Annotated in this window: 78 protein-coding genes, 1 tRNA gene and 1 pseudogene; 41 read left to right on the forward strand and 39 right to left on the reverse strand. The window is 62.9% G+C overall.

Annotated elements, in window-relative coordinates:
- Nucleotides 1–566: heme ABC exporter ATP-binding protein CcmA (gene ccmA, locus AC0L25_RS17980; protein ID WP_473596743.1), on the reverse strand; the 566-nt coding region annotated here is incomplete at its 3' end.
- 284 nt (nt 567–850) lie between these two features.
- Between ccmA and acnA the strand changes: the two genes are divergently transcribed.
- A complete protein-coding gene (gene acnA, locus AC0L25_RS17985; protein ID WP_473596744.1) occupies nt 851–3,541 on the forward strand; it encodes an aconitate hydratase AcnA in 2,691 nt (896 codons plus the stop codon).
- A gap of 92 nt (nt 3,542–3,633) precedes the next feature.
- On the opposite strand, the gene AC0L25_RS17990 is transcribed toward acnA, so the two are convergent.
- A complete protein-coding gene (locus AC0L25_RS17990; RefSeq protein ID WP_473596745.1) occupies nt 3,634–4,302 on the reverse strand; it encodes a ceramidase domain-containing protein in 669 nt (222 codons plus the stop codon).
- A 178-nt stretch (nt 4,303–4,480) separates the two neighbouring features.
- Between AC0L25_RS17990 and AC0L25_RS17995 the strand changes: the two genes are divergently transcribed.
- Together AC0L25_RS17995 and AC0L25_RS18000 are read left to right on the forward strand one after the other, a co-directional pair.
- Nucleotides 4,481–5,299 carry a DUF1223 domain-containing protein gene (locus AC0L25_RS17995; RefSeq protein ID WP_473596746.1) on the forward strand — a complete coding sequence of 273 codons (819 nt, stop codon included), beginning with the start codon at nt 4,481–4,483 and terminating at the stop codon, nt 5,297–5,299.
- Nucleotides 5,300–5,778: 479 nt separating this feature from the next.
- Nucleotides 5,779–6,165: a DUF2794 domain-containing protein gene (locus AC0L25_RS18000; protein WP_095484870.1), complete on the forward strand. Its 387-nt coding sequence runs from the start codon at nt 5,779–5,781 to the stop codon at nt 6,163–6,165.
- Between the two features lies 1 nt (nt 6,166).
- Here AC0L25_RS18000 and AC0L25_RS18005 read toward each other — a convergent pair whose 3' ends face one another.
- The 4 genes from AC0L25_RS18005 to AC0L25_RS18020 all read right to left on the reverse strand — a co-directional run bounded on the left by AC0L25_RS18005 (nt 6,167) and on the right by AC0L25_RS18020 (nt 11,134).
- Nucleotides 6,167–6,739, reverse strand: a complete 573-nt coding sequence (locus tag AC0L25_RS18005) for a GNAT family N-acetyltransferase (protein ID WP_473596747.1) — start codon at nt 6,737–6,739, stop codon at nt 6,167–6,169.
- Nucleotides 6,740–6,854: 115 nt separating this feature from the next.
- Nucleotides 6,855–7,634 (reverse strand): Bax inhibitor-1/YccA family protein, encoded by a 780-nt coding sequence (locus AC0L25_RS18010; RefSeq protein WP_029349432.1) that lies wholly within the window; start codon nt 7,632–7,634, stop codon nt 6,855–6,857.
- A 240-nt stretch (nt 7,635–7,874) separates the two neighbouring features.
- Nucleotides 7,875–10,424, reverse strand: a complete 2,550-nt coding sequence (locus AC0L25_RS18015) for an ABC transporter permease (protein ID WP_473596748.1) — start codon at nt 10,422–10,424, stop codon at nt 7,875–7,877.
- Nucleotides 10,424–11,134: an ABC transporter ATP-binding protein gene (locus AC0L25_RS18020; protein WP_473596749.1), complete on the reverse strand. Its 711-nt coding sequence runs from the start codon at nt 11,132–11,134 to the stop codon at nt 10,424–10,426. The genes AC0L25_RS18015 and AC0L25_RS18020 overlap by 1 nt, the downstream gene beginning before the upstream one ends.
- A gap of 84 nt (nt 11,135–11,218) precedes the next feature.
- On the opposite strand from AC0L25_RS18020, the gene AC0L25_RS18025 reads away from it, so the two are divergent.
- A complete protein-coding gene (locus tag AC0L25_RS18025) occupies nt 11,219–11,863 on the forward strand; it encodes an arylesterase (RefSeq protein WP_473596750.1) in 645 nt (214 codons plus the stop codon).
- Nucleotides 11,864–12,003: 140 nt separating this feature from the next.
- Nucleotides 12,004–12,600: an RNA 2',3'-cyclic phosphodiesterase gene (gene thpR / locus AC0L25_RS18030; RefSeq protein WP_473596751.1), complete on the forward strand. Its 597-nt coding sequence runs from the start codon at nt 12,004–12,006 to the stop codon at nt 12,598–12,600.
- Here thpR and AC0L25_RS18035 read toward each other — a convergent pair.
- Complete coding sequence (locus AC0L25_RS18035) at nt 12,504–13,022, reverse strand: low molecular weight protein-tyrosine-phosphatase (protein WP_473596752.1); 519 nt, start codon at nt 13,020–13,022, stop codon at nt 12,504–12,506. The genes thpR and AC0L25_RS18035 overlap by 97 nt on opposite strands.
- 52 nt (nt 13,023–13,074) lie before the next feature.
- Between AC0L25_RS18035 and AC0L25_RS18040 the strand changes: the two genes are divergently transcribed.
- The 6 genes from AC0L25_RS18040 (at nt 13,075) to AC0L25_RS18065 (ending at nt 17,022) form a co-directional block, all read left to right on the forward strand.
- Nucleotides 13,075–13,371 (forward strand): 4a-hydroxytetrahydrobiopterin dehydratase, encoded by a 297-nt coding sequence (locus tag AC0L25_RS18040; RefSeq protein ID WP_473596753.1) that lies wholly within the window; start codon nt 13,075–13,077, stop codon nt 13,369–13,371.
- Nucleotides 13,372–13,544: 173 nt separating this feature from the next.
- Nucleotides 13,545–13,907: a YkvA family protein gene (locus AC0L25_RS18045; RefSeq protein WP_473596754.1), complete on the forward strand. Its 363-nt coding sequence runs from the start codon at nt 13,545–13,547 to the stop codon at nt 13,905–13,907.
- A 235-nt stretch (nt 13,908–14,142) separates the two neighbouring features.
- Nucleotides 14,143–14,646 (forward strand): invasion associated locus B family protein, encoded by a 504-nt coding sequence (locus AC0L25_RS18050; RefSeq protein ID WP_473596755.1) that lies wholly within the window; start codon nt 14,143–14,145, stop codon nt 14,644–14,646.
- A 197-nt stretch (nt 14,647–14,843) separates the two neighbouring features.
- A complete protein-coding gene (rlmN, locus tag AC0L25_RS18055) occupies nt 14,844–16,079 on the forward strand; it encodes a dual-specificity RNA methyltransferase RlmN (protein ID WP_473596756.1) in 1,236 nt (411 codons plus the stop codon).
- Nucleotides 16,076–16,540 (forward strand): hypothetical protein, encoded by a 465-nt coding sequence (locus AC0L25_RS18060; protein WP_473596757.1) that lies wholly within the window; start codon nt 16,076–16,078, stop codon nt 16,538–16,540. Before rlmN ends, AC0L25_RS18060 begins: the two co-directional genes overlap by 4 nt.
- The gene (locus AC0L25_RS18065; protein ID WP_473596758.1) at nt 16,537–17,022 is read left to right on the forward strand and encodes a hypothetical protein; all 486 of its coding nucleotides are present in this window, start codon (nt 16,537–16,539) and stop codon (nt 17,020–17,022) included. The genes AC0L25_RS18060 and AC0L25_RS18065 overlap by 4 nt, the downstream gene beginning before the upstream one ends.
- On the opposite strand, the gene AC0L25_RS18070 is transcribed toward AC0L25_RS18065, so the two are convergent.
- Nucleotides 16,994–17,635 (reverse strand): LysE family translocator, encoded by a 642-nt coding sequence (locus AC0L25_RS18070; RefSeq protein ID WP_473596759.1) that lies wholly within the window; start codon nt 17,633–17,635, stop codon nt 16,994–16,996. The genes AC0L25_RS18065 and AC0L25_RS18070 overlap by 29 nt on opposite strands.
- A gap of 180 nt (nt 17,636–17,815) precedes the next feature.
- On the opposite strand from AC0L25_RS18070, the gene AC0L25_RS18075 reads away from it, so the two are divergent.
- From AC0L25_RS18075 to leuB, 3 genes are all read left to right on the forward strand, one after another.
- Nucleotides 17,816–19,039, forward strand: coding sequence for an argininosuccinate synthase (locus tag AC0L25_RS18075; protein ID WP_473596760.1), 1,224 nt, complete (start codon nt 17,816–17,818; stop codon nt 19,037–19,039).
- Nucleotides 19,040–19,749: 710 nt separating this feature from the next.
- Nucleotides 19,750–20,133 (forward strand): RidA family protein, encoded by a 384-nt coding sequence (locus AC0L25_RS18080; protein ID WP_473596761.1) that lies wholly within the window; start codon nt 19,750–19,752, stop codon nt 20,131–20,133.
- A gap of 247 nt (nt 20,134–20,380) precedes the next feature.
- The gene (gene leuB, locus AC0L25_RS18085; RefSeq protein WP_473596762.1) at nt 20,381–21,484 is read left to right on the forward strand and encodes a 3-isopropylmalate dehydrogenase; all 1,104 of its coding nucleotides are present in this window, start codon (nt 20,381–20,383) and stop codon (nt 21,482–21,484) included.
- A gap of 44 nt (nt 21,485–21,528) precedes the next feature.
- On the opposite strand, the gene AC0L25_RS18090 is transcribed toward leuB, so the two are convergent.
- Nucleotides 21,529–22,218, reverse strand: coding sequence for a DUF805 domain-containing protein (locus tag AC0L25_RS18090; protein ID WP_473596763.1), 690 nt, complete (start codon nt 22,216–22,218; stop codon nt 21,529–21,531).
- Nucleotides 22,219–22,549: 331 nt separating this feature from the next.
- On the reverse strand, nt 22,550–24,391 hold the full coding sequence (locus AC0L25_RS18095; protein ID WP_473596764.1) for a DEAD/DEAH box helicase: 1,842 nt from the start codon (nt 24,389–24,391) through the stop codon (nt 22,550–22,552).
- A 451-nt stretch (nt 24,392–24,842) separates the two neighbouring features.
- Between AC0L25_RS18095 and AC0L25_RS18100 the strand changes: the two genes are divergently transcribed.
- The gene (locus AC0L25_RS18100) at nt 24,843–25,877 is read left to right on the forward strand and encodes an aspartate-semialdehyde dehydrogenase (RefSeq protein ID WP_473596765.1); all 1,035 of its coding nucleotides are present in this window, start codon (nt 24,843–24,845) and stop codon (nt 25,875–25,877) included.
- A gap of 164 nt (nt 25,878–26,041) precedes the next feature.
- Here AC0L25_RS18100 and AC0L25_RS18105 read toward each other — a convergent pair whose 3' ends face one another.
- Nucleotides 26,042–26,449: an ACT domain-containing protein gene (locus AC0L25_RS18105; protein WP_473596766.1), complete on the reverse strand. Its 408-nt coding sequence runs from the start codon at nt 26,447–26,449 to the stop codon at nt 26,042–26,044.
- A 156-nt stretch (nt 26,450–26,605) separates the two neighbouring features.
- On the opposite strand from AC0L25_RS18105, the gene AC0L25_RS18110 reads away from it, so the two are divergent.
- The 3 genes from AC0L25_RS18110 (at nt 26,606) to AC0L25_RS18120 (ending at nt 28,463) form a co-directional block, all read left to right on the forward strand.
- The gene (locus AC0L25_RS18110; RefSeq protein WP_473596767.1) at nt 26,606–27,511 is read left to right on the forward strand and encodes a bestrophin family protein; all 906 of its coding nucleotides are present in this window, start codon (nt 26,606–26,608) and stop codon (nt 27,509–27,511) included.
- 122 nt (nt 27,512–27,633) lie between these two features.
- Nucleotides 27,634–28,044 (forward strand): DoxX family protein, encoded by a 411-nt coding sequence (locus AC0L25_RS18115; protein ID WP_473596768.1) that lies wholly within the window; start codon nt 27,634–27,636, stop codon nt 28,042–28,044.
- 155 nt (nt 28,045–28,199) lie between these two features.
- Nucleotides 28,200–28,463: a YMGG-like glycine zipper-containing protein gene (locus AC0L25_RS18120; protein WP_473596769.1), complete on the forward strand. Its 264-nt coding sequence runs from the start codon at nt 28,200–28,202 to the stop codon at nt 28,461–28,463.
- A gap of 70 nt (nt 28,464–28,533) precedes the next feature.
- Here AC0L25_RS18120 and rpsP read toward each other — a convergent pair whose 3' ends face one another.
- The 7 genes from rpsP to AC0L25_RS18155 form a co-directional block, all read right to left on the reverse strand.
- Entirely contained in the window at nt 28,534–28,935 is a 402-nt protein-coding gene (rpsP, locus tag AC0L25_RS18125; RefSeq protein WP_027153676.1) for a 30S ribosomal protein S16, read from the reverse strand.
- Between the two features lie 104 nt (nt 28,936–29,039).
- Nucleotides 29,040–29,366, reverse strand: coding sequence for a chorismate mutase (locus tag AC0L25_RS18130; RefSeq protein ID WP_095495656.1), 327 nt, complete (start codon nt 29,364–29,366; stop codon nt 29,040–29,042).
- A 7-nt stretch (nt 29,367–29,373) separates the two neighbouring features.
- On the reverse strand, nt 29,374–31,026 hold the full coding sequence (gene ffh / locus AC0L25_RS18135) for a signal recognition particle protein (RefSeq protein ID WP_473596770.1): 1,653 nt from the start codon (nt 31,024–31,026) through the stop codon (nt 29,374–29,376).
- A gap of 324 nt (nt 31,027–31,350) precedes the next feature.
- Nucleotides 31,351–32,316: a lysostaphin resistance A-like protein gene (locus AC0L25_RS18140; RefSeq protein WP_473596771.1), complete on the reverse strand. Its 966-nt coding sequence runs from the start codon at nt 32,314–32,316 to the stop codon at nt 31,351–31,353.
- Nucleotides 32,317–32,518: 202 nt separating this feature from the next.
- Nucleotides 32,519–33,118, reverse strand: coding sequence for a DUF1236 domain-containing protein (locus AC0L25_RS18145; protein ID WP_473596772.1), 600 nt, complete (start codon nt 33,116–33,118; stop codon nt 32,519–32,521).
- 63 nt (nt 33,119–33,181) lie between these two features.
- Nucleotides 33,182–34,273, reverse strand: coding sequence for a zinc-binding metallopeptidase family protein (locus AC0L25_RS18150; protein WP_473596773.1), 1,092 nt, complete (start codon nt 34,271–34,273; stop codon nt 33,182–33,184).
- A gap of 101 nt (nt 34,274–34,374) precedes the next feature.
- Complete coding sequence (locus AC0L25_RS18155; protein ID WP_473596774.1) at nt 34,375–35,622, reverse strand: flavin monoamine oxidase family protein; 1,248 nt, start codon at nt 35,620–35,622, stop codon at nt 34,375–34,377.
- Between the two features lie 265 nt (nt 35,623–35,887).
- Between AC0L25_RS18155 and AC0L25_RS18160 the strand changes: the two genes are divergently transcribed.
- The gene (locus tag AC0L25_RS18160) at nt 35,888–36,682 is read left to right on the forward strand and encodes a lytic murein transglycosylase (RefSeq protein WP_473596775.1); all 795 of its coding nucleotides are present in this window, start codon (nt 35,888–35,890) and stop codon (nt 36,680–36,682) included.
- Nucleotides 36,683–36,902: 220 nt separating this feature from the next.
- Here the strand turns inward: AC0L25_RS18160 and AC0L25_RS18165 are convergent.
- Both AC0L25_RS18165 and leuD read right to left on the reverse strand, forming a co-directional pair.
- Nucleotides 36,903–37,833: pseudogene (locus AC0L25_RS18165) on the reverse strand (hypothetical protein).
- A gap of 61 nt (nt 37,834–37,894) precedes the next feature.
- Nucleotides 37,895–38,500 carry a 3-isopropylmalate dehydratase small subunit gene (gene leuD, locus AC0L25_RS18170; protein WP_473596776.1) on the reverse strand — a complete coding sequence of 202 codons (606 nt, stop codon included), beginning with the start codon at nt 38,498–38,500 and terminating at the stop codon, nt 37,895–37,897.
- A 155-nt stretch (nt 38,501–38,655) separates the two neighbouring features.
- Here leuD and AC0L25_RS18175 point away from each other — a divergent pair, with 155 nt between their 5' ends.
- Both AC0L25_RS18175 and AC0L25_RS18180 read left to right on the forward strand, forming a co-directional pair.
- Nucleotides 38,656–39,081 (forward strand): GNAT family N-acetyltransferase, encoded by a 426-nt coding sequence (locus AC0L25_RS18175; protein ID WP_473596777.1) that lies wholly within the window; start codon nt 38,656–38,658, stop codon nt 39,079–39,081.
- 139 nt (nt 39,082–39,220) lie between these two features.
- Nucleotides 39,221–40,030, forward strand: a complete 810-nt coding sequence (locus tag AC0L25_RS18180; protein ID WP_473596778.1) for a DUF72 domain-containing protein — start codon at nt 39,221–39,223, stop codon at nt 40,028–40,030.
- On the opposite strand, the gene AC0L25_RS18185 is transcribed toward AC0L25_RS18180, so the two are convergent.
- The 4 genes from AC0L25_RS18185 to AC0L25_RS18200 form a co-directional block, all read right to left on the reverse strand.
- Nucleotides 39,949–41,115: an NAD(P)/FAD-dependent oxidoreductase gene (locus AC0L25_RS18185; RefSeq protein ID WP_473596779.1), complete on the reverse strand. Its 1,167-nt coding sequence runs from the start codon at nt 41,113–41,115 to the stop codon at nt 39,949–39,951. The two genes, AC0L25_RS18180 and AC0L25_RS18185, sit on opposite strands and share 82 nt — an antisense overlap.
- A gap of 64 nt (nt 41,116–41,179) precedes the next feature.
- Nucleotides 41,180–42,676: an ATP-binding protein gene (locus AC0L25_RS18190; RefSeq protein WP_473596810.1), complete on the reverse strand. Its 1,497-nt coding sequence runs from the start codon at nt 42,674–42,676 to the stop codon at nt 41,180–41,182.
- 59 nt (nt 42,677–42,735) lie between these two features.
- Nucleotides 42,736–43,431 (reverse strand): response regulator, encoded by a 696-nt coding sequence (locus AC0L25_RS18195; RefSeq protein WP_473596780.1) that lies wholly within the window; start codon nt 43,429–43,431, stop codon nt 42,736–42,738.
- Between the two features lie 3 nt (nt 43,432–43,434).
- On the reverse strand, nt 43,435–44,994 hold the full coding sequence (locus AC0L25_RS18200; RefSeq protein ID WP_473596781.1) for a DUF4153 domain-containing protein: 1,560 nt from the start codon (nt 44,992–44,994) through the stop codon (nt 43,435–43,437).
- Nucleotides 44,995–45,292: 298 nt separating this feature from the next.
- Here AC0L25_RS18200 and AC0L25_RS18205 point away from each other — a divergent pair, with 298 nt between their 5' ends.
- Nucleotides 45,293–46,195, forward strand: coding sequence for an HpcH/HpaI aldolase/citrate lyase family protein (locus AC0L25_RS18205; protein ID WP_473596782.1), 903 nt, complete (start codon nt 45,293–45,295; stop codon nt 46,193–46,195).
- Nucleotides 46,196–46,197: 2 nt separating this feature from the next.
- Nucleotides 46,198–46,404 carry a DUF1737 domain-containing protein gene (locus AC0L25_RS18210; RefSeq protein WP_473596783.1) on the forward strand — a complete coding sequence of 69 codons (207 nt, stop codon included), beginning with the start codon at nt 46,198–46,200 and terminating at the stop codon, nt 46,402–46,404.
- 162 nt (nt 46,405–46,566) lie between these two features.
- Here AC0L25_RS18210 and AC0L25_RS18215 read toward each other — a convergent pair whose 3' ends face one another.
- A complete protein-coding gene (locus AC0L25_RS18215) occupies nt 46,567–46,989 on the reverse strand; it encodes a metallopeptidase family protein (RefSeq protein ID WP_095495668.1) in 423 nt (140 codons plus the stop codon).
- 174 nt (nt 46,990–47,163) lie between these two features.
- Between AC0L25_RS18215 and AC0L25_RS18220 the strand changes: the two genes are divergently transcribed.
- Genes AC0L25_RS18220 through AC0L25_RS18230 form a run of 3 tightly spaced genes read left to right on the forward strand, consistent with a single transcriptional unit; the run spans nt 47,164 to nt 52,890 of the window.
- Nucleotides 47,164–48,183 (forward strand): ImuA family protein, encoded by a 1,020-nt coding sequence (locus AC0L25_RS18220; RefSeq protein ID WP_473596784.1) that lies wholly within the window; start codon nt 47,164–47,166, stop codon nt 48,181–48,183.
- A complete protein-coding gene (locus AC0L25_RS18225; protein WP_473596811.1) occupies nt 48,125–49,606 on the forward strand; it encodes a DUF6504 family protein in 1,482 nt (493 codons plus the stop codon). The genes AC0L25_RS18220 and AC0L25_RS18225 overlap by 59 nt, the downstream gene beginning before the upstream one ends.
- Nucleotides 49,603–52,890: an error-prone DNA polymerase gene (locus AC0L25_RS18230; protein ID WP_473596785.1), complete on the forward strand. Its 3,288-nt coding sequence runs from the start codon at nt 49,603–49,605 to the stop codon at nt 52,888–52,890. Before AC0L25_RS18225 ends, AC0L25_RS18230 begins: the two co-directional genes overlap by 4 nt.
- Before the next feature lie 184 nt (nt 52,891–53,074).
- Here AC0L25_RS18230 and AC0L25_RS18235 read toward each other — a convergent pair whose 3' ends face one another.
- The 4 genes from AC0L25_RS18235 to AC0L25_RS18250 form a co-directional block, all read right to left on the reverse strand.
- The gene (locus AC0L25_RS18235; RefSeq protein ID WP_095520024.1) at nt 53,075–53,311 is read right to left on the reverse strand and encodes a Trm112 family protein; all 237 of its coding nucleotides are present in this window, start codon (nt 53,309–53,311) and stop codon (nt 53,075–53,077) included.
- Between the two features lie 282 nt (nt 53,312–53,593).
- Entirely contained in the window at nt 53,594–54,265 is a 672-nt protein-coding gene (locus tag AC0L25_RS18240) for an LON peptidase substrate-binding domain-containing protein (protein WP_473596786.1), read from the reverse strand.
- Between the two features lie 174 nt (nt 54,266–54,439).
- Nucleotides 54,440–55,441: a thioredoxin gene (gene trxA, locus AC0L25_RS18245; RefSeq protein WP_473596787.1), complete on the reverse strand. Its 1,002-nt coding sequence runs from the start codon at nt 55,439–55,441 to the stop codon at nt 54,440–54,442.
- Between the two features lie 93 nt (nt 55,442–55,534).
- Complete coding sequence (locus AC0L25_RS18250; RefSeq protein ID WP_473596788.1) at nt 55,535–56,032, reverse strand: prolyl-tRNA synthetase associated domain-containing protein; 498 nt, start codon at nt 56,030–56,032, stop codon at nt 55,535–55,537.
- A 233-nt stretch (nt 56,033–56,265) separates the two neighbouring features.
- Here AC0L25_RS18250 and AC0L25_RS18255 point away from each other — a divergent pair.
- The 3 genes from AC0L25_RS18255 to AC0L25_RS18265 all read left to right on the forward strand — a co-directional run bounded on the left by AC0L25_RS18255 (nt 56,266) and on the right by AC0L25_RS18265 (nt 59,302).
- Nucleotides 56,266–56,340, forward strand: a tRNA-Gly gene (locus AC0L25_RS18255).
- A 364-nt stretch (nt 56,341–56,704) separates the two neighbouring features.
- The gene (locus AC0L25_RS18260) at nt 56,705–58,567 is read left to right on the forward strand and encodes a choice-of-anchor X domain-containing protein (RefSeq protein ID WP_473596789.1); all 1,863 of its coding nucleotides are present in this window, start codon (nt 56,705–56,707) and stop codon (nt 58,565–58,567) included.
- A 282-nt stretch (nt 58,568–58,849) separates the two neighbouring features.
- Nucleotides 58,850–59,302 carry a hypothetical protein gene (locus tag AC0L25_RS18265; RefSeq protein WP_473596790.1) on the forward strand — a complete coding sequence of 151 codons (453 nt, stop codon included), beginning with the start codon at nt 58,850–58,852 and terminating at the stop codon, nt 59,300–59,302.
- A gap of 152 nt (nt 59,303–59,454) precedes the next feature.
- Here AC0L25_RS18265 and AC0L25_RS18270 read toward each other — a convergent pair whose 3' ends face one another.
- Entirely contained in the window at nt 59,455–61,920 is a 2,466-nt protein-coding gene (locus AC0L25_RS18270; protein ID WP_473596791.1) for an adenylate/guanylate cyclase domain-containing protein, read from the reverse strand.
- A 74-nt stretch (nt 61,921–61,994) separates the two neighbouring features.
- Here AC0L25_RS18270 and AC0L25_RS18275 point away from each other — a divergent pair, with 74 nt between their 5' ends.
- Both AC0L25_RS18275 and AC0L25_RS18280 read left to right on the forward strand, forming a co-directional pair.
- Nucleotides 61,995–63,248, forward strand: coding sequence for a YcaO-like family protein (locus AC0L25_RS18275; RefSeq protein WP_473596792.1), 1,254 nt, complete (start codon nt 61,995–61,997; stop codon nt 63,246–63,248).
- 253 nt (nt 63,249–63,501) lie between these two features.
- The gene (locus tag AC0L25_RS18280) at nt 63,502–63,858 is read left to right on the forward strand and encodes a hypothetical protein (protein WP_473596793.1); all 357 of its coding nucleotides are present in this window, start codon (nt 63,502–63,504) and stop codon (nt 63,856–63,858) included.
- Between the two features lie 266 nt (nt 63,859–64,124).
- Here AC0L25_RS18280 and AC0L25_RS18285 read toward each other — a convergent pair whose 3' ends face one another.
- Nucleotides 64,125–64,994 carry a helix-turn-helix domain-containing protein gene (locus AC0L25_RS18285; protein ID WP_473596794.1) on the reverse strand — a complete coding sequence of 290 codons (870 nt, stop codon included), beginning with the start codon at nt 64,992–64,994 and terminating at the stop codon, nt 64,125–64,127.
- A gap of 106 nt (nt 64,995–65,100) precedes the next feature.
- On the opposite strand from AC0L25_RS18285, the gene AC0L25_RS18290 reads away from it, so the two are divergent.
- The 5 genes from AC0L25_RS18290 (at nt 65,101) to AC0L25_RS18310 (ending at nt 71,686) form a co-directional block, all read left to right on the forward strand.
- Nucleotides 65,101–66,372, forward strand: a complete 1,272-nt coding sequence (locus AC0L25_RS18290; protein WP_473596795.1) for an ABC transporter substrate-binding protein — start codon at nt 65,101–65,103, stop codon at nt 66,370–66,372.
- Nucleotides 66,373–66,717: 345 nt separating this feature from the next.
- The gene (locus tag AC0L25_RS18295) at nt 66,718–67,578 is read left to right on the forward strand and encodes a carbohydrate ABC transporter permease (protein WP_473596796.1); all 861 of its coding nucleotides are present in this window, start codon (nt 66,718–66,720) and stop codon (nt 67,576–67,578) included.
- Nucleotides 67,575–68,411 (forward strand): carbohydrate ABC transporter permease, encoded by an 837-nt coding sequence (locus AC0L25_RS18300; protein ID WP_095484812.1) that lies wholly within the window; start codon nt 67,575–67,577, stop codon nt 68,409–68,411. The genes AC0L25_RS18295 and AC0L25_RS18300 overlap by 4 nt, the downstream gene beginning before the upstream one ends.
- 7 nt (nt 68,412–68,418) lie before the next feature.
- Complete coding sequence (locus tag AC0L25_RS18305; protein ID WP_473596797.1) at nt 68,419–69,528, forward strand: ABC transporter ATP-binding protein; 1,110 nt, start codon at nt 68,419–68,421, stop codon at nt 69,526–69,528.
- 118 nt (nt 69,529–69,646) lie between these two features.
- Nucleotides 69,647–71,686, forward strand: coding sequence for an aldo/keto reductase (locus AC0L25_RS18310; RefSeq protein ID WP_473596798.1), 2,040 nt, complete (start codon nt 69,647–69,649; stop codon nt 71,684–71,686).
- A gap of 190 nt (nt 71,687–71,876) precedes the next feature.
- Here AC0L25_RS18310 and AC0L25_RS18315 read toward each other — a convergent pair whose 3' ends face one another.
- From AC0L25_RS18315 to AC0L25_RS18330, 4 genes are all read right to left on the reverse strand, one after another.
- Nucleotides 71,877–72,968, reverse strand: a complete 1,092-nt coding sequence (locus AC0L25_RS18315; protein ID WP_473596799.1) for a Gfo/Idh/MocA family protein — start codon at nt 72,966–72,968, stop codon at nt 71,877–71,879.
- A gap of 290 nt (nt 72,969–73,258) precedes the next feature.
- Nucleotides 73,259–74,425, reverse strand: a complete 1,167-nt coding sequence (locus tag AC0L25_RS18320) for an ABC transporter substrate-binding protein (protein ID WP_473596800.1) — start codon at nt 74,423–74,425, stop codon at nt 73,259–73,261.
- Between the two features lie 120 nt (nt 74,426–74,545).
- Nucleotides 74,546–75,406 carry an ABC transporter permease gene (locus tag AC0L25_RS18325; RefSeq protein ID WP_473596801.1) on the reverse strand — a complete coding sequence of 287 codons (861 nt, stop codon included), beginning with the start codon at nt 75,404–75,406 and terminating at the stop codon, nt 74,546–74,548.
- On the reverse strand, nt 75,403–76,230 hold the full coding sequence (locus AC0L25_RS18330) for an ABC transporter ATP-binding protein (protein ID WP_473596802.1): 828 nt from the start codon (nt 76,228–76,230) through the stop codon (nt 75,403–75,405). The genes AC0L25_RS18325 and AC0L25_RS18330 overlap by 4 nt, the downstream gene beginning before the upstream one ends.
- A 273-nt stretch (nt 76,231–76,503) precedes the next feature.
- On the opposite strand from AC0L25_RS18330, the gene AC0L25_RS18335 reads away from it, so the two are divergent.
- Together AC0L25_RS18335 and AC0L25_RS18340 are read left to right on the forward strand one after the other, a co-directional pair.
- Nucleotides 76,504–77,463, forward strand: a complete 960-nt coding sequence (locus AC0L25_RS18335; protein WP_473596803.1) for a MurR/RpiR family transcriptional regulator — start codon at nt 76,504–76,506, stop codon at nt 77,461–77,463.
- A 203-nt stretch (nt 77,464–77,666) separates the two neighbouring features.
- On the forward strand, nt 77,667–79,448 hold the full coding sequence (locus tag AC0L25_RS18340; protein WP_473596804.1) for an NAD(P)-binding domain-containing protein: 1,782 nt from the start codon (nt 77,667–77,669) through the stop codon (nt 79,446–79,448).
- Between the two features lie 64 nt (nt 79,449–79,512).
- Here AC0L25_RS18340 and AC0L25_RS18345 read toward each other — a convergent pair whose 3' ends face one another.
- Both AC0L25_RS18345 and AC0L25_RS18350 read right to left on the reverse strand, forming a co-directional pair.
- On the reverse strand, nt 79,513–80,748 hold the full coding sequence (locus tag AC0L25_RS18345; RefSeq protein ID WP_473596805.1) for an amidohydrolase/deacetylase family metallohydrolase: 1,236 nt from the start codon (nt 80,746–80,748) through the stop codon (nt 79,513–79,515).
- On the reverse strand, nt 80,738–81,130 hold the full coding sequence (locus AC0L25_RS18350; RefSeq protein ID WP_473596806.1) for a RidA family protein: 393 nt from the start codon (nt 81,128–81,130) through the stop codon (nt 80,738–80,740). The genes AC0L25_RS18345 and AC0L25_RS18350 overlap by 11 nt, the downstream gene beginning before the upstream one ends.
- Nucleotides 81,131–81,399: 269 nt before the next feature.
- Between AC0L25_RS18350 and AC0L25_RS18355 the strand changes: the two genes are divergently transcribed.
- Both AC0L25_RS18355 and AC0L25_RS18360 read left to right on the forward strand, forming a co-directional pair.
- Nucleotides 81,400–82,161, forward strand: coding sequence for an SDR family NAD(P)-dependent oxidoreductase (locus AC0L25_RS18355; protein ID WP_473596807.1), 762 nt, complete (start codon nt 81,400–81,402; stop codon nt 82,159–82,161).
- A 73-nt stretch (nt 82,162–82,234) separates the two neighbouring features.
- Nucleotides 82,235–82,720, forward strand: a complete 486-nt coding sequence (locus AC0L25_RS18360; RefSeq protein ID WP_473596808.1) for a hypothetical protein — start codon at nt 82,235–82,237, stop codon at nt 82,718–82,720.
- A gap of 113 nt (nt 82,721–82,833) precedes the next feature.
- On the opposite strand, the gene AC0L25_RS18365 is transcribed toward AC0L25_RS18360, so the two are convergent.
- The gene (locus AC0L25_RS18365) at nt 82,834–83,262 is read right to left on the reverse strand and encodes an Lrp/AsnC family transcriptional regulator (RefSeq protein ID WP_337124562.1); all 429 of its coding nucleotides are present in this window, start codon (nt 83,260–83,262) and stop codon (nt 82,834–82,836) included.
- Between the two features lie 125 nt (nt 83,263–83,387).
- Between AC0L25_RS18365 and AC0L25_RS18370 the strand changes: the two genes are divergently transcribed.
- The gene (locus AC0L25_RS18370; protein ID WP_473596809.1) at nt 83,388–84,491 is read left to right on the forward strand and encodes a saccharopine dehydrogenase family protein; all 1,104 of its coding nucleotides are present in this window, start codon (nt 83,388–83,390) and stop codon (nt 84,489–84,491) included.
- 241 nt (nt 84,492–84,732) lie between these two features.
- Here AC0L25_RS18370 and lpdA read toward each other — a convergent pair whose 3' ends face one another.
- On the reverse strand, nt 84,733–86,130 hold the full coding sequence (lpdA, locus tag AC0L25_RS18375; protein WP_473596812.1) for a dihydrolipoyl dehydrogenase: 1,398 nt from the start codon (nt 86,128–86,130) through the stop codon (nt 84,733–84,735).
- Nucleotides 86,131–86,241 lie beyond the last annotated feature (111 nt).

Here is an 86,241-nt window from a genome sequence, read left to right on the forward strand (position 1 = left end):
CCCAGCGGCAGATGCGTGGCCGCCACAACGATCCCCCCCTCCTCAAGATGCTTCCGCATCATTCCGCCGAATCGCCCTTCCGATGCCTTGTCCAGCCCGGCCGTCGGCTCGTCGAGCAGCCACAATGGCCGCCGGCTGACAAGCAGCTTTGCGATCGCCGCTCGGCGACGTTGCCCGGTGGAGAGATAGCCGAACGGCAGATGGCCGAGACCATCAAGCCCGACCGTTTCCAGCGCCTCTTCAGCGCCCAAAAAATCCGCGCCCGAAAAATCGCGCCAGAAGCGCAGATTTTCCGCCACGCTCAGCGCCGTCTTCATCGCGTTCTGGTGGCCGAGATAATGGCAGGCCGAGGCAACCGACGGAAAATCCTCAGCCCCGCCTTCGATAAGCACACGGCCTGCCGCCACCGGCAGCAGCCCGGCAACCACCCTGAGCAGCGTCGACTTCCCCGCGCCATTCGGCCCGGTGACGATCAGTGCCTGGCCTTTCTCGAGGGCAAAGTTGATGCCGGAAAAAACCGCCTCGCCGCCGCGTTCGCCGCCCAGATTTTCGGCGATCAGCCGCATTCCTTGCCCGTCCCGAAAACACTGCGCGCGGCAGTTGCCGCGTCGCACAAAATAGCCTTTCGACTGTCTAGAACTATTCCAGGAAATTCTCTATATCCGGGTCATCCGTGCCAGCGGTCGGCACGGGAAGCGAATTAGCGCCGAACCAGCGCACGCGCCGCCTTGAACGGCTCGGGTTGGCTGGGAACGGACAGCGGAAATGGCCGTACCCGCACCTTTGCGCGTGATTGCATGCCATCGGCGTCCGTTCCCTTTCAGGCTGAACAGACAAGGACGGATCGCACGTGTCAAAATCCCTCGATAGTTTCAATTGCCGCCGCACGCTGACCGCGGGCGGCACCGACTATGTTTATTATGACCTTGTCGAGGCCGAGAAGAACGGCCTCACCGGCATCGCCCAGCTGCCCTATTCGATGAAGGTTCTGCTGGAGAACCTGCTGCGCAACGAGGACGGCCGTTCCGTCACCAAGGAGAGCATCCAGGCGGTCGCCGGCTGGCTGACCGACAGGGGCACCGCCGGCGTCGAGATTGCCTATCGCCCGGCCCGTGTGCTGATGCAGGATTTCACCGGCGTTCCGGCCGTGGTCGACCTGGCCGCCATGCGCGATGCCATGGTCTCGCTCGGCGGCGACCCGCAAAAGATCAATCCGCTGGTCCCGGTCGACCTGGTCATCGATCACTCGGTCATCGTCGATGAATTCGGCACGCCGCTGGCTTTCGCCCGCAATGTCGAGCTTGAGTACGAGCGCAACGAGGAGCGCTACAAGTTCCTGAAATGGGGCCAGCAGGCCTTCCGCAATTTCCGCGTGGTGCCGCCCGGCACCGGGATCTGCCACCAGGTCAATCTCGAATATCTCGGCCAGGTGGTGTGGACCAACACGGAAGGCGGCGAAACCACCGCCTATCCCGACACCTGCGTGGGCACTGATTCGCACACCACCATGATCAACGGCCTTGGCGTGCTCGGCTGGGGCGTCGGTGGCATCGAGGCCGAGGCCGCCATGCTCGGCCAGCCCGTCTCCATGCTGTTGCCCGAAGTCATCGGCTTCCGCCTCACCGGCAGACTCAGGGAAGGCGTCACCGCCACCGACCTCGTGCTCACCGTCACCCAGATGCTGCGCAAGAAGGGCGTCGTCGGCAAGTTCGTCGAGTTCTTCGGTCCGGGTCTGTCCAACATGACGCTGGCCGACCGCGCCACCATCGGCAACATGGCGCCCGAATATGGCGCCACCTGCGGCTTCTTCCCGGTCGACGGCGAAACCATCCGCTACCTCACCATGTCCGGCCGCGAGGAAAACCGCATCGCGCTGGTCGAGGCATACGCCAAGGCGCAAGGCATGTGGCGCGATACCGGATCGGCCGACCCGGTGTTCACCGACCTGCTCGAGCTCGATCTCGGCAGTGTCGTGCCGTCGATGGCCGGTCCCAAGCGTCCGGAAGGCCGCGTAGCGCTTGAAGGCATTCCGGACGGCTTCGCCAAGGCGATGGAAACCGAATACAAGAAGGCCGCCGAAATCGACAAGCGCTACGCCGTCGAAGGCACCAACTATGATCTCGGCCATGGCGATGTCGTCATCGCCGCCATCACCTCCTGCACCAACACCTCGAACCCGAGCGTGCTGATCGGCGCCGGGCTGCTGGCGCGCAACGCCAACCGGCTCGGGCTCAAGCAGAAGCCGTGGGTCAAGACATCGTTGGCGCCGGGCAGCCAGGTCGTCGCCGAATATCTGGAGAAGTCCGGCCTGCAGAAGGAACTCGACGAGATCGGCTTCAACCTGGTCGGCTTCGGCTGCACCACCTGCATCGGCAATTCCGGCCCGCTGCCGGCGCCGATCTCCAAGACCATCAACGATAAAGGTTTGATTGCCGCCGCGGTGCTTTCCGGCAACCGCAATTTCGAAGGTCGCGTCTCGCCCGACGTGCAGGCGAACTATCTCGCTTCGCCGCCGCTGGTCGTCGCCCACGCGCTGGCCGGGACCGTGACCAAGGATCTGACCACCGAGCCGCTCGGCGAGGACCGTGACGGCAACCCGGTCTACCTCCGGGACATCTGGCCGAGCTCGGTCGAAATCCAGGAGTTCATCGAGAAGAACGTGACGCGCGAACTGTTCGCCCGCAAATATGCCGACGTCTTCAAGGGCGACGAATACTGGCAGAACGTCAAAGCGCCGGAAGGCCAGACTTACGCCTGGGACGACCATTCGACCTATGTGCAGAACCCGCCTTACTTTGCCGGGATGACAGCAGGCTTCGGCACAATCGGCGACATCAAGGGCGCCCGCGTGCTCGGCCTGTTCGGCGACAAGATCACGACAGACCATATCTCGCCGGCCGGCTCGATCAAGGCGGCCTCGCCTGCCGGCAAGTACCTCATGGATCATGGCGTCGGCGTTGCCGACTTCAACCAGTACGGCACGCGGCGCGGCAATCACGAGGTGATGATGCGCGGCACCTTCGCCAACATCCGCATTCGCAACCACATGCTGGGCGAGAACGGCCGCGAGGGCGGCTACACCATCCACTATCCGTCGAAGGAAGAGAGATCGATCTACGACGTCGCCATGGAGTACAGGAAGGAAGGCGTGCCGCTGGTCATCTTCGCCGGTGTCGAATACGGCAACGGCTCGTCGCGCGACTGGGCGGCCAAGGGCACCAGCCTGTTGGGTGTTCGCGCCGTCATCGCTCAGTCGTTCGAGCGCATCCACCGTTCGAACCTGGTCGGCATGGGTGTCATCCCCTTCGTCTTCGAGGAGGGCACCTCATGGGCGTCGCTCAACCTCAAGGGCGACGAACTGGTCGAGATCGACGGACTGAGCGCCATCAAGCCGCGCCAGAAGATGGTCGCTAAAATCACCTATGGCGAGGGCACGGTGAAGAACATTCCGATCATCTGCCGCATCGATACGCTGGACGAGCTCGACTACTTCAAGAACGGCGGCATCCTGCAATATGTGCTGCGCGATCTAGCAGCATAGGAATTAGGGGAGTAGGGCAGTAAGGGAGTAGGGAAGACAATACCTATTCCCTATTCCCTATTCCCTATTCCCTATTCCCTATTCCCTATTCCCTATTCCCCTATTCCCCTACCGAAGCGCGCCGCCGCCGCCAGCAGCACACCGAGCATCAGCCCGTTGAGGATGTGCCACAGGAAATGCGTGCCGAGCGGGAAGCTGCCGCAGACCAGCGGATCGATTATCCTGAAGATGACCGACACGACGAAGATCGCTGAGCCCGCCAGATTGTACCAGCCGGCGCGGTTGCCGCTCGCCGCCACTATGACGCCGAAGAAGGCGAGCGCCAGGAAGGGCGGCAGATAGCCGGTCGTGCCGTTCGATGCCTGGCGCAGCCAGTCCGGCACGGCCCAGGTCAACAACCCGGTGACGGCATAGAAGGCGACGAAGATGGCGATCGCCTTGCCCCATTTCATGCCGAGGAAACGGCGCAGGTTGAACAGCGTGTAGGCCAGCGTGAACCCGGCGATCGGCAGCACGTCGGCCCACACCGTGCCATGGTTGGCAAAGGTGTGGAACAGCGCCGAGCCGATGCCGATCGCCACCACCCACCAGGCCAGCACTTCGGCGAAGATGCCGGTGCCACGCCGGCGCACCTCCCGGACACCCCACAGCCCGGCGACAAGAAAAGCCAGATTGGTCAATGCATTGACCGGCTCGGCCCAGAGCTCCGGCCCGACCCGCTCGCAGTACAGGTCGACGGGCGTCAGGAGAGTTTGCCACATGCTGATTGTTGCCCGAATCGGTATCTACTCTGAAGTGTAGCCCGTCCTGTGGCGCCCTTGCAGTTGGTTGCAGCGGTAAAATTTCACCGCAACGTGACTTCCCGTTGACTGCCGCTTCTGCCACATATTTCGCCAATCAGAATAAAGCCGGCCATCACCGGCGGGAGTCGAAACGGCCATGACACCTCGAAGACCATTGCGGCTTGCGGCATTGGCGCTGGCCCTCTCGGTGTTTGCCGGCGCTGGACTTGCCGGCAATGCGCATGCCGGCGAGGCCGACACGTCCCAGGCCGACAAAGCCTCGACTGACCAGCCCTTGGGCGTGGTCGAGCTCTTCACCAGCCAGGGCTGCAATTCCTGCCTGCCGGCCGATGAATTCTTCGCCGAGCTTGCCACCAGGCAGAATATCGTCGCGCTCGCCTATCATGTCGACTACTGGGATTATCTCGGTTGGAAGGACACGCTGAGCCGCAAGGAGAACACCGAACGGCAATATGAGTATATGCGCGCCTTCGGCAGCCGCTCGGTCTATACGCCGCAGGCCGTCATCAATGGCCGCAGCCATGTCAGCGGCGCCAACCGCAAGGAAGTCGACGGCGCGCTCGCCCGCATGGCAAGATCGGGCGAAGGCATGCGGGTCAGCATCAAGGTCAGCCGGACCAATGACCGCGTCACGATCGACGCCGGCGATGCCGGAACCGGCCCCAGCGATGCCCATGTCGTCATCGTCTATTTCGACCCGCCGCAGACGATCAAGATCGGCAAGGGCGAAAACACCGGCCGCAGCATGACCTACTGGAACGCCGTCTCCGGCATCCAGACCGCCGGCATGTGGCACGGCAAGGCGCAGCGCTACGAATTGCCGATGAGCGTGATTTCCAAGAAAGGCGGCTGCGCCGTGCTGCTGCAATCGGTGGGCAAGGACGGCCTGCCGGGTCCCATTCTGGGCGCCGCCTTAATCCACAAGCCTTTATCGGCTGCGCATTCTCGCCCGTAGCGTTTTGCAGCCAAACGTCTTCGTTTGGCGTCCGACAAAATGCGTTAAATAGTAAAGAGAGCGCGGATTTGGCGCTCTCGGCGTCCGCTTCCATCCAGACATAAAAAAACCGACGTCAGCTTGCTTCTGACGCCGGTCATTTAGGTTTTGGGATCGTCGCACTCGATTTTTCCCAAGGAAAAACCGAGGTTGGTTCGATCCGACGCAGACCCGTGGGCGGGGGGCTTGGGGTTTACGAGCCAGTGCCGGACCGAACCGTCTCAGGCAACACCCGTAAATTCGTCGGACATTGGGGCATTAGCACGGATAAAAGAAGGCAGGATTGTGGCGAAGCATCACCAATTCCAACGGGCGTTTTATAAACGTGACTGGACACCGGGGAAACGGTGCGCCGCCCGCCTTTGTCCGGCTGGGCTTGCAATTCCATCGCGAAAGCGCCAACTTTGATTGATGTAAGATTCATTCGAAGGGATCGAGGCATGACTGATCACGGCAGTGGGACGGAGGATGGGGACGCATCCGCAATACTGATCCCGCTGCATGAGGCAAGACGCGAACGCCTCGACCAGCCGGTGCGGTTCGACCGGCGTGAATTGGACCAGATCCTGAGGCTTTACGGGCGCATGGTCGCCGCCAATGAATGGCGCGACTACGCCATCGACCATCTTACCGACCGCGCCGTCTTTTCCGTCTTCCGTCGCACCAGCGAGGTGCCGCTGTTCCAGATCGTCAAGGATCCGAAGCTGGCGCGCCGACAAGGCGCATTTGCCGTCATTGCCGCCGGCGGCCGCATCCTCAAGCGCGGCCAGGAACTTGGCCGCGTGCTCGGCGTCTTCGACCGCACGCTGAAGCTGGTCGAGGCCTAAACTACTTATTTTGCTGGCGGAATTTCCGTTCCGGCAACGAGTTGGGATCGGGCGGAACCGAAGCTCCGTCATTGATCGGCAATTGCATGAACACCGTGTCGAGCCAGCGTCCGTGCTTGTAGCCGGAGCCTTCCAGGCGGCCCGAATGGCGAAAGCCGAGCTTTTCATGCAGCCGCACCGAGGCACTGTCCGGCCGACCGTCGCCGATCACCGCGATGATCTGGCGGAAGCCGGCCGCCTCGGCCGCCTCGATCAGCCCTTGCATCAGCTTTAGCCCGATGCCATGGCCCTTGGCCTCCGGCGCGACATAGACAGAGTCCTCGACGACAAACCGGTACGCAGGCCGCGCCCGGAAGGGGCCGGCATAGGCATAGCCGAGCACAATGCCGTCTTTTTCCGCCACCAGATAGGGAAAGCCACCCGCTATCAAACTATCGAAGCGTTGGCCCATCTCGGCGCGATCAGGCGGCTCCAGTTCGTAGCTCGCCGTGCCGTGGGTCACCGCATCGGCATAGATATCCGTGATCCGATCGAGATCGGCCGAAGCCGCGGGCCGTATCATGATGCTGCTCATAATTTATGCAAGTCGTTCATCTGCCTTCCATCACAGCAAAGGTCGGCACAAAAGGAAAGGGCGGCCTTTGGGCCGCCCTTTCCAAAATCGCTGGTCCAGAGACGCAGGGACCGTTTTAACGGCGGTCGCCCATGAACTGCAGCAGGAACATGAACAGGTTGATGAAGTCGAGATAGAGCGTCAGCGCGCCCATGATCGCCTTACGGCCGGCAACGTCGGTGGCGTCGCCCTCGAAATACATCTCCTTGATCTTCTGCGTGTCATAGGCGGTTAGGCCCGAAAAGATCAGCACGCCGAGCGCCGAGACGGCGAAGGACAGGGCCGACGACTGCAGGAAGATGTTGATCACCATCGCGATGATCAGGCCGAACACGCCCATCACCAGGAACGAGCCGAACGCGGTCAGATCGCGCTTGGTCGTGTAGCCGTAAAGGGACAGCGCACCGAACGCCGCGGCGGTGGCGAAGAAGGTCTGCGAAATGCTAGCCGTCGTGTAGACCAGGAAGATCGACGACAGCGACAAGCCGACGAGGCCGGCATAGACCCAGAACGTCGTCTGCGCGGCAGAAACGCTCATCGACTGGACGCGGAACGACAGAAACAGCACCGCGGCGAGCGGGGCAAAGATCACCAGCCATTTCAGCGGCGAGCCGAAGATCGCGTAGCCGAAGGAGGTCAGCATGTCGCCGTTCGGCAACGTGGCGACCGCCGAAGCCGGATCGGTAGTGGTGGCCAGCATGATCGTGCCGACCGCGGCGAGGCCGGTGATGAGGAGGCCAAGCCCCATCAGATTGTAGACCTTGATCATATAGGCGCGCAGGCCCTGGTCGATAGCAGCATCGACGCCGGCGCCGGGCACGGCACGCGTCTGATAATTGCGAACGGGTTCAGCCATGGAAATCCTCATATTGCTTCTGCCCCGTCCGGTGTCCGGCCCGGTTGGACCGCGGCGCCGCTGGCGGGGCTCCAGCATGCCTACGGCGAAATATGATGGTTATTGGCGACAAGAACAAGACCGTAACCGAGCGTAATGCTTCGTGAAGACCCGAAAATCCGCATTATCGGCCTTCCGAAGCCCAACATTAACAAGATTTAACCGAATCTTGGTCGCGTTGAGCCTGGATATGCTTGCAGATCAAAGGTTGCGCAGCACCGGCGCCGCCTTGTGGCCCAGCACCCGCCAGGTGCCGGCGAGGCCAATGCCGACCGTGACCACCAGCGCAAAGAGGATGGTTGCCACCGCCACATCGGGCATGAAATGCGACGGCAGCGTCATGACGCGCGCGACAACGAACCACGCGGCAACGCCGCCTGCCGCCAGCGCGAAGATCGCGGTGGCAAGGCCGATCAGCATGTATTCCAGCGAAAAAGCCGCGATCAGCGTCTTCCTGGTGGCGCCCAGCGTCTTCAGCACCACTGCGTCGTGGATGCGGGCGCGGTTGCCGGCAGCCAGTGCGCCGGCCAGCACCAGCACCGAGGCGATCAGCGCCACGCCGGCCGCGGCCCTGATCGCGGTGCCGAGTTGCGCCACCAGCCGGTTGACGATGTCGAGCGCGTCCTTGACCCGAACTGTCGTCACCGCGGGAAAGGCACGGGTGACGGCGTTGAGAAGACGGGCATCGTCGGCCGGCGACGCGCCCTTTTCGGTCAGCGTCGCCAGCCAGCTATGCGGCGCGCCGGCAAACGTGCTGGGCGAGAACACCATGACGAAGTTGATGCCCATGGTCTCCCATTCGACCTGGCGGAAATTGGCGATCTTCGCCGTCACGTTGCGGCCAAGCACGTTGACGGTGATGGTGTCGCCGAGTTTCAGCCCGATCTCTTTGCCTTCCTCGGCCGAAAACGACACCAGCGGCTCGCCGGCATAATTGTCCGGCCACCATGTCCCTTCGGTCAGCGTCGCATTCGCGGGAATACTGGCCTCGTAGGTCAGCCCGCGATCGCCGCGCAGCACCCAGGCTCCTTCCGGGGCAATCCTGACCTTGTCGACGTCGACGCCGTTCAGCGCCATCACCCGGCCGCGCAGCATCGGCACTTTGACCAGTGTGCCCTGCGGCGCTTGCCTGCTGACCAGCGCGGAGAACGCATCGACATCGCTGCTCTGGATATCGACAAAGAAGAAGTTCGGCGCCCGTTCCGGCAGGCTGCCGGAAATCTGCCGCCTGAGATTGCCGTCGATCAGCGCCAGCGTCACCAGAAGCGTCAATCCCAGTCCCAGCGACAGCACTACCGACGGCGTCAAGGCACCCGGCCGATGGATGTTGCCGATGGCGAGCCGAAGCGCCGTCGAGCCAACGCGCGGGCTCTTTTTGGCGACCCCCTGCACCAGCGCGCCGACGATGCGCAGCACCAGGAAAGCGAAAATGGTGGCGCCGACGAAGATCGACGCGATATAGCGGTCGCCGGAAAACAGAATGGCCAGCGCCGCCAGGAGCAGCGCGACGCCGAGCGCCGCCGCTGTGTAGAGCGGGCGCGGAAAACCGCGGCCCTCAAAACCCATTTCGCGAAACAGCGCCGTCGCCGGCACGTCGCGCGCACGGCCGAGCGGCAGCAAGGCGAAAGCCAGCGTCACCAGCAACCCGAATAGCGCCGCCATGCCGAGCGCGCCGGGATAGAACCCGCCTTCCGCCGGCACCGGAATGACCGACTGGAGTGCCGCGCTCGCCGCGAACGGCATCAGCGCGCCAAGCACGACGCCCACCATGATGCCGAGGGCGGCGATCATCAGGATCTGAACGAGGTAGACGGCAAAGACGAAACCGCCCGAGGCCCCCAGGCTCTTGAAGGTGGCGATGACGCCGCGCTTGCCGTCGAGATAGGCGCGCACCGCATTGGCCACCCCGACGCCGCCGACCACCAGCGCCGTCAGCCCGACCAGTGTCAGGAATTGCGAAAACCGTTCGATATTGGAGGACAAGGCCGGTGCTGCATTGCTGCGTGTGCGGATCGACCAGCCGGACTCGGGAAAATCTGCCGCGGCCTGGTCCTGGATTGCCTTGATGCGCGCTTCGCTAGCGCCGACGGGCAGCCGGATCTTGTAGGCGTTCTCGACCAGGCTGCCGGGCTGGATCAGGCCGGAAGCGGCAAGTCCGTCCGTCGAGATCATCAGCCGCGGCGCAAAGCCGAAGCCGTCGGATACCGCGTCCGGCTCGTTGATGAGTCTGGCGCGCAGTTCGAATGTGGCGCTGCCGAGCTTCAGCCGGTCGCCGACCCCGAGGTTCAGCCGCTCGAACAAAAGGTCGGGTGCGGCGGCCCCGAAAACGCCGGATTTTTCGCCGAACAGTTCCTGCTTCGACAGCGCCGGCTCAGTCTCCAGCACGCCATAGAGCGGATAGGCGCCATCGACCGCCTTGGCCTCGACCAGGGCCTGGTCGGAGCCGTCCTCGAGCCGCGCCATCGAGCGCATGTTGGCGCTGTGCGATACCGTGCCCAGCCCGTCGAGAAAGGCGTGCTCGGCCTGCGTCGCGGCGCGCTGATTGAGCTCGAAACGAAGGTCGCCGCCGAGCAGCGACTGGCCTTCGTTGGCGACACCGGCGGTAATCGCCCAGGCGACCGAATTGACGCCGCCGATCGCCGCGACGCCAAGCGCAATGCAGGCAAGGAAGATCAGGAAGCCGGACAGCCCGCCGCGCATCTCGCGCAGCGAGAAACGGAAGGCGAGCTTCAGCGTGCGCAACAGCGGCATCAGGCCGGCACCTTACCGGGTTTTGGAGCAGGTTCCGGCGTGTCCTCGATCCGGCCCGACCGCATCGACACCTGCCGGGAGCAGCGTGCGGCAAGCGCCGGATCGTGCGTGACCAGCACCAGCGTCATGCCGCGCTCGGCCGCTTTGGCGAACAGAAGATCGGCGATCTGCCGTCCCGTTGTCTGGTCGAGATTGCCGGTCGGCTCGTCGGCGATGAGGATGCGCGGCGAAGGCGCCAGCGCCCGGGCGATCGCCACACGCTGCTGTTCGCCGCCGGACAATTCGCCGGGATAATGGGTGACGCGGTCGCTCAAGCCCACCGCCTCCAGCTCCAGCGCCGCCACCCCGAACGGATCGGGATGGCCGGCAAGTTCCAGCGGCACTGCGACATTTTCGAGCGCCGTCATGTTGGGAATGAGATGAAAGGACTGGAAAACGATGCCGATGTTTCGACCGCGAAACGATGCGATTTGATCTTCACTCTTGCCGTTCAGCAATTCGCCGGCAATTCGTACCGTACCCGAATCGACCCTTTCCAACCCAGCCAAAACCATCAGCAGCGTCGATTTTCCCGAGCCCGATGGCCCGACGATGCCGGTCGCCTCGCCATCGGCCACATCGATGCTAATACCTTTCAGCACATGGACGGAAGACGCTCCTTCACCGAGCGTCAGCGATACGTCTTTCAGCGCGATGACGGCTTCTATCAAAATAAAATCGTCCTATATGGGAAAGGGGAGGCTGGAATTCTGCCTGCCGCCAACAAAATGTCCTCGTCATATGGGGCCTGCCGCATGGCTTTCAAACACACACTTGCCGCAGTCTTCATCCTTTTTCTCGGAATTTGCGGCGCCATTTCGCCGGCACGCGCCGAGCCCTTCAAGATTGTCGGTTTCGGTGACAGCCTAATGGCAGGCTTTGGCCTCGGACCGGACGAAGGCTTCACCCAGAAACTTGAGGCAGCGCTTCGCGCCAAGGGCCACGATGTGACCGTCGCCAATGCCGGCGTCTCCGGCGATACCTCGAGTGGCGGCCTGTCGCGGCTCGACTGGTCGGTGCCGGACGGCACGCGACTTGTCATCCTCGAGCTCGGCGCCAACGACATGCTGCGCGGCGTTTCTCCTGCCATTACGCAAAGGAATCTGGACGCCATGCTGGCGAAGCTGAAGCAGCGCAAGATCGCCGTGCTGCTGGCTGGCATGCGCGCCGCACCCAATCTCGGCGCCGACTACCAGAATGGCTTTGACGCGATCTTTCCGAAACTGGCGGAAAAGTACGGCGTCCCGCTCTATCCGTTCTTTCTCGACGGCGTCGCCGGCGAAGCCGCCTTTCAACTCGAGGACGGCCTTCACCCGAACGCCAAGGGCATCGACCGCATCGTTGAGCGCATACTGCCGGATGTCGAAAAAACCATTGCCGTGGTTAAGGGCAACTCTTGAAGGACTGGATTTCGATGAGGCTACGCATTCCCCGGACGATTTGATTTAGCACAGGTGCGACCAAACAAACCGCTTGCCCCGCCCGATTTTCGATGATTCGCTAGGGACAAGAGTTCGATTCGAGGACAGGAGGCTTACCCATGCCGCGTCTTTTCACCGCCCTCGAAATACCGCGTGACGCCGCCCTTTCGCTGTCCCTGCTCCGGGGCGGCCTGCCCGGGGCCCGCTGGATCGACGTCGAGAACTACCATTTGACGCTGCGCTTCATCGGCGATGTAGAAGGCCATGTCGCCGACGAGATCGCCAACGCGCTCGACCGTGTCCACCGCCCATCCTTCGCGCTGACACTGTCCGGCGTTGGCGCCTTCGGCCAGAAGAAACCGCATGCGGTGTGGGCCGGCGTCTCCGCCTCGCCCGATCTTTCGTCACTGCAAGCCGAAATCGAGCGCATCTGCCAGCGCCTCGGCATCCCCGCAGATCCGCGCAAGTTCATGCCGCATGTGACCTTGGCGCGCTTACGCAATTCGAGCCCGCTCGATGTCGCCCAGTATCTGTCGGCGCGCGGCAATTTTTCGACGCTGCCCTTCCGTGTCGGCCGCTTCGTCCTGATGTCGTCGCGCGATTCGGTCGGCGGCGGACCTTACATCGTCGAGGAGGCCTGGCCGCTGTCGGGCGCCGACAGCCGTGCCTCGAGCCGCGTCGCCAGCGCCTCTGACGCTTCGCGGATCATGCGGTAAACCGAGGCAAACGCCTCCGGCCCCTCGTGATATGGGTCCGGCACGTCGCTCACCCTTCCCTCCGCGAACTCGAGGAACAGATGGACCCGGTCGCGCACGGCGGCAGGCACCAGCGCCTTCAGATCGCGGAGATTCGATCGGTCCATAGCGAGAATGAGGTCGAAACGCGAAAAATCGTCCGGCGTCAGCTTGCGCGCCTTCTGTCCGGAAATATCGATACCGTGCCGCTCTGCGATTGAGATCGAGCGCGGGTCGGGTGCCGAGCCGGCTTCCCAGTCGCTGGTTCCGGCGGAATCGAGCAGGATATCCCGATCGAGACCGCGCTCCGCCAGGACGGCGTGCAACACGCCCTCCGCCAGTGGCGAGCGGCAGATATTACCGAGACAGACGAAAAGGATGGATTTTATCGGCTTTGCGCTCATCGATCCGGCACTATGCTGAAGACTGCAAATCCAGATAGCACGGGAAACGACTATGACGAGAGAGAAACTGAGCAAGGAGGCGGTCGCCGAGGCGCTGGCCGGGCTCGACGGCTGGTCGCTGACCAAGGATGGCGGTTCGATCGAGCGCAGCTTCACCTTCAGGAATTTTTCCGAAGCCTTCGCCTTCTTGACCCGCGTTGCCCTGGCGGCGGAGAAGATGGACCATCACCCCGACTGGTCGAATGTCTACAAGACCGTGAACGTGACGCTGAACACCCACGATGCGGGCGGCCTGACCGCGCTCGATTTCGAACTGGCCACGAAGATGGACCGCTATTTCGGCGGCTGAGCCAATGCATGTCGCCCCAAAACCTGCCCTAAGGCTTGACCCAAGGGTGCACGGCGGTTTTGGGATAACGACATGCATGGAAAGACGGCATCTTGCAGCGCAGTTCGGGTTTCACCACATTTCCATCGCGGTCGCGCGTGGAACAACATGCGCAGCCTCGTTAGGAGAGACTGATGGCGCAAAAATCCGGTTTTGATTTCTTCGGCTTTGGCGGCAAGCCCGGCCACGCCAGCGAAGTGCGCAAGAAATTCTGGCGCACGGCCAAGCGGGCTGCCCGGCAGATACCGTTCATGGAAGAGCTGGTCGCCGCCTATTACTGCGCCATGGACAAGAACACGCCACTGCGCGCCAAGGGCATCCTGGTGGCGGCGCTCGGCTATTTCGTGCTGCCGGCTGACGTCATCCCCGACTTCGTCTTGGGACTGGGCTTTACCGACGACATCGCGGTGCTGACCGCCGCGATCACCACCGTCAAAGCCCACATCACATCGGCGCATCGGCGCGCCGCCAAGCAGGCGATTGCCGGCGACAGCTGAGCCGGCGATAAGGCAGAAAAGTCAAACTCTTGCCGCTTTCGTGCCCTCCAAGTCGCGAAAGGGACGTTGTAACTGCCGCCTTTCGGGCGACAGGCGCAAGGATAGCGGCGGTTTCCTGGGGTGGATGTCCTTTTCCCAAGGGAAATTCACCGTTTGGTAACCCAGATTAAATCAAAATGAAGCGACGGGCAGGACGGCGAGCCGACCTGCCTCCGCACCATATATGGGAAAAGCGATGCGCGGATTGATTGCTACAATTTCGAGCCTGGCACTGGTGGCCATGACAGCGCCGGCTCTGGCGCAGTCGGCGACCAAGATCGGCCAGCACAATGCCTGGGGCACCTACAGCTACCAGGCGTCGGGCGGCAAGGTTTGCTATGTGTTGACCGTGCCGACCGACAAGCAGCCGCCGACGCTTGACCATGGCAACATGTTCTTCTTCGTCAGCCAGCGGCCGGGACAACAGGTGTCCTATGAACCGCAATTCATCGCCGGCTATAATTTCCAGGAAAACTCCAAGGCCACCGTCACCATCGACGGCAAGAGCTTTTCGATGTTCACCCGCGGCAAGTCGGCCTGGGTCGAGAATGCCGCCGAGGAGCCGGTGTTGATCGCCGCGATGAAGTCCGGCAGCGACATGAGGGTGCAGGCGAAATCCGGCCGCGGCAACACCACTACCTATGTCTTTTCGCTGAAAGGCATTTCGGCGGCGCTGTCGTCCATCGCCAGGTGCAAATAGCCACAGGCGAAGCGGAGTTTGAGTAAGGCCGGGCCGCAAGCCCGGCTTTCTGCTTTTTAACACGCCGCCGGCCGGCACATTGCGGCGAGCCTTGCACCGCCGTCACTATGACTCCGCCGTCAACCTGTGCTATGCGCCGCGCTTCATTTCGGGCACGATGCTGTAATCGGCCATAAATCGCTTATATCAGTGCAACAATGACCCTTTCATTTGATCTCACCACTGAGGGCGCCCGTGACGCGTTGCGCGCCCGCGCCACGCCGGCCGAGAAACCGTCGCTGATCGGCCTGACCCGGGCCGAGCTTGGCGCAGCCCTGGTTGCGTCAGGCATCGTGCCGGAGCGCCACGCCAAGATGCGCGCCCAGCAGCTCTGGCACTGGATGTATGTGCGCGGTGTCTCCGACTTCGCCGGCATGTTCAACATATCCAAGGATTTGCGCGCCGAGCTCGACAAGCATTTCACCGTCGCCAGGCCCGAGATCGTCGAGGAGCAGATTTCCTCAGACGGCACGCGCAAATGGCTGTTTCGCTTTCCACCGCGCGGCGCTGGCCGGCCGGTCGAGATCGAGACCGTCTACATTCCCGAAGAAGGCCGCGGCACGCTCTGCATCTCGTCGCAGGTCGGTTGCACGCTGACCTGTTCCTTCTGCCACACCGGCACGCAGAAGCTGGTGCGCAATCTGACCGCCGAGGAAATCCTCGCCCAGCTTTTGACCGCCCGCGACCGGCTCGGCGATTTCCCCGACCGCGACACGCCGGATGGCGCCATCGTGCCGGCCGAGGGCCGGAAAGTGTCCAACGTCGTCATGATGGGCATGGGCGAGCCGCTCTACAATTTCGAGGCGGTGAAGAAGGCGCTGCTGATCGCCTCCGACGGCGACGGGCTTTCCCTGTCGAAAAGACGCATCACGCTGTCGACCTCCGGCGTCGTACCGGAGATCTTCCGCACCGGCGAGGAGATCGGCGTCATGTTGGCGATCTCGCTGCACGCCACCAATGACGATCTGCGCGACCTTTTGGTGCCGATCAACAAGAAGTATCCATTGAAAGAGCTGATAGCCGCCTGCCGCGCCTATCCCGGCCTGTCGAACGCTCGCCGCATCACCTTCGAATATGTGATGCTGAAGGACGTCAACGATTCGATCGAAGACGCCAAGGGTCTGATCAAGCTGCTCAAGGGCATTCCGGCCAAGATCAATCTGATCCCGTTCAACCCGTGGCCAGGCACCAATTACCAGTGCTCTGACTGGGAGACGATCGAGAAATTCGCCGATTATATCAACAATGCCGGCTATGCCTCGCCGATTCGCACGCCGCGCGGCCGCGATATCCTCGCCGCCTGCGGCCAGCTCAAGTCGGAGTCCGAGCGCATGCGCAAGGTCGACCGGCTGGCGCTGGAAGCGATGATGATCGCGGGGCACGGCGAGGCGTGACCCGTCTCGTTGCCTGGTTCGGCCGCGTCGCATTCATATCTTTGGGTTATGTCATTGCCGTCCTGGTTGCGGTCGCCGCCACCTTCTTCGTGTTGCTGCTCCCGACCGTCCTGCCGGATGGCGGCGCCTGGGGATCGTTTTACCGCAGCGTCCGCGATGTGGGCTTTGTTTACCAATCCGTACTCATGATTACTTTCCTGACGGCGCTGCCCGGTTTTCTGCTCACGCTGCTTGTCGCCCGTAGACAAGGCTGGAGCCGCTGGCTGCCATTTGCGTGCGCTGGCGCCCTGAACGCCATCCTCGCGCTCCTGGTCTTAAGCGCCTGGACACAAACGACCCCGTTGAACATATCGGCTGCGCTACTCCTGCCCTGTCTACCCGGCGGATTCTCCGGCGGTTATGCCTACTGGGCAGTAACCGGGCGTTTCCTTATCAAACAAAGGGGAGCAGTTTCGGCGTGAACCGTCTCGTTGCCTATCTCATCCGCTTCGCCGTCATCCTGATCGGCTATGTCGTCGCCTCGCTGGCCGCCAGCGCCTTCCTCAATATCATGTTTCTGGGGTCGCTGGGCTACACGCCGGAGCACGCGCACCCTACGGCGACTGCTTCGCTGTATTTTTCGATTCCATTCGTTGCACTGTTCGTCGCTTATTTCGCCTTCATGCCGGCGGCGGTCGCCATCCTCGTCTCCGAAATCCTGGGACGGCGCGACTGGCTGTTCTATGCGCTGGCGGGTGCGGTGGTCGCGTCGGTTTTCCTCGGCTTCGCCTATCGGACCGCCGATGCCAATTTCGAGATCACCGATCCGCGCGTCGTCGCTGCCGTGGTCGGCTGCGGCATGGTCGGCGGCATTTTCTACTGGCTGAGCGCCGGGCGCACGGCCGGAAGCTGGCGTCAAGCCGGAAGGTCCGCGCCTACTTCGCCTGGGCGGTCAGGATCTTGAGCGCGAAGGCCGAAAACACCCCGGCGAACAGATAGTCGACGGCGCGCGTCACCCGCGGGCTGGTCTTCATCGCCGCCGAGAATTTTTCTGCTGCAAAGACCATCGGCGCTGTTACCGGGATCGACAGCACCACGAACATCGCACCGAGGAAGAACAGCTTTCCGGGCGCGTTCGGGTCGTGCGCGGAGACGAACTGCGGCAGGAAGGTCATGAAGAACAGGATGATCTTCGGGTTGAGCAGATTGACGCCGAGCCCCGCCGCCCAAGCGCGGAACAGCGAAATCTCAGGCCCGGTCTTCTTCTCCGGCGAAAACGCCGACCCCTTGGTGATCGCCTGCCAGGCCAGGAAAACGAGATAGCCGGCGCCAAAGATCTTCAGGGCCAGGAAGGACATCGGCGAGGCGACGATCAGCGCCGAGATGCCGACCACGACCAGCGTGGTGTGGATCAGCGTGCCGCACAGCGCGCCGGCCATCGACGCAAAACCGGTGGCGCGGCCATGGCTCAGCGTGCGCGACACGAACAGCGTCATATCGGGCCCGGGCGTGATCGCCAGGATCACGGTGGCGATGGCGAACTGGATCAGCGTCGTGGTGTCGGGAATAAAGGACATGGGCGGGCCCCTGGATAAGAAAGCGCAGCCTATACCGCAAGCGTCTTCTCTGCACCAGCGACTGGCGGCACAAGGGCTGATCCAGTATGCCAGCAGCGACCGGGGGACCGTTCATCACTTGCGCAGCCCGGAAAGGCCGTGATACCTCGCCCGCGAAGAATCCTGTCGCGGAACAGCCAAATGTCAAAAGCAAAAGCCGTCAAGAAGGTCGTGCTCGCCTATTCCGGCGGCCTCGACACTTCCATCATCCTGAAATGGCTGCAGACCGAGCTCGGCGCCGAGGTCGTTACCTTCACTGCCGATCTCGGCCAGGGCGGCGAGCTGGAGCCGGCGCGGCGCAAGGCCGAGATGATGGGCATCAAGGACATCCGCATCATGGATGTCCGCGAGGAGTTCGTTTCCGACTTCGTCTTCCCGATGTTTCGCGCCAATGCCGTCTATGAGGGCACTTACCTGCTCGGCACCTCGATCGCACGACCGCTGATCTCCAAGCACCTCGTCGAGATCGCAAAAGAAACCGGCGCCGACGCGATTGCGCACGGCGCCACCGGCAAGGGTAACGACCAGGTCCGTTTCGAGCTTTCGGCCTATGCGCTCAACCCCGACATCAAGGTCATCGCGCCATGGCGCGACTGGTCGTTCAAGTCGCGCACCGACCTGATCAACTTCGCCGAGCAGCACCAGATTCCGGTGCCGAAGGACAAGAAGGGCGACGCGCCTTTTTCGGTCGACGCCAACCTTCTGCACTCGTCTTCCGAAGGCAAGGTGCTGGAAGATCCGTGGAGCGAGCCGCCGGAATTCGTCCACCAGCGCACCATCTCGCCGATGGACGCGCCGGACAAGGTCACCGAGATCGAAATCGAGTTCCTGAGGGGCGATCCGATCGCGCTCGATGGCAAGAAACTGTCGCCGGCGACGATGCTGGCCGCGCTCAACGATCTCGGCCGCGACAACGGCATCGGCCGGCTCGACCTTGTCGAGAACCGTTTCGTCGGGATGAAATCGCGCGGCGTCTACGAGACCCCCGGCGGCACCATCCTGATATCAGCCCACCGGGCGATCGAATCGATCACGCTCGACCGTGGCGCCGCCCACCTCAAGGACGAGTTCATGCCGCGCTATGCCGAGCTGATCTACAACGGCTTTTGGTTCGCGCCGGAGCGCCTGATGCTGCAGGCGATGATCGACAAGAGCCAGGAAGATGTCGAAGGCACGGTGCGGCTAAAACTCTACAAGGGCAACGTCATCGTCACCGGCCGCAAGTCGAAGAAGACGCTCTATTCCGACGCGCTGGTCACCTTCGAGGACGACCGTGGCGCCTACGACCAGAAGGACGCCGAAGGCTTCATACGCCTCAACGCACTGAGGTTGCGGACGCTGGCGGCGCGTAGTCGAAAAAGCTAACCAGTTTCTCTGTACAGGGGGATTTGGCTCTTTGACTGAGCCTCAAGAGACTGAGGACGGTCGTTGGCGACCGGCCTTCACCCAGCCGCCAATCTCCAACGCTGGCGATTAGCCACAGGCCACCACGCCTTTGTCATTCTAGGGGCGGAGCGACGCGAAGCGGAGCGCAGACCCTGGGATCCATTCCGTGCATCAGCCGAAGAATGCAGCGGCTCGGAACGGTGCTTGCGTCCGCGACGGTGCCAATGGAAGATCGAACTGATCGAGAAGACCAATCCAGAATGGGTCGAGCTTTTTTCGCGGAACGGGGTGGTAGCGTTCGGTCCGCCGGAGCACTGCCGCCAGGTAACGGCATGGATCCAAGGGTCTGCGCCGCGTCGCTTCGCTCCTTGCTTCGCCCCAGGATGACGAAGTGGAAGATGTTTCGGCCAATCTCGATTGTCCTTGCGCCCTGCCATGAAATCGCCGCTGAAAACAATCGACGTTCGCTGCCGCTCGGCTTCGGGACGGAGACCACTGCGTTGGCCGATGCCTGTTCCGCTGGTGGGGTCTTGAGGAGTTCGAGCCGCCTCGCTCGACCTCGCTGCGATCGAACGCAGGGCCGACATGCCTGCCTATCACAGTTTTGCACTGTCGATTCGTCCCGCCTGGCCCATGGCCGGAGACATTTCTTCAGCTCAACATTGCCTAAGGAATATCTGAGGGAACCCATGCGAAAACTGATCTCCACCGGCTCGCCCTTCGAGAAGGCAGCCGGTTATTCGCGCGCCGTGGTGCAGGGCGACTGGTGTTTCGTTTCCGGAACGACCGGCTACGATTATGCGACCATGTCGATGCCGGAGACGGTCGAGGCGCAGACGCGCAATTGCCTGGCGACGATCGCCAAGGCGTTGCAGGACGGCGGCTTCGAGATGGCCGATGTGGTGAGGGCGCACTACTACATCACCGACGCGGCTTTCATCGACATCGTCTTTCCGATCCTCGGCGAGGCCTTTGGCGACATCAGGCCGGCAGCAACGATGATCGTCTGCCAGCTCAACCAGCCGGAAATGAAGATCGAGATCGAAGTGACGGCACTCAGGCGCACTGCCTGAGCGCGGCGGCGATGCAGAAGCTTGTGCGACGTAGGCGGGAACAGAGGGGGCGCCAAGGATCGTCAAAGATGCTCTGAACCAAACGCTTGCGCATAGCCCGCTTGGCGTTTAGCAAGGCCGCGGCTCACGACAGCGCCACGCGTCCTTTGGACGCGCAAAGGGCGCCGTCGAATTATAGTTCTGCGCACGATCCTTTCCGAAATCGATGCCGATTTCGGGGTCATGCGCCACAGTTAGGACGGTTCCGATGGCTACGAAAAATCTTCTCCTGCTCGCTGGCGACGGCATCGGCCCCGAGGCGATGGCCGAGGTGAAGAAGCTGATATCAGCCATGAACGACAGGCTCGGCAGTGGTTTCGCCACCGATGAGGGGCTGGTCGGCGGCTGCGCCTACGACGCGCATGGCGCGGCGATTTCCGATGCCGACATGGCCAAGGCGATGGCTGCCGACGCGGTGCTGTTCGGCGCCGTCGGCGGGCCGAAATGGGATGCGGTGCCTTATGAAGTGCGCCCCGAAGCCGGACTGCTGCGGCTGCGCAAGGATATGGAGCTGTTCGCCAATCTCAGGCCCGCCATCTGCTATCCGGCGCTGGCGGCGTCCTCCTCGCTCAAGCAGGAGGTGGTCGAAGGGCTCGACATTCTAATCGTGCGCGAACTCACCGGCGGCGTCTATTTCGGCGAGCCGAAGCAGATCATCGATCTTGGCAACGGCCAGAAGCGCGGCATCGACACGCAGGTCTACGACACGTTCGAGATCGAGCGCATTTCAGGCGTCGCCTTCGAACTGGCACGCACCCGCAAGAACCACGTCACCTCGATGGAAAAGCGCAATGTGATGAAATCCGGCGTGCTGTGGAACGAGGTCGTCACCCAGACCCACAAGGCTAGATATGCCGACGTCAAGCTCGACCACATGCTGGCCGACGCCGGCGGCATGCAGCTGGTGCGCTGGCCCAAGCAGTTCGACGTCATCGTCACCGACAATCTGTTCGGCGACATGCTGTCCGACATCGCCGCCATGCTGACCGGCTCGATCGGCATGCTGCCTTCGGCGTCGCTCGGCGCGCCGGATGCCAAGACGAAAAAGCGCAAGGCGCTCTATGAACCGGTGCATGGCTCGGCGCCCGACATATCAGGCAAGGGCATCGCCAACCCGATCGCCATGATCGCCTCCTTCGCCATGTGCATGCGCTATTCCTTCGGCATGGTGGCCGAAGCCGACCGCCTGGAAAGCGCCATCGCCGCCGTGCTCGACCAGGGCTTACGCACCAGGGATATCTTGTCCGACGGCATGACCGAAGTCGGCACCACTGAGATGGGCGACGCGATCATCGCCAAGTTCCTGGGCTGAGCCTGTGGCGGTCCACGTCTGCTGGGCGACGCCCCGGGACGCAGCTAGGCCCTAACGCCCGCCGGCACCGGACCCCACTGGTTTTCACGGGCCTGAGTCGGGATCAGTGCGAAAACCAGGACGACCAGCCAGCCAATGGTCGGGATGAACACCACCACAAGAAGCCAGCCGGTCAAGCCGATATCGTGCAGGCGACGCACGTTCAGTCCGATCCAAGGCGGGATTGTCGCCAGCACAAACACGCCGCAAAGGCCGACCGTCACTGCTGGCAGTTCGTCAAGATTGCCCATGGCATCGTCGATGAAGAGGCCGATGCCGACGACCGCGATCAGCGCCATCGTCCAGAACAGGCAAAAGCCCCAATATTCCTTGCGGCGGGCACGACCGGCGAAGTTGAAGTAATTTTCAGTCAGGCCCCGCCAGAAATAATCCCACAATCCGGTAGCCGCGGCGGCACGACTTTCAGCGGACCGGCCGAAATGTTGCGGCGCCCCGGGCCCATTGCCGGTTTGAGTCGGGGCGGCGGTTGCGTCCGTCGGACTGACGGTTTGGGCGCGGATCGGAAAAACGTCGCGTGCCCGTCCGCCGGCCGGCTGGAACTCGATGGCCGTGCCCCTGGCCATCGACGCCTCGCGGCGCAGGTCCTCGCGCGCGAAAGTATAGCGGTTGCCGTCGGCTCCGGTGATGAAACCAAAACCCTGGTCCTCGTCATAGTGAAGCACTTCGCCGCGCATGTCCTGCCCCTCGTCCCGCTGGCCAGAGTGTTCAAAGTCAGGGCCGACCGCAAGAGGTGTGCATGGAATCGATAGGCAATCGTCTCAGCCAAATGACAGCGCCTGACCCTGTGGAGCAACCAATTGTCGATGTCGGCGCCGCCCCTCAACCCCCTGCCGGGACCTTCTCCCCGTGAAGAACGGGGAGAAGGGACTTGGCCGCAACGCTGGCGCCCCCCTCTCCCCGTTCTTCACGGGGAGAGGGTAAGGGTGAGGGGCAGCGCGAAGCTGAAGCGATTGCCCGGGGAAATCGAGAGAGCTGGCCGTGGACATACCCGACAGGGTAGGACGTTCAGGCCGGCCGCTTTTTCGGCTTCTTGTTCTTGGCGGGTCCGGTCTTTTCGAATTTCGGCTTGCCCTGTTTTCCCGCCCAGGGCTTTGCCTCGAACGCGGCAGGGCGCTGATCGGCTGACGTTGGGCGCTTCTCGAATTTGGGCGCGTTCTGGTCGAACACCCGCTTGCCACGGTGTGGCTTCTTGTCCGGGCGTGGCTCCTGATAGCCGGCCCGCGACAGGTCGGGCGTGCCGTCCAGCCGCTTCACCGCGATGTTGTTCTGCAGCTTGCGGTCGGGCCCGATTGCCTGGAGAAACCGGTCGGCCCAGTCCGCGGCGATCTGCACGAAGGTTTCCTCCGGCTGCATCTTGATGGCGCCGATCTCGCGCTTGCTGATGCCGCCTGTCCGGCACAGCATCGGGATCAGCCAGCGCGGCTCGGCATTCTGCCGGCGCCCCACCGACAGCGAGAACCAGACGCTGTCGCCAAAATCGTCGCTTCGGCTGGGCGCCTCGTCGCGGCGCGCAAACTTGTCGCCCGACGGCGTGAACGGCGCGACGTCGAGAAGATCCTCGGGCGCCGAGCGGCTGGAGCGGCACAAGCGCACGAACGCGGCGGCCACCTGTTCGGGGCCGTGCTGATCGAGAAGCGCATTGATGAAGCCGCGCTCCTCTTCCTTCACCGGTTCGCCGAAGGCCGGGTCGGCGAGAATACGCTCGTCATCGCGCCGTATAACGTCATCGGCCGAAGGCGGGCTTGCCCATGTCGCCGCGAGGCCGGCACTTTGCAGCAGCCGTTCGGTGCGCCTGCGGGCATTGTTTGGCACGATCAGCGCGCTGACGCCTTTGCGTCCCGCTCGGCCCGTCCGCCCGCTCCGGTGCAGCAGCGTCTCCGGATTGGTCGGCAGGTCGGAATGGATCACCAGTTCAAGATTGGGCAGGTCGATGCCGCGTGCCGCCACGTCGGTGGCGATGCAGACCTTGGCGCGGCCGTCGCGCATCGCCTGCAGCGCGTGGCTGCGCTCGTTCTGGCTCAGCTCGCCCGAAAGCGCCACCACGGAAAAGTTGCGGTTGTTGAAGCGCGCGGTCAGGTGATTGACGGCAGCGCGCGTGTTGCAGAACACCAGTGCGTTCTTCGCCTCGTAATAGCGCAGCACGTTGATGATGGCGTTTTCCCGATCGGGCTGGGCTACGCTCAGCGCCCGGTACTCGATGTCGAGATGTTGCTTCTCCTCGCCGGAGGCCGAGATGCGCACCGCATCGCGCTGGTAACCCTTGGCCAGCGTGGCGATGGAGCGCGGTACGGTGGCCGAAAACATCAGCGTGCGACGCTCGGCAGGGGCGGCGTCGAGGATGAATTCCAGATCCTCACGAAAGCCGAGGTCGAGCATCTCGTCGGCTTCGTCGAGCACCACTGCCTTCAGTTCAGACATGTCGAGCGAATTGCGGGTGATGTGGTCGCGCAGCCGGCCGGGCGTGCCGACGACGATGTGGGCGCCGCGCTCCAGCGCGCGCCGCTCGGTGCGCATGTCCATGCCGCCGACGCAGGACGCTATCGCTGCGCCGGTCAGGTCGTAGAGCCATTCGAGCTCGCGCGTCACCTGGAGGGCCAATTCCCGCGTCGGCGCCACGGCCAGCGCCAGCGGTGCTGCGGCGTGAGAAAAGCGCTCGGCGCCGTTGAGAAGGGTCGGCGCCAGAGCCAGCCCGAAGGCGACGGTCTTGCCGGAGCCGGTCTGCGCCGAAACCAGCGCATCGGCCTGCCCGAGTTCGAGAACCGCCTTCTGCACCGGTGTCAGCTCGACGTAACCGCGTTTTTCCAGCGCCTTTGCCAGCGCGGGGACAAGTGCTTCGAAATTGGACATATGCTTCTTTCGGAATTCGGATTCTTTTATGCCCGGCAATGGGTCATCCATCGGCGAGCGCCAGGAGCGCCACGAGCCAAACGATCCAATCGTTCGTACTTCGCGACGGCGCCATTGTACAGGGCAAGCCGCCTCGCTCCGTCGCGATTGACTCTTTGCGCAAACCGCGTAAAAGCCGGCACCGAACGGGATTGTTTCGATGCGCGGCCTTTTAATGGCGCTTCTTGCTTTCGACATCCCCGGCCGCAATGCAAACCATTGGGCCGGGAGCGTCGCTGCGTTTCCTCGTTCCAGCAAAACCACCTTCTTGGTCAAAACCGGCAAAACGACCACTAAAACGGTCTGATTCCCTTGGCCTAACCACCCTCTCCCGGGTCCGGCCCGGGGGCTGAAACCCGCATCAGCCGGCGGGTTTTCTCCAAAAACCGAGCGGAGAGGACAGGAGATTTCGATGAGTTTCAAGGTTGCAGTCGTCGGCGCTACGGGCAATGTGGGCCGGGAAATGCTCAACATACTGGAAGAGCGTGGCTTTCCGGTGAGCGAGGTGGTGGCGCTGGCCTCGCGGCGCAGCCAGGGCACGGAAGTGTCGTTCGGCGACCGCACGCTGAAGGTCAGGACGCTCGACCAATATGATTTTTCCGACACCGACATCTGCATCATGTCAGCCGGCGGCAACGTCTCCAAGGAATGGTCGCCGAAGATCGGCAAGCAGGGCTGCGTCGTCATCGATAACTCGTCGGCCTTCCGCTACGACCAGGACGTGCCGCTGATCGTGCCGGAAGTGAACCCGGACGCGATTTCGCTGTTCACGCGCAAGAACATCATCGCCAACCCGAACTGCTCGACGGCGCAGCTGGTGGTGGCGCTGAAGCCGCTGCACGACGTCGCCACCATCAAGCGTGTCGTCGTCGCCACCTATCAATCGGTCTCCGGCGCCGGCAAGGAAGGCATGGACGAGTTGTTCACGCAAACCCGCGCCGTATTCGTCGCCGACCAGGTCGACGTCAAGAAGTTCACCAAGCGCATCGCCTTCAACGTCATCCCGCATATCGACGTCTTCCTCGACGACGGCTTCACCAAGGAAGAGTGGAAGATGGTGGCCGAGACCAAGAAGATGCTCGACCCCAAGATCAAGCTGACGGCGACCTGCGTGCGCGTGCCGGTGTTTATCGGCCATTCGGAAGCGGTCAATATCGAGTTCGAAAAACCGATCACCGCAGACGAGGCACGCGAGATCCTGCGCGAAGCCCCGGGCTGCCAGGTTCTCGACAAGCGCGAGGACGGTGGCTACATCACGCCGCTGGATTCGGCCGGCGAGGATGCCACCTTCATCTCGCGCATCCGCGAGGATTCGACCATCGACAACGGCCTGTCGATGTGGATCGTCTCCGACAATCTGCGCAAGGGCGCCGCACTCAACGCCGTGCAGATCGCCGAATTGCTGATCGAGCGCGGGCTGATCCAGCCGAAGAAGAAGGCGGCTTAATTCTCGCTCACGGGCCGCACCGCCGCTGCCGCGGCGGGCCCTCCGCGGGGGCGTCGGACAACCGGCGGCCCGCGGTCGCGGGCTCGGCCTTGGGCCGTTTAGCCCCTTCTCCCCGTTTTACGGGGAGAAGGTCCCGGCAGGGGGATGAGGGGCAGCTCCCGCCCTCACCCACGATTCTCTTCCGCCAGCTTGGTCAATATCGCCACCGCCTCTTCCGCCCGGTCGGCCGGGATGAACAAATGGTCGTGGTAGAAGGCCGAGACCGGATTGACGCCCATGCCGGCGGCGGCCAGACGCGCAGTGATAGCGGCGAGGAAGCCGACCGCCTCCAGCGACGAATGGATGCTCAGCGTCACCATCCGGCAGCGGAAGACGGTCTCCAGGCCAGCGGCTTTGGCTTTCTCCTCTAGCACGATCACCGTTGTCCCCTCGCGCTCGCGAAAAAGCATCACCGGCTCGAGGCTGTCTGGTACGGGCGCATCGGGCGGCAGTGTGGCGAAGACATGGATGCCGGGACGCAATTGCGGCGCCATCGTTGCCAGCAGTTTCTTCAGATCGGTCTCGCCAGCCATCGATTGCTCCCGAACGTCTTGCGGATTTTCGATAGCGTGCTCGGCCCCAGGCCGGCAAGACGACATCGCCATGTCGCTGGCGGCTGGGCTTACGCGTGTATTGCATCGCACAATGGAACCGATCAGGATCATTGCCGGTCCGTGAAAGGGATTTCGATGATCGTTCGCCCGCGCCCGGGATTCTTGCATCTGTTCTTCATCATGCGCGGCTCCGTGGTGCCGCGCATCCTGCCGCAGATCTTCGGCTTCGGCGTCTATGGCGCGCTGGTGGTGTTGGCGGTCAGGGCGCTCAAGCTCGACCTCGGCAATGCCGGCCCCGCGCCGTTCGCCTTGCTCGGTGTGGCGCTGTCGATCTATCTCGGTTTCCGCAACAATGCCGCCTATGACCGCTGGTGGGAAGCGCGCAAGCTGTGGGGCCAGCTTGTCTTCGACATCCGCAATCTGGCGCGCGCCAGCACCGGGCTGATCGAAAACCGGGCGGAACTGCGCGGCCTGCTGATGGAGGCGATCGCCTTCTGCCACTTCCTGCGCGGGCTGCTTCGGCGGGTGGATGCCACGACCGAAGCACGCGCGTTCATCGGCGAAGCGGCCGAAAGTGCGGCCAAGCTGGCCAACCCGCCCGACGCCATGGTGCGGCGGATGGGCGAGCGAGCCGCCGCGCTATACAGGGCCGGGGCGATCGATGTCATGGGCTACCGCATCCTCGACGAGCGCCTGTCGCAAATCGCGGCAGCGCAAGCCGGCTGCGAGCGCATTATGGGGACACCGCTTCCGTTTGCCTACACGCTGCTCTTGCAGCGCACCGCCTATATCTTCTGCCTGCTGCTGCCGTTTGGGCTCGCATCGACCGCCGGCTGGGCGACGCCGCTGTTCACGGCGCTGATCGCCTACACCTTCTTCGGCCTCGACGCGCTTTCGGAGGAACTCGAGGACCCGTTCGGCACCGAGGCCAACGATCTCGCCCTCGACGGCCTGTGCCGCGTCTGTGAAATCTCGGTGTTCGAGGCGCTCGGCGAGGCGCCGCCAAAAATGATCCCGGCCGAAAAATACTATTTTTCCTAAGGTTTGTTCCCGGCTCATCCCAGCGCCGTGCGCTCAAAAGATCGCAGGCGTGTCGGATCGCCGCCTCACGCCGCGTCCTTGGTTCGACCCTGCGAAGAGGGCTCGAAACAACCGGAGGACCAATGACCATGTCTCAAACTGCATCCGTCACGCCGGGCGCGCTGTGGACCGGCCGCGGGCTCAGCACCCTCATCGTGCTGTTCATGATCTTCGATGGCGTCATCAAGCTGCCGCCGCTCGATATCGTCATCCAGACCATGGTGCAGCTCGGCTGGCCGGCCGATCCCAATGTCTCGCGCATGCTCGGCATCATCGGGCTGGTCTCGACCGCGCTCTATGCGGTGCCGCGCACCTCGGTGCTTGGCGCCATCCTGCTCACCGCCTACCTCGGTGGCGCCATCGCGACGCATATACGTATCGGCAGCCCGCTGTTTTCGCACACACTATTCGGCGTCTATCTCGGCTTCATCTTGTGGGGCGGCCTTTTTCTGCGCAACCCCAGGGTGCGCGCGCTGATCCTGTTCAACCGATAGCGCCGACTTCAAAAAGCCGTTCGATGGCGGTCGCGTGGCCAGAGAGGAGCACCGTTTGCCGCCGCCCTTCTTCTTTGACTTTGGATCAAATCGCCCGGTTGCGAGTTAGAAGATGTGGCGGCGAGGACGGAAAACCCCGGTTGAGAGGAACAACAATGAAGAAACTGGTAGTCCTGATGGTACTGGTAACCTCGCTCGCAGCCTGCTCCCGGACAGAACAGGGCGCGGCGGTCGGTGGGCTAGGGGGCGCTGCTGTCGGCGCTGCAGTGGCCGATGACGAAGTTGAAGGTGCGGTGGTCGGTGGTGCTGTCGGCGCCCTCGCCGGCGCACTGATCGGTCGTGCTACCGAACCCGGCCGCTGCCGCTATCGCGATCGCTATGGACGCGTCTACATCGCCCGCTGCCCGGCAGGCTATTGATCATAAGCCGGACAAAACAGCAAAACGGCGGACAAAGGCGCCCGCCGTTTCGTAGGGGGATAAAAGCAGATTATTCGGCGGTCGCGGCTTCCGCCTCGGCCGGCGCGGCTGCCGCGGCGGCAACAGCGGCGGCTGCATCGTCCTGCGCCTTCTTCAGAAGTGCGGCGCGCTCCTGCGCCTTCTTGCCGGGCTCGGCCTTCTTCGGGTTGGAGCGGGCCTCACGCTTGGCAATGCCGGCCTCGTCGAGGAAGCGCAGCACGCGGTCGGTCGGCTGGGCGCCGTGCGAGAGCCAATGCTTGACGCGGTCGGCGTCGACCTTGACGCGCTCGCCGTCCTTGGGCAGCAGCGGGTTCCACGAGCCGAGCGACTCGATGAAACGGCCGTCGCGCGGCGAACGGGCGTCGGCGACGACGACGTGGTAATAGGGACGCTTCTTCGAGCCCGCACGGGCCAGTCGGATTTTCAGTGGCATTTTCTTTTCTCCTAAAACTCTGATTTTCGGGTTTATGACTGTTGTCTTGATGCATGCCGTTGTCCCAAAACCGCTTCGCACTTTTGGGCGACATGCACTGGTCCTCAGCCGGTTTTCGTTACGCCGTTGGATGCGGCGATATGCTCGTGATGCCGGATCACTTCACGGACGACGAAGTTCAGGAACTTCTCCGCGAAATCCGGGTCGAGATGGGCGTCCTTCGCCAGTTGGCGAAGGCGGGCGATCTGCTGCTGCTCGCGTGCCGGATCGGCCGGCGGCAGGCCATGCGACGCCTTCAGCTCGCCGACCGCCTTGGTGCAGCGGAAACGCTCGGCCAGCATGTGGATGAGCGCTGCGTCGATGTTGTCGATCGAGGCGCGGTAGTCGACCAGCGCCGCACGTGCGTCGGCCATGTCCTTCTCTTCGTTCATGGCGCCCTCACTTCTTCTTGCCGAGTCCGTTCTTGCCAAGCCCATTCTTGCCAAGCATTGGCAGGCCGCCGCCAGATCCCGGCAGACCAGGAAGCTTCATGCCGCCGGGCAGCCCAGGCAGGCCACCGCCACCTGGAAGGCCACCGGGCAGGCCCTTCATGCCGCCGAGACCGGCTGCCTGCGCCTGCTTCTGCAAGGCTTCGAGCTGCTTGGGATCCATCTTGGACAGGTCCGGCATGCCGCCGCCCATCATGCCGCCCGGGCCACCCATGGCTCCCATACCCCCTGGCATCATGCCGCCGAGACCCATCTTCTGGGCCAGGCCGCCCATCATGCCGCGCATCAGGCCACCGCCTTTGCCCTTGCCGCCCATCGCCTTCATCATGTCGGCCATGCCGCGGTGCATTTTCAGGAGCTTGTTGATCTCGGCCGCATCGGTGCCGGAGCCGGCGGCGATGCGCTTCTTGCGCGAGTGCTTCAGAATATCGGGATTGGCGCGCTCGGCCTTGGTCATCGACGAGATGATGGCGAGCTGGCGGCCGAACATCTTGTCGTCGAGACCGGCGGCGGCCATCTGGTCCTTCATCTTGCCCATGCCCGGCATCATGCCCATGATGCCCCCCATGCCGCCCATCTTCGACATCTGCTGGAGCTGGCCGGCAAGATCGTTCAGGTCGAACTTGCCCGACTGCATCTTCTTGGCCATCGCCGCCGCCTGCTCGGCGTCGATGTTTTCGGCAGCCTTTTCGACCAGGCTGATGATGTCGCCCATGCCGAGGATGCGGTCGGCGATGCGCTTGGGATGGAATTCCTCCAGCCCGTCCATTTTCTCGCCGGTACCGATCAGCTTGATCGGCTTGCCGGTGACGGCGCGCATGGAAAGTGCGGCACCACCACGGCCATCACCGTCCATGCGGGTCAGCACCAGACCGGTGATGCCGACGCGCTCATCGAAGCTTTTCGCCAGATTGACTGCGTCCTGGCCGGTTAGCGAATCGGCGACCAAAAGGATTTCGTGGGGCGACGACACCTTCTTGATGTCGGCCATCTCGACCATCAGCGGCTCGTCGATATGGGTGCGACCCGCGGTGTCGAGGATGACGACGTCATGACCGCCGAGCTTTGCCGCCTGCACGGCGCGGCGGGCGATGTCGACCGGCGTCTGGCCCTCGACGATCGGCAGCGTGGCGACCTTGACCTGCTCGCCGAGCTGACGGAGTTGCTCCTGCGCGGCGGGACGCCGCGTGTCGAGCGAGGCCATTAGGACCTTCTTGTTCTGACGCTCGCTGAGGCGCTTGGCGATCTTGGCCGAGGTCGTCGTCTTGCCGGAGCCCTGCAGGCCGACCATCATGATGACGACCGGAGCCGGTGCGTTGAGGTCGATGGCGACGCCCTCGGCGCCCAGCATCTCGACCAGCTCGTCATGGACGATCTTGACGACCATCTGGCCGGGCTTGATCGACTTCAGCACGGCGGCGCCGACGGCCTTCTCACGCACCTTGTCGGTGAAGGAACGCACCACTTCCAGCGCAACGTCGGCCTCGAGCAGCGCTCGGCGCACCTCGCGCAGCGCCGCCGCGACATCCGCCTCGGACAGGGCACCGCGGCCGGTAAGGCCGTTCAGGACGGAGCCAAGGCGCTCCTGAAGCGATTCAAACATCTTGCGTCCTTCGATCTCGGTTCGTTCGACCCGAGAGGTAATGCGTTCGCGCCCAGTATCCAACCCAAAGCCAGTCCAAGCCAAAGCCCAAAGCCAAAAAGCACCCGGGGGCGCACAGCGCTGCCGGATGTTGGCCTCCAGGATCGATTTACAGCACGTCACCTCAAAGAGGCTTCGGCGTCCCGGTCGGCTTGCTCGGAGGGATACTCGTCGCGGAATTCGCGGCGTGTAGACAGGAATTCGGCCGCGGAGTCAAGGTGCGGACCGAATCCGCGGAATCGGGCGGTTTGGTTTATGGCAGCACCACCACCAGCGTGATGCGCATCAGCTTGGGCCGCCGGGGTGCGGAATATCCGGCTCGACCTTCAGCGGCGAGCGCGGATGCAGCAGCAGCAGGATCGTCAACAAGCTGCAGACGATGCCGATCGCCGCGATGAGGACGGCATCATGCGTCGTCCAGCCGGGGCCTTCGAGCGGCTTGGCGTTGAACAGGGCGAAGGAATTGTAGCTTTGCTGATGCGAGATCAGCAGGAAACCCGTCAGATTGTTGCCGAGATGGGCGCCGAAGGCCGCGCCGAGATTGCCCGTGGCATAGACTACAAGCGTCAGGAGCAGCGCAAAAGCGGCGATCGAGGCCAGCACGCAGGCGTTGATGGCGGCGGTCGAGCTTGGGCTCCAATGCATCGCAGTGAACAGAAGCGCTGGCAGCAATGCCCAGATGACGGGGTTTTGAAACCGGTTGGCCAGGCCCCTGAGAAGATAGCCGCGAAACAGCACCTCTTCGGACGAGGTCTGCAGCAGGGTCAGCGCAGCGATCGGGACCAGGAACAGCAGCCAGGACGACAGGCCGATCGCACCGCGTGCAATGTCGGGCTGCAAGAGATAGAGCAGGATTTCGGAGAGCAGCGATGTGATCAGCACCGCGGCCAATCCCTTGAGGAATCCCGAGCGCGAAACGCGGCGGCTGGTGCCGATCAGCGCCATCAGCGGTTCGCGATGGATCCAGCGCATGGCAGGCCACAGGCCGAGCCAGATTCCGGCAAAGGAGGCGAGCGCGGCGAGGATTCCGGTGGGCGAGGCCATGAAATTCTGCACCGCCCCTCCTTCTATCGGGGTGCCAGACGATGCCTGCCAGATAACAAAAAGATAGGTGCCGCCGAACAGCACTGCCATGGTTGTCGCGACCCAGAACAGGACGACGATCGCCGTTCCGAGCAGGAGCCGCGGCAGGGTCGTCTTGGCGTTGGGAGAGCGCCGATAATGCTCGAAGGCGGCAGGGTCTGTTATCACGCGGGTTCCTTGCCTGATGCATCGGGTCGCATGATCTAGAGCATCGGACCCAAAAGGGGAACCGGTTTTGGAAGATCGGATGCTCGAACAAAAGGCTGGAGCGGCGGGCACGCCGCTCCAGCACGAAACTCAGGTGAACGATATCGGACAGAGGCGGCCGCCGTTGGCTCTTGCCGGGCGGCCGTCTGGTTGGTTGATGATGTCAGCGCTCGACGTACATGATGCGTCGGGTGCCGGGATCGACCAGGGCCGGCTGACCGTTCACATAAACATAGCGGTACTCATAGTCCGGAATCTCACGCAACTCGACGGTGTCGGGCAAGGTCGCGCCCGTAACCACCTCGCCCTCGAGATAGACCGGGTCGACCCGGTTGGTCTCGATATAGGTGCGGATTTCGGCCGGCGGCCGTCTGATCGGCTCAATCGGCTCGCCGGCGACGATCGCTCCTGTATAGGTGCCGGGATAGTCGACGTCGGCGGGCGCTTGGACGATGGCAATGTCTGCGTCAGCCGGGCGTTCCGTCAGGACGACCGCGCTGCCGCCGAAGTCGGCCGTCACATAGTCGGAATAGATCCAGCCCTGGCCATTGGCCTCGGCGATGGTGCACCATTTGCTGTTTCGGATGCAGCCATCAAGCGTTGCCGACTGGCCGGCGGCGAGCACACCGATGACCGGGTATTGCGGGCCGGGGCCGGCGCGTACGTTGAGATCGGTGACAGCCGAGACGGCGGTATCGGCCAAGGCTGTGCCGGACATCGCGACAAGCGCTCCGGCGACAGCAGGAAACAGTATGCGCTTCATGGTTTCGCTCCGTTTTGATGGTCCCTCGCGAACGAAAACGAAACAGGGCTTCATGCGTTCCGGCTAAAACGCCTCAGCCGGCTCACGTTTTGTTCCGGTTTCTTTCACGTCAGTCAGCAGTTCATGAACGAAGGCTAGCTTCCGTGCGGTCACGTCCGAGATGACGAAGGGATAGAGGTCGGGCAGGCCCATGCAGCGGTTGATCGAGTTGGACGCTTCCGACAGCACCAGCCAGCGGGCCAGGATCTTTTCGAACGGTTCGGGAACGGCGGCAGGTTCCGATGGCGCCGGTTGCAGCTCGCCGCCGGTGTCGCTGCGCGACAGCTCGTTGGCCTCTATCGTTTCCAGTCGGCCGAGCGGGAAATTCAGCGCATGCACCATCTCCAGCGTATCGGTGATGTGCAGGTGGTGTGCCCATGCCTCGGCCCAGTCCTCCCAGGGATGCGACGTGGCATAGGCGGAAATGTGGTCCTGCTGCCAATCGGGCGCAGCACCTTTGGCATGGTAGGTCTTCAGCGCCTGCTCGTAATCAACGCGCTCGTCGCCAAACAATGCGCGGAAGGCGGCAAGCCGTTGCGGGTCGTCGCGGATCAGGCGGTCCCAGTAATAGTGGCCGAGCTCGTGGCGGAAATGACCGAGCAAAGTGCGGTAGTTCTCGCCCATCTCGACGCGCCGTCTTTCGCGTTCGGCCGAGTCCGCTTCGGCGACATTGAGTGTGATCAGGCCGTTGTCATGGCCGGTCAGGATGCGCGCGCCCCCTGGGCCGCCGATCGGATCGGCGAGAAAGTCGAAGGCCAGGCCGGCCTCGTCGCCGGCATTCCGCTTGGGCACGACCGGCAGTCCGGCGGCGAGCAGCGAATAGATTGCCCGCTTCTTTGCCGCTTCGACGCGGATCCAGCGACGGCGGTTGCCATCGACCGAAAGGTCGGGGATCAACTGGTTCAGCTCGCAGGCGCGGCAGAAGGCATGGCCGGGTTCCGCCATCCAGTTGCAGGCGCACTCGTCGGCATTTGTGCACTGGAAAACGCCGCCGGCGCCTGACAACACGAAGCGCGCATCCCCGGGATCGTAGAGCACGGGGCTGGCGCAGTTCAGGCACTGGGCGTTCTCGAAATAGAGGCGGTGGCCGCAATGCGGGCAATCGAAGAGCTTCATCCCAATCTCAAATCACCAGGTCCCAAATCATCAGGCCCCGGATATAGTGCGGAGCGGCATATCGCCCAAACGCCTGTCGCCGACAGGCGTTCCTGCCAACGCTATTTTGCCGCAAGCTGGGCGGCGACGGTTCTCGCCACCGCCTCGCCCGACAGCCTGGCGCCGCCGCAGGTCTGCATCAGCGGACCGGCCAGATGCTCGCCAGCGAAGAAGATTTTTTCCGCCACCGGCTGCATCAGCGTGGCGCGCGCCTGCGAACGGCCGGGGCGGGCCGCCGCATAGGCGCCGCGCACGAACCGCTCGCCGCCCCAATTAGTCATCATGGCGTGCCCGACATGTTTCCGTACGTCGCCGCCGAATATGGCGCACAGCCGGTCGACGACAAAGTCGACGCCTGCCGCCTCGCCCGCCGCCGACATCTCCCAGGCGAAATCGCCGCCGACGAAGCCGACCATCAGGTCAAGGTCGAAGGGAAAGCAAAGGAAGTAGATGTCGTGCCTAGCCAGCCGCTCGATCAGCAGGTCGTCGAACGGCTCTAGCCCGAGCCTTGTGCCCCTGATTTCGACAGGCAGCTTGGTCAGCATGCCCATCGGCAGGTCGAAGAAGGCAGCGAAATGTGTGTCTGGCAGCGCCGGCGAGAATTCGATCTCCTCGAAGGCGAGCACCGCCGGCGAGGCGGTGACGATGGCCGCCTTGGCGCGGATGGTGCCGCGATCGGTGACGCAGGCGACGCCAGGCACGTCCCAGAGGATTTTCCGCACCGGCGTCGACAGCTCGACGGGCACATCGGCGCCGAAACGGGCGACCAGTGCGCCGAACCCCTCCTTGGTGAAATAGTTCGGATCGAGATCGGCGGCGGCCTGAAAGTCGCGGATCGATATCTCGTCCTCGTCGGCGCCGAAGTCCATCGGCCCAGCGAAGGTGGCCGCGGCGCGCGGCGCATGGCCTTTGGCGAGCAATGCCGAAAGACGGTCGTCGTCGCCAACCTTGACCTCATGCGCCGCCAGAAGCTCGAACAGCCTGATATCGGCCGCCTTCATTGCGGCCTCTTCGTCCTCGCTCGCCTTTCGGTTGCGATAGTAGAGATGGTCGATATTCATGTCGTGATGGTGAAGCGTCCAGCGGGCCGCTAGCGCCTCGGGAAAGTAAGGATTGCGGTCGGCCGCATGCAGCCAGGCGCAGCCGATGTCGAAAGGAACGCCGAAATGCTGGTCGCTGGTCCAGGCGCGGCCGCCGATACGGTTCATCGCTTCGACCAGCTTGAAGGAAAGGCCGGCCGCTCGCAGGGTCTTGACGGCGGAAAGTCCCGCCGAGCCGGCGCCGATGACCACGACGTCAACGTCTTCCATGAATATTCTAGCCCCCGCCATAATAATTACTTGATCGTAAGCAAGTTCTCCGGCATTCGCCAGCGCTGCGGCGATGATGCGTAAACGAGTTCTTAGCGCATCGGCCCGAAAGTCGGCTCCGATTCTCGGAAAGCACGATGCGCAGATTGTAAAGTGCCGGAGCGTACTGCATCCAAGCGGGCGCACGCCGCTCCAACAGTGACAAGCGGGCGTTTCGCTGGCAAATTCGTATTTGGGACAAGATCCAGGCAACCAGGAGAGCAACATGGCATTTTTTGCCAAGGCAAAGATTTTCGCGGCGGCGGCATCGATGATGCTTGCGGTGGCAACAGGTGCACAGGCCGCCCAGTGCGGCAATACGGGCGCGGGCTTCGAAGCCTGGAAGGCGGAGTTCGCGCAGGAAGCAAAGGCCAGCGGCGTAGGCTCGAAGGGTCTGGCCGCCCTGGCTCGCGCGACCTACGCAACAAAGACGATCGGCGTCGACCGCGCTATCCACAAGGCTTTCAGCGGCTCGGTGGAAAATTTCATGAAGCGCCGCGGCGCGTCCACCATCATTTCCAAGGGCCGTTCGTTGAAGAAGTCGAACGCCGCGCTGTTCGACAAGATCGAACGGACCTACGGCGTGACGCCGGGTGTGTTGCTCGCCATCTGGGGTATGGAAACCGGCTTCGGTTCCTTCTTGGGCAAGCAGAATACGGTCTCCGCCATTTTAACGCTTGCCTATGATTGCCGCCGCCCGGAGTTCTTCTACCCGCATGCTGTTGCAGCCCTGAAGCTGGTTGATAGCGGAGCGTTGAGCGCCTCGTCGGTCGGTGCCGCGCATGGCGAGATCGGCCACACGCAGTTCCTGCCGGGAAATGTTTTGACATATGGAGTTGGCAACAAAAATCTGCGCGACAAAGCCACTGCGTTGGCTTCCACCGCCAACTTCCTCAGAGGTCATGGTTGGCAGGCCGGCGCGAGCGCGCAGGCGAATATGGGCGCAATTGCCGGCTGGAATTCCGCTAGCGTCTATCAACAGGCCATCGCCCGCATGGCCACGGCGATCGATGGCGATTGATAGAAATTTCTGTTCGACGGAACAGCCCGGCCATGCGCCGGGCTTTTTTGTTGATGCTTTAGAGCAATTCCAGGAAAAGTGTGAAACGGTTTTCCGTCCGGAATTGCGCATAAACAAAGAGATAGAGCGGTTCGGCGTTTCCGTGAAACGATGAACCGCTCTAAGGGTACGACTGCCGCCGCTCGGCCCCGCCGCGGGAACGAAGGCGCGAAGCAAGAAGCTAATTCGGCGAGCCGAGCGCCCTGTCCATCGCTTTCCTGACCTCGGCGGGCCACGTGTTCACAGCCGGCCAAGCGTCCGGCTCCGGCTTGTCGCCGCGCCTGGCGAAATAGAGCTTGTGGTTGGCCGGGTCGACCGCCATGAAGCCGTCATTGCCGCCGCAATCGTGCGGTACGCAGCCGCTGGCATAGAAGGCGCCCGAGGCGGTTTTCTCGGTGCCGCCGCCGACCAGCAGGCTGGTCGCCATCTCGGGCATCTCCTTGCCGAGCAGCGTCTCGGCTAGCCTGTAGATGGCCTCGTTGTGGAAGGCGTCGACGATGTTGTCGTATTTCGACGGGATCGACGTCTTTCCAGTCAGTGCCGGGCTCCGGCATATAGGTGTGATTGCCGGAAGTCGTCAGCCCGTGCATCGGCGACCATTGCAGCGCCGGCTTGGAAACGCCGGGCAAAAGATAAGGCACGAAATAGATGGCGCTGTCGGAGATCGCAGCCGGCGGCGCGCCGCATTCATCCTGATCGACCGTGATGCTCTGGATGGTGCCGCCTTCCGGCTTCCACACGATCACCGTAGCCGGGCCGCACTGGTTGCCGCCATCGCCGACATCGACCAGCGCGACGTTGACCCCGCCGAGCTTGACGATCTTGTCGAAGGACACCTCGTAATTGCTGGCCAGCTGCTTGCCGTCATAGGCCAGCACCTTCTCGCCATACTCTTCCTGCTGGGTGATGGTCAGCTGCCCGCTCTCGAACGGGACCGGTGCTTGGCTGTCATCGTCGGCTAGGGCCGCATTGCTCGACGCGCCCCGGTCGGCGGCCCCGCCGGACGCATCGTCAGCCGGCACCAGCACCATGTCGGTCTGTGCATGCGCGCCAGCCACCGGCATCAGAATCCACGCCAGCGCGCAGGCGCCGGCAAGCAGCGAACGTGTCATGACTGTCCCTTCGTTCAGCCGCCACGAACCCGGCCTGTCGCGGCCGGGGTCATCGTACCGCTCAGGCCCAGGGGCGCAGCTCGGCGTTCTTCTTCTCGAACGCGGCGATGGCGTCGGCCTTCTCCATGGTCAGCCCGATATCGTCGAGCCCGTTCAAGAGGCAGTGCCGCTTGAAGTCGTCGAGGTCGAACTTGACCACGCCGCCGTCCGGTCCGCGGATTTCCTTGGCTTCGAGGTCGACCGACAGCGTTGCGTTGGAGCCGCGCGAGGCATCGTCCATCAGCTTTTCCAGATCCTCGGGGCTGACGGTGATCGGCAGGATGCCGTTTTTGAAGCAGTTGTTGTAGAAAATGTCGGCGAACGAGGTCGAGATGACGCAGCGTATGCCGAAATCGAGCAGCGCCCACGGCGCATGTTCGCGCGACGAGCCGCAGCCGAAATTGTCGCCGGCGACCAGGATCTGCGCCTTGCGATAGGCCGGCTTGTTGAGCACGAAGTCGGGGTTTTCGGAACCGTCGTCCTTGTAGCGCATTTCGGCGAACAGCCCGCTGCCGAGCCCGGTGCGCTTGATCGTCTTGAGATAATCCTTGGGGATGATCATGTCGGTATCGACATTGACGATCGGCATCGGCGCGGCAACGCCGGTGAGCTTGGTGAATTTTTCCATAGGTCTTTGCCCGTCTTCTTTTCGCTGCGGGGATGTGTTGGCGCCCGGTTTACACAAAGCTGCAGGCAAATAAAAGGCGGCTGTTTTCGGCTGGCCCTGGTCCTGGAGCTACAGACCGCTTCAAAGTTGCCGCCCTATGGTGCACCTTGGCCGGCATGACAACACGTCCCAAAGTCCTCTACGCCAGCGAACCGGCCCTCGACGCAGCCGAGTTCCGCCGCGTGCTGGTGGAATCCGGCCTCGGCGTCACTCGGCCTATTGATGACGACCTCCGTCTGAAGGCGATGCTTGCCAATGCCGATCTGGTGTTGACGGCGCGGCTCGATGCGCCTGGCAAGCCGCTGATTGGCCTCGCCCGAGGCATCACCGACTTCTCGTGGGTGTGCTATATTTCCGAGCTCGCCATTTGCAAATCGGCGCAAGGGCTCGGCATCGGCAAGGGCCTGCTCGACGAAGCGCGGCGGCAGCTCGGGCCATCGGTAGCCATCTCACTGATTTCCGTGCCCGAAGCCGTCGGCTTCTACGAACGGATCGGCATGGCGCGCATGGCCGACGCGTTCTGGTTCGGCCGCGAGCGCTGACGACTGCCATCATTCTCTGCCGGCCGGAGCTAAGCAGCGGCCGAGCACGCGGAATAGTGGGGACAGGTGAGCGCTGGCCGCGTGGTTTCGGCCTAGTAGACTCCCTTGACCTGCGCAGTGCCCTGTCCACATCTTCAGCATGGAAAAGCATCGGTGCTTCATAGGCACGGCCGGCTGGAGCATCCCGTCACGTTACAAGGATCTTTTTCCGGATTCCGGCTCGCACCTCGAGCGTTATGGCGACCGCCTCGGCGTCGTTGAAATCAATTCGTCTTTTTATAAGCCGCATCGCCGCGAAACCTACGAACGCTGGGCTGGTTCGGTGCCGCAAGATTTCCGCTTCTGCGTGAAAGTCCCCAAGGCGGTGACGCACGAGCGTAGGCTCGCCGACTGCGGAGACCTTGTCGAAACATTCCTGCAACAGGCTGGAGGCCTCGGTCACAAACTTGCAGCGCTGCTGGTGCAGTTGCCGCCGAGCCTACCCTTCGACCCGCACGTCGCCGATGACTTCTTCGGTCTGTTGCGAAAGCAGACCGATCTGAAATTAGCGTGCGAGCCACGTCATGCGAGCTGGTTCGAACAGGACGCCGATGCGCTTCTGACCGGCTTCCGTGTGGCGCGTGTCGCAGCCGATCCGGCTCGCGTTCCCGCTGCAGCCACGCCATCCGGCTGGCCGGGCCTCGTCTATTTCCGCCTGCATGGCGCGCCGCGTATCTATTACTCGGACTATGACGCCGAAAGCCTGATCGAGATCAGGCAGCGGCTGGATGCGGCGAGTGCGACGGGCGCTGAGGTCTGGTGCATTTTCGACAACACGGTTAAGGGCCATGCGCTCGGCAACGCCCTTGCCGTGGCCGCGATGGCGCCTCAAATCACGTTCAACTCCCGAAACGCCCGCCCCTCTGCGACGCGGCTGTACCCAAACGCCGAACAGTCCACCGTGCGGTAGCCGCCATGCACGATCAGCTCGGCCAGCGCCTTGCCGACGGCCGGCGCCTGCTGCAGGCCGTGACCGGAAAACCCGTTGGCGAAGAGGAAATTCTTCACCTCAGGATGCGGTCCGATCACCGCGTTCTGGTCGAGCGTGTTGTAGTCGTAATGGCCGGCCCAGGCGCGCGTCGGCTTGATTGCTTCGAAGGCGGGAATACGGGTGGCCAGCACCGGCCAGATCACCTCTTCGAACAGCGGCCAGTCGGGCTCGAAATCGGCTGGGTCGGCAGGGCCGTCGCCCTCTTCCGGCTCGGCGCCGCCGGTGATGTAGACCGAACCTTCCGGCCTGACATAGATGCCTGAGGGATCGACCAGCAGCGGCATGTCGTCATATTTCTCGCGCGCCTCGAAAATGAAGACGTTGCGCTTGCGCGGTTCCACCGGCAGCACCAGCCCGGCCATTGCGGAAACCTTGCCGGCATTCGGCCCGGCGGCGTTGACGACGATGCCGGCCTCGAGCCGCTCGCCATTGTCGAGGCTGACGCTGGTAACACGGTCGCCCTGCCGTTCGATGCCGGTCACATCAGCGGTGATGAAATCGATCTTTTTCTCGCGCAGCGCCTTGCGGAACAGCATCAGCATCGCATGCGCGTCGAACCAGCCCTCGCCCGTGCGGCCATAGGCACCGGCGGTGATGCCCTCGGCCGACAGCCACGGAAACCGGCGGACGAGCGCCTCCGCATCCTCAAGCACTATGTCGGCGCCCTCGGCCGTCTGCGTCTCGTGGTTGGCCTTGAGGATCGGCAATCCGTTCTCGCCGGCAAGGATGAGATAGCCGCCTTCGCGAAAGCCGATATCGGCGTCGGCCCCGAACTCTTCCGTCAGCCGCCGGAACAGTTTCAGCGTGAACTGCGACAGGCGGATGTTCTCGGGAATTGAAAACTGCTGGCGAATGGAAGCACAGGACAGCGTCGTTGCCGCATGGGAGAATTGCGGGTCGCGCTCGACCAGCGCGATCGAGCCCGAAAAGCCTTCCTCGCGCAGATAATAGGCGATCGAGGAGCCGACGATGGCTCCGCCGATGATGACGACGTCGTAGCGCACTTTTTTGCGTCTCCAGTTCTAGAGCATGATCCCGAAAAGCCGGTTTTCGGAATCAGGCTCCAATTTATACAGCCGGCAGGATGATCTCGAAGCGCGTGCCGCGCTCGGAGTCAACCAGGCGGATCGTGCCATCATGCGCTTTCAGAAGGGCCAGCACGATGCCGAAGCCCATGCCGGTGCCGCCTGCATCCCGGCGCGTGGTGAAGAACGGCTCGAATATCCGCTCCCGGTTGCTGGGCGAAATGCCGGCGCCGTCGTCGCTCACCAGGATCGTCGCCTTGCCGTCCGCGCTCGCCGCCATGATCGAAACGAGCGTTGCGCCATGGCGCGCCGAATTGTCGATGAGATTGGCGAGCACGATTGCCGCGTTCTCGGCCGACATGCGCAGGCGGATATCGCCGCCGGCCTCGACACGGACCGCCAGCCCGGTCTCGGCCGGCAGCAGCGCCAGCGCGGCGGCAATCGACGTGCTTTCGCCGCTGGGCGCAAGATTTTCAGCGCGCGCCAGGTCGAGCAGGCGGCGCACCAGCAAATTGAGCCGCCCGGCATCGGTGACGATATTGTTGGAAAAGCGCCGCCGCTCGGCCTCGTCCATTGCGCTGCCGGAATCGCGCAGCAGTTCGGCCGCCCCCTGGATCGCCGTCAATGGCGATTTGAGTTCGTGCGAGACATGGGTGGCGAAGGTCTGGATGCTGTCGGAGCGCGCATGCAGCTTTTCGGCCATGTCGAGGAAGGCGTCGGAAAGTGCGGCCATCTCGCGCGTGCCGTGATGATCGAGCGGTCTGATGGCTTCGCGGTCGCCAGCAGCGATGCGCTTTGTCCGTTCCATCAGCGCGTAGATCGGTCGGCTGACGGTGCGCAGGAAGACTAGGGCGATGAGCAGCGTGCCGCCGAGGATGGCGATCGCCGCCAGCACCACTTTGCCGCGCTCGCCATAGAGATGCTTGACGATGTTGTTCGGCGTTCGCGACAGATAGACCACGCCGGCGACCCTGCCGTCGACCGCGACCGGCATCGCGACGAAGACGCGGACTCTCGTGCCGCGGCTGACCGAATAGAGCGATGGCGGCGGCTCGTCGGAGATCCTCTGCCGGAGCGCGCTGGCGTAGCGGCCGGCAAGTGCTGCGCGAACTTCGACGACGGCGCCGAGCGACAGGCCGACCTCCTCGCGCCCGGCGATGACGACGCCTTTGGGGTCGAGTAGCCGAAAGCCGGCAAGCGTGGTTTTCTGCGTCTCGGCAAGAATGCCCGACAGCCGCGCGCCGATCGCCGCGAAGGCTGGATCGACAATGGCGGCCGTCGCCGCAGGACGGGTCGGCAGAACCCTGTCGGAGGCAAGATCGAGGCTTGGTTCGATCGGCCGGTAGGGAGAGTCTGGATTGTCCCTTTCGGCAGGCATGGCCGCGCCGAGCTTCTCGGCCGGGATGCCGGCGTCGCGGACCTCTTGCGCGTAGATGGCGGCAAGGGCGGCACCTTGTGCGATCAGCTCGGCCTCGGTCTGGCGGATCAGCTGGTTCTCGTAGAGCCTGAAGAAGAACAGGCCGACCAGCGGCAGCGCCATCACCATGATCAGGATGGCAACAACGATCGTGGCGAGGCGCGGCCGCCATTTATGCCCGGTCACGCGCCGCACCGGCCCAGCCGGAAGCCGACGCCATGCACGGTCTCGATCGCATCCGTGCAGCCGGCCGCCGCCAGCTTGGCGCGGACGTTGCGGATATGGCTGTCGACGGTGCGGTCGGCGACATGGATGTTGCCGGCATAGGCATTGGCCATCACCATGTCGCGCCCAAGCACATGTGCTGGGCGTGCCAGAAACCCTTTCAGGATCGCGAACTCGATCGACGTCAGTACCAGCGGCTTTCCGTCGAAGCTGGCGCTGTGGCTGGCCGGCAGCAAAGCCAGCCTGCCATGCGAGAATTGCCGGTCGTCGGTCTGTTCCGCCTTTGTCGGGCGAGCGCGCCGCAGGATGACGTTAACGCGGGCGACCAGCTCGCGCGGGCTGAACGGCTTGGTGACATAGTCGTCGCCGCCCATTTCGAGCCCGAGGATGCGGTCGATTTCTTCATCACGCGCGGACAGGAACAGCACCGGCACATCCGATGTGTGCCGCAGCCGGCGGCAGACCTCCAGCCCATCCATCTCCGGCATGCCGATGTCGAGCACGACAAGGTCGGGCGCGCGGCGCTCGATCGCCTGCAAGGCGGCGGCACCGTCCGATACCGCAACCGTCTTCATCCCCGCCTTTTCGAGCGCGAAGCAGATGATCTCGCGGATGTGCGGATCATCGTCGGCGACAAGAATATGATGCGGCATGAATCAGCGGCCCGGCACGAAGGGTTCGGAGCCCTGAGGAACCACGAACGGGATATGTGTGTCGAGAGTACGAAGGAGCCGCCAGTCGCGAAAGCTCCAGGCGCGCCAGTTTTCTTGGCCGGCGCGATAGCGGGCCTCGTCCTGCCCAAGCAAACGGGCGAGTCCGCGGTAAGAGGGAAGGCTGGGCGCATTCGTCTTGCCCTGATACTCGAGGAAGCGATCGAGCGCCGGCCAGGCGCTGGGACCGAGCGAACGCAGATACCAGAAATCGAGCTTAGTGCCCTGGCCGGTCATTTCGAATGAGTGCTCGACATTGTAGCTGGCGATCAGCGCCGCGAAGTTGATGAAGGCGCAGGCATAGAGCGTCATCGAAAGCGTCAGAAGATTGGCGGAAAGCAGCCATTCATTGGATTTTTCGAGTGCGATGCGGGCGATGATCAGGGCAAGGCCCCCCGCCACCAGCCCCATCCAGACGAAGGCGGCGACGCGCCAATAGGTCAGCGCATAGATACCGATATAGAGGTCGAGGCGCAGGATCGACGAGATGACCAGAACGATGTTCTGCGCCACCCAGACATAGACCAGCCGGCGGATGAACGGATCGCCGGAGGTCGCACTTCCCGGCCTAAGCGCCGCCAGGACGAAACCGGCGGCGAGCAGCGCGGTGACGATCAATGGATAGGCGCCGCGATGCGCGTAGGCGGCGTAGGTCAGCCCGTCGGGAAGGGCGATGCCGCCCCACAGATAGGTGGCGTCGAGCGCGGTCTGCACCGCGAACAGGACGTTGAAGACGACCAGCGCGCGAAGAACGGCGGCCTTACCAAAGATGATGTCCTCGATCGCCTTGGCGGGTTTTGTCGTCGTCACCCCGAGGGGGATAGGCAATGCTGGATGCGCAGCTAGCTGCGCAATGCGGCGGAAAAAGCGCGGCAGGCGCGGGCGCAGAAAGGCCCAGACGCCGGCAAGCACGACCAGCCAGAAGGCCAGCCGCGGCAGCTGGATGAGGTCGAGCAGTGCGAGGAGATCGATCAGCGACAGCCAGTATTCGATGACCGGATTGGCGGCGCCGAACAGCGCGAGGAACACTGCGCCTAGGGTCAACGGCATGACCCAGACGGCGATCGCTGTGAGACGGATGCGCTGCCCGCCAAGCCGCCGTGCCGCCTTGCGCCAGCGGAAGAAGTCGTGGACGAACCGGAAGGGTGCTGCGAGCAGGAAGGCAACAAGCTGGCCGGCGATGCGGGCAAGCCCGCGCCGCAGCCGGCCGACCAGCGAAAGCACGAAGACCGCCATAGCCGCCAGCCCGATCGCGACGGACAGCGCACTGACATTTTCGATGAGCGGCAGCAGCGCCACAAGCAAAGCTGCGAGTGCGAGCCACAGAGCGCGGGCGCTGAGCGTCGAAGACTGGATCGCCGCGGCGGCGGCAAGCATAATGCCGAACAGGAAAAGCGTGATGCCGACGGGTTGCCCATAGAAGAAGAAATCCGCCAGCGCGGCAAGCAGGACGGCAACGCCGAATCGCGCGCAATAGCTCGGCGCGGCCGTAAGGAACGATGTCATGATCGGATTTTCTCAGCGGCTTTGATCCGGCCGGCAAACCGGGGCGGAGATTTGCGGATGAAGGGGAAGAGGGTCGCCGAACCATCCGGCCGGGGTGGATCGACAAGCCACCAACCGTCATTGCGGAGCCGATAAGGCAGGGACCAGCGGGGTTTTTCTCGCTCTTGCATACCGACTATATCGTGGATCGGCATGCAGGCGGCGGGGCGGATCCGAGGAGATTTTCGGGAGTTTTATGCAGTTTTTATGCAGGCGAAGACGGCTTGCCTCGACCGGCCGCAGGCGGCATAGATTTGAGATGACTGAAACCTATCGCCCGCGCCGCTCGGTGCTTTACGTCCCGGCCTCGAACGACAAGGCTCTGACCAAGATCTCGTCGCTGGCCTGCGATGCCGTCATCATCGATCTCGAAGATGCCGTCGCCCCGGCCGACAAGGTTTCTGCGCGGGAAAAACTGGCCGGCATCTTCGCCAATCGCCCCGGCCGGCCCTGCGAGCTGGTCGTGCGCATCAACCCGCTCTCCAGCGAATGGGGCGCCGACGATTTGCTGGCTGCGGCACGCTGCGAGCCCGACGCCATCCTGCTGCCCAAGGTCGACACGCCGCGCGATGTTCTGGAAGCCGGCGACGTTCTCGACGACAATTTTTCACCCGACGAGGTGAAACTATGGGCGATGATCGAAACGCCCAAGGCTCTGCTCAACCTCGGCCCGATTGCCGAGCTTGGCCGCGATCCGGCCTCGCGGCTGGTTTGTTTCGTTGCCGGAACGAACGATCTGATCAAGGAGACCGGCATTCTCGCCACGCCCGACCGGCGCTATCTCACACCGTGGCTGATGCAGATGGTGCTCGCCGCGCGCGCCGGTGGCCTCGACCTGCTCGATGGTGTCTTCAATGATTTTCGCGATCTGGACGCTTTTGCGCGCGAATGCGGGGAAGCGGCCGCCATGGGGTTTGACGGCAAGTCGCTGATCCACCCGGCCCAGATCGATGCCGCGAACCGGGCCTTTGCACCATCTGCCGAAGCCGTGGCCGAGGCGCGTGCGGTGAAAGATGCCTTCGCGCTTGCCGAAAATGCTGGCAGGCAAGTCATTGCGCTGAATGGAAAAATGGTCGAGCGGCTGCATCTGGCGCAGGCCGAAAAACTGCTGGCGAACGCGGCCGCCATCGGGGCATTGATTGGCAACCCACCACAGGAATGAAAATGAAACTCTACCGCTTTCTGTCCGGTCCGGACGATTCCAGCTTCTGCCACAAGGTAACGGCGGCGCTGAACAAGGGCTGGCACCTGTTCGGCTCGCCGACCTATTCCTACGACATGGAGGCCAAGGCCATGCGCTGCGGTCAGGCCGTGGTGAAGGATGTCGAGGGCCAGGAATACGGGCCCGACACCAAGCTCAGCGACTGGTAGATTTTGCAAAGCTCCGACGCAGGGGTGTGTTGAGATTCAGGTCAGGCCGCGCCGAGAATGGTGGTTTCCGAGAACCGGAGCGGAGCGTACTTTTGGGTACGTGAGCACCGGAAGCGCAGGAAACTGCCGTTCGCAGGCCGGCATCACCTGAATATCAGCACACTACTCCGCCGCCTCTTCGATCCGCTCCATATCATCGTCCGACAGGCCGAAATGATGGCCGATCTCGTGGATCAGCACATGGGTGACGATGTCGCCCAGCGTCTCTTCGTTCTCGGCCCAGTAGTCGAGAATGGCGCGGCGGTAGAGCGTGACGCGGTTCGGCCCCTCGCCGGTCTGCGGGTTCCAGCGCTCGGCGATGCCGCGCCCCTCAAACAGGCCGAGCAGGTCGAAAGGCGTTTCCAGCGACAGATCGTCCATGATCTCGTCGGTCGGGAATTCGGCGATCTGGATGACGATCTCGCCGGTCAGCTTGCGAAATTCCTCCGGCAGATGGGCGTAAGCCTCCAGCGCCAGGAACTCCATTTCCTCCATCGACGGCGAAAGCTGGTCGTGCCAGGTGCGGGTCTTGTAGATGCGGGCCATGCTTTGTCCTTCTAATCCCGGCATATAGGCTTTCGAGCCGGGCTCGGCAAATGGCCGGGTTGCCGCCTGCGCGCGGGCAGGAATAAATTCCCCATGACTCCGCTTGACTCTTCGGATGCCCTCTGGAATCTATAGGAACATAACAAGAACAATTGTGAGTGGAAGCTGACCGTCATGGCGACAAGCGCCGTGGCGCGGGAGACTGTTTTTGCCCTGCGCCGCCAGATCGCGAAGATCGAGGGAACGCTGCCCGAGCGCCTGGAGGCGCCGGCCGGCGCAGCCCCCGTTGATGCGCCCCAGAATCCAACAGCTGATCTCACAATCGTCCGCCGCGGCCTCGCCGTGGCGCCGCCCGATGCGTTTCTGCGCACCGGCGCCGAAGGTCTCGACACCGCGCTCAGCGGCGGCCTGCCGAAGGCGGCGCTGAGCGAGATCCATGGCGCCGCGACACGTGATGCCGGGGCCGTCGCCGGCTTCGCCATGTCGCTCGTCAGCCTGATCCTCAAACAGGGGCCGCGACTGCCGGTCCTGTGGATCGGCACCGCAGAGGTCTTCCGCGAGGCAGGCTTCCCCTATGCCAGAGGGCTTCATGTCCTTTTCGGCATCGAGCCGGAGCAATTGCTGTTTTCCGAGGCGCCAAGGCTCCTCGATGCGCTGTGGGTCGCCGAGGAAGCCGCCCGGATGACGGCGCTCGCCGCCGTCATCCTCGAAATCCGCGGCAGCCCGCAGCGGCTGGATCTCACCGCGACACGACGGCTGCACGCCCGGGCGCAGAATGCCGGCCGGCCGGTATTCCTGCTGCGCCAGGCCGGCGAGGCCGAGCCGACGGCAGCACCCGTCCGCCTCGTCCTGTCGACGGCGCCATCGGCACCCCGCCAGACGATCGCCGGGCCGCTCGCCAGCTCGATCGGCCGTCCCGCCTTCACCGTCAGCATCGGCAAGAGCCGCACGGCCTTGCCGGGACAATTCACACTGGAGTGGAACCCCGATGAACGCAGTTTCGAGGAAAGAAGGGCCGGGCAAGAACGGGCAAAGAATCCTGTCCCTGTGGTTTCCGCACCTCGCCGCGGAAAGGATCCTGCGGCAGCGTCTGGGGCGGTCCTGGCGTTCGCGGCCGTCGGATCACCTGCCCTTGGTGATCAGCCATCGCCAAGCGAACGCGCAACGCATCGCCGCCCTCGACGAGCGGGCTGAGGCGCTTCATCTGAAGCGCGGCATGGGCATAGCCGACGCGCGCGCCATGCATCCGTCGATCGACGTCGTGGAAGCCGATCCCGAGGCCGACCGCCGCCTGCTCGAGAGCCTCGCCGACTGGTGCGACCGCTATACCCCGCTGGTGGCGCTCGACGCAGCCGATGGCCTGTTTCTCGACGTCACCGGCTGCACCCATCTTTTCGGCGGCGAACGCTCGATGCTGGACGACATCCTGTCGCGCTTTTTCCATCAGGGTTTTGATGTCCGCGCCGGCCTCGCCGCCACACCTGGTGCTGCCTGGGCTGCAGCGCGGTTCGCCAGTGACTGCATCGTCCCCGGTGGCGAGGAGGAAGCGCTTCTCGCACCCTTGCCGCTGGCGGCGCTGCGCATCGAGCCTGACATTCGCGCCAGCCTGGAAAGCGTCGGTCTGCGCACGGCGGGCGCCGTCATGGCAGCACCGCGTGCGCCGCTCGCCCGCCGCTTCGGTGTCTCGCTGCTTTTGCGCCTCGATCAGGCGCTCGGCCGCCTCGACGAGGCCGTGTCGCCGCGCCTGCCGATCGCGCCGCTTTCGGTCGAACGCCATCTCGCAGAACCCATCATGCTGACCGACGAAATAGAGCGGCTGGTGAAAATGCTGGCGACGACTTTGAAGGCGGATCTCGAGCGCCGCGGCGAGGGCGCAAGAAGGCTGGCGCTGCTGCTTTTCCGCGTCGACGGCGCCGTCAGCCGCATCGCCGTCGGCACCTCGCGGCCGTTGCGCGAGCCGCTGCTGATCCAAAAATTGTTTCACGAAAGGCTTGCCGCGCTCGAACAGGACATCGATGCCGGCTATGGCTTCGATCTCGTGCGCCTCTCGGTGCTGTCGGCCGCGGCCTTCGACATGCAGCAGGCGGATCTCGCCGGCGAAACGCGCGACGACGGCGCCGACATCGCCCTTTTCGCCGACCGCATCCGCGCTCGGCTCGGCGACAGCGCGGTTTTGAAACCGGTTGCCGTCGAGAGTCATCTGCCCGAGCGCGCCGTCGCCATGCTTCCCTATGCGGAGGCGCCGCAAAGGATCTCTCCGCCGAAGAAGCCGGACAAGATGAAAGACACTTCCTCCAAGCCTGTCTTTCGGCCGGAACGGCCGATCCGGCTGTTCCGTTCGCCCGAACCGATCGAGGTGCCGGCCACCGAAATGCCTGAGGGACCGCCAATGAACTTCCGCTGGCGGCGGGCTCTCTACCGGGTCGCGCGCGCCGAAGGGCCCGAACGCATCGCCCCGGAATGGTGGCGGGAGGCGGCGGGGCAGGAGGGCGCGCCGACCCGGGATTATTTCCTCATCGAGGATAGCGACGGCCGCCGTTACTGGCTCTACCGCCAGGGTCTCTACGGCACCTCGCACGCCGCGCCGCGCTGGTTCATGCATGGGGTCTTCGCATGAACGCGCTGGCGGCCATTCCCTATGCCGAATTCGGCATCCAGTCGAATTTCTCGTTCCTGCGCGGAGCCTCGAAGCCGGAGGAGCTGGTGGTCGCGGCAAAGTTCCTCGGATTTTCGTCGATAGGGCTTGCCGATCGCAACACGGTGGCCGGCGTCGTGCGCGCCTGGCAGCAGGCCAAGGTGGAAGGTGTTTCCTATCATCCCGGCTGCCGCCTGGTTTTTTGCGATGGCACGCCTGATGTTCTCGCCTATCCGCAGGACCGCAAGGGCTGGGGCCATCTGTGCCGCATGCTGACGCAAGCCAATATGCGCGACGATAGCGAAAAGGGCGCACCGCTTCTCTACCGCGACGACCTTTTCGAATGGGGCGATCTCATGTCCCTGGCGATCCTGCCGGATCTGTCGGCGCCGGCGGCGGATGATCTCACTTTGATTAGCCGGCTCAAGGATCGCTTCGGCAAGAACCTGCGGCTTGCCGTTTCGCCGGATTATCACGGCAACGACCGCTACCGTATAGAACAGGCGGCTGCCATGGCTGGGGCATCAGGCCTTCCGCTGATGGCGACCAACGACGTTCTTTACCATACGTCCGAACGGCGCCGGTTACAGGACGTGCTGACGGCGATTCGCCTCAACGTGCCTATCGCTGAAGCGGGACTGGAACTGGCGGCCAATGCCGAGCGCCATTTGAAGCCGCCAATGGAAATGGCGCGGCTTTTCCGCAGGCATCCGCAAGCACTGGCGGAAACGCTGCGCTTTGCCGGCGAATTGAGCTTCTCTCTCAGTGACCTCCAGTACAACTATCCCGACGAACCGACGGAATCGGGCCTAGGGCCACAGGCCGAGCTGGAAAGGCTGGCTCGAGAGGGAGCGGCGATACGGTACCCCTCAGGCGTTCCCGCCGATGTGACGAAGCGCATCCGGGAAGAGCTCGCTTTGATCGAGCGCCTGAATTACGCGCGCTATTTTCTGACTGTCTACGACATCGTCAAATTCGCCCGCAGCCAGGGCATACTCTGCCAGGGGCGTGGCTCCGCGGCCAACTCGGTGGTCTGCTATTGCATCGGCATCACCGAAGTGGGACCCGAGCGGATCGACTCGCTTTTCGAGCGCTTCATTTCCGAGGAAAGAAACGAGCCACCCGACATCGATGTCGATTTCGAACATGAAAAGCGCGAAGAGGTCATCCAGTACATCTATTCCAAATACAGCGCCAAGCGCACCGCGCTGGCCGCAGCCGTCGTCAGCTACCGGGGCCGGTCGGCGATGCGCGAAGTGGCCAAGGCGATGGGCCTGTCGGACGATGTCCGGAGCGCGCTGTCCAGCTCGATCTGGGGCTGGTCGACATCGGAGCTCGGCGAAAAGGAGACCAGGGCCGGCGGCCTCGATCAAACCGATCCATCGACAAGGCATGTGATCGAATGCGCCAACGAGATCATGGGCTTTCCCCGTCATCTGTCCCAGCATGTCGGCGGCTTCGTCATCACCAGGGACCGGCTCGACGAGATCGTGCCCATCATCAAGACGGCGATGGACGAACGCAAGATGGTCGAGTGGGACAAGGACGATCTCGACGCGGTGAAAATCCTTAAAGTGGACGTGCTGGCGCTCGGCATGCTGACCTGTCTGCAGCGCGCCTTCACCCTGCTTAGGGATTATTATCCGGAGGCACGGGATGACTATGGCCAACCCTATGTGCTGGCCACCCTCCCTGCCGAGGACAAACATGTCTACGACATGATCTGCCGCGCCGACACGATCGGCGTCTTCCAGATCGAATCGCGCGCCCAGATGTCGATGCTGCCGCGCCTCAGGCCGAAAACATTCTATGACCTCGTCATCGAGGTGGCGATCGTGCGGCCGGGCCCGATCCAGGGCGACATGGTCCACCCCTATCTGCGCCGCCGGCAGGGCAAGGAAAAGCCCGAATACCCCAAGCCGGAACTGGAAGAGATACTCGGCAGGACGCTGGGCGTGCCGCTGTTCCAGGAACAGGCGATGAAGATCGCCATCGTCGCCGGCGGCTTCAGGCCGGGCGAGGCCGATGAACTGCGCCGCGCCATGGCCACCTTCAAGCGCACCGGCACGATCGGCAATTATCGCAAGCGGATGGTCGATGGCATGATGAAGAGGGGGTACGAGAAAGACTTCGCCGAGCGCTGCTTCAAGCAGATCGAGGGTTTTGGCGAATACGGCTTTCCCGAAAGCCATGCCGCCTCCTTCGCCCTGCTGGTCTATGCCTCCTGCTGGTTCAAGACCTTCTATCCCGACGTGTTCTGCGCCGCGATCCTGAACTCCCAGCCGATGGGATTCTATCAGCCGGCTCAGCTTGTCCGCGACGCGCGCGACCATGGCGTCGAAATCCGCGAGGTCGACGTCAATTTTTCCGGTTGGGACTGCGCATTGGAGGACGCACCCTTCGACCCGGCCCGCATCCTCGGCCGCCATGCCGGAATGCGCGGCGTCATCCGGACCAATCATGCCGTCCGGTTGGGTTTTCGCCAGGTCAAGGGCCTGTCGAAGGAGCGCATGGAGGTGTTTGTCGCCAGACGCGGCGACGGCTACGCAACCGTTCGCGATGTCTGGCTGCGTTCAGGCCTCTACGTCGATGAGATCGAGAAACTGGCGCAAGCCGACGCGTTTCGTTCGCTCGGCCTCGACCGCCGCGACGCCCTGTGGGCGGTCCGCGCGCTCGACGGCAGGAGTGCCGCTGAGACCCTGCCGCTGTTCGACCGGCCGGCGATCCGCTTGCGCGACCTCGAGCCCGAGACCAGGCTCCCGACAATGCCGCTCGGCGAGCATGTCGTCCACGACTACCGTTCGCTCGGCCTGTCGCTGAAGGCGCATCCGCTTGCCTTTCTGCGCCAGCGGCTGGATCGATCCGGCGTCACGCCCAATGCGCGCCTCGGCCAAGTTCGGGACGGCAAGCGCGTTTCGGTCGCCGGCCTTGTCCTGGTGCGGCAGCGGCCGGGTAACGCCAAAGCGATTTTCCTGACGCTGGAAGACGAGCAAGCGGTGGCCAACGTCATTTTCTGGGAAAGAACCTTCAACCGCTACCGGCCCATTGTCATGGGCGCGCGGCTGGTGCGTGTCACCGGCAAACTGCAGTCGGAATCGGACGTCATCCATATCGTCGCCGAGAAGGTCGAGGATTTGACGCCCTGGCTGTCCGTGCTTTTGGAGGAGAAGCCCGACGTACCCGTCGTGCAAAACGGCCGGCAGGATATCGCGACACTATCGGGGAAGGCAGAAAGGGTCATGCCCAAGGGGCGGAATTTTCAGTAGGGGATGTGTCGGCGGGACAGCGCTCCCCTCTGCCCTCCCCCACAAGGGGGGAGATTGGCAGCTTTGGCGCTCCGCTCACTCCTGCGACGGTGATGATTGGCGAAAGCGGCGGTAACGGCCGATCTCCCCCCTTGAGGGGGAGATGTCCGGCAGGACAGAGGGGGGCGCGAAGGATCACCACGCTTCAAGATGGTCCACCCAGGCGCGGCGGCAATCCGTCCTCGAAGGGGAGCGAACGCGCCTCCGAAGGCAGCATGATCGGGATGCCGTCACGCACCGGATAGGCAAGCCGTGCGACCCTCGAGATAAGCTCGCCGCGCTCTGGATCCCAGGTAAGCGGGCCCTTGGTCAGCGGGCAGGCCAGCAATTCCAGCAGCTTGGGATCGACATTGGCCTTCTTTCCATCACGCCCATCCACCATTCGGTCTGTCCTTCTCTGGGGGCAATCACTTCCGGTTTTCGCGTTCGTCCTCAATCTTCGGGCGTTTGCGCTGCCCCTCACCTGCCTGCCGGCATCCTCTCCCCGTATAGTGACGGGGAGAGGGGCGCTCGTCGATGGTTTCGCCAATCACCCGCGTAGCAGAATGTCCGCTAAGGTTGCCGACAGCCCCTTCTCCCCGTCCCTATACGGGGAGAAGTGCCCGGCAGGGCGATGAGGGGCGGCGCCGACTTCCGCAATTGGCTCTGCGTCCTTCCACTTTGCCTACTGCAGACTCGAGCCGAAATCCTCGTTTTCGCGCGCCAGCGCTATTTCGGTGATGGCGATCAGCGTTTCGGCGCGTGTCTTCAGGTCCGCCGCTTCGAGCAGCGCCTGTTTCTCGGCCGGCCCATAGGGAGCCATCATCGATAGCGCATTGACCAGCATGGCATTTTCGGCGCGGCTGACGCTTTCCCAGTCGGCTTCAAGATCGTTGGCCTGCAAATAGGCGCGAAACGCCTTGAGCAGCGCCGGCCGGTCGATCCCGGCCTCTGCCTGATCTTCATCGAGATCGGTGAGAAAGGGCGCAAACCGGCACTGGCGGAAGGGCGTCTTGACCGCGAGCTCCTGCACGATACGGAACCGGCACACACCTTGCAGCGAAATCAGGTAGCGGCCGTCGCCGCTCTCGGAAAGCGCGATGATGCGTCCGGCGCAGCCGACATTGCAAAGCGCCGGCTCGCCGTCGGGACGCCGCGCGCCGTCGAGGCTGGGCTGTATGACGCCGATCAGCCGCGGTCCGGCGATCGCCTCGTCGACCATCTCCAGATAGCGCGGCTCGAAAATGTTGAGCGGCATGCGGCCGCCCGGCAGCAGCAGGGCGCCTTCAAGCGGGAAGATCGGAACCGTCGGCGGCAAATCCGTATCGAGCCGGTAATGCGCGTTTCCCGCCTGCACGTCAAACCTCCGCTCGCTCCCTCAAGAAGCGCATCAAGCCCGCCGTCCCCCCGCAACCTGACCCAAAATCGTCACCAGACCCAAAATCGTCACCAGGCGAAGAACGGATCAGGCCTCCTAATCTGGCGCAGCCGTCGTCGACCGCAAGGCCGTCAAGCAAAAACAGATGCGGGCTCAGGAAAACAACAGCGACGACAATTTGCGCCGCGCCGCCAGCGTTGCCTCGTCGGTCATGCCCCATGCCTCGAAGAACTGCAGCAACTGCGTCTTGGCGCCGTCGTCGTTCCACGAGCGATCGGCTTTGACGATCGCCAGGAGATTGTCGGCTGCGGCCATGCGCTCGCCGTTGGCGTTCTGGATCATGGCAAGATCGAACCGTGCCTGGTGGTCCCCGGGGTTCTCAGCCAGGCGCCGCTCGAGCTCGGCCGGATTGCCAAGTGCAGCTGCCTGCGCGGCAAGCGCCATCTTGGCGCGCAGTGCGGCGAGCGGCGGCGCATCCTTCTTGGCTTCCGGCGCCCGCGCCAGCACGGCTTCGGCGCCTTCGGCATCGCCAGCCTCGAACAGCAGATCGCCAAGCCCGGCAATCGCCTCGATCGTGTCCGGCGCCTGTTCCAGGATCGCCTCGTAGATGTCCGCCGCAGTCTGTACATCGCCGGCGGCGCGCGCCTCCGCGGCCGCGGCAAGCGCCTCGGCCACCTGCGGCGCACCATTACCCTTGCCGCCGACCTTCTGGATGAACGCGGCGATCTGGCTCTCGGGAATGGCGCCCATGAAGCCGTCGACCGGCTGGCCATCCCTGAAGGCGATGACTGCCGGTATCGACTGGATGCCGAGCTGTCCGGCAATCGAAGGATGGTCGTCGATATTCATCTTGACCAGCTTGACCTTGCCGCCAGCGGCCGTGACCGCCTTTTCCAGCAGCGGCGTCAGTTGCTTGCATGGCCCGCACCATGGCGCCCAGAAATCGACCAGCACCGGCTGACGGCGCGATTCCTGGATGACGTCGGCTGCAAATGTGGCGGTCGTCGTATCCTTGATGACGTCGACAGCGACAGGCGACTCGCTGCCAAGCGCGACTTTCGCCGAAGTGGCGTCAGCGCCGCCATACTGCACTGTGGTGGCATACTGTCCGCCATTGCCGCCAAATGGGCCGCCAAATTGATTGTTGTCGCTCATCTCGTACCCTTTCGGTCGCGCCGCCAGCCAGCGGCCCGGCGCAAGGTCCTTAATTCTCAGTCAGAAGTCGGTTTATCGTCATCCATGTGGCGATCATGCCGTGACTTTCAAGATAACAGCATCATGCCCGGTTGCCTCGACGAATTTGACGAGGTCGGCGGCGGCGATCGATGTCGTCGCCTCATTGGTCAGCGGATGGGCATTGATGACCGCATGGCCCATCAACTCCTGGTCGAGAACGACCTTGACCCGCAACTCTGTATCGTTGATCACGCCGAACACCGTGACCCCACCCGGTACGACGCCGAGAAGCTCCATCAGCATCTCCGGCTTACCGAAGGAAACGCGCCCGGCGGCGCCGATGACATGGTGGATCTGCCTGAGATCGACCACCGCCTCCTCGCCGACGCTGACCAGGAAGAAATTGTCCTTCTTGTCCTTGAGGAACAGGTTCTTGGTGTGCCCACCGGCGATTTCTCCACGCAGCGCCTGCGAATCGGCGACCGTGAACAGCGGCGGATGGCGCAAGGTCGACACTTCGATCCCGAGATCGGCGAGAAAGGCAAAAAGCTCGGCTTCGGATTTCGGCATGGTGTTTCTTGTGGGGCCTTCTTGTTGTCGCGGTTTGGATCATGCCGTTTACGGCCAATGACGCGGCCGAGACAAGACCGTTGCGCGGCAAGGCTGCCGATTGCGTTCCTATCCACGCTAGGGAAGGCTCGTTTACGTCGCCGGGTGCGGCCAAAAAACCTGCGATTTCCCTGTTGCAATCGCCGCGCCCTTCAGCCATATAGGCGCGGCTTGCGGCCCAAAAAGCCGCGCGAGCGGGTGTAGCTCAGGGGTAGAGCACAACCTTGCCAAGGTTGGGGTCGAGCGTTCGAATCGCTTCACCCGCTCCAAATCTTCTTTAGATTTGAAAAGCTTAAAGGGCCCGGGTATCCGGGCCTTTTTGCTGTCTGGCGCCGGGGCGGTGCCGTGCCGCTCACTGCACGATGCCCATTAGATGCTCACCGTGGGGCCCTCTTCCAGATATCACGCTTTGCTGGCCAAGCACCGGGTCGTGGACCTCCTAGTTAAGCCGAGATGCACCAGTAGCAGTGCGCAGGCTACCAGAAAAGCGCTCTGCTAAGGCCTATTACACAAGCCGCTGTCGCGTTGGTCAATCTTCAGGTAGTCTGTAGAGCGAAATTGGCACAAGTCGGGAGCACTACGTTGTCGCCGCTGCTAAGGGAATGGCCGGGACTGTTCCTATCGTCGCTTCTATTGCTGGCGACGGCTGTCGCCGCCCCGACGCAGGAAACCAACATCGGATCGCCTTCCGATACAGCCGCGACGCTGGCCAACAATGTCGCCGAGCTACGCATATTTTTGACGGAAGATTCCGGGACGGTTCGGGGCGAGATGGCAACTGCTCGCCCATCCAATGTAGCGGAGCTCTCATTGGCGATGGAGGAAGGAACCGTCACATTTCGCGACGATGGCGCCGGGCCGGATCGAGTCAAGGGCGACGGCGTGTTCAGCGCGCGTTTCAAGTTTGACACGACGGCCGAGTTCGAAGCGCTGCGCGCCGGCCTTAGGGCGACGATCGACGTTCTGCGCGATCCAGGCCAGGACATCCTAATCCGTCGAGGGCCGCGCGACATCGTGACCGCGGCTGACGCGATCCGGGATGCCGAGCTCAAAACGCCCGAAATCCTGAAGAAAGCGCGCCAGGAGGCGGAGCGGGCAGCGCGCCTGCTGGACTTCCAGGACCCGTTGAGGGCCGCCAAGGCCCTCGACATCAACGTCGCGACGACACCGTTCCAGCGTCTGCCGGGGTCCCGATTCGACCCTTTGGAGCGCAAGCAATTCAAGGTCGAATATCTCTTCGATTTCCCGATCTTCACCACGTTTCCGCCGCCCGCACCGCGCGTCGCCATCGACCGTGATCGCTCGCTGCTGATTACCGCGAAAGACGTGATCGAGGATGACGAGTTCAGCTTCGATGCTTGCACCGGAACCGGCTCGCCCGGCGGGCCGTGGAGCTTCGGCCACCTGATGCGCGAGTTGGCACATGGCACCGGCCTTACGCCCGAGGAATTCACACTGCACTGGCTGTTGAGTTGGCGACTCCCTCATGAGGTCAACGGCTGGACCGTCCCGGCGCGCCATCAGCAGCTGCAACATTTCATCGACGGGTGGCGCGGACTGTCCCCCAGCGGGCTGCTCGATGTCGACTACTTCCCGGCGCGGCTTCTCGCCATAGTGAACCGACCCGACCTTGCAGACCGTATCGGTTTCGGCGCCGGGGGCAGTGCAGGAGAGGGGCGGCTGGTATTCGGCTTGATGACCGGCTCCTGTACGCCAGCGAGCTTTACAGTGATCTTCGAATACGGCATCGCTGCCAATTCCTGCATAGAGGTCAAGGCATGGCAACAACGTTGGAAAGATCTTGACCAGTTTGACGTCGGCACTGCCGACTACAATGAGGCGCTCGAATCCGTTACCCGCGCCTTCACCGATCATGGATCGAATCCGGGTCAGCGTCCCAATACGAGTTCGCTCAGTCAGATGAGGACCAACGAGAATCAGCTCGCCAGTGGTTGGGACATGCGCGAGTTCCGCCTTGAGGATACCGGTCTGCTCGATCTTGTCCCTGTGAAGCAGACGCCGCACAATGATTTCAACGGCAAAGGGATCCTACTGGACTATTTCGTCATCAACGAAGCCGACATTCTCAATGACCGGCATGTTGTTGGGGAGCGCTTTCCGGACGATGTCGATCCGTTCCTGGGCGCCGTTTCAAACACCTTGTTCCCTATATACTTCTGGTCAGCCCCAGATCTCAATAGCCTCAACGACCCGGTCGAGACGCGCCGCAAGTTTTCGCTCGCCACCTGCAATGGCTGCCATGCAGGTGAAACGGGCACCCGATTCACCCATATCGGAAACGAAGGCAGACGCGAAATGGACCAGCCTGCGGAACTCTCCGGGTTTTTGCGGGGCGAGACCGTCACCGTGCCGATGAGCGGGGGCGCCACGCAGCGCTATGAGGATTTGACAGAGCGCGAGACTGTCATGTCGGAGCTTCTCGATCGTTCCTGTTTCTGGCTCCTAGCCTTTCAGCAATCCCCGTTCGTCCACTGAAGACGTCGGTCCGCCTTCAGTGATGCTCGGCCGTCACTTGATGGCACTGTGCCTGGAATGATAGTTTGGCCGGGGCGTTGGCCTCCGCCCTGCGGACTAGCATGGTTAGTTTTGTCACCGCGGGTGGGGAACGCGATGCTTATGTATTGGCGCCGCCGCGAGGTATGGCGGGGCAATCCTCTTTTCAGTGTTCGGAATACTCAAGTGTGCGTGCGACCGGACCGAGCCGGCTTGAGCTCTCGGACTTACTTGAGATCCAATTTTTTCAAGAGGAGGAACCAAATGGCAAAGCTTAAGATCTTCGAAGGTAATGACCCTGATGGAGGCCTGCCGAACAGGCAAGGATATATCGATGTCGCCACCAATTTGATCGCTGATTTCAGCGATTTTGAAGATGCTGGTGACAGGGATAAATCAGATTTACTCCAAGGTTACGCAGGGTCGGCCATTATATATCAACTGACGAGGACTACTCCTGAAGTCGACGAACCAATTGACAGAAATAATTGTAAGGTGACTATCGTACCTGACGGTAGAAAGAAAGCTAGCGGCACCTTCGGGAAACATAATATTGTATTGCCCGAAATGGAAGCGAGCGATCCTCCCCTGGATACTGGTTACCTCGCAGAACACGTGAGGGCAATTAGTGAGCTATACGGCGCCGGTACCTCGCCAGAAGTGGACCAAGCCTGCAAATTCCTGTTCGGATTGATGCTGCTCACCCGCTGCCGTTGAGGCGGCCTTAGATCAGCCGGCGGGACCTGCTTTTGGGACCGCCGGCCATTGTTCGCGCCATGGCCCACTGAGCCAGTCAACACGTCACTTGTCCCTAAAACGAAACGACCCGTCTCAAACGTGAGCGCGGGTCGCGCTATTGTTTGCGAGGATCATTCTGCCTGGCATAGTTGCTCCAGATCTCGCCGATCCTCGTCCCGCTTGATGGGGAAGGCTTCTACAAACCAGCGCAAAATCTCCTTCGGCGTCGGGGGCTTGGGCCCTGCCCAGGCCGCAGCAACAGACGTGTGCAATTGCATCAGCGCCGCACGAGCTTCATCCGTTCTGCCTAACTTGCGCAGGGCGGCAGTTTTCCAACCAGCGGTGTCGACGATCGCATTCCTCGACCGGTCGGCGGCCGCTACAGCGCCTTCGAAATCTCCGGCAAAATAACGGATTACCGCGATGTGAGACCACTGGTAGTCCAAAAACATGGATGTCAAATCCATTGCACGCTCCAGCAGGCGCGAGGCAGGATCGACGCGGCCCATGAAAGCCATACCTAGAGCGGCCGAGACCAAAGTTTTCGGACTGTTAGGGTTGAGTTCAGCGGCTAGTTCGTAGTGCACTTCCGATTGTTCGAAGTGTCGGGTCATGGCTGTTGACCAGGCGACGACCAAATGATTGCGTGCGTCCAGGGGATCGAGGGCCACAGCGCGCTGGGCCAGTTCAGCTGTCCGCTTCGTTATGGAAGGATCGGCAGCAATTCCCGGTCGGATGAATTGCCGTGCATTGTGGATGCTGGCCAGACTGGCATAGGCGGGAGCAAAGTTCGGGTCGGCAGCGATTGCACCTTCGAACAGCCGTTCGGCCTCGTCGTCGGCATCTGGTGTCCAGCGAGTTAGTAAATCCTCGCCGCGCAACCAAGCATCATAAACACCGAGGTTTTGCGGGAGGCCCCTGACTTGCCGGGACAGCCTGTCATGTGAAAGGTAAACCTCTAGAGTTGAGGCGATTTTTCCGACTAACTGCTTCTGCAGAGATAGCCAGTTGCCGAGCGAAAACCTAAAAGACTCACTCCAAATGACCTGGTTCGTGTTGGGATCGCTTACCGATACGACCAATTGCATATCATCTTGGTGGTCCACGCATTGGGCTGTCAGTAGATAGTCCGTGTCGGGACCTTCGATCGCGCCATCCTTCAACTCGACGACTGTGAACTCCCGAAATTTGGACAAATTGACGATTAGTTCCGAGCGGAATCCCCATACCAGAAGAGAGATTTTCTTAGTTCGCGTCTCGAATTTTCCGACCGCGAGCGCTGGCGCGGGTCCGCTCGGCCGCGGTGGTTTCCCTCTGCTCAACAATTGCGGGCCCGGATCCTTAAGCGCCTCTGCCAAAGCCGTCGTTTCCATGCTAGGCAGCAACTGATATCGTTCGCGCAGAAGATCGCGCAGATTTTCATAGACGCGCATTGCAGCGGCGACATTCTGCAGTTCTGCATGGTGGCGGATGAGACAGCGCGCAGCGCGTTCATGGCTAGGTTCGAGTACTAAGAGGGCATTTGCTGCCCTGCGCATTGCAGGTTCGGAAATCTCGAAGCGTTCCAGCATGGCCTCTAAGGCCTCCAATGCGTGGTCACGCCAGTTGTGCCTGGTCACGCTCAGCCATGCGCTGAATAGGTCGCTGGTGTCTTCTAGGCCATATAAGATCGCCTCGGACCAATCCGATCGTTTGAGCAGCAGGTCGTCAATCTTGCCCTCTCCAAGATCATTCAACATGCGAACGACATCGACGGTTATGCGCGAGGGGCTCAACCCGATAATATTTCCGCGTCTGAGAATTCCTGCCGCGGAGCCACCCGCAATTGATCTGTCCGCGATCTGTAGGCAGTTCGCCATCGCACGCCGAGCGGCTACCGGGCCACGTTCTGGCCAGATCAAGGTAGCCAGCCGGTCATGCACCTCCTGAAAATTGCGGGACAGTGCGAGGTATCCAATCAGTGCCTGCGCTTTCGGGGAACGCAATGCGATTGCTTCGCCATCTTCCCTGTAAAGGCCAAGCCCATCAATGACCGAAATCAGTCGCTGATGGCCGTTGTCCGGGACATCAGCAAGGTTGGAGGCAACCACGTTGTAGAGCGTCAGCGGCTCAGGCATGTTCTTCAAAGCGGGCCGCCCGGCGAACCGAAACCGCCACCGCCCGGTGTTGCGGGCCGCCCAATAGACGTCTTGCGTCACACACACACCGCCTGGCTCGGCCATAGCCTGCACCCGAGCAGCCACGTTTATCGCATGGCCAAACACGTCGCCCTCACGGCGATGAACCTCTCCAATATGCAATCCGATCCGGAACCGACTGTAAAACGCTCTCCTGTCTAGGAGGTCAGCTAGGCTACCCTGCATGAAAAGGGCGTAGTCGATGGCGTTCGATACACCGTCGAACAGTATCAGGACCCCGTCGCCGGTCGTCTTAATGAACTCGGCGCCGAATTCCTCGCAATGGGTTTGGAAGAGTTGGAAACACTGCGAAACGAGATCCAGTGTTCCAAGTTCGTCGGCGGCGGTTAGCTGGCTATATTGAGCCAGATCCGCAAACAGGATTGATTTAAGGGTCGCTCGCTCCGATCTCGCTTGCATAGTCGCCGCTGATGCCCTGTCGAATGTGCTATTCTGCTCTCCAATGCGGGCTTAGTCGACGATACAACGAACCGATGGCAATTGCTTTCATAGATGGGTGTAGCGAGCTCGCCAGAGTCGGCGAGCTGTTCGACGTGATTAACCTGCCTATGACGGATGTTCCGGCTCACTTCGCTATCGCGATCCCTAAGAATGCTTTGTTGCAAATGCCGGCAACGCCGCGCTCAGCAATGCCCGAAACTGGCAGGCTGGCGAGCGGCCGAGGATTGAGCATGGACGACTGCCGGGCGAGTTGCCTTGGCGAGGCAGCCGAACTCTTCAGTTGCTGCTCATGGGGTGATGAGCCGTTGATCACCGCTACAGTCGACGAGATCGGGTCAGCGGCAATCGCTCCTGAAAGCCTGAACGGCTTCAGTTCCCATCAGATCGTCGCCCGCGGTGTATGGAACAAAGAAAATATTGGCTTTGATTGGCGACCGCCGATCAGGGATGAATCTGCCGCGCTGGACTGGCTGAAGGTTGAAGATGCATTTGGGGGGGATGGGGCGTTCATACCAGCAGACTTTGCTTTCATAGGACGGAAAGAGGCCGGCGAGGAGGGCGCGGTCGCCATCGGCGATAGCAGTGGGTGCGCTGCAGGGCCGAGTGCGGACGCTGCGAAACTGGCGGCTATCTTGGAGCTAGTCGAGAGGGATGCGACAGGTCGCTGGTGGTATGGAAGAAGGCAGCGCCAAATAATTGATCCCTCCTGTCTCTCGGGCATCGATGCTCTTGTTGACTGGCTGTGGGATCGCGAGCGTCGAACCTGGCTCTTCGACATCACCTCGGACATCAATATCCCGGTGATTGCCGCCGCTTCTGCTGAACCGGAAGGCAAAGACGTCTCGCTAGGCTTTGCTGCGGGCAAAAACCTACAGTCCGCTGCGACAGCTGCCTTGACGGAGATGCTTCAAATGGAGATTTCGCTCGGGGCTTCACGAGTGCTTGGCGACGAAGCTGGCGCTTGGTCGCGATGGCGAGAGAAAGCCTCTATGAAAACGCCACCTCTGAATATGGCCCCGATCCAACACGTCGCGCCAAGTCTACCTCATCCAGCGGTTGAACGTGACCTATCCGACGTGCTCAACGCCTTGGCGCATAGAGGAATCGATTTGTGGTTTGCAGAAATGACCCGCGCGGAAATCGGGATTCCCGTGTTTCGCGCCGTATCTACCCTGCTTTGTCACTACAAACCACGGTTCGGACGCGCACGTCTCTTTGCCCCCGATGCCCGCGATCTAAGCTTCGATACCAGCTCGCCCGCCGACCAGCCGTTGCTTTTAGTTTAGTATTGGCAGCATGAGCAAGTAACCAGGATGGTCTAACCTTAAGGTCTGCACCAGCCTTTGCCGCGCTTTGTTCGCCGCTCGGAATACGCCGCCCAATAGAGCTAGGACCTTTGCTTTTCAATTTCGGACCAAGGTCCCTTGCGGACGGGCGCATTTAGACGAAACTGGCTGAACAGTGGACCATCACATTAGAGAGTCCTCATATTCATAGTCCGGAACCATCCTGGCGGGAGGGCGGCTCGAAGGAGGAATCATGAAAACTCGAACCAGTCTCTTCGCAACGGTCGCCGCTCTCGCCCTTGTCGCATCTCCAGTCCTCGCCGGACCCGGCGGCAATGGCAATGGCAAGGGTAACGGCGCAAGCAACGGCAATGGCGGAAATTCGGCCGCGGCCGGATCGCAGGGACACGGAGCCGCAACGTCTGCGGCGGCCAGGGATAAGTCCACGACCGGAATTGCTCATGCAATGGCTGTCGTTTCTACGACGCCGGCCTCAGCGCAGGCCACCTTGTCCTTGCAGGCAGCCTTGGACAAGTTCCTGGCAAGAAAGGCCGATCCGGCAGAGACTTCCGACGACACCTCCGGCGAAATTCCTGACGCAGCCGAATAGTATTGCAAACCATGCGCTGCTCGGCGGTGCATCGCAGTGTCGAGATTCTTAGCCAGTTGGCAGGCTCCTTCATCTGTTCGGCCGATGCCATGGGTCAAGGAAAAGCCGACATTTAAGCCTGATCCCTAGGGATCCCTGGAACGGTCCTGCCCCTACAGACTGTCCAGAGAGCACCACCGGCTTCGGGCCGGTGGTGCGTCTTTGCGTGGGCGCTCAATTGGCCACTAACCGTGGCCGTTTTGGTGCCGGGCCGACCTGGCTGGGAACTATCTTGCGCCCGCGCCTCTGCGGAAATCCGACGGCGACATGCCGGCCAGCTTGCGGAACGATTTGTTGAAGGCGCTGAGCGAGCCGAAGCCGGAGTCCATGGCGACGCGCAGCACGTTGGCGTCCTGGTGCATCAGCAGCGCCTGCGCGTAGCTGAGCCGCAACAGGTTGACATATTCGTTGAGCGTCATGCCGGTCGATTTCTTAAAGATGCTCATGGCGTATTTGGGATGGATGTCGGCCGCCGCCGCGATATCAACGCAGTCGACGTCGTAGAGGAAATTCTCCGCGATGAAGTCGCACATGCGCCCGACATTGCGCAGGGATTGCTGATCGAAGGGACTGCCTGGTTCCTGCTCGATCGGGGTTTCGGGTACCAGCCGGTAAGGCTCGAAGCGCACCCGCTCCAGCCGCAGCAACAGCTCGTTGACGGCGTGCTCGGCCTTGCCCGGATCGCCCGACCGAACATAGCGGTTCCAGCGCTCGAAATTGTGGTCGTCCGACCGGTCGGTGGCGCCGGTCACCAATGTCGCGCCTGTCATCAGCCGGTTGCGGACGTCGGCGGGAAGATGCAGCCGGAAGAAGTGCACCAGCGGCAGATGCGCGCCGGCATAGACGGCGTCGTCCGACGCTTCGTCCATCTGGTGCGGCAGGCCGCCCCAGAACAGGCACATGTCGCCGGCCGAAAGCGAGATCTCGTGCTCATCCATCCGGTAGTGCACGGCGCCGCGGACGATGAAATTCACCTCGACCTGGGCATGCCAGTGCGGCTTCAGCATCACCAGAGGCTCGGTGTGAAACATCTGCAGCAGCAGCGGCAGACCCTCCACGCTGCTGGCGCCAGGCTGATAAAACGGCCTTTCTGGCATCTTACTTTCCGCCAATTTTTTATTCCTTTTGTCGCGGACAAGCCTCTCCCAGTGCCTAGTCTAGGCACGCTCGCGATGAGAGAGCAAATGAAATGGGAGGATTTCAATGCGCACCATACTGACCTGCGCCGCGCTCGCGCTTGCCCTGGGCTCTGCCCCGGCCTTTGCGCAATCCGGCGAAATCACGATCTGGAGCTGGAACGTCGCCGCTTCATCGCTGAAGGCCACCATAGAAGGCTTCAACAAGCAATTCCCCGACATCAAGGTCACGGTCCAGGATCTCGGCAACCAGCCGACCTACGACAAGTCGATCGCCGGCTGCGCCGCCGGTGGCGAGGGGCTGCCGGATATCGTGACGATCGAGAACGGCGAGGCCGAGAACTACTGGAGCCAGTTCCCGGACTGCTTCGTCGACCTCCACACGCTGGGCTATACGGCCGAAGACCAGGCAAAATTCCCCGATTTCAAGCGCACCGAGCTCGAAGTGGAAGACAAGGCCTATGCGATGCCGTGGGATTCGGGCCCGGTGGCGATGTACTACCGCCGCGACTTCTATGAGAAGGCCGGCGTCGATCCGAGCTCGATCAAGACCTGGGACGATTTCATTGCCGCCGGCAAGAAGATCCAGGACGCCAATCCCGGCGTGACGATGACCAACGCCGATTTCAACGGCGACTCCGAATTCTTCCGCATGATCTCCAACGAGCAGGGCTGCGCCTATTTCGCCGCCGACGGGCAGTCGATCACCGTCAATCAGCCGGCCTGTGTGGCGTCGATGACCAAGATCAAGGAGATGAAGGACGCCGGCATCATCACCTCGGCCGACTGGAGCACCAAGATCACCAACAACACCGCCGGCACCGTAGCCACCCAGATGTATGGCGGCTGGTATGAGGGCACCATACGCACCGAGTCGCCCGACGGCAGCGGCAAATGGGGCGTTTATCTGATGCCGAGCCTCACTGCCGACGGCCCGCGCGCCGCCAATCTCGGCGGTTCGTCGCTCGCCATCACCTCGGTGTCCAACAACAAGGAGGCCGCCTACGCCTACCTGAAATACTCGCTTGCGACCAATGAGGGCCAGATAGCGATGCTGAAGGGTTTTGGCCTCGTGCCGTCACTGATCTCGGCGCTCGATGACCCCTATGTCAGCGAACGCCAGCCCTATTGGGGCGGTCAGGCGGTGTGGAAGGAAATCCTCGGCACCTTGCCCAAGGTCGTCCCCAGCCGCGGCACCCCGTTCCAGAGCGACGCGGAAATCATCGTCCGCGCGGTGCAGACCAAATATCTGGGCGGTGGCTACCCCGACGCCAAGGCGGCGCTCGACGATGCCGCAAGCCAGATCGCCTCGGCGACCGGCCTGCCGGTCGAAGAGTGATCTGGAGTTCGGGTGATGCCGAGCCGAAGTCGAAGACGGGTTCGGAGCGCCTCCTTTCTGGGACGTTTGCGCTGCCCCTCACCTGCCTGCCGGCATCCTCTCCCCGTATAGTGACGGGGAGAGGGGCGCTCTCATCAATGGTTTCGCCAATCAGCAACGTTGCAGAATGCACGCCCAGATTGCGGCCCGTCCCTTCTCCCCGTCACTATACGAGGAGAAGTGCCCGGCAGGGCGATGAGGGGCAGCGCCGAGATCGACAAGTGGTCCTCACCAGAAGTCCATGAACCACCGGTTGCAGCCGCATCATTAACCCCGCGTTCCAGCGCGAGACAGGAAGGAGAAAGAATGCGCTATCAGAACGCCACGGCGTATCGCTTCCTCGCACCCTATCTGCTGATCTTCTCGATCTTCTGGCTGTGGCCGATCATCAGCTCCTTTCTGATCTCCTTCCAGGCGACGCGCACTGTGCCGTGGCGGTTCGCGCCCACCTTCAACTGGGGCCGGTTGACCGGCGACCCCGCCTTCTTCAACGCGCTGAAAAACACGCTGCTCATCCTCGTCATCCAGGTGCCGGTGATGATCACTTTGGCGATCGTCATGGCCGTGCTGCTCAATTCGCCTCTGCTCAAGGCCCGTGGCCTGTTCCGTTTCGCCTTCTTCGCCCCGGTCGTGGTCGGTGAAGTTGCCTATTCCGCGGCGTTCCGGCTGATGTTCAATCTCGATTACGGCATCATCAACAAGCTGCTGAACAGCGTCGGCCTGCCCCGTATCGACTGGTTTTCCAACGTCACGCCGGCGATGGCGGTCATCATGATCGCGGTGACCTGGCGCTGGGCCGGCTACAACGCCATCATCCTGCTCGCCGGCCTGCAGTCCATCCCCCAGGACGTCTACGAGGCGGCGACGCTGGACCGCGTCAGCAAGCTTAAGCAGTTCTTCTACATCACCCTGCCGCTGCTCAAGCCGATCATCGTGTTCTGCGCCGTGCTGTCGATCATCGGCACCATGCAGCTGTTCACCGAGCCCTTCCTGATCACCGAGCGCGGCGGACCGGGCGGCGGCACCGAAACGCTCGGGCTGCTGCTTTACCGCCAGGGCTTCCGATCGCTCAACTTCGGCTACGCCTCGGCCATCGCCTACACCATGGCCGGGCTGGCGATCGCCATCTCGCTGGTGCAACTGTGGCTGACGAGGGATCCGAAATGAGCTCGCGTTCCTCTTCAAAACTGGGGCGCAGCATCGCGCTGCATCTGTTCCTGACGCCGCTGGCGCTGATCTGGCTGTTTCCGCTGTGGATGATGGTGATCTTTTCGACCATGCCCGACAGAGGCATTTTTAGCCCCAGTATCGAGCTTTTGCCGCACGGCAGCTTCCTCGACAATGTCAACAATTTGCAGCGCGACACCAATTTCATCGGCGCCATCGGCATCTCCGTCTCGGTGGCGGTGACCTACACGTTCCTGTCGGTGCTGCTCACTTCGATGGCCGGCTGGGCGCTGGCGCGCTACCAGTTCTTCGGCAAGGGCGTGGTCGTCGCCATCATCCTCGGCACCATCACGCTTCCCTACGCTGTGGTGCTGATCCCGCAATTCATCATGGTGGCGCGCGACTTCAAGCTCGCCAACACCTGGGTGGCGCTGATCGTGCCGCCGCTCTTCAATTCGCTCGGCGTGCTGTTCATGCGGCAGAGCTTCTCGATGATGCCGGGCGATCTGTTCGACGCCGCTCGGGTCGAGGGGGTCAAGGAATGGCGGATCTTCCTGTTCGTCGCACTGCCGCTGGCGCGGCCGATGCTGGCGGCGCTCGCCATCATCCTGTTCCTTGCTTCCTGGAACAACTATCTCTGGCCGCTGCTGATCAATTCCAAGCCCGGCGCGATGACGGCGCCGGTAGCGCTCGGCACGCTGATCGGCCTCACCAAAGTGTCATGGGGCGGCATCATGGCGGGCGCCGTGATGCTCACCGTGCCGATGCTCGTCGTGTTCGTGCTCTTGCAGCGCCATTTCGTCGCCGGCATTGCCGCCGGCGCCATCAAATAGGATCAGCATGGCAGCGGTCACACTCAAAAATGTCGTCAAGCGCTTCGGCAGCTTTCATATCATTCACGGCGCTGATATCGACGTCGAGGACGGCGAATTCGTCGTCTTCGTCGGCCCCTCCGGCTGCGGCAAGTCCACGCTGCTGAGGATGATTGCCGGGCTCGAGGACATCAGCGGCGGCGAGATCGCCATCGGCGGCAAGGTGGTGAACAATATCGAGCCTGCCGACCGCGGCATCGCCATGGTGTTCCAGTCCTACGCGCTCTACCCGCATATGAGTGTCGAGCAGAATTTGAGCTTCGGGCTCAGGATGAACGGCAATCCGAAGGCTGACACCGAGCGGCGGGTGAAGCGTGCCTCCGAGATCCTCCGCATCGCCGAGCTGATGAAGCGGCGTCCGCGACAATTGTCGGGCGGCCAGCGCCAGCGCGTCGCCATCGGCCGCGCCATCGTGCGCGAACCGCAAGTGTTCCTGTTCGACGAGCCGCTCAGCAATCTCGACGCCGAGCTCAGGGTGCAGATGCGGGTCGAGATCTCGCGCCTGCACAAGGAGCTCGGCGTCACCATGATCTATGTGACGCACGACCAAACCGAAGCGATGACGCTGGCCGACAGGATCGTCGTGCTAAACGCCGGAAATATCGAGCAGATCGGCGCGCCGCTCGATCTCTATGACGACCCCGCCAACCGCTTCGTCGCCGGTTTCGTCGGCTCGCCGAAGATGAATTTCATGGCGGCGAAAGTGGTCGAGGCCGGCGACGGTGCAGCGACCGTCGAACTCGCCAACCATTGTGGCGCCAAACTGCGCAAGCCGCTTTCGGGTGCCCCGCCAGCAGTCGGCAGCGAGGTCGTGCTCGGCGTCCGGCCAGAGCATTTCTTCGAGGCCGGCGAAGGCGATTGCGACATCGCCGTCAAGGCCGATGTCGCCGAGCATCTCGGATCGGTGAGCTATGTCTATGCCAGTGCCGGGGCCAACCCGGGGACCAATGCCGGACGAGAGGAACTGATCATCGAGCGCGAGGCATCGCGGCAGCGGGCGACTGGCGACCACATGGTGGTGTCGATCAAGGCCGGCCGGTCGCTTCTCTTCGACAAGTCAGGTGCCCGCATTCGCTAGTGCAAGTCGCCCAAAAGCCCTCGGGCGTGAACCGCGCAGCGGTTTGGGACAACGACATGCACACCAGGACACGCAATTTTCTTTTACTACGCCGAGGCGACCCCAAGGAGATCTAAAAATGACGTCCGAACCACGAAAGATCCGCTGGGGCATTCTCGGGCCCGGCACCATCGCCAAGGCCTTTGCCGGCGGCGTGGCCCATTCGCGCACCGGCACATTGGTCGCGATTGGCGCGCGCAATCCCGGCAAATCAGGCTTCGCTGAAAACTTCCCCGGCGCCCGCATCCTCGAGGGTTACGAGGCTTTGCTCGCGGACCCGGACGTCGATGCGGTCTATATTTCGACGCCGCATCCGAGCCACGCCGAATGGGCGATCAAGGCGGCCGAGGCCGGAAAGCATGTGCTTTGCGAAAAGCCGATGGGGCTGACCGCCTTCGAGGCCGACGCGATGGTCCATGCGGCGCGCAAGGCCGGGACATTTCTCGGCGAAGCCTTGATGTACCGGCTGCACCCGCAGACGGCAAAGCTGGTCGAGCTGGTCAGGTCCGGCGCAATCGGCGAGGTGCGCATGGTGAAGTCGAGCTTCGGCTTCGCCATGCCTGATTTCATGCCGGAGCACCGGCTTTATGCCAACGACCTCGCCGGCGGCGGCATTCTGGATGTCGGCGGTTATCCCGTCTCGATGGCGCGGCTGATTGCCGGGGCAGCATTGGGAAAACCCTTCGCCGAGCCGGACAAGGTCGTCGGCGCAGCCCATCTTGGCCAGTCTGGCGTCGACGAATGGGCCTCGGCGCTGCTGCATTTTCCCAGCGGCATCGTCGCCGAAGTCTCCTGCGGCATCTCGCTGGCGCAGGACAACGTCCTGCGCATCCTCGGCACCAAGGGCCGCATCGAGGTCGCGGATTTCTGGTTCGCAAGCGGCAAGGAAGGCGGCACCGGCGAAATCCGCATCATCCGTCCGGACGGTGAGGAGGTGGTCGAGGTCAGAGAAGACCGCTGGCTCTACGCTTTCGAGGTCGACGCCGCCGGCGAGGCGATCCTGGCTGGAAAGCAGGAGTTTGCCTGGCCGGGCATGGGCTGGGCCGACAGCCTCGGCAATCTGCGCGTGCTCGACAAATGGCGTGCCGCAATCGGCCTCGAATACGGGATCGAGAAGCCCGAACGACGCGTCAACACAATCGCCGGCCGGCGGCTGCGCTCCGGCGGCACCACCATCCCGAAGCGCGAAATTCCGTGCCTGCCGCGGCCGGCCTCGTGCCTGGCGCTCGGCTTCGAGGATTTTCGAACGTTCTCCTCGGGCATGATCCTGCTCGATGCCTATTTCGAAGCCGGCGGCAACGTCTTCGACACGGCCTATATCTATGGCAGCGGCTACACCGAAACGCTGCTCGGCCAATGGCTGAAAAACCGCGGTGTGCGTGAGCAAGCGGTGGTCATCGGCAAGGGCGCACACACCCCGCTCTGCTATCCCGATGTTATCGGCAAGCAGCTCACCCAGTCGCTCGACCGGCTGCAAACCGATCATGTCGATGTCTATTTCATGCACCGCGACGACCCGGACGTGCCGGTCGACGAATTCGTCGACGCAATGGATCAGGAAGTCAGGGCTGGCCGCATTCGTGGTCCGTTCGGCGGCTCGAACTGGACGAAGGAACGCATGGACGAGGCGATTGCCTATGCCGAGCGGACCGGCAAGCAGAGGCCGGGCGCGCTTTCGAACAATTTTTCGCTGGCCGAAATGCTGGTCCCGATCTGGCCGGGTTGCGTCACGTCGTCGGACGATGAATGGAAGGCGTGGCTGACCGCCCGGCAGATGCCCAATTTCGCCTGGTCGAGCCAGGGCCGGGGCTTCTTCACCGGCCGCGCCGGGCGCGACCAGCGTGACAATGAAGAGCTGGTCCGGGTCTGGTACTCGGAGAAAAATTTCGGCCGTCGCGACCGGGCGATCGAGCTCGCGAACAGGCTGGGCAAGAGCCCGATCCATGTCGCGCTCGCCTACGTCCTGGCCCAGCCGTTCCCGTCCGTCCCGCTGATCGGACCGCGCACGCTCGACGAGCTGGACGACAGTCTGCAGGCGCTCGACATCGCGCTTTCGCCCGACGACCTTGCGTGGCTGGACGGCGGTTCGGACCAGCATCCCGCGCGACGCATGGGCTGATGCTAGGCAAATCGCGGTGGCCTGCGCTGCCCCTCACCCTTCCCCTCTCCCCGTGAAAAACGGGGAGAGGGGGATCGCCGGCGTTGCGGCCAGCCCCCTTCTCCCCGTCACTTACGGGGAGAAGGTGCCGGCAGGCGGATGAGGGGCGGCACAAGCCTAAGCGATTGCCGCGCCAGCAGCGCAGATGGCCTCACGTCAGCTCGACGGTCCGCCTTTCTTCGATGCTCTGCTCGGCGGCAAGCACGATGCGCAGGCTGTTGACCGCGGCATTCATCTGTTCGGACAGGTCGAGATCCTCGCGGATGGCGCGCAGGAAAAACGCCTGCTCGCGATCGCAAAGCTCCTGATGGCCGGGCTCGTCCTCCATGCTGACGATCTCGTCGGGTTTCTTGAAGTTCTTGTCGCCGTCGACCTCGGCATAGTGGATCTTGAGCGCATCGGTCTTGGTGTGCCGGTCGATATCGGCTGAATTCGACACCTCGGCCAGCTCGGCTGCACTGCTCGCCTGCTGGCCGGCGACGATCGAGACCGCGCCCTTGGGGCCGACCACATCCTTCACGAAATAGGCCGTCTCGCTCATCATCGGGCCCCAGCCCGCCTCATACCAGCCGACCGAACCGTCATCGAAGGTGACGTGCAGATGGCCATAGTTCTGCTTGGCGGCATCGGCCCACAATTTGGCGCCGACGCCGTGGACGCGCACCGGTTTGGCGCCGGTCAGCTGGCACATGACGTCGACATAGTGCACGCCGCAATCGACGATCGGGATCAGTGAATCGATCAGGTTCTTGTGCCAGTGCCAAGCGCTGCCGCTGCTTTGCTGGTTGAGGTTGAGGCGCATGACCAGCGGCTTGCCGAGCGTCTTGCCAACCTCGATGAATTTGATCCACGACGGATGGACGCGCAGGATATAGCCGAGCACCAGCTTGCGGTCCTTGGCGCGAGCCGCCGCAACCACCTTCTCGGCATCCCCGATATTGGTGGCGAGCGGCTTTTCCATGAACACGTGGCAATTGGCGGCGATGGCCTTCAGCGCATATTCGGCATGCGTGTTGGGCCAGCTGTTGATGGAAACGGCATCCGGCCTGGTCTCTTTCAGCGCCAGGTCGAAATCCTCGTAGAGCGGATATCCGGCTAATTGCGCCGGGATGTTCTTGTTGCTCTTGATCGTGCGGCTCATGATGCCGACGATCTCGAAGCCGTCGAGCCTGTGATAGGCGCTGGCGTGCGACGCGCCCATATTGCCAAGACCGATCACCAGCACCTTTACTTTGTCGGCCAATGCCACCTCCCTTGTTCTTCTTGATCGTATAGTGGGCGGCAACCCTGTCGCCGCCCGTATGTTTATCCAGGGCAATCACTTCAGGTTGGTGCTGCCCCTCATCCGCCTGCCGGCACCTTCTCTCAAATGGACCTCATTGGGGAAGAGGATTGCTAAGCGCCAAGTGCGGCTGCCTCTGCAGAACTTGGGTTCCTCGCCCCACGAAGTGGGGAGAGGAACCCAGGTCCTGCAAACCGGCGGCCGCAGAGCAATGAGGGGCGGCGCCGACATCGACAATTACCCCCAGCGCCTTACTTAACCGCTGAATCGAACAGATGCGCCTTGATGTTGTCGACATCGAGCGCAGCAAAGCCCTCGGACAGCTTGTAACCGTCCGCATCGGCCTTGACCTTGGCCTTGTCGAAATCGTTGGCCGGGCCGATCAATTCGTTGGTGCAGACATCCGCGGCTTTTACCGGACTGGTGATCTGGCCGATCTTGTGGATCTGGTCGAAGAAGCCTTGCCAGCTCGCCATGTCGTGCGAGCCCCAGCCTTCGCGCTTGTCCATGTCGCCACGGAAGACGTTGATCTGCTGCAGGATCGAGGTGGTGCCGAGCTCAGGCCCGAGATTTTTGGCCAGCGTCGGGAACTGCTCGAACACCGCTTCGACGGCCGCGCGTGGATTCTGGTAGCCGAATTCGAGGCCCATCGCCCAGCCGCGCAGGTATTTTTCCAGGAACGCCTTGCGGTCGGGATCCCCCAGATCGGCCGCACGCACGACGAAAGTGTTCGCCGGCAGTTTTGAATTCTGCACGCCGAGCCAATATTCGAAGTTGAGGTTCTTGGCGATCCACTCGGCCCGCAGCCCTTCCCACGACAGCGCCGCATCGCCCTGGCCGCCGGCAAGTGCGGTGCCCCAGGTCGGCCAGCCGGCTTCGACATACTTGACTTTATTGATGTCGACGCCTTGCGAAGCCAGCAGCGGGTCGGTGATCGACTGCCATGCGGCGGAGCCGAGCAGGATGGTCTTGCCTTCGAGCGTCTTCAGGTCTTTCGTTCCCTCGCCCTTGCGGAAGGCGAAGCTGAACGTGTCGCGCGCGCCCATGTGGAACACGGATTTGAGCTTCATGCCGTTCTGGATGGCGAAGGAGAACACGCCGGGCGAGGGAAAGCCCATATCGGCCTGGCCGACATCGACGAACTTCACCGTCGCGGTGCCGTCCGACGGGCCCGGCTGCATGTCGGTGTCGAGGTCGCCGAAATAGCCTGCTTTCTTGGCGGCCCAGTACGGATAATCGTCGAGCACTTCGAGCGTGCCGCGCGGCGAAATCCAGGTGAACTTGCCGTAGGGCTCGGCCAGCGCCCTGAAGCTCGAGCCGCCGAGCGCGGCGGCCGTCACCAGGCCGGCGCCGGTAACCTGCAGGAAGGTGCGGCGGCTGATGCCCGCTTTGGAACCGATATAATTTTCCCTGGTCATGGCATTCTCCCCTTTTTGTTGCTGGTAGTTTCTTGCCTGTCGCCCGCCTCCCGGGCGCCGTCGTCTCCTCGCCTGCATGTCGTTATCCCAAAACCGCTGCGCACTTTTGGGTGACATGCACTACGCCTCCCAGCTCGCCCATTTCTTCCCGATCAGGAAGAACAGCACGTAGATCAGGATGCCGAGCGTAGACAGGATCAGAACCACCGCGAAGAATTGCGGCATCTGGATCATCGACGAATAGGTGGTCAGCCGGTTGCCGAGGCCGAAGCCGCCGCCGACCATCTCGGCGCCGACCGCGGTCAGCAGCCCGAAGATCGCGCCGATCATCAGGCCGACAAGGATCATCGGCAGCGCCATCGGCGCGCGGATCTTCCAGAATATCTGCAAGGTGCTGGCGCCATAGGAACGCGCCAGCGCGATCTTGGCGCTGTCGACGCGGCGAAAGCCCGTCGCCGCGTTGATCATCACCATCGGCCCGGCGGCAAGCGCCACCGCGATGATGCGCGGCGTGTAGCCGAAGCCGAAACGCAGGATCAGAAGCGGCACCAGCGCCAGCATCGGCGTGGTGACCAGGATCAGGATGTACGGCGCAACGATCTTCTCGGCGAACGGGAATTGCGTGATCACCGCGGCCATCACCAGGCCGATAATGGCGCCGATCGAAAAGCCGGAGACCAGCTCGACCAGCGTGTAGCCGAGATGCGGCGCGATCAGCGGGAACTCGTCGTACAGCGCGTAGGCGATCGCGCTTGGCCCCGGCATGATGTAGTGCGGCACATTGAACAGCCGCAGCGCCAGTTCAATGCCGCCGATGATGAACACAGCGACAGCGATGATGGCCGCGACCTCGGCGCCCGACCTGATGCCGGGCCCGCTGGCGAAGGCCGAAAGATTGGTTAAGCTGACTTCGTGCCCATCGCCGGCCTTGGCGCCCGGTTTGGACTTCGGGAATTCCGGTATCGCGTCGCCTCCGCTCACGGCCTGATCCTCACAATTTCTGCGGTGCCGCGCTCCCGCGCCTTCGGCCGTATACGCTCGCCGACGATGTCCATCTTGATCGTGTTGGTGAGGTCGAAGACCTCCTTGGTCGCCATGATGTCCAGCGAGCGCGGGCGCGCAAACGGCACGCGATATTCCTTGGCGACGCGGCCCGGCCGCGCGCTCAGCACCACCACCCTGTCGGACAGGAAGATCGCCTCCTCGATGCTGTGGGTGATGAAGACGATGGTGGTTTTGGTATCGAGCCAGATCTCCTCGACGAGACGGTTCATCTCTTCGCGGGTAAAGCTGTCGAGCGCGCCGAACGGCTCGTCCATCAGCAGGACCGAGGGCTTCAGCGCCAGCGCCCGCACGATCGCGGCGCGCTGCTGCATGCCGCCCGAAAGCTCGCGCGGAAACTTGCCGCCGAAGCCGTCGAGTCCGACGCGGTTGACGAGATGCGCGATCCAGGCGCGGTCGGGCTTCTCGCCCTTGATCTCGAAGGGAAAATGGATGTTGGCGTCGAGATGGCGCCAGGGCAGCAGGTTTGCTTCCTGGAAGACGATGCCGATATCCGGATGCGGACCGGTGATCTCTTTGCCGTCGAGCCGGATTGTCCCGCTGGTCAGGCGATGCAGCCCGGACATCGACCACAAAAGGGTGGTCTTGCCGCAGCCGGAAGGGCCCACGATCGAGACGATCTCATTGGCGTGGACGTCGAGGCTGCAGCGGTCCAGCGCCAACAGGTCGCCAGAAACCGTATGATAGACCTTGGTCGCGTCGTGCACGCCAAGCTTCGGGGTTTTTGCACTGCCCGCGTTCATGCGCCCCCTCAGGGATTGCGCGATGATCCAGTGGGTCATCCGTCCGCAAAATCAGTCTGTAACTATCCTACTTTACTGTCAAGCGGCGACCGCGGCTCTAGTCAGCGAGATCGTTTGTACCACGACTACAGCATTGTTTGGGTTAGATTTTCTATTTCTTGAAATGCTTGTTGCTTTCCTACATACTTCCGGAACCGGCCGCATGAGGCGGAGCAGGCAAGCGGTGCGCAAACATGCTAGAGGTCGAGTTCCACGAATGTCAGGGGATGACTCATGACCGAAGCTGACGGCCTGGGAAGGCCGGTCTTGGACGGCGACATAGATGGGCGCGATCCAAATGGACGCGATCATGTCAGGCGTATTCCCGACATCATCTCGCTGGTCAAGGACTCCTACGGTGAACTGCGCCCGGCGGAGCGGCGCGTCGCCGATGTCGTGCTCGATGATGTCAGGTTCGCGGTCGACGCATCCAATGCCGTACTTGCGCAGCGCGCCCAGGTCAGCGAACCGACGGTGACCCGGTTCTGCCGCGCCATCGGCTGCGACGGCGTGCGCGACTTCAAGCTGAAGCTGGCGCAGAGCCTGGTCGTCGGCGCGCTGTATCTGAGCAAGCCGCCGCCCGTGAGCAGCGACAATGGCATGCCGTTCTGGAATGCCGTGTTCGGCGAGGCGCGCCGGGCGCTGCAGGAGGCCGAACGGCAGCTTGATCCGGCGCAGCTGGTGAAGGCCGCCGAGCTCATCGCCAAGGCGCGTCAGGTCACGGTGTTCGGCCTCGGCGGCAGCTCCTCGGCGCTGGCGCAGGAAACCCAGTACCGGCTGTTTCGCTACGGCATCACCGTCAGCGCCCAATGCGACCCCTATCTGATGCGGATGACCGCCTCGACCTTGAAGCCCAGCGATCTGGTGATCGCCATCTCGGCGACCGGACGCACGCGCGAGGTGATCGAGGCCGTCGAGCTGGCCAAGCATTACCGCGCCAACGCGATCGGCGTGACCGCGCCCGACACCGACCTGGCCCGCGCCTGCGACGTCAGGCTGACAGTCGCGGTGCCCGAATACCCCGACACGCTGAAGCCGACCGCCTCGCGCTTCGCCTTCCTGGCCGCGATCGACCTGATGGCGGTGGCGGCCGCCTACAAGCTAGACGGCTCGGCCCGCGAAACAGTCCGCCGCATCAAATACAACGCCCAGATCCACAGGACGGGCAAGGAGATGGAGCCGCTGGGGGATTGACGCCTGGTTTATGGGGTTTGCGCTGCCCCTCACCCTTACCCCCCGTAAAGGACGGGGAGAGGGGGTCGCTAGCGCTGGAGCTTGTCCGTTCTCCCCGTTGTTCACGGGGAGAAGGTGCCGGCAGGCGGATGAGGGGCAGCGCCGAGTTCGACAATTGACGGCTCCAATCCGGATTGGGTTGCCTTGAAGGAGAGAAAAAACAGATGCTCGACATCGCACCATCGAAACAGGCCGCCACCTGGCTTTCCTCCCTCGCCCGGGCGCTCGAGGCGGGCGACGGGGAGGCCGCGACGAACCTGTTCGTCGAAGACTGCTACTGGCGAGACCTGCTGACCTTCACCTGGAACATCAAGACGATGGAAGGCCGCGCGGCGATCCGCGAGATGCTGGAAGCCACGCTGGCGACGACAAAGCCGACCGCCTGGCAGCTCAGCAGCGAGGCAAGCTCGGACGAAGGCATCGTCGAGGCCTGGTTCACCTTCGAGACGGCATCGGCGCGGGGCCAGGGTGTTCTGCGCCTGCAGGACGGCAGATGCCGAACACTGTTCACGGCGATGAGCGATCTCAAGGGCTTTGAGGAGCGCAGGGGACCGGCGCGGCCGCTGGGTGTCCGCCACAAGGCCGATCCGGACCGCGAGACCTGGGCAGAGGCGAGGGCGCGCGAGGCGCGTAATCTCGGTGCCATTGAGCAGCCCTACTGCCTGGTCATCGGCGGCGGCCAGGGCGGCATCATGCTGGGGGCAAGGCTGCGGCAGCTCGGCGTGCCGGCCATCATCATCGAGAAGAACGCGCAGGCCGGCGATTCCTGGCGCAACCGCTATCGCTCGCTCGTTCTGCACGACCCGGTCTGGTACGACCATCTGCCATACATCCCGTTTCCGGAAAACTGGCCGGTGTTCACGCCCAAGGACAAGATGGGCGACTGGCTGGAAATGTATACGCGCGTCATGGAGCTCAATTATTGGGCCTCCACAAAATGCATCAGCGCGTCCTACGACGAAGCCGAAAAAATCTGGACGGTCGAGGTCGACCGCGCCGGCGAGCGCATCACGCTGAAGCCGAAGCATATCGTCTTTGCGACTGGCGCCTATGGCCCTCCCAGGCAGATCGAGCTACCGGGCGCCGAAATCTTCCGGGGCGAGATCCTGCATTCCAGCCGGTATTCCAGCGGCGAGAAATTCCGCGGCAGGAAGGTCGCCGTCATCGGCGCGGCGAGTTCGGGACACGATGTCGCCGTCGACCTCTGGGAGAGCGGCGCTGCGGTGACCATGATCCAGCGCTCGCCGACGACGGTGGTCAAGTCCGACACGCTGATGGAAGTCGGCTTCGAGATCTTTTCGGAAAAGGCGCTGGCCCGCGGCATCACCACCGAGAAGGCCGATATGATCGTCGCCTCGACGCCGTTCGCGCTGCTGCCGCAAAGCCAGCGGGTGCTCTACGACATCATCAAGGCCCGCGACACGGCCTTCTACGACCGCTTGCGCGGCGCCGGCTTCGCCATCGATTTCGGTGACGACGAGACCGGGCTGCTGATGAAGGCCTACCGCACCGGCTCGGGCTACTACATCGACGTCGGCGCTTCCGATCTGATCATCGACGGCGAGATCGGCATCCGCAGCGGTGTCGAGATCAAATCGCTGACGCCGACCGGAATCCTGTTCGACGACGGCGCCGAGCTGGCGGCCGATGCGATCATCTCCTGCACCGGCTATCAGTCGATGAACGAGACGGTGGCGGCGATCGTCTCGCGCGAGGTTGCCGACAAGGTCGGCCCGTGCTGGGGGATTGGCTCGGGCGTGAAAGGCGATCCGGGTCCGTGGCAAGGCGAATTGCGCAACATGTGGAAGCCGACGGCGCAGGAAGCGCTGTGGTTCCACGGCGGCAATTTGGCGCTGTCGCGTTTCTATTCGAAATTCGTCGCGCTGCAGATCAAGGCGCGGATGGAAGGGATTGCGACACCGGTTTATGGGGTGCCGCGGCGGTAGCAGGGCCCATCGCTTCTTCCCTTCTCCCCTTCCCACACGGGGAGAAGGGAGAGCCGCCCAGCCTTCAATCGTGGCTGTGCCCGAAATGCGTGGCCACGACGTCGACATGCGTGTCGTGCGCATGCGCTTCGAAGCGCTCGGTATCGCTCAGATCGTTAGCCGCCTCGTTCGGCCACCAGGTGCCGCCGATCACGATACCGTCCGAGACCAGCCTCTGCTCGGCGACCAGCGAGGCGCCGACCGCATCGACGAAGGTGAAACTGCCCGGGCGCAGCCGCAGCACCGCGATGTCGCCGACGGCGCCGACCGCCAGCGTACCGAGCTCCGGCCTTGCGATCGCTTCGGCCGGCCGCTGTGTCGCCGCGCGCAGCACCTCGACCAGAGGCATGCCGAGCGCCAGGAGTTTCGACATGCAGACCAGGATGTCGAAGGCCGGACCATCGACGCAGTAGAGATGCACGTCGCTGCTGATCACATCAGGCGCCAGCCCCTCGCTGAGCATCGCCCTGGCGACCTCGAAGTCGAACGAGCCCATGCCGTGCCCGATATCGAAGATGACGCCGCGTTCGCGCGCCAGCCGCATGTCGGGCCGCACCGCGCCCGAGGCGAAGATCGGCGCGTTGGGAAACGGCCGGAAGCAGTGAGTGAGGATGTCGCCCTTGCGCAGCCGCGGCAGCACTTCCGAGCGGCCCGGCGGCGGCTCGTCGATATGCGCCATCAGCGGCAGGCCGGCTTGGTCGGCAGCCTCGAGTGCCAGATCGACCGGCGCTATGCCGCTGGTGCCGCCGGCATGGCGACCCGAGCGAACCTTGACGCCGACAATCACGTCTGCGTGCTCGCGCACCGCCGCCACCGTCTCGCGCGGTTCGCAGAGCCGGAGATCGCTGCACTCGCCAACCGAAACGGTCTGCGAGAAGCCGAAGATGCCGGCAAAGGAAATGTTGACATAGGCGAGGATGCGGACCTTCGAGCGCTCGATGACATGGCGGCGAAAGCCGAGGAAGTTGCCGGCGCCGGCACTTCCCGCGTCGATGAAGGTGGTGGTGCCGCTTTTTGCGGCGAGGCGGTCGGCATCAACACCCAGCGAGGTGCCACCCCAATAGACGTGGCTGTGCAGGTCGATGAGGCCGGGCACGACGATCGAGCCGGTGGCATCGACGACGCGGGCGGCACGGTCGAAGGGAATGTCGGCATCGATCGCGGCAATGCGGCCGTCGGCGATGGCCAGATCGCGTTGCGCATCGAGGCCGGACGCCGGGTCGATGAGGCGGCCGCCCTTCAGGAGCAGATCAAATTGCATCGGCGCCCGCCTTCGTTACGTCCGGTCTGTAGGCGACGGCCTCGACCTCGATCTTGATGTCGATCATCAGGCGCGACTCGACGGTGGTGCGGGCCGGCGGATCCTTTGGGAAATGCCTGGCATAGACGGCATTGAAGGCGCCGAAGTCGCGCGCGTCCTCGAGCCACACCGTCGTCTTGACCACGTCGTCCATGGTGCAGCCGGCCAGCGCCAGCGCTGCCTTGACGTTCGAAAGCACCTGCTCGGTCTGTTCGGCGATGCCGCCCTTGACCACCACGCCGTCGCTGCCGACCGGAACCTGGCCGGAGACATAGACCATGTCACCGGCCCGGACCGCCGGCGACAGCGGCACATGGGATGTTCCAAAACACTGCTTGGGCAAGGAAAAAGTCTCCTGTTCAAAAACAGCGGCGCCTTGTCGTCCAGCAGGTAGAGCTCCGCGTGGTTTGGCTCTTTCGCCGCGGCGGTCTGCCCGTCTCCTGCCGCAAGGTCTACGCCTGCCCGACCGATTCTCATACAGGCTGTGTTGGAAAGCAACATTTTTTGCAATTCATGTTGCTTTATTACAAGAGCATCAGCATCCTGCGTTGCAGGCGGTTGCGTCAAGTCATCCGGCAAGCGAGGATTGGCGAGAGAAAAGCGAGGAGCCGCATGATCGATTTTTTCGGTGGCCGCAACGTGGTCGTGACAGGTGCGGCCGGTGGCGTCGGCCGCGCCCTGGTCGCTGTCCTGTCTGCCTGCGGGGCCAGAGTGGTCGCCTGCGATCGCGAGGGCACCGACCTGACCGGCGTCGGCATAGAAGAGGCGCACCATTTCGATCTGCTCGACGACGACGCCGTGATCGCATTTGCCAAGCGCGTCGGTGAAGGGGCCGCACCGGCGGCGGTGATCTCCAATGCCGGCTGGACGCGGGCGGAAACGCTCGCGGAGGTGTCGACATCAGCGCTCGATCACGAGATGGATCTGAATTTCCGCAGCGCCGCGCTGCTGTCGCAGGCATTGCTCCCCGTCATGCGCAACCAGCCGCAGGGCGCCGCCTTCGTGTTCATCTCCTCGGTCAACGCGCAAGCCCATTTCGGCAACCCCGCCTATGCCGCCGCCAAGGCGGCGCTCAACGCCTGGATGCGCGCCATCGCCACGGAGGAAGGCCGCAACGGCATCCGCGCCAATGCCGTCATTCCCGGCTCGATCCGGACCGGAGCCTGGGAGCATCGCCTCGCCCACAAGCCGGAGATTCTCGTCGCCGTCGGCAGGCTCTATCCGCTGGGCCGGCTGGTCGAGCCCGTCGAGGTCGCCCGCGCCGCGGTGTTCCTGGCATCACCCTTCGCCAGCGGCATCACCGGCACGACCTTGAATGTCGATGCCGGCCTGATGGCCAGCAATCTGCCGTTTCTGGACCAGATCGGCGGCTGATCGGATCAAGCCGGGCCTTCACCATCGAAATCTTCGCAAGACCGAAACATCGCAAAAAGACAGGGGAGCAAAAGTGACCTTCGACAAGAACCCGTTTCCGCCCGGCGACGCCGACCGCCATGCACTTTGGGAGATGCTGGTGCGGCGCGACATCGACGCTTTCCTCGGCCAGGACTGGTCGATGGTCGAGGATGATTTCGTTGCCTCGAGCTTCTTCGGCATGCACGCGCATTTCCTCAGCGATGCGGACGCCTGGCGGCTGCAGTTCCCGACGCTCGCCTCTTACCGCGACGAGTGGCTGCGCCAGGCCAGGGAAACCGCGGCGACGGCATTCGCCGAACCGTTGCGCGAGGCGCTGTTCCGCGTCACCAATATGCGCGACATCGATGTCGACGGCGACCGCGCCGTGCTGCACAAGAAGTTCAACGGCTCGGTCGCCAAGACAGACGGCAGCGCCGAGAGGCTAAAATGGCAGACCCTCTATTTCTGCACCAAGGTCGAGGGAAGCTGGAAGATATCAGGCTTCGTCGGCTATATGCCGCATCCGCTCGGCAGCTAGAGGCCGGCCAACTCGAAGGCCGGCGATGCGCACAGCAGCGGCATTTGGAAGGAAACAGGATCCAAGGTTTTTGCTCCGCCCTGGCAGGGCGAGGCAATGCACTGCCAGGCCGCTCAGCGGTCGATCCGCGTCGACAGGATGATCGAGGACGATGTCCGCTCGACCCCGTCCATCGCGCCGATTTGGTCGAGAAGCGTGTCGAGATCCTTGATCGACGGCGCGTCGACGATGACGATCATGTCGAAATTACCGCTCACCGAATGCAGCGTCCGCACCGGCGGCAGCGCCTGCAGGCTGCGCACCACCTTGTCGGCAAGCTTGGGCGTGACGGTGAGCAGGACATGCGCCCGCACCAGCCCCTGTTCGTAGTCCGGCGAAAGCCTGACGCCATAGCCGGTGATGATGCCGCGCTGTTCCAGCCGCTCGATCCGGCTTTGCACGGTCGTCCGCGACACGCCGAGCTGCCGCGCCAATTCGGCCGTCGAAGCGCGCGCATTCGCGCGCAGCAGGGAGAGCAGGGCCTGTTCGGCGTTGCTAAGCACTTTCGACGAACCTCATCGGCATATTGATCAGCAAGCCACTTCGTTTCGAACAATTCCACGCTTCCTTTCGACGGGCAAGCTGCGATTCTCTTTTCTTTATCAAGGGTAAGGCGAGGGAACCGGTCATGAAGAAAATCATCGTTGTCGGCGCCGGTAAGATCGGCTCGACCATCGCCGAGATGCTGGCCTCTACCGGCGACTATCATGTCACCCTCGTCGACCGCTCGGCCGCACAGCTCGGCGCGGCCGAACTGCCTGCCACCGTCGAGACGCTGGAGCTCGACATCGAAGCATCAGGCACGCTCGAAGCGGCCTTGGCCGGCAAATTCGCGGTGCTCAGCGCCGCCCCCTTCCATCTGACCACGCGCATCGCCGAAGCGGCGGCCAGCGCCGGCGTGCACTATCTCGACCTGACCGAGGACGTCGTCAGCACCAGACGCGTCAAGGAGCTGGCGCGCTCCGCCAACAGCGCCTTCATCCCGCAATGCGGGCTGGCGCCGGGCTTCATCTCGATCGTCGCCAACGATCTCGCCAGCCGCTTCGACACGCTGGAAAGCGTGCGCATGCGGGTCGGCGCGCTGCCGCAGTACCCGTCGAATGCGCTGAACTACAATCTGACCTGGAGCACGGACGGCGTCATCAACGAATATTGCGAGCCTTGCGAGGCGATCGTCGAGGGTGAGCTGATCGAGGTGCCGCCGCTGGAGGAGCGCGAGGAATTCTCGCTCGACGGTGTCACCTACGAGGCGTTCAACACGTCGGGAGGGCTCGGCACGCTGGCCGAAACGCTGAAGGGCAAGGTGCGCACGCTGAACTATCGCACCATCCGCTATCCCGGCCACGCCGCGATCATGAAAGCGCTGCTCAACGATCTCGGGCTGCGCCACCGCCGCGACGTGCTGAAGGACATTTTTGAAAGCGCCTTGCCGGCCACGCTGCAGGACGTGGTCATCGTCTTCGTCACCGTCAGCGGCCGCAAGAACGGCCGCCTGCTGCAGGAGACCTACGCCAACAAGATCTACGCCAAGCGTGTCGGCAACATGGTGCGCAGCGCCATCCAGATCACCACGGCCTCCGCCATCTGCGCGGTGCTCGACATGCTGGCCGACGGCACCTTGCCGGCGACAGGCTTCATCAAGCAGGAGGACATCGCCCTCGACGCGTTCCTCGCCAACCGCTTCGGCCACGCTTATGCGCAGCATGAAATGGTTAGCCGGCTGGCTAGCTAGGTGCTCGCCTACCAGAGATCGGCGGGACAGCGCCCCCCTCTGCCCTACCGGGCATCTCCCCCACAAGGGGGGAGATCGGCCGACATCTCCGCTTTCGCCAATCTCCAACGCCTAAAGCAGGGCGGGACGGCGAGGCTGCCAATCTCCCCCCTTGTGGGGGAGATGTCCGGCAGGACAGAGGGGGGCGCGAAGGAACTCGACCGGACGAGGTTCGAATCCAACGTGGGGCCAGCCAGTCCGCTCAAACATGCAGCGCGTGCCCGAGCGCCTTCAGCGCCGCCTCCTGAAAACTCTCGCCCTGTGTCGGGTGGGCATGGATGGTGCCGGCGATATCCTCCAGCCGCGCGCCCATTTCCAGCGCCAAGCCGAACGCCGTCGACAGTTCCGAGACGCCCTGGCCGACCGCCTGGATGCCGAGCACCAGATGGTTGTCCGCGCGGGCAACGACCCGGACGAAGCCCTCCTCGCCAAGTTTCGTCATCGCGCGGCCGCTGGCTGCGAACCGAAACAGCCCGACCTTGATCTCGCCGCCGAGGGCCTTAGCCTCCTCCGGCGACAGGCCGGCGGTGATGAGTTCGGGATCGGTGAAGCAGACAGCGGGAATGCAGCGCTTGTCCCAGCTGCGCTTGTGGCCGGCAACGATCTCGGCGACCATTTCGCCTTGCGCCATCGCCCGGTGCGCCAGCATCGGCTCGCCGGTGACGTCGCCAATGGCAAAGATGCCGCGCATCGAGGTGCGGCATTGGTCGTCGATGCGGATGAATTTGCCCGTCATGTCGAGGTCGATCTGCTCGAGTCCCCAGTCTTCGATCACCGGCTTGCGCCCGACGGTGACCAGAATCCTGTCGGCAGCGATCCTGGCATTCCTGCCGTCCTTCGTCTCGACCAGCAGCGCGTCGCCCTTGGTCGACAGCCCCTTGGCCTTGGCGCCCACCAGCACCTCGATACCGAGGTCGGCGAGCCGCTTCACCACTGGCCGCGTCAGCTCGGCATCATATTGCGCCAGCACGCGCGGCAGCGCCTCGACTACGCTCACCTTGGCGCCCATCTTGGCGAAGGCAATGCCGAGCTCCAGCCCGATATAGCCGCCGCCGACGACGGCAAGCCTTTCCGGCACTTCGCTCAACGCCAGCGCTTCGGTGGACGAGATCACCCGCCCACGGAACGGCAGTGATGGCAGCTCGACCGACGCCGAGCCGGTGGCGATCACCACCGCCTCGGCGCGGACGACCTGTGTGCCGGTCTCGGTCTCGACTTCGACGGTCTTGCCGTCGCGGAATTTCGCCCAGCCATGCACGGTCTTGACCCCGGCCTTCTTGAGCAGGCCGGCGACGCCGCTGTTCAGCCGGCTAACAATGCCGTCCTTCCATGCGATGGTCGTTTCGAGATCAATGGATGGTGTTGAGATTGAAATGCCAAGCGGGCTCTTGCCGCCGGCCATGTACGAGATTTTCTCGAACTCCTCGGCCGCATGGATCAGCGCCTTGGAGGGAATGCAGCCGACATTGAGACAGGTACCGCCCGGCTTGCCGAACTCGACGATAACCGTGTCGATGCCAAGCTGGCCGGCGCGGATAGCACAGACATAGCCGCCGGGACCGGCGCCGATGACGAGCAGCTTGCAGGAGATTTCCTTCATGTTGGCACCCTGGTTGATCGAGCCGGCGGGACAGCACCCCCCTTGTAACTTGTTTCTTGCCGACTCTGCTATGAAAGCAGGTGCGGTGGCGGACGGGAGACCGAACCCTCT

The sequence above is a fragment of the Mesorhizobium sp. WSM4813 genome (assembly GCF_055811555.1).

Coding starts and splice junctions, on each gene's coding strand:
- lpdA (WP_473596812.1), bottom strand. CDS start 86,130: ATGAAGGAAATCTCCTGCAAGCTGCTCGTCATCGGCGCCGGTCCCGGC.
- AC0L25_RS18290 (WP_473596795.1), top strand. CDS start 65,101: ATGCGCACCATACTGACCTGCGCCGCGCTCGCGCTTGCCCTGGGCTCT.
- AC0L25_RS18305 (WP_473596797.1), top strand. CDS start 68,419: ATGGCAGCGGTCACACTCAAAAATGTCGTCAAGCGCTTCGGCAGCTTT.
- AC0L25_RS18050 (WP_473596755.1), top strand. CDS start 14,143: ATGCGCGGATTGATTGCTACAATTTCGAGCCTGGCACTGGTGGCCATG.
- AC0L25_RS18105 (WP_473596766.1), bottom strand. CDS start 26,449: ATGGCTGGCGAGACCGATCTGAAGAAACTGCTGGCAACGATGGCGCCG.
- ffh (WP_473596770.1), bottom strand. CDS start 31,026: ATGTTTGAATCGCTTCAGGAGCGCCTTGGCTCCGTCCTGAACGGCCTT.
- AC0L25_RS18205 (WP_473596782.1), top strand. CDS start 45,293: ATGACTGAAACCTATCGCCCGCGCCGCTCGGTGCTTTACGTCCCGGCC.
- leuB (WP_473596762.1), top strand. CDS start 20,381: ATGGCTACGAAAAATCTTCTCCTGCTCGCTGGCGACGGCATCGGCCCC.
- AC0L25_RS18145 (WP_473596772.1), bottom strand. CDS start 33,118: ATGAAGCGCATACTGTTTCCTGCTGTCGCCGGAGCGCTTGTCGCGATG.
- AC0L25_RS18110 (WP_473596767.1), top strand. CDS start 26,606: ATGATCGTTCGCCCGCGCCCGGGATTCTTGCATCTGTTCTTCATCATG.
- AC0L25_RS18275 (WP_473596792.1), top strand. CDS start 61,995: ATGGCAATTGCTTTCATAGATGGGTGTAGCGAGCTCGCCAGAGTCGGC.
- AC0L25_RS18015 (WP_473596748.1), bottom strand. CDS start 10,424: ATGCCGCTGTTGCGCACGCTGAAGCTCGCCTTCCGTTTCTCGCTGCGC.
- AC0L25_RS18210 (WP_473596783.1), top strand. CDS start 46,198: ATGAAACTCTACCGCTTTCTGTCCGGTCCGGACGATTCCAGCTTCTGC.
- thpR (WP_473596751.1), top strand. CDS start 12,004: ATGCCGCGTCTTTTCACCGCCCTCGAAATACCGCGTGACGCCGCCCTT.
- AC0L25_RS18320 (WP_473596800.1), bottom strand. CDS start 74,425: ATGACCAGGGAAAATTATATCGGTTCCAAAGCGGGCATCAGCCGCCGC.
- AC0L25_RS18035 (WP_473596752.1), bottom strand. CDS start 13,022: ATGAGCGCAAAGCCGATAAAATCCATCCTTTTCGTCTGTCTCGGTAAT.
- AC0L25_RS18095 (WP_473596764.1), bottom strand. CDS start 24,391: ATGTCCAATTTCGAAGCACTTGTCCCCGCGCTGGCAAAGGCGCTGGAA.
- rlmN (WP_473596756.1), top strand. CDS start 14,844: ATGACCCTTTCATTTGATCTCACCACTGAGGGCGCCCGTGACGCGTTG.
- AC0L25_RS17995 (WP_473596746.1), top strand. CDS start 4,481: ATGACACCTCGAAGACCATTGCGGCTTGCGGCATTGGCGCTGGCCCTC.
- AC0L25_RS18280 (WP_473596793.1), top strand. CDS start 63,502: ATGAAAACTCGAACCAGTCTCTTCGCAACGGTCGCCGCTCTCGCCCTT.
- AC0L25_RS18230 (WP_473596785.1), top strand. CDS start 49,603: ATGAACGCGCTGGCGGCCATTCCCTATGCCGAATTCGGCATCCAGTCG.
- AC0L25_RS18265 (WP_473596790.1), top strand. CDS start 58,850: ATGGCAAAGCTTAAGATCTTCGAAGGTAATGACCCTGATGGAGGCCTG.
- AC0L25_RS18150 (WP_473596773.1), bottom strand. CDS start 34,273: ATGAAGCTCTTCGATTGCCCGCATTGCGGCCACCGCCTCTATTTCGAG.
- AC0L25_RS17990 (WP_473596745.1), bottom strand. CDS start 4,302: ATGTGGCAAACTCTCCTGACGCCCGTCGACCTGTACTGCGAGCGGGTC.
- AC0L25_RS18310 (WP_473596798.1), top strand. CDS start 69,647: ATGACGTCCGAACCACGAAAGATCCGCTGGGGCATTCTCGGGCCCGGC.
- AC0L25_RS18000 (WP_095484870.1), top strand. CDS start 5,779: ATGACTGATCACGGCAGTGGGACGGAGGATGGGGACGCATCCGCAATA.
- AC0L25_RS18270 (WP_473596791.1), bottom strand. CDS start 61,920: ATGCAAGCGAGATCGGAGCGAGCGACCCTTAAATCAATCCTGTTTGCG.
- AC0L25_RS18180 (WP_473596778.1), top strand. CDS start 39,221: ATGGAAAAGCATCGGTGCTTCATAGGCACGGCCGGCTGGAGCATCCCG.
- AC0L25_RS18345 (WP_473596805.1), bottom strand. CDS start 80,748: ATGCAATTTGATCTGCTCCTGAAGGGCGGCCGCCTCATCGACCCGGCG.
- AC0L25_RS18235 (WP_095520024.1), bottom strand. CDS start 53,311: ATGGTGGATGGGCGTGATGGAAAGAAGGCCAATGTCGATCCCAAGCTG.
- AC0L25_RS18045 (WP_473596754.1), top strand. CDS start 13,545: ATGGCGCAAAAATCCGGTTTTGATTTCTTCGGCTTTGGCGGCAAGCCC.
- AC0L25_RS18155 (WP_473596774.1), bottom strand. CDS start 35,622: ATGGAAGACGTTGACGTCGTGGTCATCGGCGCCGGCTCGGCGGGACTT.
- AC0L25_RS18355 (WP_473596807.1), top strand. CDS start 81,400: ATGATCGATTTTTTCGGTGGCCGCAACGTGGTCGTGACAGGTGCGGCC.
- AC0L25_RS18215 (WP_095495668.1), bottom strand. CDS start 46,989: ATGGCCCGCATCTACAAGACCCGCACCTGGCACGACCAGCTTTCGCCG.
- AC0L25_RS18115 (WP_473596768.1), top strand. CDS start 27,634: ATGACCATGTCTCAAACTGCATCCGTCACGCCGGGCGCGCTGTGGACC.
- AC0L25_RS18300 (WP_095484812.1), top strand. CDS start 67,575: ATGAGCTCGCGTTCCTCTTCAAAACTGGGGCGCAGCATCGCGCTGCAT.
- AC0L25_RS18335 (WP_473596803.1), top strand. CDS start 76,504: ATGACCGAAGCTGACGGCCTGGGAAGGCCGGTCTTGGACGGCGACATA.
- AC0L25_RS18120 (WP_473596769.1), top strand. CDS start 28,200: ATGAAGAAACTGGTAGTCCTGATGGTACTGGTAACCTCGCTCGCAGCC.
- AC0L25_RS18025 (WP_473596750.1), top strand. CDS start 11,219: ATGGCTTTCAAACACACACTTGCCGCAGTCTTCATCCTTTTTCTCGGA.
- AC0L25_RS18100 (WP_473596765.1), top strand. CDS start 24,843: ATGAGTTTCAAGGTTGCAGTCGTCGGCGCTACGGGCAATGTGGGCCGG.
- leuD (WP_473596776.1), bottom strand. CDS start 38,500: ATGGAAAAATTCACCAAGCTCACCGGCGTTGCCGCGCCGATGCCGATC.
- AC0L25_RS18075 (WP_473596760.1), top strand. CDS start 17,816: ATGTCAAAAGCAAAAGCCGTCAAGAAGGTCGTGCTCGCCTATTCCGGC.
- AC0L25_RS18220 (WP_473596784.1), top strand. CDS start 47,164: ATGGCGACAAGCGCCGTGGCGCGGGAGACTGTTTTTGCCCTGCGCCGC.
- AC0L25_RS18160 (WP_473596775.1), top strand. CDS start 35,888: ATGGCATTTTTTGCCAAGGCAAAGATTTTCGCGGCGGCGGCATCGATG.
- AC0L25_RS18340 (WP_473596804.1), top strand. CDS start 77,667: ATGCTCGACATCGCACCATCGAAACAGGCCGCCACCTGGCTTTCCTCC.
- AC0L25_RS18330 (WP_473596802.1), bottom strand. CDS start 76,230: ATGAACGCGGGCAGTGCAAAAACCCCGAAGCTTGGCGTGCACGACGCG.
- AC0L25_RS18005 (WP_473596747.1), bottom strand. CDS start 6,739: ATGAGCAGCATCATGATACGGCCCGCGGCTTCGGCCGATCTCGATCGG.
- AC0L25_RS18200 (WP_473596781.1), bottom strand. CDS start 44,994: ATGACATCGTTCCTTACGGCCGCGCCGAGCTATTGCGCGCGATTCGGC.
- AC0L25_RS18090 (WP_473596763.1), bottom strand. CDS start 22,218: ATGCGCGGCGAAGTGCTTCACTATGACGAGGACCAGGGTTTTGGTTTC.
- AC0L25_RS18190 (WP_473596810.1), bottom strand. CDS start 42,676: ATGGCGCTGCCGCTGGTCGGCCTGTTCTTCTTCAGGCTCTACGAGAAC.
- AC0L25_RS18285 (WP_473596794.1), bottom strand. CDS start 64,994: ATGCCAGAAAGGCCGTTTTATCAGCCTGGCGCCAGCAGCGTGGAGGGT.
- rpsP (WP_027153676.1), bottom strand. CDS start 28,935: ATGCCACTGAAAATCCGACTGGCCCGTGCGGGCTCGAAGAAGCGTCCC.
- AC0L25_RS18195 (WP_473596780.1), bottom strand. CDS start 43,431: ATGCCGCATCATATTCTTGTCGCCGACGATGATCCGCACATCCGCGAG.
- trxA (WP_473596787.1), bottom strand. CDS start 55,441: ATGAGCGACAACAATCAATTTGGCGGCCCATTTGGCGGCAATGGCGGA.
- AC0L25_RS18040 (WP_473596753.1), top strand. CDS start 13,075: ATGACGAGAGAGAAACTGAGCAAGGAGGCGGTCGCCGAGGCGCTGGCC.
- AC0L25_RS18295 (WP_473596796.1), top strand. CDS start 66,718: ATGCGCTATCAGAACGCCACGGCGTATCGCTTCCTCGCACCCTATCTG.
- AC0L25_RS18250 (WP_473596788.1), bottom strand. CDS start 56,032: ATGCCGAAATCCGAAGCCGAGCTTTTTGCCTTTCTCGCCGATCTCGGG.
- AC0L25_RS18010 (WP_029349432.1), bottom strand. CDS start 7,634: ATGGCTGAACCCGTTCGCAATTATCAGACGCGTGCCGTGCCCGGCGCC.
- AC0L25_RS18080 (WP_473596761.1), top strand. CDS start 19,750: ATGCGAAAACTGATCTCCACCGGCTCGCCCTTCGAGAAGGCAGCCGGT.
- AC0L25_RS18130 (WP_095495656.1), bottom strand. CDS start 29,366: ATGAACGAAGAGAAGGACATGGCCGACGCACGTGCGGCGCTGGTCGAC.
- AC0L25_RS18370 (WP_473596809.1), top strand. CDS start 83,388: ATGAAGAAAATCATCGTTGTCGGCGCCGGTAAGATCGGCTCGACCATC.
- AC0L25_RS18070 (WP_473596759.1), bottom strand. CDS start 17,635: ATGTCCTTTATTCCCGACACCACGACGCTGATCCAGTTCGCCATCGCC.
- AC0L25_RS18175 (WP_473596777.1), top strand. CDS start 38,656: ATGACAACACGTCCCAAAGTCCTCTACGCCAGCGAACCGGCCCTCGAC.